Below are 115343 nucleotides of genomic sequence, written 5' to 3'. Positions count from 1 at the left end.
CGCCGAGCATCCGGTGTATACCGCGCCCTCTGAGCCAGGCTGGGAGCTCAACGGACAAGGTCATAAAACCTGGCCGGTGGAGGGCTATCAGCGTGAAGGCCAGCGCATCACCGACTGGTTTGCACAAGGCGTTATAAAGCAGCATAGAAAGCTCGGCACTTATATCAACTTATTGGTTGAAGCTGGATTCATTATTCGTCATTTTGATGAATGGGGCCCTTCTGCTGAGCAGATTGCGGCGTATCCGGATCTGGCTGAAGAAGCCGAACGGCCAATGCTGTTCCTGATGTCAGTGCAAAAACCACGCTAACTGTTTACCCTAAGCTCCCCCGTTCTGAAATCTTTTCTTTCATATTTCCAGTCAGGCATTACTGCCGGGAGGCTCGTCCTCCCGCCTGCTTAAGGCTTCCTTAAGTTCTTATCTTTACACTCTATTTCATCGCGAAACTATACCGATACTCAATGACTCGGGAAATTCAGACGATGCCCCCTTTACCTCAGTGACAGTGCAATTTAACGTAGCCAGCGTTTATGAAGGTTTTGTTACTGATTGATCAGAATTTTTTGAAGGCTATTTTGGCCTGTTTATTCGAGGGTAGTTTAATGGAACAGCTGAACCATCTGGTTTTTCTCTGGATTAACGCGACGCCGGCCTCGCCGGAGGCGCTGATCAAATTTGCCTCATTTCTGGCAAATGATCTGATCATCATTGTCCCTTTGCTGATAGTCGGACTGTGGCTTTGGGGTCAGCGCGAGAACATCGTTCAGCAACGCGAGCTGGTCAGCAAAACCGCCATTGCGCTGTTGTTCGCGATGGCCACCGCCAAAGCCCTGTCGGAACTTTTCCCGCATGCTCGCCCTTTTGTCGAAGGCTTCGGATATAACTTCCTGCATCATTCACCTGATGACTCCTTCCCGAGCGATCACGGTACGGCCATCTTCACCTTCGCCCTGTCGTTCATGTTCTGGCACCGCCTGTGGTCCGGCGCATTACTGATGGTGACCGCCGTGGCGATCGCGTGGTCACGGGTCTATCTGGGCGTTCACTGGCCGCTGGATATGGTTGGCGGATTGCTGGTGGGAATGCTCGGTTGTCTGTTCGCACAACTCGTGTGGAACCTGTTCGGTGAGCAGATTAATGCGCTGATGTGCAAAGCTTACCGCTTCGGATTTGCCTTCCCGATTAAGAAAGGCTGGGTGCAGAACTAAGTCTTTTCAAAAAGCATTAATCACAAAAAACGAGGCTCAGAGATGGCCTCGTTTTTAATTTCAGTTTTAGGTCAGCTTTTTATGTCCGAAAAGATCACTTTCCAAAAATACTGGCCCACAAGCCGCTGATCTTCATCATCACGAAGTCCCAGATACGACCAATGAAGCCGGTTTCTTTCACTTCCTGCAATGCCACCAGCGGACGCTGTTCAATGACTTTACCGTCCAGACTGAAATCTACCGTACCCACCACCTGATTTTTCGCCAGCGGCGCTTCAAGCTGCTTATTGGTCAGATTAAAGCTGGCTTTCAGATTCTTCAGCTGGCCTTTCGGCATGGTCAGCGACGCATTTTCTGCGACACCCAGTGGCACCATTTTTTCGTCGCCAAACCAGACGCGCTGGCTGGTAAACGCATCACCGGCTTTAATCGGCGTCAGCGTTTCGTAAAAACGGAAACCCCAGGTCAGCAGACTTTCGCTTTCACTGAAACGGATGCGGTCACTTGGCGCGCCCATCACTACGGCAATCAGGCGCATGCCGGTGGAATCGCTGGCAGAGGACACTAAGTTATAACCCGCGCCTGAGGTGTAGCCGGTTTTGATACCGTCAACGTTCAGGTTTGAGCTCCACAACAGGCGGTTGCGGTTGATCTGCTTGATGTGGTTAAAGGTAAATTCTTTCTCTTTATGCAGCGCATATTCGTCCGGCGTATCACGGATCAGTGCCTGCGAAAGCAGCGCCATATCGGTGGCGGACGTATACTGACCATCCGCATCGAGTCCGTGAACGGTTTTGAAATGCGTATTTTGCAGTTTCAGCTGTTCAGCGTAACGGTTCATCAGATTCACGAATGAATCCTGACTGCCCGCAACATAATCGGCCAGCGCGATACTGGCGTCGTTACCCGACTGAATGACGATGCCTTTATTGAGTTCAGATACCGGCACGCGGTCACCGGGTTTGAGGAACATCAGTGACGAGCCACGCAGCACCGGGTTGCCGGTTGCCCAGGCATCGTTCCCGACAGAAACCAGATCTTCGGATTTGATTTTGCCGGACTTGATCGCCTGCCCGACCACATAGCTGACCATGATTTTACTCAGACTGGCCGGGTCAAGACGGGCATCAGGATTAGATTCAGTGATGATTTTCCCGCTGTTGTAATCCATTAACACCCAGGATTTGGCGTTAATCTGAGGAGCGACGGGGCCGTTGTCCGCCTGAGCGGCAGGAAGCGCCAGCAGGAATATTCCACTGCCCAGCGCGTAAATGAAAGTCCGTTTGAATTGGGAAGAAATTGTCATAGGTATCAGCGCTTTTGTCCGGGTAACTGAAATTTATCTTATCTTTCAATCAGATTGTGCAACTCTGTCAGGTGTAAAACCTACTTCTTTCCGGGTCGGGAATAAACCTAAATAGTGTAAAGATCTTAAGAATAGTAGAGTTTTCCGCTGCTTGCGCAGATTCAACTGGCGATAAAAACGGCAGTCAGTGCTTGACCATTTTATTCTTGTGCGGCAATTTGGCACACGCACACATATAAAATATCTATAACAATAAACGGGTTATTCACAACGGGACGTCAACGTTGGTTAACTGAAGACAGGGGCAGAAATGGCAGGTTTGGTCTTTAAAGCGCTGATTGGTGCGCTGGTCGTGATCCTGATCGGAATACTCTCGAAAACACGCAACTATTACATTGCCGGGCTGGTGCCACTGTTCCCCACTTTCGCCCTGATTGCCCATTATATTGTCGGCACCGAACGCAACATTGAAGCACTGCGCACGACAATCATTTTTGGCCTTTGGGCGGTTATCCCTTACATGGTGTATCTGCTTTCATTATATTTTTTCATCGGTTCCATGAAATTACCTTACGCACTGATTGCCGCCGTGGCCTGCTGGTCGCTGGCTGCCTGGGCGCTGATCAGTCTGTGGAGTCACTTTCACGCCGCATGAATCGCCGTATGAAGATTGTGTGGCAAAAGCGTTCACAAAACACTCAATCGCCAAAATTGCGCTACGCTCAATGATGACTGTCAGCTGAGGGGATCCGCGCTATGGATATCGCAATTTTTGAGCTCGACCATACCCTGATTTGCGATGACAGCCACAACCTGTGGCTGCACTGGCTTATTTCTCAGGGCTATGCCTCTTCGGAGGAGCTCAGCCGTTACCGTCTGCATGCCCTGCCTGAGCAGTTCTCACCGCAATATGCCGCGCAATATAGTGACTATTTAGCCCGTGCGTTTGTTCCGATGAGCGGCCTGAGTTGTCCGACTGTGGCGAATTGGGTTCAGCGATTTATTCACCGGGATATCATGCCACGCGTATATCCGCAGGCACGTGAAAGGCTGGAATGGCACCGCGCACGCGGGGATGAAATCCTGATCGTATCATCGTGTGGCGAACATCTGGTGAAACCGGTGGCCAGACGTCTTGGCGCGCATGCCGGTATCGGGTTGCAGGCCGGCGTCAGTAACCAGCGCTTCAGCGGTGCAGTAGAGGGCAATCTGATGTTTCATCAGGGCCGACTCGACCGGTTGAAACTCTGGCTGGAAACCCGCAAGCCCCATGCCTATGAGCAAATATTTGCCTACAGTCACACATTATACGACCAGCCTTTGCTGGAATTCGCGGACGTTTCAACGGTTATCAATGCCAGCGAAGCGCTGCAACATCTCGCTACCGCAAGGGGCTGGCATTCTCACTACTGGTCGCGTTATCCCCATCTGCAACAGGCGGCCTGTTAGTTTGAAAACTACAGGCCAAAATCGCGGACAAATAACTCGCTTTCCCGCGCGATTTCATCACGAACAAAATCGATAAACTGACTGAGTGCAGGGGCACGTCTTTTACCTGCCGGAGACTGTAGCTGCAAATAACGCTGGTTGAGTTGCTCAATATTGACCGGCTTGACCCGCAGATTGTCGCGCCGCGCTTTATACATAATCGAAAAATGACTGCACGCTGCAATTGCGCCCGGCGTTTGCACCATAAAATCGTACAACGTCGAGAATCTGTTACAGCTCACCGTGGGTTCCAGGAATATACCGCTCATTCGACAGGATAAATCAAACAGCTGCCGGATGGTGCTCCCCTGCTCGTTCATTGCCAGCGGATAGGGATGCAAATCCATCAGTTGCAGCTCTTTTTCCGCCAGCGGATGATCGCAGCGCATCACCATACGTACCGGCGCGGAAAACGAGGCCAGAATATCCACGCCGCGTTCCGCCACCAGACTTAACTGCAGGGCCACATCCGCTTCGCCGTTACGGATCATTTCTGATACCTGCGTCACGGTACCGACATTGAGATAAAACATCACGCCGGGATTATCACGCCGGAACTGTGAAAACAGCTGCGGCAACAGATCAAACGCCAGTCCGTCGGTACTGGCCATGCGGATAACCGTACGGCTTACCGCCTTAAGCCCCTGAATTTCCGCTACCGCATATTCCATATCCATCATGCTTTTACGCACGTGGTTTTCCAGTATTTGCCCGGCATCATTTAGCACCATCCCGCGCGCATGACGTTCAAACAGCTGGGCGCCGATGCGCTCTTCCAGCCGTTGGATTTGACGGCTGATGGCCGAAACAGCGACAAATAATTGCTTACTCGCCCCGCTGAGTGAACCGGTATTGGCTACTGCCAGAAAATAGCGGATCTCCGAACTTTGCATGAAGGTATAGCCTCATATCTGTGCAGATGAGCATTACAATAAAAGCAACGCTAAGTTGCAATTATTATAATTGTGGCAACGTTTGTGCAACGCTTAGAGTGAAACTGCTAAAAAAACCAACAATAAATCCTCAAAACAATTACAAGCAGGTTTCATATGACAGCGGAAAATATCGTTGAACAGACGTTAGCCTGGTTCGATCAGGGTGAATACAAACGAACTCTGGCACGCAGGGTGGCCATTGCGACAGAAAGCCAAAGTAATCAGCGCGACGAAGAACTGACGCGTTATCTCGATGAGGAGATCAAACCGGCACTTTCCGCGATGGGTTTCAGCCTGCTCAGCGTGGAAAATCCTCATGCCGTACACCGTCCTTTTCTGATTGCCACGCGCATTGAAGACAGCACATTGCCGACCGTACTGAGTTACGGCCACGGTGATGTGGTGTTTGGCGACGATGAAAACTGGCGCAGCGATCTCTCACCGTGGGAGCTGAAAGAAGAAGGCGACCGCTGGTACGGACGCGGCAGCGCCGACAACAAAGGCCAGCACACCGTTAACATTGCCGCGCTGGAGCAGATTTTCAAAGCACGCGGTGGCCGCCTAGGGTTCAACTGCAAACTGCTGTTTGAAATGGGCGAAGAAATCAGCTCGCCGGGACTGGCCGAACTTTGCCGTGATTATCACGAAGAACTGAGCGCCGATATCTTTCTGGCCTCGGACGGTCCGCGTCTGAGCGCAGATCGCCCGACTTTATTCCTCGGCTCACGCGGCGCGGTAAATTTCCGTCTGACGATCAACGCGCGCGATAACGCCTACCATTCCGGAAACTGGGGCGGTCTGCTGACCAATCCGGGTACGCAGCTGGCAAATGCGCTGGCGTGTCTGGTGAATCAGCACGGTCAGTTACAGGTCGCCGCGCTAAAACCGCCTGCGGTCAGCGACGCTATCCGTGAAATTCTCAGTGATGTCGATGTGGGAGACGGTGCGAACGATCCGCAGATCGACCCGAACTGGGGCGAAGCAGGTCTGACGCCTTCGGAACGCCTTTACGCGTGGAACACGCTGGAAGTGCTGTCATTCCTGACCGGTAATCCGCAGCGTCCGATGAATGCAATTCCCGGCCACGCAACGGCGGTCTGTCAGCTGCGGTTTGTGGTCGGTACCGACTGGCAGAATCTGGCGGAGCATGTGCGTGCGCATCTTGATGCTCACGGTTTTGAGCAGGTTGATGTTGAGTTTATGCGCGGATCACCGGCCACCCGCTTTGATCCGACCGATCCACTGGTCGGCTGGGCGCTGGATATCATGCAGCGTACTACCGGTAAAAAAACCGCACTGCTGCCTAATCTGGGCGGTTCGTTGCCCAATGATGTCTTTGCCGACATTCTCGGTTTACCGACACTTTGGGTTCCCCACTCTTATCCGGCCTGCGGCCAGCATGGCGTCAACGAACATATGTTGATCTCTGTTGCCCGCGAAGGGCTGGCTATCATGACCCATCTTTTGTGGGATCTCGGTGAACAGGGTCGCGGCCTGCTGGAACAACATCTTGCCCATGCCGGAGGTGCCCGATGAGCCAGTTAAGCGCCGCATCTCAACACACAGACACGACGGCAGAAAAGCCCAGTCTGATGAAAACCCTCTTCGCGACCTGTATCGGTAACGCGCTGGAATGGTTTGATATCGCGATTTACGGCTTTTTCGCCAGTTATATCGCCCACGCTTATTTCCCGACATCCGACCCAACCGTTTCCCTGCTGCTGACATTTGGCAGCTTTGGCGTGTCATTTTTGATCCGACCGCTGGGGGCCATTGTGCTGGGGGCTTACGCCGATAAACACGGGCGTAAAGCTTCACTGCTGATGTCCATCAGCCTGATGATGATTGGCGGGCTGATTATCGTCATCACGCCTTCTTACGCCACTATCGGCATGGCGGCTCCGCTGCTGATCCTGGCGGCCAGGCTGATTCAGGGATTTTCCGCGGGCGGAGAATTCGGCAGTTCGACAGCGTTTCTGGTAGAACATTTTCCGGAGCGTAAAGCCTTTATCTCCAGCTGGCAGTTCGCCACGCAGGGTGCCAGTACGCTGCTGGCCTCGGCTTTCGGACTGGGATTATCCGCTGCTCTGAGCGAGACGCAGTTACAGAACTGGGGATGGCGAATCCCGTTTATTTTCGGTCTGCTGATTGGCCCGGTCGGGTTGTATATCCGACGCCATATCAAAGAGTCAGAAAGTTTCACTAAAGCGGAAAAAACGCCCTCTCCGTTGAAAGAAATCGTGCGTTCGCAAAAAGGTCTGTTCTTTACCGCTATCGGTCTGATGGTGGTGTCTACCGCCATTAACTACATGCTGAATTACGTGCCGACTTATGCAACCAAAACGCTGCATCTGCATGCTTCCGCCGGATTCAGCGCCACGCTGGCAGCCGGGATTATCCTGACGGTAGTGACGCCCCTTATGGGACTCTGGGCGGAGAAAATTGGCCGGCTGCCACTGATGTGGGGATCACTTATCCTGATGCTTGTGACCATTTATCCGGCATTCTGGCTGATGCTGCAATACACCTCGGCGACGTCACTGCTGCTACTGATAAGCTGGCTGGCGCTGCTGAAATCGGTGTATTTCTCCACCGTACCTTCGATGATGGCGGATTTATTCCCGATAACCACCCGCGCCAGTGGTATGGCGATCAGCTACAACGTTGCCGTGACCGTTTTCGGTGGCTTCGCGCCGTTAATCTGTACGCTGCTGATTTCCGCTACCGGCAGCAGTCTGGCACCGGGTTATTATCTGATGATCGTCGCCATGCTCAGCGTCTGGGCTGTGTTTAAAGCACAAAAAAATCATCGCTGAGTTCTGTTCTGCGACACTCAGCGGCGGAACTTCCTGTTGCTGAGTGTTACTTTTTTCACTTAGCTTAATCATTAGCCCTGGCCTATAGTCTTAGGCAGAAAGCTGTACACCTTCTGTTTTCCTCTATTCAAAACAAGGAGTTCCGGATGCTCACCTTATGGGGCCGCGAAAATTCAAGCAACGTCAAAAAAGTGCTGTGGCTGCTCGATGAACTGAACCTGACCTTTCAGCACATCAATGCAGGCGGCGTGTATGGCAAAAACCATGAGCCGCTTTATCTGTCGCTGAACCCGAACGGGCTGGTGCCTTGTCTGCAGGACGACGATTTCGTGCTTTGGGAATCCAACGCCATTCTGCGTTATCTGGCAGAACGTTCGGGCGAAGAAGCGTTCTGGCCGGACAATCTGCAACAACGCGCGGCGGCGGATAAATGGCTGGACTGGTGCAGTAACTCGCTGACCGTGCCGTTCCGGCAGGTGTTTCTGACGCTGGTGCGCACCCCCGAAGCAGAACGCGATATGTCGGTGGTTGCAGCGGGTATGGCGGCATTTGAAAAATACTGGGCGATTGCCGACGCCGTGCTGGCGAAGCAAAAATGGTTCTCAGGCGAACAGTTCGGGATCGGTGATATTGCCATCGCCTGCTATGCCGATACCTGGTTTCGTCTGGATATTGAGCGTCAGTCGCATCCGAATCTTGAACGCTGGTATCAGCAACTTCAGCAGCGTCCGGCATTCTGTAAACGCGTGATGCTGCCCCTGAGCTGACCGGTCTTCACGTCGGTTTATCCAGCAAAAGGCGGCCATGTCTGACCGCCTTTTTCATTCATTAACATCAGCTTTGTGGCGCAACCTTCAGCAATTTCCCGTCGCTTTCATCCGTCAGTACATAAACAAACCCGTCGCCGCCAACCTGCACTTCGCGAATACGTTCTTTGCGGTCGCCAAGCAGCCGTTCCTCATGGGTAACTTTATCGCCGTCGAGCGTCAGGCGGATCAGGGACTTCCCTGCCAGCGCGCCAACAAACAGCGAGTTTTTCCATTGCGGGAATTTCTGCGCGTTATAGAACGCCATTCCGCTGAGCGCCGGTGAAATCTCCCAGTAGTAAATCGGATCTTCAGCGCCCGCCAGTGTCGTCCCTTTCGCTTCGGGGATCGGTTGCCCCGAATAGTTGATGCCAAAGGTCGCCAGCGGCCAGCCGTAGTTTTTACCCGCCTGCGGTAAATTCACTTCATCACCTCCGCGCGGCCCGTGCTCGGTTTCCCACAGCTTGCCGCTCCACGGATTGATGGCCAGCCCCTGCGGATTGCGGTTGCCGTAAGTCCAGATTTGCGGTTTAGCATTCTTGTCATGCACAAACGGATTATCCTGCGGCACACCACCTTCGGGCGTCAGGCGCAAAATCTTGCCTTGTAACTGATTCATATGCTGGGCGTTGATGCGCTGGTTATTATCGCCGGTGGACAGAAAAATATTGCCCTTCTCATCAAACGCCATACGACCGCCGAGATTGATACCGCTTTGCAAGGCCAGTTTCTGAATAAAGACCACTTTAAAATTGTTCAGGGTTTTATTATCAGCCGACAAAGTGCCATATCCGAGCGCTGCGTGCGGTTCGCCCTTTTCACCCGGATGCGCGAAGGTCAGATACACCCGACGATTGCTGGCAAAATCCGGCGATAAACGCACATCCCACAAACCGGCCTGTCCGCTGACCCAGACGCGAGGCACGCCTTTTAACGGCGCAGAAAGCCCGCCGTCCGGTTTCCACTGACGCAACTGTCCGCTGCGTTCGGTGATAAGCGCCCCCTGATTATCGGGCAAAAAGGCCAGCGACCAGGGATGATCCAACCCTTTCGCCAGTTCAGTTACTTTTGCGCCAGCTGAGGGCGGCGGAACCGGTGATTTCGGTGCAGCATTAGCCTGGCTGGTCAGCAGGGCAAGGGTAACAACAGGCAATAATGTGTCGCGGAAAGAAAAGGACATAAGGCTTCTCCCGGAGGCATTGTTGAGAGCGAAATTCAGAGGTGAAGTTTTAGTTTAGGCCATGTGACTGATTTTGCAGCGCAGCAGCTGGTTGGATATAACCAACAGGAATAACGGCTTGCCGAAATATAATAACAACAAAGCATTCCCTCTTTCTTAACATGCCGGTAGACTGCCTTCACAGAATAGACGTCTGGACAGACAGACTTCTGTACATCCTCAATCTGGAACGCCGAATTGCGTTCCCTGACATACCAGAAATCATCACGCCAGAAAATCGCGTCCTACGGAGCCGTTTAATAATGAGAAAAATATCTGCATCCCTGCTGGCACTGAGCCTGTTTTCTGCCCTACCGGCGTTCGCAGCCGATGGCACACCCGCCCCGGTTCCGGCGGCGATTGCCCAGCACAATGGCCCGGTTCGCATCGCTATCGTGCGTAATCTGGGTTCAGACGACAACACCACCCAGTTTCTGGCCGGTGCAATCAAACAAGGTCGTGCGCTCGGTTTTAAAGTCGATACCTTCCTGAGTAACGGCGATGACGCCAAATTCCAGGATTTCGTCAATCAGGCCATCAGTCAGAAATACGACGGCATCATCCTTTCTCAGGGTCGCGGACCTTACTCTGAAGCGCTGGTCAAACGCATCGCCGCTGCCGGTATTGCAGTGTCCGCCTTCGATACAGAAGTACCGGAAGATATTCCGGGCGTCACCGTTACCCGTCAGGACGATGCCTCGCTGGCAAAAGCATCCGTCGGTCAGCTGGTGAAAGATTTCAACGGTAAAGCCAATATCGTCAAACTGTGGGTGGCCGGTTTCCCGCCAATGGAACGCCGTCAGAAAACCTACGAGGCCATTCTGAAAGAAAACCCGGGCATTCATCAGCTTGAATCTATCGGCGCGGTGTCTTCTGATGTTCAGGGAGATACGGCGAACAAAGTCGGTGCGATTCTGGCGAAATACCCTAAAGGTCAGATTGATGCAATCTGGGGCGCATGGGACGCGTACAGTCAGGGCGCGTATAAAGCCCTGAAAGAGAATGGTCGTACCGAAATCAAACTCTACAGCATTGACGTATCGAATCAGGATCTGCAGCTGATGCGTGAAAAAGGCAGCCCGTGGCAGATGACCGCCGCTGTCGATACACAGCTGATTGGCGCCGTGAACCTGCGTATTGTGGCACTGAAAATTGCCGGTGAGAAAACGCCTGCCACTTACGAATTCCCGGCACAAACCATTCCGCAGTCCCTGCTGCTCAGCCAGCCGGAAGGTGTCAACGTGACCGGCCTGAGCAAAATCATTCCGGGCTGGGGGAAATCGGAAGATTTCACCGCGCCGTGGTTTGCGACGCTGGAAGCAAAATACAAAAAGTAATCGCCTCAGACCTCCCGGAAACGGGAGGTTTTTCATCAGCCGTTCAGCACATCCCCCGTTTGTTCCGCTCAACTTTTCCCCGTTTACCCCGCGTTGTCACAAAAATAAAGAAACATAATTTCAGAAACAAAAATCTCAATAGCCTCAACGCGTTGTAAACGTTAAAACCGTACTCACCCATTTCATACGGACATTGAAGCAATGAGTACTGAGATCCTTTCGGTCAAGGAAAAGATTGGATATGGATTAGGCGATGCGGCCAGTCATATAATTTTCGATAACGTCATGTTGTACATGATGTTCTTTTATACCGATATCTTCGGCATTCCGGCGGGATATGTCGGCACCATGTTCCTGCTCGCCCGCGCGCTGGATGCCATTTCTGATCCCTGCATGGGATTACTGGCCGACCGCACACGCACCCGCTGGGGGAAATTCCGTCCGTACGTTCTGTTTGGTGCGATTCCATTCGGTATCGTCTGCGTTTTCACTTACACCACGCCTGAACTCAGCATGACCGGCAAAATGATCTACGCCGCCATCACCTATACGCTGCTCACGCTGATGTACACCGTTGTGAATATTCCTTATTGCGCGCTGGGTGGCGTGATAACGTCCAACCCGACACAGCGTATTTCACTGCAATCGTACCGCTTCGTGCTGGCGACGGCTGGCGGGATGCTCAGTACGGTGCTGATGATGCCGCTGGTGAACTATATCGGTGGTGAAGATAAAGCACTCGGTTATCAGGGCGGGATCGCGGTACTGGCGATTGTCGCCGCTATTTTGCTGGCGATTTGTTTTGCGACCACCAAAGAGCGTATCGATCCGGGTAAACCGACCGGCACCATGCGCGAAGATTTGCGTGATATCTGGCACAACGACCAATGGCGCATCGTCGGCCTGCTGACCATCCTCAATATTATGGCAGTCGCGGTTCGCGGCGGCGCCATGATGTATTACGTCACCTATATTCTCGGCAATCCGGTGCTGTTCGCCTGGTTCCTCGGCGTGTATTCCGTCGGCAACCTGTTTGGCAGCGCGCTCGCAAAACCGCTCACCGACTGGAAATGCAAAGTCAGCGTGTTCTGGTGGACTAACGCCATTCTGGCCGGGCTGAGCATCGGCATGTTCTTCCTGCCAATGAACGGCAGCGTACTGATGTTTATCTTTATCTTCGTCATCGGTGTTCTGCACCAGCTCGTCACCCCGATTCAGTGGGTCATGATGTCCGACACCGTGGATTACGGCGAATGGAATGACGGCAAGCGCCTGACCGGTATCAGCTTCGCCGGCACCCTGTTTGTGCTGAAACTAGGTCTGGCACTGGCTGGCGCGATGATCGGCTGGATGCTGGCAGGTTCCGGTTATCAGTCCGGAGCCGCCACGCAAAATGCCGCCACCATGACCAGCATTGTCGCGTTATTCACCCTGGTTCCGGCGGCCTGCTATCTGCTGAGCGCCATCATCTGTAAACGCTATTACATTCTGCGCAGCCCTCTGCTGCGCCGCATTCTCGATGAAGTCGCGCAGGGTATCCGCCGTAATCAGCAAGATTTTATGAAATGAATTGAATGAAGGGCTAAAGGAGGAATTCATTATGAAGATCAGTGATGGTAACTGGTTGATTCAGGACGGTCTGACACTGACGCACCCTCTTCAGGTGTTTGAAGTACAACGCTCAGGCAATGAAATGGTGATTTACGCCGCACCGAAAGATGCGTCGGAACGCGCCAGTCAGCTGGATTCGCCGCTGTTTACGCTGCGTTTTTTCTCGCCGCAAACCGGCGTTATTGGCGTGCGTATTACTCACTTTGACGGCGAAACTGACAAAGGTCCGCACTATCCATTACTGCAATCCGACACACCGGAATTGCGGTTTGAAGATAACGAAGAATTCGCGGCTTTGCACAGCGGTGATCTCTGCGTGCGCGTCACCAAGGGCAATAACTGGACGCTGGATTTCCTGCGCAACGGTCGCCGGATAACCGGCAGCGTGGCTAAATCTAACGGCTATGTGCAGGATACCCACTCGCAAAAAACCTACATGATGGAACGTCTGGATCTGGGCGTCGGCGAAACGGTTTACGGTCTGGGTGAGCGCTTCACCGCACTGGTTAAAAATGGCCAGACGGTGGAAACCTGGAACCGCGACGGCGGCACCAGCACTGAGCAGTCCTACAAAAACATTCCGTTCTATCTGACCAACCGCGGCTACGGCGTGCTGGTGAATCATCCTGAATGTGTGTCATTTGAAGTCGGGTCTGAGAAAGTTTCAAAAGTGCAGTTCAGTGTGGAAGGCGAATATCTGGAATATTTCGTCATTGATGGCCCGACGCCGAAAAAAGTGCTCGACCGTTATACCCGTCTGACCGGCCGTCCTGCGCTGCCGCCTGCCTGGTCATTTGGCCTGTGGCTGACCACGTCGTTCACCACTAATTACGATGAAGACACGGTGAACAGCTTTATTGATGGCATGGCAGAACGTCAGCTGCCGTTGCACGTTTTCCACTTCGACTGTTTCTGGATGAAAGCCTTCCAGTGGTGTGATTTCGAGTGGGATCCGCAAACTTTCCCTGATCCGCAGGGCATGTTGCAGCGCCTCAAAGCGCGTGGCCTGAAAATCTGCGTGTGGATCAACCCGTATATCGGCCAGAAATCTCCCCTGTTCCACGAGGGCAAAGAAAAAGGCTATCTGCTAAAACGTCCGGACGGTCGCGTGTGGCAATGGGACAAATGGCAGGCCGGAATGGGCATTGTCGATTTCACTAATCCACAGGCCTGCGAATGGTATGCTGGCCACCTGAAACGTCTGGTAGATATGGGCGTGGACTGCTTTAAAACCGATTTCGGCGAACGCATCCCGACCGACGTTGTATGGCACGATGGCTGTGATCCGCAGAAAATGCACAACCATTACGCGTTCGTGTACAACAAACTGGTTTACGAAACATTGCAGGACAAACTCGGCGCTTCTGAAGCCGTGCTGTTCGCCCGCTCCGCGTCGGTCGGTGCCCAGCAATTCCCGGTTCACTGGGGCGGTGACTGCTACGCCACGTACGAATCAATGGCTGAAAGCCTGCGCGGCGGATTATCCATCGGATTGTCTGGCTTTGGATTCTGGAGCCACGATATCGGCGGATTCGAAAATACCGCCCCGGCGCACATCTACAAACGCTGGTGCGCGTTCGGTTTGCTCTCCAGCCACAGCCGCCTGCATGGCAGCAAATCCTATCGTGTACCCTGGGTTTATGATGATGAAGCCTGTGATGTAGTACGCCAGTTCACGCAGCTTAAATGCCGCCTGATGCCGTATCTGTATCCTGCGTCATCACAGGCGGCCAGCCACGGAACGCCGGTCATGCGCGCCATGATGCTGGAATTCCCGGAAGATCCAGCCTGCGATTATCTCGATCGCCAGTACATGCTGGGGGATGATTTACTGGTTGCGCCAGTCTTCAGCGAAGAAGGCGACGTTGATTTCTATCTACCGCAGGGCCGCTGGACGCATCTTCTGAATAACGAAGTGGCACAAGGTTCACGCTGGCATCGTCAGCAGCACGGTTTTGACAGCCTGCCGCTGTATGTCCGCCCGAACACATTGCTGGCGCTGGGCAGTAATAATCAGAAGCCGGATTACGATTACAGCCAGCAAACCGAATTCCATCTTTTTGAGCTGGAAGACGGTGCAATAGCGGAAAGCAAGATCACGGATCTGAGCGGGAAAACAGTGTTCAACCTGAAAGCCGAACGGCTGGACGGCGTGATTACTGTGACTCATGAAGGTCAGGCTTCAGGCTGGACACTGTGCCTGCGTAACCTGAGCGATGTTCGTGAAATCAGCGGCGCACGCCAGGAAACCGGTTCACAGGGTTTGGTGCTGACACCGGCTGACGGAGCTAAATCACTGGTAATTACCCTGTAATAAGGCAACTTCCTGCCACAAATATAAATGCCCCGCTCAGTGATGAATGGGGCATTTTTTATGACAAAGGGTTTATAGCAAATCATGCGTCCTGATAAACGCTTTCGCCATGAATGCTCCGGTACTCTTTCGGGGTCATTTCATAGCCTTTCTTGAATACCGAATAGAAATATTGCAGCGACGGATAGCCGCACATCTGCGAAATTTCATTAATGGAAATCGACGTCGCCGCCAGCAGATTACGCGCGCGGTCGAGTTTCTCCTCATGTATCACACCGTGGATCGTCTGCCCGGTTTCATCTTTAAAGCGTTTTTCCAGATTCGAGCGCGACATCCCGATGGCATCGAGAACCTGTTCCACCTTAATGCCTTTGCAGGCGTGATATCGGATGTAATGCATGGCCTGGATAACAGCCGGATCGCGTAAGGAACGGAAATCCGTTGAACGGCGCTCAACCACTTTCACCGGCGGCACCAGAATGCGCTGCAATGGCAAATCGCGCTGATCCAGCAGCTGATGCAGGAGTTTTGCCGCGCGATATCCCATCTGCCGGGTACCCTGCACCACGGAAGACAACGCTACCCGAGATAAATACCGCGTCAGCTCTTCGTTATCAATACCAATTACGCTGAGCTTTTCCGGCACCGGAATATTCAGATGCTCGCAGACCTGCAACAGATGCCGCGCACGCGCATCGGTCACCGCGATAATGCCGGTTTGTTGCGGCAGCGTTTGTATCCAGTCCGCCAGCCGGTTTTGCGCGTGCTGCCAGTTTTCCGGCGCGGTTTCCATCCCCTGATACACCACGCCCTGATACTGCTCGGCTGATACCAGTTTTCTGAAAGCATGTTCGCGCTCCTGCGCCCAGCGTTTTCCGCCCGCATCAGGCAAACCATAAAATGCGAAGCGGTTGATACCTTTCTCCTTGAGGTGCATAAAGGCCGCTTCAACCAGCGCGTAGTTGTCGGTAGCAATGTAATGCACCGACGGATAATCCTCTTCCTGATGATAAGACCCGCCGACGCCGACTATCGGTACGTTAAGATCCTTGAGCAACGTCTCGATTTCCCGATCGTCAAAATCAGCAATGACACCGTCGCCGAGCCAGTCTTTAATATTGTCTATGCGGCAGCGAAAATCTTCTTCAATGAAGATATCCCAGTCGCTTTGTGAGGCCTGCAAATACTCACCCACGCCTTCTACTACCTGTCGGTCGTAGACTTTGTTAGCGTTAAATAACAGAGTGATGCGATAACGTTTCTCAAACATGCCTGTCTCTCACCGGTTTCTAATAGACTAAGCCTCATTCATTACGCTAACTGAATGAGGCTGATTGCGTTGGTCAATAGCACAGCGCAATGGCTTAGGTTGATTTGGCATAGTGATTTTGTGAGGCTCCTCAGGTTTTCCTGCGTTACCACCCGGAATCACTGCCACTGTGGCGGATTTATGCGCGCCTTTTGGTGGCCGAATCCATCCAGACCGCCAGCAGCAGAATCGCCCCTTTGACGATGTATTGCCAGAATGTCGGCACATCCAGCATACTCATGCCGTTATCCAGAGACGCCATAATAAACGCGCCCATTACGGCACCCGCAACACTCCCGACACCACCCGCCAGGCTGGTTCCGCCAATGACACAGGCGGCAATAGCATCCAGCTCGGCAATGTTCCCCGCCGATGGCGAACCCGCGCCCAGACGTGAACTGAGGATCAGACCGGCGATAGCCACCATCAGGCCGTTAATCGCAAATACCGCCAATTTACTGCGCTCCACGTTAACCCCGGATAACCGCGCCGCTTCGATGTTGCCACCAATGGCATAAATACGGCGACCAAAAGCGGTGCGGGACGCCATAAACATCCCACCGAGCATGAGCGCCACTAAAATCAGCACCGGCGTAGGGACACCGCGATAATCGTTAAGCAGATATATTGCGCCGAGCGCGATGATGGCCGTCAGTGCCTGACGCGTGACATCATTTTTGGCCGCCGTCACCGGCAGCCCGAGAGCCGCACGCTGTTTGCGCCGCCGCCATTGCCAGCCGATAAATACTGCCAGAGCCACCGCACCAATACCAAAACCAAAGGTATCGGGCAGGTAACTTTGGCCAATCAGCGACATCGCGGGCGTCGTCGGTGACACCGTGGTACCGCTGGTGATGCCAATCAGAATGCCGCGAAACGCCAGCATTCCTGCCAGTGTCACGATAAATGATGGCACCTTACGGTACGCCACCCACCAGCCGTTCCATGCGCCAAGCAATAACCCCAGCGCCAGCGTCACCACAATGGTCAGCGGCAACGGCCAGCCCAGCCAGACGTCAAATATCGCCGCCACGCCGCCGAGCAAACCCATCATAGAACCAACGGACAAGTCGATTTCCGCAGAGATGATCACGAACACCATACCGACGGCCAGAATGCCGGTAATGGCGGTCTGGCGCAGCAAGTTAGACACGTTACGCGCGCTGATATACGCACCGTCGGTGGTCACGCTGAAAAACACGATAATCACCGCAATGGCCGCCAGCATGACAAAAACCTGAAGGTTGATGCTTTTCAGTTTCTTGACCGACAATAAGGCCTCTGAACCGCTCTCATTCACCGCGGCGGAAGAGGTTCCTGGTTGGGGAAATTTAGACATAAGCTTCACTCCTCAATGCGGCTTCCATGACCTGTTCCTGACTTAAATTGTTATTGTCCAGACAGGCTTTCACCTGCCCGAGATGCATCACCACAACGCGGTCACTAAGCCCGAGCACTTCGGGTAACTCTGATGAGATAACGATAATTGCCATTCCCTGTGACGCGAGCTGGCCGATGAGCTTATAGATTTCATGTTTTGCTCCCACATCGATTCCGCGAGTGGGTTCATCAAGAATAAGAATTTTGGGTTTAAGCAGCAGACAACGCGCCAGAATGGCTTTTTGCTGATTCCCGCCGCTCAGCCTGCCGATCGCCAGTTCGGGAGAAGATGTTTTGATTTTGAGTTGTTTCACCGACTCGCTGATGGTGTGCTGTTCCTGCGCTTCCCGCAGAATGCCGCCACTGCTGAAATGACTTAACGCAGCCAGTGTGATATTGCTGCCCACCGCCATCACCGGCACGATACCGTCACGTTTACGATCCTCCGGTACCATCGCCAGCCCGCGTCGCATGGCATCACGGCAACCGGTAATCTGCACTTTCTGGCCTTCCAGCCAGACGTCTCCTGACCAGCGCCCCGGATAGACCCCAAACAGACACTCCATCATTTCTGTTCTGCCAGCACCGACCAGCCCTGCGACACCCAGCACTTCTCCCTGGCGCAGCGTAAAACCGGCGTTATCGACCCGTTTGATATGACGGTTAACCGGATGCCATGCCGTCAGGTTTTCAATGCGCAGGACTTCCTGGCCAATCTGCCGCTCGCGCGGCGGAAACAGCTCAGTGAGTTCACGACCCACCATCATGGCGATAATTTCTTTTTCCGACGTGCCGTCAGCGTTGCAGGTAGCGATATGACGACCATCGCGAATGACACACAGTTTGTCGGAGATGGCTTTCACTTCGTTGAGTTTGTGAGAAATGTAAATACAGGCGATATCGTGATGGCGTAAATCACGGATGATATCGAGCAAAATTGCGGTTTCGCTTTCAGTCAGCGACGCCGTGGGTTCATCAAGAACCAGCAAACGCACCTGCTTGTTAAGGGCTTTGGCAATTTCAACCAGTTGACGCTGCCCTAATCCCAGCTCGCCCACCAGCGTATGGGGGTCAATATCGAGTTTTACCTGCGCCAGCATACGCTGACAACGCAGATACATTTTATCGGTATCGAGCATGCCAAAACTGCCCCACTCGTTACCCAGAAACATGTTCTCCAGTACGCTAAGTTGTTTCACCAGCGCCAGTTCCTGATGAATTATCGCGATCCCTTTTTGTTCGGTATCGCGAATACCTTTTGCATTAAGTCTTTCCCCTGAAAAATAAATTTCCCCGTCAAATGTTCCGTGCGGATATATTGCGCACAACACCTTCATTAATGTCGATTTTCCGGATCCATTTTCTCCGCACAATGATAACACTTCGCCCGCAGCCAGTGTCAGACTAATATTATCAACGGCTTTTACCGCGCCAAATTTTTTGGTGATATTTCGCATATCCAGCAGGGGAAATTTTTCATATTGTTCTGGCATTTTTACCTCCACCAAAAACACCCCCCCGCAGGGGGGGGTGTAGAAAAATACTGAAAAATTAGAGATCTGATTTCTTATGGAAACCGTCAGCCACCACAGTGCTATCAATATTATTTTTATCCACCTGAATCGGCGTTAATAAATAAGAAGGCACTTCTTTTTTGCCGTTATTTAATGTCGCATTAGATTTCGGTGTTTCACCTTTGCCTAACTGTACGGCAATTTCGGCGGCATCATTGGCCAGTTTGGTGATCGGTTTATAGACCGTCATGGTTTGCGTACCCGCTTCAATGCGTTTGATCGCCGCGAGATCGGCATCCTGACCTGAGATCGCTACTTTCCCCGCAAGACCCTGAGCCGATAAAGCCTGAACAGCACCACCGGCGGTCGCATCGTTGGAGGCCACCACAGCGTCGATTTTGTTGTTATTGGCAGTGAGCGCGTTTTCCATGATCTTCAGAGCATTTTCAGGCAACCAGCCATCAGCCCATTGATCCCCCACCACTTTTATCTTGCCGTCTTTAATTAACGGATTGAGCACTTTCATCTGACCGGCACGGAAAAGTTTGGCATTGTTATCTACCGGCGAGCCGCCCATCAGGAAATAATTGCCTTGCGGCACACGTTCAACCAGGCTTTGCGCCTGAAGTTCGCCGACCTTTTCATTATCAAAAGAGATATAAAAATCAATGTCGGCGTTGTTAATCATGCGGTCATACGCCAGCACTTTAATGCCTTCTTGCTTTGCTTCGGCAATAACGTTACTCAGCACTTGCCCGTTATAGGGAATGATCACAAGAACATCGACACCCCGGTTGATCATATTTTCAATCTGCGCCATTTGAGTTTCTTCATTACCGTTAGCAGACTGAACAAAAACATCTGCGCCGAGAGTTTTGGCTTTAGCCACAAAAATATCACGGTCTTTTTGCCAGCGTTCTAAGCGTAAGTCATCAATAGCCATACCTATTTTAATTTCTTTCGCAAAACCTGACTGGCTAAAAAGCACTAATGCGGCACAGGCAGAAAGAATTATTTTATTCATTTTCATCATGTCAGACCTTTTATAAGAATAAGTAGAGGCAGATACAGAAGAGTGCGTACAGCAATGACAGAGGGATTGTTGACGCTGTGTAATTAATCGGCAATTGCAGATTTTAATCACAGCATTACGTTTTTTTGTTTATTTCAGGAATTATGATGGCGATCATGGTTTGCCTGTAATATGCGCACAATAAGACTTTTTATTATCGAGACATCGTGGAAGCTGAATAAAAAGTAAGAAGAAAACCGCTTATTTATGCGATCTACCGCACACTTAATAATTCTATTAAATTGAGTGTGAAATAACGTAATTGTGGAATGAAACATCTCCTCCGAAGATAGGGCCTCAGCCTCCCAGTCCCGCTGGGCCCGTTTTCAAGGAGTTTTCAATGCACGCATATTTCGACAAGCTTGACGCCGTTCGCTACGAAGGTGCTAACAGCACAAACCCGCTGGCATTCTGTCATTACAATCCTGAAGAAGTGATCCTCGGCAAAACGATGGCTGAGCATCTGCGTTTCGCAGCCTGCTACTGGCACACATTCTGCTGGAATGGCAATGACATGTTTGGCGTGGGCGCATTTGACCGCCCGTGGCAGCAACCCGGCGATGCGCTGGAACTGGCGAAACGCAAAGCGGATGTGGCTTTCGAGTTCTTCCAGAAACTGAATGTTCCTTACTACTGCTTCCATGATGTTGACGTCTCGCCGGAAGGCGCGACGATTAAAGAATACGTGAACAATTTTGCCGTGATGACCGATGTATTGGCGCAAAAACAAGAAGCCAGCGGCGTAAAATTACTGTGGGGTACCGCGAACTGTTTCACCAACCCGCGTTACGGTGCAGGTGCGGCAACTAATCCAAATCCTGAAATTTACAGCTGGGCTGCGACGCAGGTGGTTCATGCGATGAATGCCACCAAACAGCTTGGCGGCGAAAACTATGTGTTGTGGGGCGGTCGTGAAGGCTACGAAACCCTGCTCAACACCGACCTGCGTCAGGAACGCGAACAACTGGGTCGTTTCATGCAGATGGTTGTTGAGCATAAACACAAAATTGGTTTCCAGGGTACCCTGCTGATTGAGCCAAAACCTCAGGAGCCGACCAAGCATCAGTACGATTATGACGTGGCTTCGGTTTACGGATTCCTCAAACAGTTTGGCCTGGAAAAAGAGATCAAAGTGAATATCGAGGCTAACCACGCGACGCTGGCCGGTCACTCATTCCATCATGAAATTGCTAACGCGATTGCGCTCGGGATCTTCGGTTCCGTCGATGCAAACCGCGGCGATCCGCAGTGCGGCTGGGACACTGACCAGTTCCCGAACAGCGTGGAAGAAAATGCCCTGGTGATGTATGAAATTATCAAAGCGGGCGGTTTCACCACCGGCGGTCTGAACTTCGACTCTAAAGTACGTCGTCAGAGCACCGACAAATATGACCTGTTCTACGGCCATATCGGCGGCATGGATACGATGGCGCTGGCCCTGAAAGTGGCGGCACGCATGATTGAAAGTCGTGAACTGGATAAACACGTTGCGCAGCGTTACGCGGGCTGGAACACAGAACTGGGCCAGCAGATCCTGCAAGGCAAAATGTCCCTGGAATCCCTGAGCAGCTATGCGCAACAAAACGCACTGGCGCCTCAGCACCAGAGCGGCCAGCAGGAACGTCTGGAGAATCTGGTTAACCGTTATCTGTTTGGTTAATCTTATAAAATAAGCTCACGCCCTGCCCGCCTGGTGCGGAATCGCAGGGCGTAAATCGTTCTGGAAACGGGTTAACCGATAAGGGAAAAGCATGTATCTCGGAATAGATCTTGGCACTTCTGGCGTCAAAGCCATTTTGCTTAGCGAAGAAGGTCGGGTGGTCGCCAGCCACAGTGAGGCGTTAACCCTTTCCCGTCCCCATCCTTTGTGGTCTGAGCAGGATTCGGCAGCTTGGTGGAAGGCAACGGACCGCGCTGTTGGTGCACTGGCTAAGCAAAATGCATTGCAAGACGTAAAAGCCATCGGCCTGACAGGTCAGATGCATGGCGCAACTGTTCTTGATGCACAGCATCAGGTTCTGCGTCCCGCAATTTTATGGAACGATGGCCGTAGTTTCAGCCAGTGCCAGAAACTGGAAGCGGATGTTCCTGATTCCCGTCAGATAACCGGCAATCTGATGATGCCCGGTTTTACGGCACCGAAGCTGCTCTGGCTGCGCGAAAACGAAGCCGAATTATTCGCGAAAATAGACAAGGTATTGCTGCCCAAAGATTATCTGCGCTGGCTGATGACCGGCGTATTTGCCTCCGACATGTCTGACGCCGCAGGCACAATGTGGCTCGACGTGGCGAAACGCGACTGGAGTGACAAAATGCTCATCGCAACCGGCCTGACGCGTGAGCACATGCCAGCGCTTTTTGAAGGCAATCAGATTACCGGTCAGTTACTGCCGGAACTCGCCTCCCGTTGGGGAATGGACTGTGTACCGGTGATTGCCGGTGGTGGTGATAATGCCGCAGGCGCGGTCGGTGTCGGGTTATACAAAACCGGCCAGGCGATGCTTTCCCTTGGCACCTCCGGGGTGTATTTCGCGGTCAGCGACGGATTTTTGAGTAATCCGCAGCAGGCGGTTCACAGTTTCTGCCATGCGCTGCCGGACACCTGGCATTTGATGTCCGTCATGCTCAGCGCAGCATCCTGTCTGGACTGGGCCGCAAATCTGACCGGCACCGCATCAGTCGGTGAACTCATTAATCTGGCGCAGAAAACCAAACCCGCCGACTCACCGGTCTGGTTTTTGCCATACCTTTCCGGTGAACGCACCCCTCACAATAATCCGAATGCCAAAGGGACATTGTTTGGCCTGACACATCAGCACGGTCCTGCCGATATTGCACGTGCCGTACTCGAAGGGGTCGGATTCGCCCTGGCAGACGGAATGGACGTTCTGCACGCAACCGGTCTGAAACCGCACAGCATCACCCTGATTGGCGGCGGCGCCCGCAGTCCTTACTGGCGGCAAATGCTGGCAGATATCAGTGGTAAAACGCTGGAATACCGCACCGGCGGCGATGTCGGCCCGGCGCTTGGCGCAGCGCGTCTGGCACAAATTGCCATGAACCCCGGCGAGCCACTGGAACAGTTCCTGCCGGAGCTGGCACTTGAGCAAGTGCACCAGCCGGATACGGGACTGCATACCGCGTATGCGGAGCGGAGGAAAGTCTTCCGGGAGTTATATTTGAGGCTGGAAGGCTTAATGTAATGGCGGATTGGCCATCAGGGCAATGTCAATGAAGGCCTGATTGAGAAGATTTCGGTTTCTCAAGTGCAGCGGTCACCTGATGCACAGTGCCAAAACCGACCAGAGGGGAAAGGCTTTTCCCCTCTGAACTCCCCTCGCTTTTTCAAACACGTGATCCGCGCGCTGGCTATGTTTCAGGTATCGCAGCGACAGGCTGGAAATCTTGCCGCTGCGCGGTCCCTCTCCCGGTCTTCGAGCCTATGGTCTCGAAACTCTCACTCAGCAAGCTTTCTGAATCGCCCGCAAGATCTTAAATTCAAAGGCAGACTGTTTTTATCTTTTGGAAAACTAAAGAGGCGCGGCGATAGGCGCCTCTTAAGGCCAGTTTGGGTGGCAACCCAAGGTGTTGGTGTTGACCTTGTTCCAAACCAGTATGTACCTTACGGATATATCCCTTTAAAAGACGTTTTCTTCCTCGGCTCCGACATGATCCCCTCCAGCGCCTCCACGCATTTGAGATAATGTGGGGTTTTCTTGTGCGCCAGCACAGCATCGTTATCCTGATAGGCTTCGTAGATAAAAAACCGTGTCGGGACAGTCTCGTCCTGCAACACGTCAAACCGCAGGTTTCCGGGTTCTTTCACAGCGCCGAGATGGTTGGCGTGGAACACCTCCAGAAACTCATCCACCTTTTCCGGCTGCACGTTAATTTCGACCAGCGTCACTTCCATGATTCACTCCTTTTCACTCAGGAACAGTTCGTATGCGTGCGCCACGCTGGCGTTTTCATGCACCACCGCTTTTACGGCTTTCAGCATGGCAACCGGTGATTCGGACTGGAAAATATTACGCCCCATGTCCACACCCGAAGCCCCCTGATCGATAGCTTTGAAGCACATTTCAAGCGCCTCGCGTTCCGGCAGTTTTTTACCACCTGCAATCACAATCGGTACCGGACAGCCCGCCGCGACGCGCTCAAAACCTTCATCGACGAAGTAGGTTTTGATGATGTTCGCACCCATTTCAGCGGCGATACGGGTCGCCAGCGAGAAGTAACGCTGGTCACGCGCCATGTCTTTGCCGACACCGGTGACCGCCATGGTTGGCATCCCGTACCGCATCCCCTGATCCACCAGCTGGATAATGTTTTTAATCGACTGATGTTCATATTCGCTGCCGATATACACCTGCGCCGCCATTGCTGCGACGTTCAGGCGCAGCGCGTCTTCTATCGCGACAGCGACGGTTTCATTGGAAAGCTCAGTCAGAATAGAGTTACCCCCCGAGGCACGCATCACCACCGGCTTATTGACCGCCGCCGGTACCACACTGCGCAATACGCCACGCGTACACATCAGCACATCGGTGTGTGCAAACAGTGGCGCAATGTTGATGTCGATACGCTCAAGGCCGGTTGTCGGGCCCTGAAAATAGCCGTGGTCAAACGCCAGCATCACCGTTCTGCCGGACTCCGGATTGAAAATACGCGCCAGCCGCGACTGCATTCCCCAGTCCAGCTGACCGCTGCCTTTGAGGAAAAACGCATGATTGTCCTGCGCCGTGCCGATGCCGAAATTCTTGCCGTCTCTGATATCGTCCAGATCTGCCATTTTCCTTTCTCCTTAATCGTCAGAAATCGTATTTGCCAATGTTGTCTTTGGTGAAGACCACGCGTTCCGGCAGTAACACAATACCGTTGCCTTTGGCCTCATACTGGTAGCCCTGCACGCTGTTCGGCACCACTTCTACCGATCCGACGTTTGGTACATCCAGTTTGTCACCCACGTTGAGTTCGCCTTTTTTCAGTAACTGATCGGCGACGTAAACCGAAATTTTGCCCTGACTGACCACATCCCACAGGCCGAACTGTTTCACCGTGCCGCGCTCAACATACGGACGCATCACGTTTGGCGTACTGAAACCGACAATGGTCACGTTGGTGCGTTTGAGGTTCTCCGCCGCCTGCGCAGCAGCCGGTAATGCATTGGCATCTGGCGCAATAATCGCATCGAGATCACCGTAGGATTTGAGGATCCCTTCGGCGGTTTGCAGGGATTTGGTCGCATCGTTATAGCCATATTGCGTGGTCACGATTTCCCAGCCCGGATGCTCTTTGGCGATTTTGGCTTTCGCCTCTTTCACCCATTGGTTCTGGTCTGTCACCGTCGGGCTGGAATAGAAAAATGCCACTTTGGCTTTTTCTTTCTTCACCTGGCTGGATGTCATCTCCACCAGCATCGATCCGAGCTGTTGCGGCGTGCCCTGATTGATATAGATTGAGCGGCATTCTGGTTTGGTATCGGAATCCCAGGTCAGCACTTTTACACCGCGTTGCATGGCACGCTTCAGTGCCGGACACAGACCATCGGGCGATACCGCCGCGACCACAATCGCGTTGTATCCCTGATTGACGAAGTTGTTGATCATCTGCACCTGACCGGAAACGCTCGGCTCGGTCGGGCCGTCATACGTCACATCCACACCCAGTTCTTTACCCGCCGCTGTCGCGCCATTGCCGCCGCTGGTGAAATAGCCGACGCCCACCAGTTTGGGGATAAACGCGATTCGTTCGGCCGCCTGTGCACTCAGGCAGGCGAGGCTGACAGCACTGGCAATCAGTAAGGTTTTCATTGTGTTGGCTTTCATCATTAACCCCGGCTTATTTAGAAGACGTCAAGGAAGGAGAAGGCGCAGACCAGCGCTGGCGATAGCGCTGGAAAACACTGCGGATAAGACCACGATTGAGGCTGGCGGAACGGCCAATGACCACCAGGATCAGCAGCGCACCGGACAGCGCACTGGAAACCTGACTGGAGACGCCAACCATCTGCAAACCCTGCTGGAGATACCCGATCAGCAGCGTCGCCAGCGCAGTACCGAGAATAGAACCTGAACCGCCGTAGATATTGGCGCCCCCGAGCACCACCGCCGTGATAGCGGGCATCAGCAACGCGTTGCCAAGATCAGAACGTGCTGAGCCGAAATAGGAAGTCATCAGGATAGCGGCAACCGCTGAGGCCAGGCCGGTCATACCGTAAAGCGCAAACACCGTGCGGCTGACCGGCAACGCGCCATAGCGTGCCACACGGGCGTTCTGACCGATGAGAAAGACGTTGCGACCGGTGCGACTGCGGTGCATCAGCAGCCAGAAAAACAGTGTCGCCAGCAGGAAAATCACCAGCGGCATTGGCAGGCCCATCACCACCAGGTTGGCGAAATTGGTAAACGTATCAGGGAAGTTACCGATGCCCTCGAAACCCGTCGCGCCCGCCAGCCCGGAAAGCAGCAAAGCGCTGCCGCCGAACAGGTAGAGGGTTCCGAGCGTAATGACCAGCGGATTGACGCCGGTGTACAGGATCAGTGCGGCATTGAGCAAACCACAGGCTGCACCCAGCGCCAGCGTGAGGATAATCGCCATCGCCAGCGGCACACCGGCCTGACAAAGTACACCGAGCGCGATAGCGCACAGGCCGATAGTGGAACCGAAGGAAATGTCGATGCCGCCGCTGACAATCACCAGCGTCAGCGGTAACGCCACAATCCCGATGGTGATGAAATCGCTGGTGCTGAACAGCAGCGTATTGGCATCCAGCATGCGCGGATTAGCGAAACCGAACAGCAAGATTTCGATGACCAGCAGCGCCAGCAGTGCGATTTCCCAGCCATATTGTTGAAATTTGTTCATCACACCACCCCGCTCTTTTTGCCGGTACTTAACCGGCGACTGACATTTTTCGGTTGCTGAGACTTGCGTTCCGTGGATTTTTTCTGAGGCGGCGGACTGGCTGTCAGGAAGCGTGAATACTTCTGACGCCGCAGGTTTTTCTCCAGCGCCTGCCGCAATCTGCCGTCAAATACCAGCACCGCCAGCAGCACCAGTCCGGCGATAAAATCGTTCCACCAGGCCGGAAGGCGTAACAGCACCAGCACGCTGTCGATTTGAGTCAGGAAATACGCGCCAAGCACTGCGCCGAGTATGGAGCCGGTGCCGCCAAGCAAACTGATCCCGCCCAGTACGCAGGCGGCGATGGCTTTCATTTCCAGCCCGCTGCCGGTCTGGTTAGGTACAAAACCGATTTGCGATGCGAATACGATCCCTGCGATAGCCGCCATCATGCCGTTGATGCCGAACGCCAGAATGCGTACGCGGTTAACGGCGACGCCGAGTTGCCGCGCCCCCTGTAAGTTATCGCCCACCGCGTAAAAGCTGCGGCCAAATTTGGTACGGCTGAGCATCCAGAACATCGCCACCAGTAAAATAATCACCAGCCAGCCCAGTGATGAAACGCTCAGGAACACTGGTTCAGATAGCGATTTCAGTCCGGCGGGTAAACCTTCAATCCATTTACCGCCGGTCATCAGCAACATCAGGCCGCGGTATAAACCCAGCGTGCCGAGGGTGGCGACAATCGCTGGAATACGCAGCCAGGCCACCAGGACGCCGTTGAACAATCCCGCCAGTAAACCGGTGCCGAGAGCCAGCAGACAGGCCAGCGGCAGACTCACTCCGCTGTTAAGTAAAACGCCCAGCGTGACGGCGCACAGACCGGTAATGGAGCCGACGGAAACATCGATGTTGCGGGTCAGCATCACCACCGTCGCGCCCATTGCCAGCAACATCAGAATTTGTGCGCTGCCGAAAATCATCCCCAGCGTCTGAAAGCTGAACGACTGGCTGTCCATCGCACCAAGTAAGGCAAACAGCGCGATAATCGCCAACAGCGCGGTCAGTTCACGGTTGTTTTGTATCTGCTTCAGCATGAGGAACCTCCGGTTGCCGCGGTCCGGGCGTGATTGCCAAACGCAATGTGCATAATGTTGCTGACGTTGATCTCGCTGCCCTGCAACTCGCCGCTCATTTCGCCCTGATGCATGACAAATACCCGGTCGGCCAGCCCTTCTATTTCGTCCAGATCAGAAGAAATCAGGACAACCGCCACATTCTGTTCAACAACATTGCGCAGCAGCTGATAGATATCCGCACGCGCCGACACATCCACGCCACGCGTAGGTTCATCGACAATCAGCACTGCGGGCTGGGCTTCCAGACATTTTGCGATCAGTAATTTCTGCTGATTCCCGCCGGATAGCGTGCGGGCAGTTTGCGACCCGTCCCGGTATTTGATTCCCAGCGCACGGTGATAACGTTCAAGCACCGCCGCCTCGCGTTTGATATTCAGCCACCAGCTCTGACGGTTAAACGTGAGCGATGTGGTGTTCCAGCTCAGTGGTGCATCCAGATAGAGGCCGGACGCCTGCCGGTCTTCCGGCAAATACACCAACCCTTTTTTCAGGCGTTGTAAGGTGCCAAGTCTGCTGATGTCTTGCTGCATCAGGAAAACCTGCCCGCTTTGCGCATCCCGCAGGCCATACAGGGTTTCCGCAAGTTCGGTTCGCCCTGCCCCGACAACGCCTGCCAGCCCGACGATTTCCCCGGCGCGGGCGCTAAATGAAATATTGATAAACCCTTCACCGGTCAGGTTTTGCACCTGCAATACCGGTTCGTTACTGGAGGAATTGCGCCGTGCTCCCGGCAAATCCAGCCACAGCTTTTGTTCAGCAGGCAGCGCTGCCGCCTGCGTTTGCGGCGTGATGGCGGCAATCAGCGCATCGTTATCCAGTTCAGAAAGCGCGCCGCTGAGCGCAATTTTGCCGTCGCGCATTACGCTCACCCGGTCGGCAATGGCACGGATTTCCGGCAGTTTGTGCGAGATAAACACCACGCCGACGCCCTGCGCCGTCAGATGGCGTACCTGCGTAAACAGGCGCGTGGATTCCGCGGGTGTCAGCGAGGCCGTCGGTTCGTCGAGGATCAGCAACCGGGCATCCCGCATCAGACCGCGCAGGATTTCGACCAGCTGCTGATCGGCCACTTCCAGCGTTCCGGCCAGTGAAGCAAGCGGCAGATTGCAGCCCAGTTCAGTCAGCGACTGTTGCAGCTTTTTCTCGCTGGCCTGATGCGCAGGCAAACGAAACAGAATGTTTTCGCGCACGCTGAGGCTCGGAAAAAGCATCGGTTCCTGCGGCACCAGATAGATCCCCGCCTGATGCGCTTTCGCAGGCGTGAGCGCCACCAGCGGCGCGCCGCCGAGCAGCATTTCGCCACGGTCGGCAATCTCGACACCGGCGATAATTTTCATCAGCGTCGATTTACCCGCGCCATTTCCGCCAAGCAGGGCATGCACCTCACCGCGTTGCAGGCTGAAATCGATGTCTTTGAGTACCGCGACACCGGAAAAACTTTTACTGACACCGCTGACCTGCAAAAGCAGGTCCGGGGAATGCGCGTCTGCTGATGAGTGATCGTCTGACTGCATACGCTGACCTCGGATGGGATACATTAAATGAACAAATGTATTTATTGTTTAATAATGTTCATAAAGCTAGTCCGTGGTGACACGGAAAACTTTTGCCCTGATCACAGTTTGTTCAACTCATATACTCTGCGTTATGATTCAGGCAGTAATCATTTGAAATTTGCCAAACACATCACAGTTAACAACATTTCGTTAACGAACAATTGATCTACATTTTGATAAGTGTTCACTATGAATGACAAAACAACGCTTTCCGATTTGACTAACCATCCGGAATTCAGCATGGGTGAAGAGGAACTGCTGGCACGCACCGCGTGGTTCTATTACCACGACGGCCTGACCCAGAATGAGATTGGTGAACGGCTCGGGCTGACACGGCTGAAGGTGTCGCGTCTGCTGGAAAAAGGCCGGCAATCCGGGGTGATCCGCGTACAAATCAACTCGCGTTTTGAGGGATGTTTGTCGCTGGAAAACACGCTGCTTGAGCGCTTTGGTTTGCAGCAGGTTCGTGTGCTGCCCCAGCTTGCCGATGGCTCGCTGAGCGCACGGCTGGGCGTCGGCGCGGCACATATGCTGATGACAATGTTGAAACCGGAGCAATTGCTGGCCGTCGGATTTGGCGAAACTGCCATGAGCACATTGCAGCATCTGAGCGGATTTATCGCCTCTCAGCAGATCCGCATGGTGACGCTTTCCGGCGGTGTTGGCCCTTATATGACCGGCATCGGACAGCTTGATGCAGCCTGTGGCGTCAGCATTATTCCGGCTCCGCTGCGCGCTTCATCGGCCAGCGTGGCGGCAATATTTCGCCGGGAGCGCAACGTGCATGACGTGATGCTGGCGGCCTGTGCGGCAGATATCGCCGTTGTCGGTATCGGTTCGCTCAACCAGAAACAGGAAGCGACCATTTTGCGCTCCGGTTATATCAGCGAAGGCGAGCAGCTGCTGTTTGGCCGTAAAGGCGCGGTCGGCGACATTCTCGGTTTCTTTATGCAGCGTAACGGCGAGCTGGCGGAAAACATGGCGATCCACGACGAACTGATTGCCGTCGCGCCGGACGAACTGGCCAGCATTCCGACCGTATTAGGCGTTGCGGGTGGCATCGAGAAGGCCGAAGCGATTGTCGCCGCTCTGAAAGGCAAACGAATAAACGCACTGGTTACTGAAGAGAGCACAGCAAGAGCCATGCTGGCGCTGCTCGGTTGACACGCAGGGAGTGAGGGGCGTGGCGGTCAGGTAAACGGTGCCCGATAAACTGGCACGAGAGAACGTAGCGATGACCTCTACCCTGAACTCTGACGACGATCGTAGCTATTTAATGGCGCTGGATGCCGGTACCGGCAGCGTCCGGGCGGTAATTTTCAATCTTGAAGGTGAGCAGATTGCCGCCGGACAAGCTGAGTGGATCCATCTGGCGGTGCCGGATGTCCCCGGTTCGATGGAGTTTGATCTGCAAAAAAACTGGCAGCTGGCCTGTCAGTGTATCCGTCAGGCACTGCATGAGGCGCATCTCCCTGCTTCCGCTATCCGTGCCGTTGCCGCCTGTTCCATGCGCGAAGGCATCGTGCTCTACAACAAAGCCGGTGAACCTATCTGGGCGTGCGCGAACGTGGATGCCCGCGCCAGCCGTGAAGTCTCAGAATTAAAAGAAATCCACGATTTCGAATTTGAACGCGAAGTGTACGAATGTTCCGGCCAGACGCTGGCGCTCAGCGCCATGCCACGTCTGCTGTGGCTGGCACATCATCGCCCGGACATTTACCGTCAGGCGGCCACGGTCACCATGATCAGCGACTGGCTGGCGTATATGCTCAGCGGCGAGCTGGCGGTGGATCCTTCAAATGCAGGCACTACCGGCATGCTGGATTTAGCCACCCGCAACTGGCGCCCTGAGCTGCTGGATATGGCGGGTTTGCGCGCAGATATGCTTTCACCGGTGGCGGAAACCGGTACACGACTCGGGTATGTGACTGCCGCTGCGGCTGACGCATGCGGGCTGAAAGCCGGGACACCGGTCGGTATGGGCGGCGGCGATGCGCAACTCGGTACGCTCGGCCTCGGGCTGGTGCGTCCGGGTCAGACGGCAGTTCTCGGCGGAACGTTCTGGCAGCAAATCGTCAATCTGCCGCAGGCGATCACCGATCCTGAGATGAATATCCGCGTCAATCCGCACGTCATTCCCGGAATGGCGCAGGCCGAATCAATCAGTTTCTTCACCGGCCTGACCATGCGCTGGTTCCGCGATGCGTTTTGTACCGAAGAAAAAACCATGGCGCATCGCCTCGGCGTGGATGCCTACAGTTTGCTGGAAGACATGGCGGCACGGGTTCCGGTCGGCGCCTGGGGCGTCACGCCGGTATTTTCTGATGCGATGCATTTCAAGAACTGGTATCACGCCGCGCCGTCTTTTATTAATCTTTCTATCGATCCGGAAAAGTGCAACAAACCAGTGCTTTTCCGCGCGCTGGAGGAAAACGCCGCCATCGTTTCGGCCTGTAATCTGGATATGATCGCCGCATTTTCGAGTGTACGAGCCAAATCGCTGGTGTTCTCCGGTGGCGGTTCGAAGGGTAAATTGTGGTGTCAGATTTTAAGTGATGTAACCGGCGTTCCGGTGAATGTGCCGGTAGTAAAAGAAGCCACCGCGCTCGGTTGTGCAATTGCCGCGGGTGTAGCGGCGGGCGTGTATTCGTCACTTGCCGATACCGGTGAAGCGCTGGTGCGCTGGGAGCGGGAATATCAGCCGGATGTGGCCAATCATACGAAATATCTGGTGCAAAAAGCTAACTGGCAGGAAGTGTATGCGGATCAGCTGGGACTGGTGGACAGGCAACTGACGACGTCGATGTGGAAAGCGCCAGGATTGTGAGGGTTAGCCACCCTAACTGGCTGCCTGAGGTCAAGGTCGTGGGCTCGCCGCCCACACTCGCTTTAAGGTCAACACCTTGGGCTGCCACCCAAACTGGCCTTAAGAGGCGCCTATCGCCGCGCCTCTTAAGAATCTCCGGCAGATTATCTTTTATCATTTAAAAGAGATTATTGGCGTGCTCAAAATTCAGCTGAACGGAGCGGCTTCGAGACCATTGGCTCGAAGACCGAGAGAAGGCAGTGCGAAGCACCTGGATTTGCGCCACCTACTACTACACCAGAACATGTCCGTTGTGCCTGCGATAGCGCGCAGTGAAGAGACATGGGATATCCAAGAGGGGACCGTCATGGCCCCTCTTGGTCAGTTTCGGCGCGAAAAGCCTTATGATAAGCCTTGCTAAAAAACCGAAACTATCTCAGTCCATAACTTAGAGGCTATTACGCCCAGTTATTTGACACTCGCCATCGGAGGGTCCATCGCCACTTTGCCCTTCACCGCTTTGTTTTTCACTCTTCTTGACCACATCGCGGTCAGGATCGGCACCAGTATGGAGGTGACGATAACCGAGGTGGCGACCAGCGCCGTGGCGGCCGGGGCGATAGGTTTAAACTGCGGGACCATTTCTGCAATCAGAACTGGCGTTGCTACGGCGGCACCGGCGGAGCTGGAGGCGGCAATCCCGGCTGTACCATCGCCGCCGCCGATGAATTTGTCGGCGAGGATAAGCGGGATACCGGTGATGACAATAACGGCCACACCCAGCAGCACACCTAACAGACCGGTTTGTGCAATCACGGTCAGGTTGATGGTGTTACCGAGCGCGAAGGCGAAGAACGGGATCAGCATTTGTACCGCTTTGCTGAAGAACTCGCGCAGTTCAGGATCCAGATTACCTAAGCCGAAACCGATCAGGAAGGGTAATACTGCGCCGACGAAAACATGCGGCTCAAAGGACGCAATACCCGCTGTACCGAGGATAACCATCGTCATCAGCGGTCCGGATTCCAGAGACATCAGCACAAATGCCCCCGCCTCTTCTTTGGTGCCGTACTGCTGCATCACTGACGCATACAAACCGCCGTTGGTCATGTCCATTGAAGCGACCAGCGCCAGCACCGAAAGCCCGGCAAAAAAGCCAAATTCCACACCATTTTCAGGCATGAAGCGCGAAGCCACCGCCGCAACAATCCAGGCAACCGCGATTTTTGTGACCACCAGCGTGCCGGATTTACGTAACACGGTGCCGGTCGCACTCAGTTTGATCGACGCGCCCATACAGAAGAACCACACGGCAAGAATCGGTACGGTACCGGTCATCAGTCCGTTGGTGAAAGAACCAAAATACTTGCCCGAATCAGGCGCGAAGGTATGGCACAGCGCACCAAGGAAAAGAGGCACTAACATCATTCCGCCAGGGATTTTTTCTATCGCTCGTTTAATGTGCATGTTTTTCACCTGATTTAAAGTAACGGGCCACTGAATGCCGCTACGTTATCCATTTATCAGGGGTATAAAAGTGATTCACTTCATAAAATGAAACGATGTTTCTATTTTTTAGATCGGTAGTTTTATTAATTTATTACGTCAATATTTAATTTCTGAGCGCAATCACATTTTAGGATTTTTATTATCCGGACGGCACCCGTGAAAAAACAAAAAACCCGCAGCAGTCGCCTGTGCAGGTTGGGTATTGCAGGAATGAGTTCAGCTGATTGAAGTGGTTCCGAAAGCCTGACGCCAGTCGGCATCGAATTTTTCAACAGCCGCCTGCACCGCCGGGGTATCGAGCAGTTGCTCGGCGACATCCACCGGTAGAGTGATTGACTGGCAACCGGCCAGCAGACAATCCATTGCCTGACGCGGCGTTCTGAAACTGGCGGCCAGCACTTTTGAATGCGGCGCATGAAGATTCAGCAGGGCCTGCAACTCTTTCACCATCGCGATACCATCACCGCCCTGCGCATCCAGGCGGTTGACGTAGGGTGCGACATATTCAGCCCCGGCCAGCGCCGACAACAACCCCTGACCGGCTCCGTAAACAGCGGTGCCAAGCGTCGGGATATTCATGCCTTTCAGTTTCTTGATCGCGGCCAGACCTTCACGTGTGACGGGGATCTTGACCACTAAACCCGATACGCGCTGCGTCATTAACAGGGCTTCAGCCACCATCTGTTCGGCATCAGATGCCATCACCTGTGCGAATAATTTGCCATTGCCCCCAAGCGCATCGCGCAATGCAGGCAACACTTCCCAAAGAAGTTTGCCCTCTTTCGCCACTATGCTGGGATTGGTCGTCACCCCCTGCAGCGGCAATATGCGTGAAAGACGTTTAACCGCAGCCACATCAGCAGTATCGAGATACAACTCCATAACCCCCTCCTTAAAACCTGTGAGCAAATGCAAAGTTCAGAGAGTGTACGCCTGCAAGCAGAAGGTTTGTTGATCATCATCAAAATCACTTTCGAATGAAAGCATGTAAATTACGAAAGAAGAAAAGACACAAAGGAGTGTCGAGATGATTTTCAATGTGCAGCGTTATTCCACGCATGACGGTCCCGGCATCCGCACGGTGGTGTTTCTCAAAGGTTGTTCACTGGGATGTACCTGGTGCCAGAACCCGGAAAGTCGCTCTGCCAGCCCGGATATTTTGTTCGATACCCGTTTGTGCAGCGCAGGCTGTGACTATTGCACACAGGTTTTCCCGCATGCGGTCACGGTGGAGAACGGCAGGATCAGCGTCCGGCAGCAAAATTTTACAGCATCGGATTTATGCCAGATTGAACAAACCTGCCCTTCCGGCGCACTGAGCGTGTGCGGTGATGAAGTAGATATCGGCGCCCTGATGCAGCAAATTCTGCGCGATAAGCCTTTTTATCAGCGGACCGGCGGCGGCGTGACGCTTTCCGGTGGCGAGCCTTTTATGCAGCCGCAAACGGCACGGACGTTACTGCAACGATGCAAACAGGAAGGTTTGCACACGGCGGTGGAAAGCTGTCTGCATGTGCCGTGGAAGTACATTGAACCCTCTCTCTGCGCACTCGATCTCGTGCTGGCAGATTTAAAACATGTCGCCGCTGAACCCTTTAAACGCCTGACCGGCGGCTCGGTAACACGCGTTATGGATAATTTCCGCCGTCTTTCTGCTGCCGGACAAAAGCTTATCGTGCGTGTTCCGTTAATCCCCGATTTCAACGCTGATCGTACTTCTGTCCGCCAGATTGTGGATTTCGCGGCGGAAGAAACCGGCTGCGAAGCGATTCACTTTTTGCCTTATCACACGCTTGGCATCAATAAATACGCCCTGCTCGGGCAACCTTATCTGGCTGCGCGCCAGCCGTTAAATGACCCTGACCTGCTGACGTTTGCTGAAGAATACGCCGCACAAAAAGGGCTATGTTCACAGTTAAGAGGATAAGAATAATGACCCAGCTGAATCTGAATACCCTTACCGCCCGGATCCGCGCACACAAAGAAGCCCTGATCCATATCGTGAAACCGCCGGTTTGTACTGAACGCGCGCAGCATTACACGCAGATTTATCAGCACCATGCTGATAAACCGCTGGCGGTGCGTCGCGCACTGGCGCTGGCAGAACATCTCAGCAAACGCACTATCTGGATCAAACATGATGAGCTGATCGTCGGTAATCAGGCCAGTGAAGTGCGTGCCGCGCCGATTTTCCCGGAATACACCGTCGGCTGGATTGAAAGTGAAATTGATGCGCTGGCAGACAGACCGGGCGCGGGTTTTGCCGTCAGCGAAGTTAATAAAAAAATCCTGCATGAAATCTGCCCGTGGTGGCGCGGTCAGACGGTTCAGGATCGCTGCTATGGGATGTTTACCGACGAACAGAAAGCGCTGCTCGAAAGCGGGATTGTGAAGGCCGAAGGGAATATGACTTCCGGTGACGCGCATCTGGCGGTGAATTTCCCGCTGCTGCTTGAACTCGGTCTTGACGGTTAGCGCCATAAAGTGGATGAACGCCGCAGCCGCATTCAGCTGACTGACTGGGAAGACCTGCACAAGGAACAGTTGCTTAAAGCCATTGATATTACGCTGAATGCCGTCAGCAATCATGTCCTGCGATTTGCAGAACTGGCGCGTGAAATGGCCGTTTCTGAAACCCGTGAAAACCGCCGGGAGGAACTGCTGACGATGGCCGCAAACTGCGAATTGATTTCTCACCGGCCACCGGAGAATTTCTGGCAGGCGTTGCAGTTATGCTATTTCATTCAGCTGATTTTGCAGATTGAATCTAACGGCCACTCCGTTTCGTTAGGGCGTATGGATCAGTATCTGTATCCATTCTACCGTCGCGATGTGGAACTGGAGCAAACACTGGAGCGCGGTCAGGCGATTGAGTTACTGCAAAGCTGCTGGCTGAAACTGCTGGAAGTGAACAAAATCCGCTCCGGCACTCATTCTAAAGCGTCTGCCGGAAGCCCGCTGTATCAGAACGTCACCATCGGTGGTCAGACATTGCGCAATGGCGTGGCTTCAGATGCGGTCAATCCTCTGTCTTACGCTGTGCTGGAATCTTGCGGGCAGCTGCGCTCCACCCAGCCGAATCTCAGCGTGCGTTATCACGCCGGGATGAGTAATGATTTCCTCCACGCCTGCGTGCAGGTGATCCGCTGCGGCTTTGGGATGCCCGCGTTCAACAACGATGAAATCGTCATTCCTGAATTCATCAGGCTGGGTGTCGAAAAGCAGGATGCTTATGACTATGCGGCTATTGGTTGTATCGAAACGGCGGTCGGTGGCAAATGGGGATACCGCTGCACCGGCATGAGCTTCATCAACTTTGCCCGTGTCATGCTGGCTGCACTGGAACAGGGTAAGGACGCGAAAAGCCAGACGCGTTTCCTGGCGCAGGAGCGCGGGTTATCGCAGGGTAATTTTGACAACTTCGAACAGGTTTTTGCACAGTGGGATGAACAAATCCGTTATTACACCCGTAAATCTATCGAGATCGAATGCGTGGTTGATACGGTTCTGGAAGAAAACGCGCGGGATATTTTATGTTCCGCACTGGTCGATGACTGCATTGAACGCGGTAAAACCATTAAACAAGGCGGCGCGAAATATGACTGGGTTTCCGGTTTGCAGGTCGGGATCGCCAATCTGGGTAACAGCCTGGCAGCGGTGAAGAAGCTGGTCTTTGATCAAGGGACGATCGGTCAGCAGGAACTGGCCAAAGCGCTGGTGTCGGATTATGCAGGGCTGGACGGCGAACGTCTGCGCCAGCGCCTGTTAAACGGCGCAGAGAAATACGGCAACGATCACGACGGCGTAGATAATCTGCTGGTGCGCGCGTATCAGTGTTATATCGATGAACTGTCGAATTATCACAATACACGTTTCGGGCGCGGTCCGGTGGGCGGCACGTATTATGCCGGTACGTCGTCGATTTCTGCTAACGTGCCTTTCGGTGCCGCTACCACGGCGACGCCGGATGGTCGCAAAGCCTTTACACCACTGGCTGAAGGCGCAAGTCCGGCATCGGGTACCGATCATCTTGGCCCGACCGCGGTATTTAACTCGCTGGGTAAACTGCCGACCGAAGCGATCCTCGGCGGCGTATTACTGAACCAGAAGCTGAATCCGGCGTCGCTTGAGAACGAAAATGACCGCCAGACGCTAATGCTGATGCTGCGGACGTTCTTCGAGGAGCATCACGGCTGGCATGTTCAGTACAATATTGTTTCCCGAGAGACATTGCTGAAAGCCCGTGAGGAACCGCAAAACTATCGTGATCTGGTGGTACGCGTGGCCGGTTATTCCGCGTTCTTTACGGCCTTATCGCCGGAGGCTCAGGATGATATTATCGCCCGTACTGAACACACTCTCTAACGTTCTCAAGTGATATTTCTTTTTTTGGGCGGTTCCGGCCGCCCTGACTTTTGGGCAATTATGAACGACAGACAACAAATTATTCTGCAATGGGTAAACGACAAACAGCGCATCAGCGTCACTGAGCTGTCACAGATTTGTCAGGTTTCAGAAGTCACGATCCGCCATGATCTGACCCGGCTGGAACAGCGCCATTATTTGCGCCGTGCCCACGGTTTTGCCGTCGCAATCCAGACCGATGACGTCGACACCCGCATGATGTCGAATTTTGCGCAAAAGCAGAAGCTGGCGAAATTTGCCGCATCACTGATTCAGGACGGAGAAACCGTATTTTTCGAAAGCGGCAGCAGTATTGCCCTGCTGGCTCAATATCTTGCCGACAAAAAGAATCTGACCGTGATTACCGTCAGCAGTTACGTGGCGTCATTATTGAAAAGTATGCCGTGTGAAGTGGTTCTGCTGGGCGGGATGTATCAGAAAACCAGTCAGACCGTGGTCGGTCCGCTGACCAGAATGTGCCTGCAGCAGATGAATTTCAGCAAGGCATTTATGGGCATTGATGGGTTCACGCAGGCGACAGGTTTTACCGGTCGCGACATGCTGCGTGCCGATGTAGTGAATGCAGTAGTCGAAAAAGGTGCGGAAAATATCGTCCTGACAGACTCTTCTAAATTCGGGCAAATTAATCTCAATCCGCTCGGCCCTGTCAGCGCGTTCAGCCGCGTCATTACTGACGACAAACTTGCCGAAGAATACCAGCAGCAACTTTCTGCGGCGGGTGTTCAGGTCAGCCTGGTGGGCTGACCTTTGGCATAACCAGGATCATTGACCGTAGTAAGCGTTCTTACCGTGTTTTCTCAGGTAGTGCTTATCTAACAGTTGCGGCTGCATGTCCGGCAGCTGCGGCGTTAACTGGCGTGAGAAAATCCCCATATACGCGATTTCTTCCAGCACGACGGCGTTATGCACGGCGTTGTCTGCATCGGTTCCCCAGGTAAACGGCCCGTGTGAATGCACCAGCACTGCCGGAATATCGGCTGGTGACAGGTTTCTTTCCGCAAAGGTTTTAACTATCACTTCGCCGGTTTCCCATTCGTAACGCCCGGCGATTTCTTCTTCCGTCATCCGGCGCGTGCAGGGAATATTGCCATAGAAATAATCCGCATGAGTGGTGCCCCAGGCCGGAATGTCCAAACCGGCCTGCGACCAGATGGTTGCGTGGCGCGAATGCGTGTGAACAATACCGCCCGCCTGCAGGAAATTGAGGTACAGTACCCGATGGGTATCGGTATCCGAAGACGGCTTTTTACTGCCCTCGACGATTTTGCCAGTTTCCAGTTCCACCACCACCATGTCGTCCACGCCCATGTGGTCGTATTCTACTCCCGACGGTTTAATCACTATCAGCCCTTCTGCGCGGTCAACGGCGCTGACATTTCCCCAGGTAAAGGTCACCAGATTGTGGCGCGGCAGTGCCAGATTGGCCTCTAATACCTGCTCTTTCAGTTGTTTAAGCATCATGGTTCCCTCTTATTGCAATGCTTTATTGTCTGGTCGGCGCGGGTGAGCAGGTATGGGGCAAATCGCTAAAGAGTGCGTACAGTTCTGCTACAAACGTAAAAGTGGCTGTTTGCGCCGGAAATTGAGTCATGCCTGTTCGCTGTTTTAGTTTTTTGTGTGGTGAGAAGACGGGTTCATGGTGATTTAAGATTATTCACCTAGTGAATGGATATCAATTTCACTATTTTTAATTAACGGATGCACAACTGCGTCTCGAAAGGAGAAATATTATGATGCTCGTAAATAAACGTGTTGCCAGTATTGCACTGGTTCTTACTCTGGCGATGTCTGTCAGTGCTTGTGGTAACTGGTCTAAACGTGACCGTAACACCGCAATCGGTGCGGGTGCCGGTGCGCTGGGCGGTGCAGTTCTGACTGACGGCAGTACGTTAGGGACACTCGGTGGCGCGGCGGTAGGGGGTATTGTCGGGCACCAGGTCAGTAAATAAAACTGCCGGAGAATAAGTTCTATTTCACTGGCATCAAAAACGTAAGCGTTAAGCAACGAATAAAGCTAAAAATAGGATTTGGCAGTTTTTCAGGTCACCTTTCTTGTCATCTTTTTTGATGACAAACAACGCTTCCGGCGTGTGATATCTCTAAAGTAACGCAAGATGCTGCACCGTTAAGGATGCAGCATCTTATAGTTTATCCGTTTCAGCCGCCCGCCAGTTTCACTTTCATCCCTTTAGCTTCGAGCAACTGTTTCAGCAGGTCGCGTTTATCGCCCTGGATCTCAATCACGCCCTCTTTAACCGCACCGCCGCAACCGCACTTCTTCTTCAGTTCTGCCGCGAGTTTTTCCAGTGCTGCATCATCAAGGTCAACGCCGCTGATCAGACACACACCTTTGCCTTTACGGCCGCTGGTCTGGCGCTGAATACGCACAATTCCGTCCCCCTTCGGGCGCGCGACGACGGCTTTCGGCTCATCAATCCTTCCGCTGTCGGTTGAATAGACCAGACGGCTGTTGTTGTCATTGCTCATACGTTCTCCCTCTTAACGCAGTGAGGCGCGGATATCACGCAGGGTCTGCGCCGGATCGGCTGACTGCGTAATCGGACGGCCAATCACCATGTAATCGACACCGGCGACCAGCGCTTCCTGCGGTGTCATCACACGACGCTGGTCGTCAGCTTTGCTGCCCGCAGGACGAATGCCTGGCGTCACCAGCTGGAATGCCTGGCCCAGCGCAGATTTAAAGCGCGTCGCTTCCTGAGCGGAACACACCACGCCATCAAGGCCACAGTCGCGGGTCAGGCGCGCCAGACGTTCGGCATAATCGGCAGGCGAAAGGGTAATACCTAAATCTGCCAGATCACTGCTTTCCATGCTGGTCAGCACGGTCACCGCAATCAGTAGCGGTGCATCTTTACCCAATGGTGCCAGCGCTTCTTTGGCTGCGGTCATCATGCGCGCACCGCCGCTGGCGTGTACGTTGACCATCCACACGCCCAGATCCGCCGCCGCAGCTACGGCACGCGCAGTGGTATTTGGAATGTCATGGAATTTCAAATCCAGAAAAACGTCAAAACCACGGCTTTGCAAGTCTTTGACCATCTGCGGACCAAAATGCGTGAACATTTCTTTGCCCACTTTCAGGCGACAATCGCGGGGATCAATCTTATCGGCAAACGCCAGCGCGGAAGATTTGTCGGCATAGTCCAGTGCAACAACAATAGGTGATGTATTTAAGTCGTTGTTGTTAATGTTATTTTCAGACTTCATATCGTCAGCCTCTTGTGTGAATTCAAATCAGGAAGGAGAAATAGTTTTTTTGCCGCCCGCATTTTACATGGCAAGACGCTGAATTCACAGCTACACATAATGTGACAGATTTATTAAATTTTTGTGAATCACTAGACGATGCAACATGGCTGGCATAGCTTGTTACTTTTACTCTAAGGAAAGGCTGAAAAATGAGTGAGATAACCACCCTGACCGTGAAAATTCCGGTTGAATTAAAAGAACTGATCAAGAACGCCGCCGCAGAAGCGGAACATTCATTAAGTGCAGAAGTGGCAGCACGCCTGGAACAGAGTTTTAATCCCTCCGCGCCAAAAGGCAAAAAGGCCGCCAAAGCGACCGAACACGAGATTGATAATCAGCATCTGGCGGAAGAAAGCGAGCCCGCCCTGACCGCCAAAGAAATTAAGAAACTGCGGAGTTTGCTGAGTATCCGCAAGACGAGCAGTAAAAAGAAGTAACACGGACAATCAGAACGAGACAGCCGGAGGGACAGAGAGTCAAATGATCACTGTCCGTCCAGCCCTCGTATAGGCTTGATCGTTGCCCAACCGCGGCATGACGGGCAGTGCCAGTACAATGAATGCGCGGTAAAGCCGCATTTGTGGCAACGGTAACGCGGTTTGGTGCGAATTTGCTCGCCTACCATGTCGCGCAATAAGACCAGACTTTCCTTCGCACGGCCCTCTTCCGCATCCGCCAGATGGTAATCCATCAGATGATGGAACACGCGCATAGTCGGATGCCGCTGAAGCTGGCGGTTAATGTAGTTCTGCGCCGTCTCGCGCCCTTCCTCATCATGAATGATTTCTGCCAGCATCAGCTCAGCGGCTGCACCGGTATTTTCATCCACACAACGTTTGAGGAACTCCGCCCAGCTAAGGGTATCTTTCAGGTTTTGATAGCATTCCTGGAGCATTGGCAGCGCTTCGCTGACCAGTTCTTTATCCTGCTCAAGAACGCGTTGCAAGGCTTCCGTCGCTTTGCGGTATTCACCCTGCGCCAGAAAAATCCGCCCCTGCATGATGGAAACACGGGCGCAAAGTTTATCCGCAGCCGCCGCTTTTTTCAGCAGCCCCGTGGCTTTGTCAAAATCATCGGCAACCATCGCCTGCAAAGCCAGTTCACACCAGAAATGCGCAATTTCTTTACGGCGGTTTTCTTTGCCCAGTTTGACCAGACGTTCAGCCACATCAATGGCATTTTGCCAGTCGCTGGTGGCCTGATGGATGATCAACAGTTGCTCGAGTGCGAACAGCTGGAAATCCTGCTCTTTGACCAGCTGATTGAACATGTCTTCGGCGCGGTCATAAAAACCAGCGGCCATGTAGTCACGACCCAGTTGCTGGACGGCAAGCAGGCGTTGTTCGAAGGTCAGTGAGGCGCTTTCCATCAGCGACTGGTGGATACGGATTGCACGATCCACTTCGCCACGGGAGCGGAACAGGTTACCCAGAGTCAGGTGCGCTTCGACTGTGCTGCTGTCCTCTTTCAACATTTCGAGGAACAGGTCGACCGCTTTGTCCTGCTGATTGGAAAGCAGGAAGTTAACCCCCGCTACGTATTCACGCGACAGGCGGTTAGCATTTTCCTGTTTATCCTGCTGAGAACTTCTGCGCCCCATGTACCAGCCATAGGCGGCAGCAACGGGCAACAACAGAAACAGCAGTTCTAACATAGAAGATTATTCCTTGCTGACATCATAAGATGCTGCTGGTGGCGTAACGACGGCCACAGGCTCAATTTGTTGTTCAAGACGTTTAATTTTACGTTGTGCACGTCCCAGTGACATACGGACGCGGAGGTAGAACAGCCCGCAAATGACCCAGCCGAGAATAAAACCGGTGGCAAACAACACGGCAAGCAGTGTGGAAACACGATAGTCACCCTGCGCCAGCAAATAGTTGAAGGTCACAGTCTGATCGTTATGAGCACCCAGAGTGATAGAAATCACAACGATGACCAGCAAAAATAAAAAAATCAGCAGATATTTCACATTCATTCCTGTAATGCCGGATGTACCGGTTGAATTATGCCAAAAACTCTCGTCCCGACCTAATAAGTTAGCATTTCCAAACAAAGCTGGGAAATATTGCAGTGGCTTAACATGCAGTCTGTATCAACTTCGACCAATTTTGAAGGTGGTTTCAGAAATTGCGTGCATCACTGCAATCGGGCCAATAAGAAGTATATGGGGATGAATAGCGAAAAATTAAAGGGGCGCGGTGAGCGGCTCCTTTTAATGACAAACACTTAACGGATTTTCCGAACACTCACCGGCTAGTCCCGCTCTCTGATTTCCTGCTTTTCAGCGGGCGGCGGTGTCAGCGGTCCGACATAACGTTCGGTCAGCCAGCAGGCCAGCGTCACCAGTATCCAGCTGATCCCAACGGAAGCCAGCAGGTCACGCGGCCAGTGCATTCCCAGCATCAGGCGGCTACCCATCACTACCACCGCCCACACCATCAGCACGGTGACCGTTTTGAAGTGCTTACGGCGCCATAACAGGCCGATGGCTAACAAAGCCCAGGTCGCGGCGAACATGGTATGCCCGGAGGGAAACGCATAACCGGTATCGTTCTGCCAGCTTTTGTTCAGCCAGTGCGGGATTTGTACGTCATCACCGAGGATTTCTTTCACCTGCTTGCCGCGTAATTTACTTTTCTGCGCATAAAACTCGCCGACGTTCATCTGGTGATCGGTACCCAGCCACGCCACATAAGGCCGCGGCTCCCGCACTTCGCCTTTGATGAAATCTTTCGCGTATTGCCCGACCAGCAGAGCGGCGACGATGATCACGCCCAGCCCGATGGCGGGTTTAAGGCGAAAACGCAAACACCACAGGAACCAGCCACAAAGAATGACAGTCGTGAGAATACCCCACGGTTCGCTCACCGTTTCGGTCACCCAGTACAGCGGGCGCAAAACGGAAGGATTTTCTCCCGGCACCCAAAGCCAGCCGCTTATCCATACCGCTGCGGGCATCAGCATTAAAATTACAGCCCCGAGTGCGGTGCGTTTGGCGATATCAAACATAGTCATCCCTTCCGTCATTCGTAAAAAAGAGTTGGAGTGTACCAACGTTGTCTCTTCATCACATTCTCAACGCTTCGATTGTTGAGGATGCAGTTATAATTCATATCTTATGAACTAATCGTTCAAATATTCCCGCTAAAATGAACAGCAAACTATGGCAAAATGGTGCCCTGTCATGATGGAAAGGCACCGATTCCCTATCCACAGGCCGCATCTGAACGTAGGATGCGCATCAATAAGTACAATACTCACTGTGAATCAAGACTATTTGTGGTTTTTTTGGAGCGTAAAATGCAGCTGAAACGGGTGGCAGAAGCCAATCTGCCAACACCTTGGGGCGATTTCCTGATGGTGGGTTTTGAAGAATTGGCCACCGGGCACGACCACCTGGCGTTAGTTTTTGGTGACATCAGCGGTGAAACACCCGTTCTTGCGCGAGTTCACTCTGAATGTCTGACCGGTGATGCTTTGTTCAGCCTGCGCTGTGACTGCGGTTTCCAGCTCGAAGCGGCACTGAATCACATTGCAGAGGAAGGCCGCGGTATCCTGATGTATCACCGTCAGGAAGGCCGTAACATCGGCTTGCTCAATAAAATCCGTGCTTACGCGCTGCAGGACAAAGGCTATGATACCGTTGAAGCCAACCACCAGCTCGGGTTTGCCGCTGACGAACGTGATTTCACGCTGTGTGCGGACATGTTCAAACTGCTCGGCGTCGATTCGGTTCGCCTGCTGACCAATAATCCGAAGAAAGTCGAAATCCTGACAGAAGCCGGAATAAACATCACCGAACGCGTTCCGCTGATCGTAGGACGCAACCCGGAAAACGAACGCTACCTGTCGACCAAAGCGGCCAAAATGGGTCACCTGCTCGAGAAGTAAGAGTTCTATAGTCCGATGTAAATATTAAGGGCACCTTAAGAAGGTGCCCTTTTTTATTAGCAGAAGAACAGGGTTTACAGCATCTTGCGGATCACGTAATGCAGAATGCCGCCGTTCTGGAAGTACGTCAGCTCGTTACCGGTATCGATACGGCAGCGGGCATTGACGGTTTCTTTATGCCCGTCAGCGTAAACGATATGCACTGCGACGTCCTGCCCCGGCGTCAGCGTTTGTAATCCGCTGACGCTAATCTGTTCGTCACCGGTCAGTTTCAGCGTTTTTCGGGTGACACCCAGCGGGAATTCGAGGGGTAATATCCCCATACCGATAAGATTCGAGCGGTGAATACGTTCGAAGGATTCGGCGATAACCACGCGCACGCCCAGAAGACGCGGCCCTTTCGCCGCCCAGTCACGGCTTGAACCTGATCCGTACTCTTTACCGGCAATGACCGCCGTCGGCACACTTTCATGCTGATAGCGCATCGCGGCATCATATATCGCCAGCTGATCCTGAGACGGAATATGGCGGGTATAACCGCCCTCCACGCCCGGTACCATTTCATTTTTGATACGGATATTGGCGAACGTCCCGCGCATCATCACTTCATGGTTACCACGACGTGAACCGTAAGAGTTAAACGCTTTCGGCTCAACACCATGCTGCGTCAGATACAGCCCCGCAGGACTTTCAGCTTTGATATTACCGGCAGGTGAGATGTGGTCGGTGGTCACAGTGTCCGCCAGGATCGCCAGAATACGAGCGTCCTTGATATCTTCCAGTGCATCCGGTTCGGCTTTCATATCACTGAAGAACGGCGGATGGCGGATGTAAGTGGAATCCTCCTGCCAGGTATAGGTCGGCGTACCGTCTACCTGAATCGCCTGCCAGCTGGCATCACCGTTGAAGACTTCGGCATATTCTTTGTGGAACATGTCCGTCGTCACCTGCCCGACCGCATTGGCAATATCGTTGGCGGAAGGCCAGATATCTTTCAGATACACCGGCTTGCCCTCTTTGTCCTCTCCCAGCGGATCAGTCGTCAGATCGACATTCATATTCCCCGCCAGCGCGTAAGCCACCACCAGCGGCGGTGAGGCAAGCCAGTTAGTTTTAATCAGCGGATGAATACGTCCCTCGAAATTACGGTTACCGGAAAGCACCGCACCGACGGTGAGATCACCGGCTTTGATGGCTGATTCAATCGGTTCCGGCAGCGGCCCGGAGTTACCGATACAGGTCGTACAGCCGTAACCCACCAGATTAAAACCGAGTTCTTCCAGATAGGGCATCAGACCGGCGGCATTAAGATAATCGGTCACCACTTTAGAACCTGGCGCCAGCGAAGTTTTCACCCAGGGTTTACTGGTGAGACCTTTTTCTGCAGCATTTTTTGCCAGCAAACCGGCCGCCATCAGCACGCTCGGGTTAGAAGTGTTAGTACAGGAAGTGATGGCAGCAATCACCACCGCGCCGGTGGTCAGGGCATAATGCTGACCGTCCAGCGTGAAGGTTTCTTTATCGCTGCGACCCGCTTTACTGTTACCCAGCTCCAGTTCCGTCGCTGCTTTAAAAGCTTTAGGAACATTAGGCAGCGCCACGCGATCCTGCGGGCGTTTCGGCCCGGCCAGACTTGGCTCAACGTCGCCCATATCCAGCGCCAGCGTGCTGGTAAAGACCGGCTCATCACAGGCATTACGCCATAAGCCCTGCGCCTGAGAATAGGCTTTCACCAGTTCGATTTGATCGTCGCTGCGGCCACTGAGTTTCATGTAACTCAGCGTCACGTCATCGACCGGGAAGAATCCGCAGGTGGCACCGAATTCCGGCGACATATTGGCAATGGTCGCGCGGTCGGCCAGCGGTAAGTCAGCCAGCCCGTCACCGTAAAACTCGACGAATTTACCGACCACGCCGTGTTTGCGCAGCATCTGCGTGACCGTTAACACCAGGTCTGTTGCGGTGATGCCTTCGCGTAATTTGCCGGTCAGTTTAAACCCGACGACATCCGGGATCAGCATGGAAACAGGCTGTCCTAGCATCGCCGCTTCGGCTTCGATACCGCCGCAGCCCCAGCCTAAAATGCCCAGGCCGTTAATCATGGTGGTGTGGGAATCGGTGCCGACCAGAGTGTCGGGATAGGCGACCGTTTTGCCGTCCTGTTCTTCATACCAGACGGTTTGCCCGAGATACTCGAGGTTAACCTGGTGACAGATACCGGTGCCGGGCGGGACCACGCGAAAACGGTTGAAGGCTTTTTGTCCCCAGCGCAGGAACTGATAGCGCTCGTTGTTACGCTCCATTTCGAGGCGGACGTTTTCATCAAAAGCCTGATCATCACCGAACTCATCAACCGTGACGGAGTGGTCGATAACCAGATCAACGGGCGATAACGGGTTTACCTGTTCGACATTGCCGCCAAGCCGCTTGACCGCCTGACGCATCGCCGCCAGATCGACCACCGCCGGTACGCCGGTGAAATCCTGCATCAGAACACGCGCAGGCCGGTAAGCAATTTCCCGGTCCGCATGGCCGGTTTTCTGCCAGCTGACCAGTTCCTGCAAATCACTTTCCGTGACGGTGTCGCCATCGACATGGCGCAGCAGATTTTCAAATAATACTTTGAGGGATTTGGGCAGGCGCTGGATATCACCCAGCGTTTTGGCTGCGAGTGGCAGGCTGTAGTAGTGGAACTCCTTGTTCTGGACCGCCAGCTTATCCAGACTGTTCTTGCGAATAGACGACATAGCTTCTCCTTTAGCGCTCAGCGTGGCCTTAAGGAATAACCCGCTGGCTTATAAGTGCATAGTTAAAGATAACACAAATAATTGTTAACATTCCGATAACAGCTCAAAGTGTTCAACAGGCAAAAAAAATCCCGCAGCATCATCAGAGGCGGCGGGACTGGCGGTCAGCAAAGAAAATGTTGCGGTTTATTTCACCGGTAATTTGATGTCTTTAAACATCTCTTCGATGTCTTCGTTGGAGCGCAGTGAAATGGCGGTATCCACCACATCACGCGTGAGATGCGGCGCAAAGCGCTGGATAAAATCGTACATGTAACTGCGCAGGAAAGTGCTGCGGCGGAAACCGATTTTAGTGGTGCTGTAGGTGAAGATATCACGCGCATCCACGGTAACCAGATCCGGATCCTGAACCGGATCGACCGCCATACTGGCGATAACCCCTACCCCCAGGCCCAGACGCACATAGGTTTTAATCACGTCGGCATCGGTGGCGGTAAAGACAATACGCGGCGTCAGACCTGCGCGGTTGAACGCGGTATCAAGTTCTGAGCGGCCGGTAAAACCAAAGGTATAAGTGACGATCGGGTAAGCGGCCAGTTCTTCAATGGTGACTTTCTCTTTGCCTGCCAGCGGATGATCTGGCTGAACCACGACGGCACGGTTCCAGTGATAGCAAGGCAGCATCACCAGGTCATCGTAAAGATGCAGGGCTTCAGTCGCGATGGCAAAATCGGCATTCCCCTTGGAAACAGCTTCAGCAATCTGAGTTGGTGAACCCTGATGCATATGCAGTGAAACGCGCGGGTAGCGTTCGATAAAGCCTTTAATCACATTCGGTAAGGCATAACGCGCCTGCGTGTGCGTCGTCGCCACATACAGGGAGCCTTTGTCAGGATAGGTATGCTCGCCGGCCACGGCTTTGATAGCATCGACTTTAGACAAGACTTCGCGGGCGATACGGATAATTTCCTGCCCGGCGGGAGTCACCTGCGTGAGATGTTTGCCACTGCGCGAAAAAATCTGGATCCCCAGTTCATCTTCCAGCATACGAACTTGTTTGCTGATACCCGGCTGCGACGTGTACAGGCCTTCTGCCGTCGAACTGACGTTCAGATTGTGATTAACAACCTCTACGATGTAGCGCAGTTGCTGCAATTTCATATCTCATACCACCCTGGTTTCAAACCCTGTCGCCATCCCTGTTCATGCGTTGGCTGAACAGTCAGGAAATGATTTTTATCGAATACCGGAAGTCTGTGAACGCATCGTTTTATGCCCCAGACGCATTAACTTATTACTTAAATGCATAAGAATAAATTTTATATAACAATTATATCAATTATTAACGTCATGTATAGCCGGATAACATAACGACAATCGTCGTCAGTCTCATCCTGATAATAAAAACACGCAGAACTCAGCGATGATAGATCTTAATGCAATAAAAAAACCAGCCCGGAGGACTGGTTTTTTACAACTGCTTAACAGCTTAAAGTATGACGGCGATAATTACTTTTTGCCTTCAACCCATTTCCCGTCGACAAAGAACGCGGTCCAGCCAGTGGCTTTGCCGTCTTTCTCGGAGGAAACATACTGCTGCTTGGTTTTACGGCTAAAACGCACCATCGATTTATTGCCTTCCGGGTCAGCGACTGGCGCATCGGCCAGATAGCTCAGTTTTTCCGGCAGACGATCTTTAAAGCGTTTCAGTTCTTCCACCAGCGGCGCACGGGTTTCGCGCGATTTAGGGAAAGTATTGGCCGCCAGGAAGACACCCGCTGCACCATCGCGAAGAACGAAATAGGCGTCTGATTTCTCACACGGCAATTCTGGCAACGGAACCGGATCTTCTTTCGGCGGCGCAACGTCACCGTTACGTAAAATCTTACGGGTGTTTTTGCACTCGTCGTTGGTACAGCCCATGTACTTACCGAAACGCCCCATTTTCAGGTGCATTTCAGAACCACATTTCTCGCACTCAACAATCGGACCGTCGTAGCCCTTGATGCGGAACTCGCCCTGCTCGATTTCATAGCCATCACATTCCGGGTTATTACCGCAGACATGTAATTTACGCTGATTATCGATGAGGTAGCTGTCCATCGCCGTGCCGCATTTCCCGCAGCGGCGTTTTGCACGCAGTGCGTTTGCTTCGGCTTCGTCGCCTTCCAGCACGTTCAGAACTTCAGCATCAGCAATCAGGTTGATGGTGGTTTTGCAGCGCTCTTTCGGCGGCAACGCATAACCGGAACAACCCAGGAACACGCCGGTGCTGGCGGTACGGATCCCCATCGGACGTCCACAGGTCGGGCATTCGATGCTGGTCAGTACCATCTGATTCGGGCGCATACCGCCTTCTTCAGGATCTTTCTCGGCTGTTTCTAATTGCTTGCTGAATTCACTGAAGAATTCGTCGAGAACCGCTTTCCATTCCGCCTTGTTGTTGGCGACCTGATCCAGCCCGTCTTCCATACGTGCGGTGAAATCGTAGTTCATCAGTTCGCGGAAGTTTTCTTCCAGACGATCGGTGACGATTTCGCCCATTTTTTCGGCATAGAAACGACGGTTTTCAACGTGAACATAACCGCGGTCCTGAATGGTCGAAATGATCGACGCATAGGTAGACGGACGGCCAATGCCACGTTTTTCCAGCTCTTTGACCAGTGACGCTTCGCTAAAACGCGCAGGCGGCTTGGTGAAGTGCTGAGTCGGCAGCAGTTGTTGCAGTTCGAGATCTGTGCCCACTTCAATCGCCGGTAAAGTTCGGTCTTCGTCGCCTTTACGCAGCGCAGGCATCACCTTGGTCCAGCCATCAAAACGCAGGGTACGGCCTTTAGCACGCAGGGAATAATCACCGGCTTTAACCGTCAGCGTGGTGGAATCGTACTGGGCTGGTGTCATCTGACATGCCACAAACTGGCGCCATATCAGCTGATACAGACGCTGTGCATCTGCTTCCATATCTTTCAGCTGTTCAGAAACGACCGCCACATCAGAAGGACGAATCGCTTCGTGCGCTTCCTGTGAGTTCTCTTTATTGCTGTATTGCAACGGTGCTTTCGGCAGGTATTTATCACCGAAATTCGTGCCAATATAGCCACGCACCATTTCCACCGCATCCTGGCTCAGGTTGGTGGAGTCAGTACGCATATAGGTAATGTGACCGGCTTCGTACAGACGCTGGGCCATCATCATGGTTTTCTTCACGCCGAAGCTCAGACGCGTACTGGCCGCCTGTTGCAACGTAGAAGTAATGAATGGCGCCCCCGGTTTGCTGCTGGTCGGTTTATCTTCACGATCAACAACGGTATAGCGCGCTTTCTCAAGCAGCGAAACGGCTGCGTGAGTCTGTTCTTTATTCACCGGTTTAAATGGTTTTTCCAGATGATGCGTCACTTCCATTTGCAGGGCGGTTTCTTTCTTCGCCAGCAAATCTGCATGCAATTCCCAGTATTCTTCCGGCACAAACGCTTTGATTTCTTTCTCGCGTTCCACCACCAGACGTACTGCCACGGACTGAACGCGACCAGCGGATAAACCACGGGCAATTTTCTTCCACAACAGCGGGGATACCATGTAACCCACCACACGGTCCATAAAACGACGCGCCTGCTGAGCGTTAACACGGTCAATATTCAGTTCGCCCGGTTCTTTGAAAGCATTCTGAATCGCGTTTTTGGTAATTTCGTTAAATACCACGCGGCTGAAACGTTTGTCATCACCGCCAATCACTTCCCGCAAATGCCAGGCAATCGCCTCTCCTTCGCGGTCAAGGTCGGTTGCGAGATAGATGTGGTCAGCTTTTTCCGCTAACGCTTTTAACTCAGCAACAACTTTTTCTTTACCGGGAAGTATTTCGTATTGGGCAGCCCAGCCATGAAACGGATCGACACCCATACGATTAACCAGCGCAGTTTTCTCATCCTTTTTTACTTTTTTCTTTGTTTTTTCTTCGGTTGAGGCGGCGGTCTTTTTAGCAGCGGATCCACTGGTCGGTAAATCACGGATATGACCGACGCTGGACTTAACCACGTAGTCATTTCCTAAATATTTATTAATCGTTTTGGCTTTTGCCGGGGACTCAACTATTACGAGAGCTTTGCCCATAATTACCTTTACCTGAATGATTCTTCATCATCTGAAGAAGATTTTGTCTTGTTATGCCGCGGCACAATATCACGTCTTTTTTTATATTGCGGCAGTGAGTCAGAACGTCAACCTATTTCTTCCAAATAAGGCGAGAACTGACTTCCAGAGGTTCAATACACTGATTCTGCGAGGGATTAACCAGACAGGGCTCAGCAGAATGCGCCCGTTTTTATGTCAAATAATGACCAAGCGTAAACAAAACATTCCACCTGAAGCCACAAAATCCCACACTCTACCTGATAAAAATCGTCACGCAAACTAATTAACACGTAAACGCTCTTTTCGCCAATCTGCGTAAACCTTTTACTGTTTCGCTTAAATTATAAACAACGGTTCAGACTGATTACCCCCAGCGGATTTGCGGTTTTCTCCGTGACGGGATTACAATAACGTCAGCAATTATAGTGGGGAGTAAATATCATGCACGAAAATACATCGGCAATTAGTCGCGAAGCTTTACTGGTCGAAGCGAATAAGGTTATCCGTGAGCACGAAGATTACATGCACGGAATGCTCGCGACAGAGGTTGAGCAAAACGGCAATGTGCTGGTTTTCCGCGGAGAGTTTTTCATGGATGAAGAGGGTTTACCGACCAGAAAAACCACGGCGGTATTTAATATGTTTAAACATCTGGCTCATCTTTTTTCAGAAAAATACCATCTCGAAAACTGAGCAATAAAAAAGAGTAATAAAGGTAAACGCAACCGATAAACTGTTGCAGTAAATCGGGGCAATAAAAAAGGGACAAAAGTCCCTTTTAACTCTTAATGTTTCACAGAAACGATTAATGCCCGCCAGACTAAGGCGTTACAGTAACGGCTTCTGGCTACGCTGCAACCAGCGCAGGAACAAACGATCAGCGCTTTCTGCTACGCTGCCAGTAAACCGGTCCATCATGCGTTTACGGCGGCTGTAACGTACCGCAATCACTTCATGGTTTTTCATCTCTGCGATCAGTAGATCATCACTGGTGCCAATGGCATCAATCAGGCCATTTTCACGTGCCTGGGTACCGAACCAGTGTTCGCCAGTCGCCACTGCATTAATGTCCAGTGACGGACGATTCTGATGCACAAATTCCTTGAACAGCACATGCGTTTCATTCAGGTCTTCACGGAATTTCTCGCGCCCTTCATCGGTGTTTTCACCCAGCAACGTCAGCGTACGTTTAAACTCGCCCGCCGTGTGCAGCTCAATATCGATGTCGTTCTTTTTAAGCAGACGGTTGAAGTTAGGAATTTGCGCCACAACGCCGATGGAACCAATAATGGCAAACGGTGCTGCGACAATCCTGTCTGCCACGCAGGCCATCATATAACCGCCGCTGGCGGCTACTTTATCCACGGCCACGGTCAGGCGGATCCCGCTCTGGCGCAGGCGAACCAGCTGAGAAGCCGCAAGACCATAACCGTGTACCACCCCGCCCGGACTTTCGAGGCGCAGCAGCACTTCGTCTTCCGGTGTCGCTACCGCCAGCACCGCCGAAATCTCTTCACGCAGCGACGTCACTTCGTGGGCGTCCATACTGCCTTTAAAGTCGAGCACATACAGGCAAGGTTTGCTTTTAGAGCCACCGGTTTTCGCCTGCAATTTTTTCTGTTTAGCTTCGGCTTTATCTTTTTTCTTCAATTCCTTACTGCGAATTTTTAGCTCAGCGGGATTCATACGTGCGCTGCGCATTTCACGTTGCATTTCGCGGTACTGTTCGCCTAAGTCGATCAGCTGTAACTCACCTTTGCTGTGAGATTTACGGTGACGAAGGCCGACAACCAGAATTACCAGCGCGCCGATGGCGATCACTACGGTCACAACTTTGGCCAAAAAGAGCCCATAAAGAGAAAGTAAATCCACAAAACCGCCTTATCTATGTGGTCATAAAACCGTGGTCAGAAAGATGTTGAACATTCTAGACAATCGCCGTCGTGGCGTCTTGTTTGAATATGACATTGTCAATCGTACGTAAAACTGAGTGCGCCCGTGTTCCAATTTTGTTACAAAAGAGCTGTCCGTTTTTCGGTTAATCATTGAAACTCATGCCCATTTGAGGCATATAAGCGGAGATCACTGCCGAAATACCCCAAATTATCGCCAAAATGTCGGACTCCGGTTGAGCGCAATTTCTCCCATTTCCGGCATTTTTATATCAAGATCGCCAGATGTGATGACGGCCATTTGCCGCCACATCGCGCCCCCTTTAAGAGGACTGACCGTGCATTACCATCCTAAATCTGATTTGCTCAAAAACCGCATTATTCTCATTACCGGCGCTGGCGACGGCATTGGTCGCGAAGCCGCCCTTACCTACGCCCACTTTGGCGCGCAGGTTATTTTGCTGGGCCGCACCGAGAGCAAACTGGCCAGCGTACAGCAGGAAATAGCTGCGAGAAACCTGCGACCTGCTTTCATTTATACACTCGATTTACTGGCCGCCAGCCAGCAGGATTGCCAGCAGGTGGCCAGTCAGATTGCGCAATGGGTGCCGCATCTCGACGGTGTATTACACAACGCCGGTTTGCTGACTGACATCACGCCAATGGCGGATATTCAGTTGCAAGACTGGATGAATGTGATGCAGGTCAACGTGAATGCAACCTTTATGCTGACGCAGGCGTTATTGCCGCTGATGCACAAATCCGTGAGTTCTTCGCTGGTCTTTACGACATCCAGCGTGGGTCGCGAAGGCCGCAGTGGTTGGGGCGCTTATGCCGTATCGAAATTCGCTACCGAAGGCATGATGCAGGTGCTGGCCGAAGAGCACAAGCACACGGGTTTGCGCGTGAACTGTATCAACCCCGGCGGCACACGCACCAGCATGCGCGCCTCGGCGTTCCCCGATGAAAACAAAGATAAACTTAAAACACCGGCAGATATCATGCCGTTGTATCTGTACCTTATGGGCGATGACAGCCGCCGTAAAACCGGCATCAGTTTTGATGCCCAGCCAGGCCGCAAAGCCGGTCCGGCAGAATAATCACGGAGTCACCGATGACCGAAGATCGCCACAAGCAGCGCCAGCAAAAACTGAAAGAACAGGTTGATGCGCGTATTGATGCAGCCAAAGAGCAGCGCGGAATTTTGATTGTGTTTACCGGCAATGGTAAAGGCAAAACCACGGCGGCCTTTGGCACCGTCACCCGCGCTGTCGGACATGGTATGCGGGCGGCAGTGATCCAATTCATTAAAGGTGAATGGCCGAACGGGGAGAAGAATCTACTCGAGCCGCACGGCGTTGAATTTCAGGTAATGGCGACCGGTTTTACCTGGGAAACGCAGAATAAAGAAACCGATACCGAGGCCTGTCAGGCCGTCTGGCAGCACGGAAAACGCATGCTGGCCGATGCCTCATTAGATCTCGTGGTGCTCGATGAACTGACTTACATGGTCAGTTTCGGCTATCTGGATTTGCAGGAAGTGATTGACGCGCTGAACGCCCGTCCTGCTCACCAGACGGTAATTATTACCGGTCGCGGCTGCCATCGTGATCTGCTGGAAATGGCCGACACCGTCAGTGAACTGCGGCCGGTAAAGCACGCCTTTGATGCCGGGATTATGGCGCAACAGGGCATCGACTGGTAATGTCCTGCCCCATCATAAACCACTGTCGTTGAAACGCTGAATTACGCAGGCACCGGGACGAAGATCGATTTCACACAGGCAGCCTTGTTTAAACGGGAAGCGCCACATATCGGCAGGCGCCAGTTTGAGCATCATCGCCAGTAGCAGGCTGAGCGACCCCTGATGCGCGACAATGGCCAGCCTGCTTTCCTGCGGGCGTAAATGCAACTGCTGCAAAGCCTGACGGATGCGCACCGTAAAGTCTGTGAATGATTCCCCTTGCGGTACATCCGCTTTTTGCCAGTCCTGACACCATTCCTGAAATCCTTCAGCCTGTGAGGCTTGCAGTTCGTTGTGGTGACGCATTTCCCACTCACCAAAGGCCATCTCGCGCAACAGAGGCTGTGACTCCATCGGGATGTCACGTCCCTGCCCGATAATTCCGGCAGTATCGCGGCTGCGGCGCATATCGGTGTGGATAATGGCATCCAGCGGCGTCGCTTCCAGCTGACGGGCTACATGCTGCGCCTGTCGTTCGCCCTCTGCCGTCAGCGCAATATCGCTGCTCCCGCAAAAAACGCCGTTAACGTTAGCCTGAGTTTGTCCGTGTCGTATCAGATATAATTTCATGATGTTGTCCTTTGTCTCAGAGCCAGAAATCCCGGTAAGGCATGTTTTTTTTTGCAGATTTAAGGTAAGTCATTTTAGTTAAGTACGGTGAGATAAATAGCGGCTGTCCTGAATTTAACGCAAAAAAAACCGCAGTCTTAAACTGCGGTTATGGGCATAGCCGGAAGTGGGTCGCTTGTCAGCGATTAACTCCGTTTGGCAGGCCCGGTAGTACGACGTGCCGGTGCAACCTGAGTATGGCGCTTAACAGCACGACGGATCTGGTTAGCTTTCACACGACGACGATCGCGCTCAACCGGCAGTTTGCTGACAGTTTCTTCGGTCATATCGACCAGTGTGCGCAGATAGTTGATGTCCGGCAGATCCAGCTCTTTATAGCCGCCACGAGGCAGGCCTTTAGGCAGGTTCAGGTCACCATAACGTACGCGGATCAGACGGCTGACCTGCACGCCAACGGCTTCCCACAGACGACGAACTTCGCGGTTACGCCCTTCTGTCAGGGTCACGTTGTACCACTGATTCAGACCTTCGCCGCCCTGGAATTTGATCGAGCGGAATGCCGCAGGACCGTCTTCCAGCTGCACGCCGCGGCTCAGCTGTTTGATTTTTTCATCATCAACCTGACCGAAGACACGCACGGCATATTCGCGTTCAACTTCACGGCTCGGGTGCATCAGGCGGTTAGCCAGTTCACCGTCGGTGGTGAATAACAGCAGGCCGGAGGTGTTAACGTCCAGACGACCTACCGCAATCCAGCGGGAACCGCGCATTTTTGGCAGACGGTCAAAGACGGTCGGACGGCCTTCCGGATCACTGCGCGTACACAACTCGCCTTCCGGCTTGTAGTACGCCAGCACGCGGCAGACGGTGTCCTGCGATTCCATCACTGACAGCACGTGGCCATCAAGACGAATTTTCGTGCCGCCGGTGACTTCCACACGGTCGCCCAGCGTAGAGATTTTACCGTCAACGCTGACACGGCCAGCCTGAATCATTGCTTCGACTTCACGGCGTGAACCATGACCTGCACGTGCGAGGACTTTTTGCAGCTTTTCGCTTTGTCCTTCGGTGCTGTCCAGCGCGTTTTTCGGCTTCTGGTATTTTACTTCTTCTTCTTCACCGTTTTCATCAAACAGTGCTTCAGCTTTAGGTTTGGTACCACGGGGTTTCAGCGGCGCGCGAGGTTTTTCACCGCGGGCGTTTTCGGGACGACCCGGTTTGCCTGTCCGTGGTTTTTCAATACGTGAATTTTCTATGCGTGAATCGCCGCGGCCTGCGTCAGAACGAGGTTTGTCTGAACGCGGCTTATCGCTGCGTGGTTTATCTGTACGTGGTTTGTCAGTACGTGGCTTTTCGCCGCGCTTCTCAGCCCGTGACGGTTCCGGGCGGCTTTTTGCTGCGCCGGAATTTCTGCCACTTTTTGGCTTGTCACCAGATGGACGTGCCGGTTTGGCTTTATCGCTGGTGTGCTTCTGGGAATTATACTTCTCGCTCATTGAGCAGCCTCATTTGTCGCCTTCACAGGCGTCGGGGGGAGCCGGCAGCATGACGCGAATCGCCATCTGCCCGCCAAAATTCAGTTATTACGTAGTGATACAACGACTTACAAAAAAGTCAGCCCGCCATTATACACATTTATCGGCAATTTGTATCCTGCTAAGGACTTTACGGGCTGATTATTTTTCAAACAACCTGCACAGAGGGACACATACGAAGATCAGCGGAAAGGTGCCGGATCGCCTGCGCCTTCGCGGACGACTTCCGGTGACGCTTCGGTCAGATCAATCACCGTCGTCGGTTGTTGCCCGATAGAACCCCCGTCAATCACCAGATCAACCAGCTTGCCTAAATTATCTTTGATGTCTTCCGGATCAGATTCCGCAAAGTCATTGCCCGGCAGCATCAGCGTGGTGGACATCAGCGGTTCGCCCAGTACGTCCAGCAATGCGACAGCAATCGGATTCGATGGCACACGCAAACCAATGGTCTTACGTTTCTCACTCATCAGGCGACGCGGCACTTCTTTGGTCGCTTTCAGAATGAACGTGTAGTTGCCCGGCGTGTTATTTTTGATCAGACGAAATGCCGAGTTATCCACGTAAGCGTAAGTCGACAACTCAGAGAGGTCACGGCACATCAGGGTAAAGTTGTGGTTTCCGTCTAACTGACGGATGCGGCAAATGCGCTCCATCGCGTTCTTTTCTTCCAGACGACAACCCAGCGCATAGCCTGAGTCGGTCGGGTAAACAATCACATTCCCCTTGCGCAGCAATTCAACCGCCTGGTTAATCAGACGTGGCTGCGGATTTTCGGGGTGAATATAGAAATATTGACTCATTGTTCCCTCTTAATTCTTCTTCTGCGGTCGGGCTTCAGACCGGTTCAATTTCAGGCTGTTTCCCGGCGACCGGCCAGTGTTGCCATACCGGTTCTGCGCCTGCGGGAAGCCAAAGTTTACGCCCCAGCTCGATCCACGAACAAGGCTGATGGAAATCAGAACCCTGCGAAGCGAGTAAATTGTAGTCACGGGCAAAAGCCGCCAGCTGAGCGCGTTCATTCGGCGCCTGCTGACATTGCGCGACTTCCATCGCATCACCGCCCTGCTCTGCAAAGAACGCCAGCAGACGTTTCAGCCATTTGGTGGACAAGTCATAACGTCCCGGATGGGCGACAACGGCCTGTCCGCCAGACTGATGAATCGCATCAATCGCTTGTTCTATTGTACACCACTGTGGCGGAACGTAGCCGGTCTTGCCTTTGGCGAGGAACTTTTTGAACACCTGGGCGATATTGTCAGCCGCGCCAAATTCCACCAGATAACGGGCAAAATGCGCACGTGTTACGGCACCGCCATCGGCCAGACGCAGCGCGCCTTCCCATGCACCCTCGATACGTGCTTTCGCCAGACGACGGCCCATTTCCTGCGCACGCTGCTGACGCAAATCCGCCTGCACTTTCAGCAATTCGATCATTGCCGGATGCGAAGGATCAATGCCCAGCCCGACAATGTGGATTTCATGGTTTTCCCACAATGTAGAAATTTCGACACCGTTCACCAGTTGCAGCGGCAGCTGATTTTCAGCAATGGCCCGCGCCGCCCGCGCCAGACCTTCCGTGCTGTCATGATCGGTGATCGCCAGCACGCCCACCCGCATTTCCACCGCACGCGCAACCAGCGCTTCCGGCGTTAAATAGCCGTCTGAAGCCGTGGTATGGCTATGGAGGTCGTAAATAGTGAATGCAGTGCTGGTAGTCTGATCGTCTGCTGAAGATGAAGTGTTTACGGGTAAAGTCGTCGTCACGTGGGGAATTAACCTGTTTCTGAATGCAGTACCCATCATAACGCGTTAGCGCTTTTCACGTTAGGGATGATTTTACCCGGACACGATGCACTGCAACGGGGCGATAACACTTTTTGCACAATGAAGCCGCACTAAAAGGGGGAAGTGTATGAAAAAGGGGGTTGACTTTAGATCGCTGAACTAGTTTACTAGTACGCAAGTTCACGGAACAGTTCAGAAATGAACAGCGTGACAAACCGATTCAGAAAGCTTACGTTTTAAAGACGTTAGCTTCATAAACAAACAAGAGTGTCTGATGATGAAAACTCACATGATGGCGGTTCTCAGCGGGTGGCGTACTTCCCTTTGGCGGGCGGAATAATCACGCATAGCTGTCATCAGACGCTGCAAGATTTCCGAAGCCCGCATAATGCGGGCTTTTTTGTGGCCGTCTCTTTGAAATCTGTTTTACAGAAACGATAAAAAAATTTCAGGAAGCAAAATGACTATTCAGAAACCACGATTAGAATTGCTGACCGCAGAAGGATGTTACCGCGGCGACCCGACGGCCATTTTCCATCAGTTGTGCGGCGCTCGCCCGGCCACGCTGCTGCTCGAATCCTCCGAAGTGACCAGCAAAGAAAATCTGAAGAGCCTGTTGATTGTTGACAGCGCCCTGCGCATCACCGCGCTGGGTTCCCGGGTTTCGATTCAGGCACTCACACCGAACGGCGCTTCTTTACTGTCGCTGATTGACGCCGCGTTACCGGCTGAAATTCGCAATGACGTTCGCCCGAATGGTCGCGAACTGACTTTCCCGTCTATCGATCAGATGCAGGACGAAGATGCCCGTCTGCGTTCGCGTTCCGTGTTTGACGCACTGCGCAGCATTCTGACCTCTGTTGAAGCGCCGGCCGACGAGCGCGAGGCGATGTTCCTCGGCGGTCTGTTTGCTTACGACCTGGTTGCCGGTTTCGAAGATTTGCCGCAACTGGCTTCTGATCAACGTTGCCCGGATTTCTGCTTCTATCTGGCAGAAACCCTGCTGGTGCTTGACCATCAGAACCGCACCTGCCGTTTGCAGGCCAGTCTTTTCACGCCTTCTTCTGAAGAGAAACAGCGTCTGCACGAACGCCTGGAGCAGTTGCAATATCAGTTGCAATTACCGGCGCACGCCATTCCGCATCAGAGCGTGCCGGAAATGCAACTGAGCGTGAACCAGAGCGACGAAGTGTTCGGGGCGGTTGTTGAGAAAATGAAAGTAGCGATCCGCGCCGGTGAAATTTTCCAGGTGGTGCCTTCACGCCGTTTCTCACTGCCGTGCCCTGCTCCGCTGGCCGCTTATGAAACGCTGAAGAACAATAACCCGAGCCCGTATATGTTCTTCATGCAGGACAACGATTTCACGTTGTTCGGCGCATCGCCGGAAAGCGCACTGAAATATGACGCGACTAACCGCCAGATTGAAATCTATCCGATTGCCGGAACTCGTCCGCGCGGTCGCCGTGCTGACGGTTCGCTGGATTTAGATCTCGACAGCCGCATCGAACTGGAAATGCGCACCGACCATAAAGAACTGGCTGAGCATCTGATGCTGGTGGATTTAGCGCGTAACGATCTGGCGCGTATCTGCGAGCCGGGCAGCCGATACGTTGCTGACCTGACCAAAGTTGACCGTTACTCTTTCGTGATGCATCTGGTATCGCGCGTCGTTGGCACCCTGCGTCATGACCTCGACGTGCTGCATGCATATCAGGCGGTCATGAACATGGGCACGCTGACCGGCGCACCAAAAGTTCGCGCCATGCAGCTGATTTCAGCCTCCGAGCAGACCCGTCGCGGCAGTTACGGCGGCGCGGTGGGTTACTTCACCGCTCACGGTGATTTAGACACCTGCATCGTTATCCGCTCGGCGTATGTCGAAGACGGCATCGCTACCGTGCAGGCAGGTGGCGGCGTGGTGCTCGATTCCGTACCACAAGCCGAAGCCGACGAAACCCGTAATAAAGCCCGTGCCGTGCTGCGCGCCATCGCCACCGCCCACAATGCGAAAGAGGTATTTTAAGATGGCCGATATCTTACTTATTGATAACGTCGATTCCTTTACTTACAACCTCGTCGATCAGCTGCGCTCAAGCGGTCACAACGTAGTGATTTACCGCAATCAAATCCCCGCTGACGTGATTATCGAAAAGCTCAGCCAGCTGGAAAAACCGGTGCTGGTACTTTCTCCGGGTCCGGGAACACCTTCCGAAGCAGGCTGCATGCCAGAACTGCTGAAACGTCTGCGCGGTCAGTTGCCGATTATCGGTATCTGTCTGGGTCATCAGGCGATTGTCGAAACCTACGGCGGGTTCGTCGGTCAGGCGGGTGAAATCCTGCACGGTAAAGCCTCTTCTATTACGCATGACAACGAAGCGATGTTTGCCGGTATGAATAACCCGCTGCCGGTTGCCCGTTATCACTCGCTGGTCGGCAGCCAGATCCCCGACGGTCTGACCGTTAACGCCCGTTTCGGCGACATGGTGATGGCGGTACGTCACGAAGAAGATCGCGTTTGCGGTTTCCAGTTCCATCCGGAATCCATTTTAACTTCACAAGGCGCCCGTCTGCTTGAGCAGACCCTGGCCTGGGCTTTGGCGTAAGGAGAACTGTCATGAAAACGCAAACTATTCCCGGCATTCTCGAAAACCTGTTTCGCGCTCAGACGATGACGCAGGAAGAAAGCCAGCAGTTATTTACCGCCATCGTGAATGGCGAACTGGAGCCGGCGCAGCTGGCCGGTGCCTTAATCAGCATGAAAGTACGTGGCGAGCAACCGGCTGAAATCGCCGGCGCTGCCAAAGCATTACTGGCACACGCCGAACCGTTCCCGCGCCCTGATTATCAGTTTGCGGACATCGTCGGCACCGGCGGCGACGGCACCAACAGCATCAATATTTCTACCGCCAGCGCCTTTGTGGCAGCGGCCTGTGGCGCGCGTGTCGCCAAACACGGCAATCGCAGCGTATCCAGCCGTTCGGGTTCGTCGGATTTACTGGCGGCGTTTGGTATTCGTCTGGATATGCCAGCAGAAGATTCCCGCGCGGCGCTTGATGACCTGAACGTGTGTTTCCTGTTTGCTCCGCAATACCACACCGGTTTCCGCCATGCGATGCCGGTACGCAAAGCACTGAAGACCCGCACGCTGTTTAACGTGCTGGGGCCGCTGATTAACCCTGCCCGTCCGCCGCTGGCGCTGATTGGTGTTTACAGCCCGGAGCTGGTGCAGCCGATTGCAGAAACATTGCGCGCACTGGGTTATGAACGTGCGGCGGTGGTTCACGGTGGCGGAATGGATGAAGTCGCCATTCACGCGGCGACACAAGTTGCCGAGCTGAAAGACGGTAAAATCACCACTTATGAAGTGACTCCACAGGACTTCGGTCTGGATAATTATCCGATTGAAGCCTTGCTGGGCGGCGAGCCGGAAGAAAACCGTGACATTCTGGCACGCTTATTACAAGGTAAAGGAGATCCGGCCCACGAAGCCGCGGTAGCCGTCAATGTGGCGATGTTACTGCGTCTGTTCGGTCAGGAAGACTTAAAGCAAAACGCACAACAGGCTTTGGCCGTCATGCGCAGCGGTGAACCTTACCAGCGCGTGCTGGCATTGGCAGCAAGAGGATAAGTGATGCAGCAGGAAACCGTGCTCCACAAAATTGTTCGCGACAAGGAAATTTGGGTCGCGGCACGCAAAGAACAACAACCGCTGGCCAGCTTTCAGAACGAAATAACTCAGAGCCAGCGCAGTTTCTACCATGCCCTGCAAGGCGCAAGAACGGCCTTTATTCTGGAGTGTAAACAAGCATCTCCGTCGAAAGGGAAGATCCGTGAAAACTTTGATCCGGTAGAAATCGCCAGCGTTTATAAAGATTACGCTTCCGCCATTTCAGTATTAACCGACGAGAAATACTTCCAGGGTAGTTTTGATTTCCTGCCGCTGGTGAGCAAAACCGTCACGCAGCCGGTGCTGTGCAAAGATTTTATTATCGACCCGTATCAGATCCATCTGGCGCGGTTCTATCAGGCCGATGCAATTTTACTGATGCTGTCGGTGCTGGATGACGATCAGTACGTTCAGCTCGCCGCCGTCGCTCATAGCCTGAATATGGGCGTGCTGACCGAAGCGAGTAATGAAGAAGAACTGGATCGCGCCGTTAAGCTGAAAGCCAAAGTGGTGGGTATCAACAACCGCGACCTGCGCGATTTGTCCATCGACCTGAACCGCACCCGTGAACTGGCACCGCGCGTTCCGCACGGCGTCATCGTCATCAGTGAATCAGGCATTAATACTTACGGGCAAATCCGTGAACTCAGCCGCTTCGCCAATGGTTTCCTGATTGGCAGTGCGCTGATGTCAGAACAAGACCTTTCGGCTGCCGTTCGTCGGGTTCTGCTCGGCGAAAATAAAGTGTGCGGACTCACCCGCGCTCAGGACGCCAAAGCGGCGTACGAAGCCGGTGCCATTTATGGCGGACTGATTTTTGTCGAGGCCTCACCGCGTTTTGTGACACACACACTGGCGAAAGAAGTACAGAACGGCGCGCCGCTGAAATATGTCGGCGTGTTCCGCGATGAAACCATCAGCATCGTGACCGAAACGGCACAGACGCTGAACCTGACTGCCGTGCAACTTCATGGCGATGAAAGCCAGGCCTATATCGATGAGCTGCGTACAGCGTTGCCGGAAACGGTTCAGATCTGGAAAGCGCTGAGCGTCAAAGACACAATGCCAGCGCGCGACCTGAATCACGTGGATCGCTACGTGCTGGACAACGGCAAAGGTGGCACAGGCTATCGTTTCGACTGGAGCAAACTGGCCGGTCAGGATCTGAGTAATACGCTACTTGCTGGTGGTCTGAGCGCAGATAACTGCGTCGAGGCCGCACAGCTCGGTTGCGCAGGGCTGGATTTCAACTCCGGTGTTGAAAGCGAGCCGGGCATCAAAGATGCCGAAAAAATTACCGCCGTATTCCAGACATTGCGGGCGTATTAAGCAGCCCGCAATGCCGCAAAAATTGACAGACAGGACGGAATAACATGACTTTACTTAATCCCTACTTCGGCGAATTTGGCGGCCAGTATGTTCCGCAAATTCTGATGCCTGCGCTGGTCCAGCTGGAAGAAGCCTTTGTCAGCGCACAGCGCGACCCTGAGTTTCAGGCTGAGTTTATCGATTTACTGAAAAACTACGCAGGTCGCCCGACGGCGCTGACACTGTGCAAAAACCTGACTGCAGGTACAAAAACCAAACTGTATCTGAAGCGTGAAGATTTGCTGCACGGCGGCGCGCATAAAACTAACCAGGTATTGGGTCAGGCATTGCTGGCAAAACGCATGGGCAAAACAGAAATTATTGCTGAAACCGGTGCCGGTCAGCACGGCGTGGCTTCTGCACTGGCGTGTGCCCTGCTCGGCCTGAAATGCCGCATTTATATGGGCGCCAAAGACATTGAGCGTCAGTCACCTAACGTGTTCCGTATGCGCCTGATGGGCGCAGAAGTGATCCCGGTACACAGCGGTTCTTCCACGCTGAAAGATGCCTGTAATGAGGCGCTGCGCGACTGGTCTGGCAGCTACGAAACGGCCCACTACATGCTGGGTACAGCGGCAGGCCCTCATCCGTATCCGACTATTGTGCGTGAATTCCAGCGCATGATTGGTGAAGAAACCAAAGTCCAGATGCAGGAACGCGAAGGCTGTCTGCCAGATGCGGTGATTGCCTGTGTTGGCGGTGGTTCCAATGCGATCGGCATGTTTGCTGATTTCATCGATGATACCAGCGTGAAACTGATTGGTGTTGAACCGGGTGGTCTGGGTATCGAAACAGGACAACACGGCGCGCCGCTCAAACATGGTCACGTCGGCATTTATTTCGGTATGAAAGCGCCGATGATGCAGACGTCCGAAGGTCAGATTGAAGAATCTTACTCGATTTCTGCCGGTCTGGATTTCCCGTCTGTCGGCCCGCAGCACGCCTTCCTCAACAGCATCGGTCGTGCAGAATATGTGTCGATTACCGATGACGAAGCGCTGGATGCTTTCAAAGAATTGTCCCGCCACGAAGGGATTATTCCTGCGCTGGAATCTTCACATGCGCTGGCATACGCACTGAAACTGATCAAGGAAACGCCAGAGAAAGAACAGATTCTGGTCGTGAATTTGTCAGGTCGCGGCGACAAAGATATTTTCACCGTACATGACATCCTGACTGCCCGGGGAGAGATTTAATGGAACGTTATCAGCAATTATTCAAACGTCTGGAAAGCAAAAAAGAAGGCGCATTTGTTCCTTTCGTTACGCTGGGCGATCCGGGCGTTGAGCTTTCATTGTCCATCATCGATACGCTGATTGAAGCCGGTGCGGATGCGCTGGAGCTGGGTATCCCGTTCTCTGACCCGCTGGCAGACGGCCCGACAATTCAGAACGCTAACCTGCGCGCTTTCGCCGCGGGCGTGACGCCGACGCAATGTTTCAATATGCTGGCCCGCATCCGCGAAAAGCATCCGGACATTCCGATTGGCCTGCTGATGTACGCCAATCTGGTGTTCCATAACGGTATCGAGACTTTCTATCAGCGCTGCGCCGAAGTGGGCGTCGATTCCGTACTGGTTGCTGATGTGCCGTTTGAAGAATCCGCGCCGTTCCGCGCCGCTGCATTGCGCCACGGTATTGCGCCAATTTTCATCTGTCCGCCAAATGCATCTGATGATTTGCTGCGTGAGATTTCTTCTCATGGACGCGGCTACACTTATCTGCTGTCCCGCGCAGGCGTTACCGGCACCGAGAAGCGCGCGCTGACGCCGCTGAATCATCTGGTTGATAAGCTGCGTGAATATAATGCTGCTCCACCGTTGCAGGGCTTTGGTATTTCCGAGCCTTCACAGGTGAAAGAAACGCTGGCCGCAGGCGCTGCCGGTGCTATTTCCGGTTCAGCGACAGTGCGTATCATCGAAAACAATCAGCATCAGCCTTCTGAAATGCTGGCTCAGCTTTCCCGCTTTGTCAGTGAAATGAAAGCCGCAACCCGCGCTTAACCCAGCCTCAAACAGAACCTCAGTCAAAAAGTGACTAAGGTTCTGTTTCTTTTAATTTCTTACTTTTTTTTACCCCACTTAATTTGTATTACTCATTTCAATAATCCAAACTAAAATTACTCTGCAGATCAATGATACTGTATGCGAGAGAGATATCATCTGCTCAGGTAACAGGTTGTTTCTTTTGGTTTTATAACAATTCATGGAGAGTTATTTTATGAAGCTATTCAAAACATTGTCCGCATTCTGCATGGCAGCCGTTGTGGTCATGGCCGTTGCAGCGTGTGCACCGACTAAAAAATCAGAAGGAACCGGTGGTTACATTGACGACACTGTCGTCACGACAAAAGTAAAATCAGCCCTGCTGGCCGATAAAACGATTAAATCAACGGAAATCAGCGTCGAGACCTTTAAAGGCCGCGTGCAGTTAAGTGGTTTCGTGACGTCAACAGCGGATGCAAACCGTGCGGTAGAAGTGACGCGTGGCGTTGCAGGTGTTCGTTCTATCGAGAATGACATGCGGGTGAAATAGTCTGCGAATGCTACAAACTGAAAAACGAAGAGGCGCCGAAGCGCCTCTTTTTTTATGTTTTTGTCTTAAGATCAGAAGCGATAGCCGACGCCAAACATAAAGACCCACGGGTCGATCCGGGTGTTGATGTTTTGCTGCTCACCGCCGGCTTTGAATTTAACTTCCGTATCAATATCCATCCACCACACAGACATGTTGATCAACCAGTTGTCATCCAGGTTGTAATCCAGACCCGCCTGCGTTGCCACGCCCCATGAATCTTTGACGCTTAAATCTGACAGCCCGGCATCGCGCCCGGTCTGATTGAAATTGGTGTCATAGAATGTGGTGTAGTTGATACCTATACCGAGGTAGGGACGAAGTTTGTCCTGCTTGTCGCCAAAGTAGTACTGAGCCATCAGAGACGGCGGCAACTGCTTCACTTCTGCGATTGTCCCGGTACTTTTCAATCCGACTTTGTGCTGGAACGGCGTGGCTGCCAGCAACTCCATCCCGATATTGTCGGTAAACATATAGCCCAGAGTTAAACCCATCTGAGTGTTGTTATTGATATTAAATGAACCCAAACCCAGCACGTTATCCGAACCTTCTGTCGGACGAACTGTGGCTGTGCCTACGCGAAAAATCACATCCCCTGCCTGATGTGCGCTCGCAACTGCCGGAAATGCCGCTGCCGCCACTAATGCCCAATATGCTGCTCTCATTGTCCCTTCCCTTTGTGTGGATTATTTATCGACCGCGCGAATGATACCTACTCTTTGGTATGGCTTGATCAATGCGGGATCACATCTTTAAAACAAAAAGTAAGAAAATGCATCTTCCGCAAAGCGATCTAAATCTATAAAAACAAAGGAATTGATCTGCATCAAAAATGAGGAGATTTTGTTGATATGTTAAGAGGTGTAATTTCAGTTGCTAAAAAAAATGACGCTGCGTAATTTGCATACACATGTTGGTTTTGGTTTGGTGCCGTAAGGAGTCGGTAGCTTCCCAAGATGAGCGAAATTAACAATCCTTGTATGACCTGTGGCGCATGCTGCGCCTATTTCCGTGTTTCATTTTATTGGGCTGAATCTGAAGAGGCTGGAGGTATTGTTCCTCAGGCTCTGACTGAACAAGCCACGCCTTTTCTTAGCTGCATGCAAGGCACGAACAACAAATCGCCGCGATGCATCGCCCTGAAGGGTGAAGTGGGACAATCGGTTTCCTGCTCGATTTACCTAAACCGCCCGACACCCTGCCGCGAGTTTGTTCAGTCTGGTCTGAATGGGGTCGGCAATACGGCTTGTGATCGCGCACGCGCTGGTTATGGTCTGCCTCCACTCACCGAAGAATTACCACCGATTAATCTCAGCCACCTCAGCCGCGTACAGGCAGAGATTCATCAGTCAGATTGACAGGAAATCAGCGCAAAACTATCGGCGGAGTGTATTTAAAGGGTACAATCCCCGCCTTATTGATTTTTGCTTTTTTTGCCAAGGAGCGTCCATGTCTATCACGGCCAGTACATTGTACCGTGACAGTTATAATTTTATGCGTAATCAGATGAGTAGCGTTGTGGCGCTCTCAGTTCTGGCCGCATTAATTACCGTCATATTGAGCTGGGTTTTAAGTCCTTCCGCTGAGCAGGTTGATGCTATCGGACAACTGATGAGCAACATGACCGGCATGAGCGTCGGCGATATGATGGGTTATATCGAACAGCAGATTACTCCGGAGCAGCAAAGCGCTATTTTCCGCTACAGCCTGGCGGCACTGTTTTCCACTCTGGCAGGTAACGTTATTCTGGTCGGTGGCGTGTTAACGCTTATTCAGCTGGTTTCTAAGGGCGTTCGCGCCAGTCTGGTTCAGGTGCTGACGGCTTCCCTGCCGGTTCTGCCGCGTCTGGCTATTTTGCTCTTTATCTACAGCGTAATGTTTCGTATCGGGCTGGCACTGCTGTTTGTTCCGGCTTTCCTGATTGCGATTGCGTGGGCGATGTCCCCGATTATTGCGTGCAAAGAGAACGTGGGTGTCTTCAAAGCGATGCGTATGAGTACCCGGCTGGCGTTCTCCAACATTCGTTTGTTTGCCCCGGCGATTATGTTGTGGATTGTGGCGCAGGTGGTTCTGATGCTGTTTGTCGGCGCGCTCAGCGCACTTAATCCGATGATCGGTGCGGTAATTCTCGGTGCGGTGAGCAATCTGATCAGCGCATTTATGCTGATTTATCTGTTCCGTCTTTACATGAAATTACATGCATAATATAGACATACGTTTTTAAGGGGCGCTCCGGCGCCCTTTTCTTTTGTCCGTGAAATGATTCCGGTATAGTCATCCCATACATAAAACATGGAATGAAGTATGAAGCAGCTCCTCGATTTTCTTCCCCTGGTTGTCTTTTTTGTGGTTTATAAGCTTTACGACATTTTTGTCGCATCAGGCGCGTTAATCGCTGCCACCGCGTTAGCGTTAGTCATTACCTGGGTTCTGTACCGCAAAATCGAGAAGATGACGTTAATCACTTTTGCGATGGTGGCCGTTTTCGGCACCCTGACACTGGTATTCCATAATGATGAATTCATTAAATGGAAAGTGACCGTGATTTACGTCCTGTTCTCCGGCGCATTGCTGATCAGTCAGCTGGTGCTGAAAAAGCCGTTAATCCAGCGTATGTTGGGTAAAGAGCTGACATTGCCGGATCATGTCTGGAATAAGCTAAATGTCAGCTGGGCGATCTTTTTCCTGCTGTGCGGCCTGGCGAATATCTATGTCGCCTTCTGGTTACCACAGAATATTTGGGTCAACTTTAAGGTCTTTGGCCTGACAGTCCTGACGCTGGTATTTACGCTGTTAAGCGGTATCTATATTTACCGGCATATGCCGGATGATGAAAAAAAATAAGCATTCTTCTGCACGGGCCTTTCTTTGAAAGGCCTTCCTATTATTAAGCCCTGAATAATTCAGGCCGCGGGAAGGCAGCCAACGCATCTGCGGTTTGAAGCATGACGGGTTTTTTGTGAAGCAACCTTATGAACGAAAAACATAGCTTACCCAATGGTGAAATGGTGTTGCGTACGCTGGCTATGCCCGCTGACACCAATGCAAACGGTGATATCTTCGGTGGATGGCTGATGTCGCAGATGGACATGGGCGGTGCTATCCAGGCAAAGGAAATCGCTAAAGGTCGCGTTGTAACCGTGCGCGTAGATGGCATGACGTTCCTCAAGCCGGTCGCCGTGGGGGATGTCGTGTGCTGTTATGCCCGTTGCATCCGTACCGGCAACAGCTCGATTACTATCAATGTTGAAGTCTGGGTGAAGAAAGTCTCTTCTGAACCTATCGGACAGCGTTACAGAGCGACTGAAGCGGTCTTTACCTATGTTGCCGTGGATGATGAAGGCAAATCGCGTCAGCTGCCGGACGGACGCAGTAATTTCAGCGTGGATTCTGACGGTGTTTCTCAGGACTGAGCTGTTTCCTGAAATCCTGATAAACAAAAGGTCGCCCTGAAGGCGACCTTTTTTATTGCGGTTTTCTGGTGGTAAACACTGAGGCGAAAGTTATTCTACGCTGCTGCCACCTTTAATTTTGAACACCAGATTCACTACCAGATTGCTGGCGGCTTTCGGCTCATAGCGCCATTTGTTCATTGCCTGCTTCACTTCACGCTCAAACATGTTGCGTGGTTCGGCTGACAACACCCGGATGTTCTGCACACGGCCATCGCTATCCACATCAAACTGCACGCGTACACGGCCCTCGATACGTAATGCCAGCGCACGTGCCGGATAACCTGGCTGCCCGCGTTGCAGCGGACGCGGGCCGGTATCACTTTTCGCATTCGAAGACGCTGGCGGCTGGCTGAACGGTTTGTTTACCGGCTTATTGCTGGTGACTGGCGCGGTTTGCACGGTTTGCGTCGGTTTTTCTACCGGTCGCTCAACGGGCTTAACTTTCGGCTTCACCACGGGTTTTTTAACCGGCTTCGGTTTAGGTTTCGGTGGTTCAGGAATAACCACCGCCTCTGGCGGAGGTGGCGGCTCTGGCACCACTTCCGGCTCAGGCTCGGGTTCAGGCGGCATCGGTTCAGGCTGAGGCGGCGGCGGAGGTGGCGCGAAGTCAGCGGGATTGACCATGGTCACGCTCATCACTTTTTGTTCCTGCGTCGGCAATTTGATCGACTCACCGACTGTCATATACAAAACGCCGGCGATAACAGCGACATGCAAACTGACAGCAAGCGCAACCGGAATCGTAACCTTGCGGATAAATCTAAACTTTTTTAGCGGCATAATGATTCATTTTCCCCGTGAAGCCGCAAGTTTAAATGTAAATAGCAATCATATTCAACACCGAGATGACAACTATTCTCAAATAACCTTTGCTTTGATCCTACGCAAAGCACTTTCCCCCGGCTTCAGGTTTAGCTATGTTAATGCTGCAAAACACTCTGACAGCATCTGAATGCTGCAAATCGCTCTATAAAACCCAATTAAAGGTGACTCATGCTTTACGTTATTTATTCTGAAGATGTTTCGGACTCCCTGGAAAAACGTGCAGCTGCCCGCCCTGCGCATATCGAACGCCTGAAAAAATTGCAGGAACAAGGTCGTGTTTTAATCGGCGGCCCAACGCCGGCGATCGATAGTGAAGATCCGGGCACAGCGGGGATGACCGGTTCCGTTCTGATTGTCGAGTTTGAAACGCTCGAAGATGCCAAAGTGTGGGCTGATGCAGACCCTTACGTCGCCGGTGGCGTTTACAAAGCGGTCACCGTCAAACCTTTCAAACGCGTATTCTGATATCAGGCGGGCAGTCTCCGGGCTGTCCCTCCTGCCTTATGCACTGCCCTTCGCCTGCTTTAATCAACTTTACTTTTGCTTACGCCAGTTGATTGTCTAATTATCCGGATAGCCAATATTTTACCTGCGTAATTATTTTATCAATAAGCGAACGGAGAACCGGATATGCAATGTCCCGTATGCAAAGAAAGCCAGCTGGTGATGTCAGAACGTCAGGGGATCGAAATTGATTATTGCCCGGACTGCCGTGGTGTCTGGTTAGATCGTGGTGAGCTGGACAAAATCATCGAGAAGTCGGCTGCGCTTCAGCAAGTCTCTCAGGTACAGGCTCCTCCGGAACAACGGCCACAGCCTGCCCGCTATGACGAGCGAGACCGCCGCGACGACAACCGTCACCACGGGAATTACGATAACCGGGGTCATTACTCATCGCATAAGCCGTATAAGAAAAAGAGTTTTCTTTCTGAGCTGTTCGACTGATTTCTCCCTGCCAAAAACTTACGCGTCATGATGACTGCGTCATGGCGCGATTTCCCCGAATGTCGTCACATTGCTTTCATCGCTTCTGTGTTAGGATGCCTACCCCTGCCCACGAGGTACCTCCTATGTCATTCTTCGACGGATTGAAGTTTCTAACCAGTACGACCACGAAGGTCACATGCCCTGAATGTGGTTACGTTTCAGAACAGATGACCGCAAAAGTACGCAAAAACTCGACGCTGGTTTGCAAAAAATGTGGCGCGCTGTTTCAGCCTAAATCCCGCTAATCAGGAATTCCATTCGTAATTTACGGCATATAATGACAAACGCTGGTGCTGCTGATGGTGGATCTGGCGAATGCGGTAGATGTGACGATAACGTCTTGACTGACCTTCCAGCCAGCGGCTTCTGCGGCGCTGAGTCTGGCGTAGCATACGCCAACGGCCAACTTCATTTTTACTGCGTTTCATTCACTTGTGTCCCGTGATGCCCGTCGCTGCTTCTTTAACGGAAGAGTTTCTTTTACAGAAAGTGTCTTTAGCGGAAAAAACTGCGGGGTCATTATAGGCCGATGACGTTGTGATCCAAGTCTTGTTTTTCCTTCTTCCCCGTTATCGTCTAACCTTGATGTCAGAGGAGTGACAATTTTATTAAACGAATGCAGAATTAAGAGGTAGCTGATTGATTGCTGGGATAAAGTTAGTTAAAAGAATGCCCCTTTCACGTACACTCACGCCGATGGCTTGCGAACAGGATTTTTCGCCTTTATGACAACATTTTATACGGTAATCAGCGGACTTCTGGTTTTCGGTTACTGGTTACTGATTGCCGGCGTCACCCTGCGTATTCTGATGAAACGCCGGGCCGTTCCTTCCGCAATGGCATGGTTGTTGATTATCTACATCATTCCTCTGGTCGGCATCATTGCCTATCTTTCGTTTGGTGAACTGCATTTAGGCAAACGTCGCGCTGAGCGTGCAAAAGCCATGTGGCCTTCCACGGCGCGCTGGCTGAACGACCTCAAAGACTGCAAACGTATATTTGCTACAGAAAACAGCGAAATTGCGGCTTCACTTTTCCAGCTTTGTGAACGCCGTCAGGGGATCGCTGGCGTAAAAGGGAATCAGCTGCAACTGCTGACCACCAGTGACGACGTGCTGAAAGCCATGATGCGCGATATTGAGCTGGCCCGCAGCAACATCGAAATGGTGTTCTATATCTGGCAGCCCGGAGGACTGGTTGATCAGGTCGCCGAATCGCTGATGGCCGCTTCACGCCGTGGTATTCATTGCCGCCTGATGTTGGATTCTGCTGGCAGTGTGGCCTTTTTCCGCAGCCCTTATCCGGCCATGATGCGTAACGCGGGTATCGAAGTGGTTGAAGCCTTACAGGTCAATTTGTTCCGTGTATTCCTGCGTCGCATGGATTTGCGCCAGCACCGTAAAGTGGTGCTGATTGACAACTATGTCGCGTATACCGGCAGTATGAATATGGTCGATCCTCGTTTCTTCAAACAGGATGCTGGCGTCGGTCAGTGGGTGGATCTGATGGCGCGTATGGAAGGTCCGGTCGCCACCACGATGGGCATTGTGTATTCCTGTGACTGGGAAATTGAAACCGGCAAACGTATTCTGCCGCCGGAACCTGACCTGAATCAGATGCCGTTCGAGCAGGAAAGTGGTCATACCATTCAGGTAATTGCCTCAGGTCCGGGTTTTCCTGAAGATATGATCCACCAGGCATTACTGACCGCTACCTATTCTGCCCGTGAACAGCTGGTGATGACGACGCCGTATCTGGTGCCAAGCGATGACCTGTTGCACGCCATTTGTACGGCGGCTCAGCGTGGGGTCGATGTCAGTATTATTCTGCCAATGAAGAACGATTCAATGATGGTCGACTGGGCCAGCAAGGCCTTCTTTGGCGAGTTGCTGGAAGCCGGTGTAAAAATTTATCAGTTTGAAGACGGACTGCTGCATACGAAAAGCATTCTGGTTGACGGCCAGCTGAGTCTGGTCGGCACGGTGAATCTCGATATGCGCAGCCTGTGGCTGAATTTTGAGATAACACTGGTCATTGATGACGCCGGATTCGGTGACGATCTGGGCCGTGTGCAGGAAGATTACATTGCCCGTTCACATTTGCTGGATGTTGAAGCCTGGCTTAAGCGCCCGTTCTGGCATCGCATCGTCGAACGTTTGTTCTACTTTTTCAGTCCGCTGCTGTAAAAGCCGCGTCTGGCATGATGTAATAGGCTCAGTACCGGCTGTTTCAGCCTGAACACACTTAAATGTATACGAGAATGATATGGATCTGAATAATCGCCTGACCGAAGACGAAACGCTTGAACAAGCCTACGACATCTTTCTGGAACTGGCCGGAGACAACCTGGATCCGGCGGATATCCTGATCTTCAATCTGCAATTTGAAGAACGCGGCGGCGCTGAATTATATGATCCGGCAGAAGACTGGGTTGAACATGTGGATTACGATCTGAATCCTGACTTCTTCGCGGAAGTGGTGATTGGTCTTGCTGACGCTGAAGATCAGCCGATTAATGATATTTTTGCCCGCGTCCTGCTGTGCCGCGAGAAAGATCACAAGCTATGCCATATTTTGTGGAAAGAGTGACTTAGGATAAACGGTCAGCAACAAAGAAAAACCTGCCAATTGGCAGGTTTTTTTATGCTTCCCGTCTGGGGCGATTTCTCAGAGAGGATCGACTTTCAGGCAGGACACCGCGTGGCGGAAGCTGCCTTCCAGCAACGGACGGGTTATCGCACATTCAGGTCCGGCAATCGGGCAGCGGGTACGGAACACGCAGCCTGATGGCGGATTGATCGGCGAAGGTAACTCCCCTTCCAGCAACTGAATGGTCTTGTTGCGCTCTTTATCCGGATCAGGCACCGGCACCGCTGACATCAGCGCACGGGTATACGGATGCTGAGGATTGTTGTAAACCTCATCATAGGTTCCGAGCTCTACCGCATGACCAAGATACATCACCAGAACACGGTCGGAGATATGCTTCACTACCGCCAGATCGTGCGCGATGAAAATCAGCGACAAGCCCATTTCACGCTGCAACTGCTGCAACAGGTTAACCACCTGCGCCTGAATCGACACATCCAGAGCGGAAACCGGTTCATCACAGATAATCAGTTTCGGTTCAAGGATCAGGGCACGGGCAATACCGATACGCTGACACTGACCGCCGGAGAATTCATGTGGGTAACGGTTAATCAGGTTAGGCAGCAGCCCGACCTTTAACATCATTGCCTTCACTTTCTCTTTGACCTCAGTACGAGGCATTTTCGGATTATACGTTTTCAGCGGCTCGGCAATGATTTCGCCAATGGTCATACGCGGGTTCAGCGACGCCAGCGGATCCTGGAAAATCATCTGAATATCGCTGCGGGTCTGGCGCCACTCATTATCAGACATATTGAGCAGGTCTTTACCTAACCAGGCCACGCGGCCATCGGTCGCTTTCACCAGACCAATCAGCGCACGCGCAAAGGTCGATTTACCGCAACCGGATTCCCCTACAACGCCCAGTGTTTCACCTTCATACAGGCGCAGCGTCACACCATCAACCGCTTTCAGGGTTTTTGATGGCTGCCAGAACCACTGTTTGCCGTCTTTGATATCGAAATGGACTTTCAGATCCGCCACTTCCAGCAGGACTTTTTTCTCAGGCGCGTTGGTGTTCATCGCTGCACTGTTCATGATTGTGTTGTCAGTCATACCAGTTCCTCCAGCGGCTTATAGCAGGCACGCAGGCGACCATCACCGAAGCGCTCAAGCGGCGGTGCCGAAGAGCAGATATCCATTGCATACGGACAACGAGGCTGGAAAGGACAACCTTTTGGCAGACGCAATAAGTTTGGTGGATTGCCGGGAATGGTGAGCATTGCGCCGCCCTCAGCATCCAGACGCGGAACCGCGTTCAGCAGACCGATGGAATATGGATGACACGGTTCGTAGAACACATCGCGCGCACGACCATATTCCATAGTGCGTCCGGCATACATCACCAGCACTTTGTCGCAAATACCAGCCACAACGCCCAGATCATGGGTAATCATGATGATGGCGGTGTTGAACTCAGCTTTCAGTTCATTCAGTAACGTCATGATCTGCGCCTGAACGGTCACGTCCAGCGCAGTCGTTGGTTCATCGGCAATCAGCAATTTCGGACGACACAGCAAGGCCATCGCGATCATTACGCGCTGGCGCATACCGCCGGAAAATTCGTGCGGGAACATTTTCATTCGCTTGCGGGCTTCCGGCATTTTTACTGCATCCAGCATGCGTACAGACTCTTCAAATGCTTCACGACTGCTCATTTTCTTATGCAGGATCAGGACTTCCATCAGCTGCTCGCCCACACGCATATACGGGTTGAGGGAAGTCATCGGATCCTGGAAGATCATCGAAATCTGTTCTGCACGCAGCTTGTTAAGCTGCTGTTGCGGCAGGTTCAGAATTTCGCGACCGTTAAATTTCGCCGAACCGCCGATGCGACCATTGCTGGCCAGCAGCCCCATCAGGGCAAAAGCAGTCTGCGATTTACCGGAACCGGATTCACCCACGATGCCCAGTGTTTCACCAGCACGTAAGTCAAAGTTCAGGTCATTTACCGCAGTAACGTCACCGTCCGGTGTCTCGAAAGTGACGCGCAGGTCTTGCACATCCAGCAGGATCGGAGGTGCTTTGCCGTCAACCGAAGCGGGCGATGCAAAAGTGGAATGTTCAATGGTGCTCATGGTTGCACTCCTTAACGATCTTTCGGGTCGAGGGCATCACGCAAGCCATCGCCGATAAAATTGAAACAAAACAGAGTTACAACCAGGAAGCCTGCCGGGAACAGCAGTAACCAAGGTGAAACTTCCATCGAGTTGGCGCCATCGCTTAACAACGCACCCCAACTGCTCAGCGGTTCCTGCGTCCCTAACCCGAGGAAGCTCAGGAAGGATTCAAACAGGATCATGCTTGGTACCAGCAGCGATGCATACACCACTACGACACCCAGCACGTTCGGAACAATGTGACGCAACACGATATTGCGCGTATTCACACCGCTCACCAGCGCCGCTTCGATGAATTCTTTACGTTTCAGGCTGAGGGTCTGACCACGCACGATACGCGCCATATCCAGCCAGGACACCATCCCGATTGCCACGAAAATCAGCAGGATGTTTTGTCCGAAGAAGGTCACCAGCAGGATAACGAAGAACATGAACGGGAAGGAGTTGAGGATTTCCAGCAGACGCATCATGGCGGAGTCAATTTTACCGCCCAGATAACCGGACAATGACCCGTAAAGCGTACCGAGGATCACAGCAACCAGTGCAGCCGCCACGCCAACCATCAGGGAAATACGCCCGCCAATGGCAACACGCACGAGCAAATCACGGCCAGAGGAATCAGTACCAAAAAAGTGATGGGACGCCATATCAGGTGCGGCTGACATCATATTCCAGTCGGTATCATCGTAGGCAAACTGCGACAGCATCGGCGCGAACGTCACAAATAAAGCGATAAACACCAGGATGATCAGGCTGGTTACCGCAGCGCGGTTATGCATAAAGCGGCGTCGTGCATCCTGCCACAGACTGCGGCCTTCAACTTCCAGTTTCTCGCTGAAGTTTTCGACGACGTCGCTATTTTTCTTACTTAACATCATTGACGTACTCCGGCATTAATAACGGATTTTCGGGTCGATGACGGCGTAAAGCACGTCGACGATCGCATTGAATAAAATGGTCAATGCGCCCACTAAAATGGTCAGGCTCAGTACCAGTGAATAGTCACGGTTTAATGCACCGTTAACAAACAGCTGGCCAATACCTGGCAATCCGAAAATGCTCTCGATGACCATCGAACCGGTGATAATGCCCACGAAGGCCGGTCCCATGTATGACAATACCGGCAGCAGCGCGGGTTTCAGTGCGTGACGCAAAATGATGCGACGCAGTGGCAAACCTTTCGCACGAGCTGTACGGATAAAGTTGGAATGCAGAATTTCGATCATCGAACCACGGGTAATACGCGCGATACTGGCGATATAAGCCAGAGAGAGCGCCACCATTGGCAAGATCATATATTTCGCACCACCGCCGTTCCAGCCACCGCCAGGCAGCCATTTCAGCGTGATCGCAAATATCAGCACCAGTAACGGCGCTACCACGAAACTGGGTATGACTACCCCGGTCATCGCTATGCCCATTACCGTGTAATCCCATTTGGTATTTTGGTTCAGGGCAGCAACAACGCCCGCACTCACACCAAACACAATCGCCATGATAAATGCCGCCAGACCGAGTTTCGCTGAAACCGGGAACGAGGCCGCAACCAGATCATTAACGGTGTAATCTTTATATTTGAACGACGGACCGAAATCGCCTTTCGCCAGTTGTTCTAAATAGTGGAAGTACTGCTTATACATAGGGTCATTGAGGTGATATTTGGCCTCAATGTTTGCCATCACTTCTGGCGGGAGATTACGCTCACCCGTAAAAGGACTGCCCGGTGCGAGACGCATCATAAAAAATGAAATGGTGATCAGAATGAATAGCGTCGGAATCGCTTCCAGACAGCGGCGTAAAATAAACTTTAACATTGCCCGTACCTGTTTCTAAGCCTGTCACTACAGCTTTATAGTTTTGGCTTGGTCACGACAACCATCGGGTGATCGTCGCCGTGGTGGCTCTTTGTTTTTGTCACGAAATCCGGAACAAAAAACATTACCTTCATCAAAAAAGGATGAGCAAGGCAGCTCGGGGATGCCTTGCTCTGATATCCGTGACTTAGTGTTTGATGATGTACAAGTCTTTCACGTACACGTTATCCTGCGGATCTTTACCGGTGTAACCGCCAACGAATGGTTTCACCAGACGCGCATTCACGTAGTAATAAACAGGAACAATGGCAGAGTCTTTATCCAGCTGGGTTTCTGCTTTCTGATACAGCGCCGCACGCTCGTCGTCAGTTTTCGCTGTCAGAGTATCCGCGATGTCTTTATCAAACGCAGGGCTCTTATAGTGAGCGGTGTTGTTGCTGCTGTCAGACAGCATGGTGTTCAGGAAGGAAGAAGGTTCGTTATAGTCAGAACACCAGCCCGCACGTGCCACATCGAAGTTGCCCTGATGACGACTGTCCAGGAAGGTTTTCCATTCCTGGTTAACGAGTTTCACGTCAACGCCCAGGTTTTTCTTCCAGATAGCGGCAGCAGCGATTGCCAGTTTCTTGTGCAAGTCTGAAGTGTTGTACAGCAGATCGAAAGTCAGAGGCTTAGCAGAGGTATAACCCGCTTCTGCCAGCAGTTTTTTAGCCTGCTCGTTACGTTGTTCCTGAGTCTCTTTGAACCAGGCTGGCGGAGTCAGTTTCGCGCCATCGGTATAAGGAGGGGTATAACCGTAAGCTGGCAGGTCGCCCTGTGCTTTTACTTTGTTCACGATGATGTCGCGATCCAGGCCCAGCTTCAGAGCTTCACGAACGCGTGAATCGGTGAATGGCGCTTTCTGGTTGTTGATTTCGTAGTAATAAGTACACAGGTACGGGTCAACGTGAACTTCGGAAGGGATTTCTTTTTTCAGTTTCTGGAACAGTTCGATCGGCATGTTGTTGTAAGTCATGTCGATTTCGCCGCTGCGGTAGCGGTTAACGTCTGTCACTTCAGAAGAAATTGGCAGGTAAGTGACCTGGTTGATCACAGTTTTGGCGTTATCCCAGTAAGTCGGGCTACGTTCCAGAACGATACGTTCGTTGACGGTCCAGGTTTTCAGTTTGTATGCGCCATTGCTCACATAGTTTTCTGGTTGGGTCCATTTGTCGCCAAATTTCTCAACTGTTTTTTTGTTTACCGGCTTCATCGCGGTGTGAGACAGCATTTTTACGAAGTATGGAACAGGTTCGGTCAGGGTCACTTGCAGGGTGTGATCATCAATCGCTTTTACACCCAGAGTATCAGGGCTTTTCTTGCCGGTGATGATGTCATCGATATTTTCGATATGACCATATTGCAGGTAGCTTTCGTAAGGAGATGCGGTTTTAGGATCTGCCAGACGCTGCCAGCTGTAAACGAAATCTTCAGCTGTGACAGGATCGCCGTTAGACCATTTTGCTTCCGGACGCAGGTGGAAGGTCCAGACTTTAAAATCTTTGTTTTCCCAGCTGGTTGCTACGCCAGGAATAACGCTACCGTCTTTACTGTCGGTATTTACCAGGCCTTCCAGCAGGTCACGGATAACGTTCGATTCTGGCACGCCTTCAACTTTGTGCGGGTCGAGAGACTGAACTTCTGAACCATTGTTACGAACCAGTTCTTGTTTGTCTGCCAGAGTTACGCCAGCAGGCACATTGGCTGCAAAGGCATTGTTCACTGACACCGCGCCGACCGCAGCCATAATGCAGGCAGCCAGCAGATTTTTTTTTGTGATGTTGGTCATTTTTATTCAACTCCAGTTTTTATTATGAACTTGCACGCGCAGGTGCAAGATAAACCCTTGCTGGGTCAACGGATTTCAAGAGCAGGAACGAATTGCTCAGGAAAAGCCCCATGTAGTTACCACCCGCAGATGGCTGTCCCCTACTACTGCATGTGTTACTTGGTAAGTCCGTTAAACCTCTGGCTGTTAATCGCCTTGTGGTTTCTGAGATCGTTAAGGATGACCTCCCTCCATTTGACTCACCCCGTTCGCGACAAAAAATGTTCTGCGGCGAACCAGGCAATCACATACTGTTATTTCTGCACTTAACAATATTATTTTCTTATTCACCCGACTTAAGGCGATAGAAAATCCTTCGCAGTTAAATGCGAGCCATCAAATTATTAAGAAGAAGATCTGAAGATTTGTTTTGCTGATCATGAAGATTCGGCATAAGGCAGTCTGTTGTCGTCAGCGTAATGCCCGGTTTTCTTTTTGCAGAAAACACATGAGGATAAATTTGCAGTAAGACTTGAGACACGACACTCTCCAAAAACAAATAAAATGGCTTCAATCTTTTTACGTCTGGCAAGATCCATACCCGCCAGGAGCATTGCTCTGAACAAAAATCCATTTTTGAAGGCGATTTGAAAATTATCAGAAGCCTGTTACGCGCGCCAATAAATTTTGCAAATTTGTTACGCAATTCTCTTTTACTCGTAACAGTCTTTAGAACAGGTCATTCCGGGACAGAGCAGAAAACACAGTTAATCTATTGATTTATAAAATCTTTATGGCGGATTTTCACATCAAAGCCCTGTCGGAGACTGTTCAAGAACTCGCCTGACACAATCAGTTAACATTGTAAGATTTATAAGAATAAACACCTGTTAACTGCTGTGTTAACACTAATAACATCTCGATACAGCATGCACAAGCCTTACAGAATGATGTGGATAAATTAGCGTCAATACGGGCAATAAACGACAGTAATTAGCGAAAATTTAGCTAAGTTTATTTAAAGAAATGAGGACTTGAGTTGAAAAGAGGAACGAGATGAGAGTTTACGCCACATTAGGGTGCAATCGCTCCGAATTAAGTCATTAGCTGCACTATAATAAGGCATTGGATTATAAGATGAGGTAATAATTATCACGAAAACATCCGAATATTTCCGTGATAATTTGGTCGCTAATAGATTAAAGCAGGCCGGGGAAAATCGCTTTTATGCCCGTCACAATAAATTCAATGCCCAGTGACATCAGCAGCAATCCCATAATACGGGTAATCACGTTAATGCCGGTTTGCCCAAGCAGACGCACCAGTAAAGGTGCTGCCCTGAACAAAAGCCAGCAGCAGAACGCGAAGAAGATGATAGCCACCGTCAGGCCCAGCAGATTTGGCCAGCTGTGATAACGCGAACTCCAGACGATGGTCGAACTGATAGCACCGGGCCCCGCCATTAAAGGCAAAGCCAGCGGAACCACACCGACATTTTCGCGAATTGCCGTTTCTGACTTTTCCTGCTTGTTCTGTTTATCTTCCCCGAGCTTTCCGCTGATCATCGACATCGCGATGGTCACCACCAGGATGCCACCGGCAATACGGAACGAATCAATCGAAATACCAAACAGGTGCAGAATCGCATCGCCGAGGAAAAGTGCGGTCGACAATATAATGGCGACCGACAGGTTAGCCGTCATATTGGTTTTGTTACGCCCTGCCGCCGCCTGATAGCTGGTCATGCTGATAAACACCGGCAAGATCCCCACAGGGTTAACCAGTGCAAACAGCCCGACAAAGAATTTGATATAACCAGAAAAATCTAATAAAGATTGGCTCACGCAGAACTCCGCACAGTTACGCCGGTAGATGAAGGTTTTGATGGCCGCTAATGTACTGGAATCGCAGTAAAGGCGCCACGCCGTTTCATAGTTTTTATCACCAGATTTCCAAATAAAGGCAGTGAATAAGACTTTTGTTAAAAATCAGTTTTTTTATTGATAACTTTAGATACAAAACTGTATTATCCAGTGGCTAATTTGATAATCATTCTCAACAAATCACTGCTGAAAGGTGTCAGCTACGGTATTTAGTGATCCAGATCAAATTACGCCTGCCTACAAATAGGTAAGCTTTGTGCATAGTCACTCAACGGTAGTTTGCAGAACAAATATTCGTCAAGCTACGTTGAATGAGGATTTATCTACTACCTTACGTGCTTCACTACTGGAAGCTCTTTAAGCAAATAAAGAGACAAAGACAACACATTGAGAATCATAGAGTTAATTAGTTTCTCACGGTGACTGATAGCAGGTCTATACTAGTCTTTGGCAGGTTATTTACTAAAAGAGTTTAACTTTATCAGGAGAGCATTATGGCTGTAACAAATGTCGCTGAACTAAACGCACTCGTTGCGCGAGTCAAAAAGGCACAGCGCGAATATGCCAACTTCAGTCAGGAACAAGTAGATAAGATTTTCGCTGCCGCCGCCCTGGCTGCTGCCGATTCTCGAATTCTGCTCGCCAAACTGGCTGTTGAAGAATCCGGAATGGGTATCGTCGAAGACAAAGTGATCAAAAACCACTTCGCCTCTGAATATATCTACAACGCATACAAAGACGAAAAAACCTGTGGAATTCTTGGTCAGGATGATACTTTCGGTACCATCACTATCGCTGAGCCAATCGGCCTGATTTGCGGTATCGTCCCAACCACCAACCCAACTTCTACCGCGATTTTCAAAGCACTTATCAGCCTGAAAACTCGTAACGGTATTATTTTCTCTCCACATCCACGTGCTAAAAATGCGACCAACAAAGCGGCAGATATCGTTCTGCAAGCTGCTATCGCTGCCGGTGCGCCGAAAGACATTATCGGCTGGATTGATGAACCAAGTGTAGAACTTTCTAACCAACTGATGCACCACCCTGACCTGAACCTGATTCTGGCAACCGGTGGTCCGGGCATGGTTAAAGCCGCATACAGCTCAGGTAAACCAGCAATCGGCGTGGGTGCAGGTAATACCCCAGTTGTTGTTGATGAAACTGCTGATATCAAACGTGTAGTTGCTTCCGTTCTGATGTCAAAAACCTTCGATAATGGCGTAATCTGTGCGTCAGAACAGTCCATCATCGTAGTTGAGTCTGCTTATAACGCGGTTCGCGAACGTTTCGCATCGCACGGCGGCTACATGCTGCAAGGCAAAGAGTTGAAAGCTGTTTCAGATATCATTCTGAAAAATGGTGGCCTGAACGCGGCTATCGTAGGCCAGCCAGCCACCAAAATTGCTGAAATGGCCGGCATCAAAGTGCCAGCTCATACTAAAGTGTTAATTGGTGAAGTCAGCGTTGTTGACGAATCAGAACCCTTTGCACACGAAAAACTGTCCCCTACCCTCGCGATGTACCGTGCTAAGAACTTCGAAGACGCGGTCGCTAAAGCTGAGAAACTGGTAGAGATGGGCGGTATCGGCCATACCTCTTGCCTGTATACAGACCAGGACAACCAACCAGAACGTGTGAACTATTTTGGCAACAAAATGAAAACCGCGCGTATTCTTATTAACACCCCGGCTTCTCAGGGTGGTATCGGTGACCTGTACAACTTCAAACTTGCTCCTTCTCTGACGCTGGGTTGCGGTTCATGGGGTGGTAACTCCATCTCTGAAAACGTTGGCCCTAAACACTTGATCAACAAGAAAACTGTAGCGAAGCGAGCAGAAAACATGTTGTGGCATAAACTTCCAAAATCTATTTACTTCCGTCGTGGCTCACTGCCAATCGCACTGGAAGAAGTGGCTACTGATGGAGCAAAACGCGCATTCATCGTCACTGACCGTTTCCTCTTCAATAATGGCTATGCAGACCAGATCACCAGCGTTCTGAAAAGCCATGGCATTGAAACAGAAGTGTTCTTTGAAGTAGAAGCTGATCCAACACTGAGCATCGTTCGTAAAGGTGCTGAGCAGATGAACTCCTTCAAACCAGATGTGATTATCGCACTGGGTGGTGGTTCACCGATGGACGCCGCGAAAATCATGTGGGTTCTGTACGAGCATCCGGATACTCAGTTCGAAGATTTGGCGCTGCGCTTTATGGATATCCGTAAACGTATCTACAAATTCCCGAAAATGGGCGTGAAAGCGAAAATGATCGCCGTCACCACTACTTCCGGTACCGGTTCTGAAGTCACTCCATTTGCGGTGGTTACCGATGATGCAACAGGTCAGAAATATCCACTGGCTGACTATGCGCTGACACCTGATATGGCTATCGTTGATGCCAATCTGGTTATGAACATGCCTAAATCACTGTGTGCTTTCGGTGGTCTGGATGCTGTGACTCACGCACTGGAAGCTTACGTTTCTGTACTGGCGAACGAATACTCAGATGGTCAGGCTCTGCAGGCTTTGAAACTGCTGAAAGAAAACCTGCCAGCCAGCTACAACGAAGGGGCTAAAAATCCGGTAGCACGTGAGCGTGTTCACAATGCGGCAACTATCGCGGGTATCGCGTTCGCTAACGCCTTCCTTGGGGTTTGTCACTCAATGGCCCACAAACTGGGTTCAGAGTTCCACATTCCACACGGTCTGGCTAACGCAATGCTGATTTCTAACGTAATCCGCTACAACGCCAATGACAACCCAACTAAACAGACTGCTTTCAGTCAGTATGACCGCCCGCAAGCGCGTCGTCGCTACGCAGAAGTCGCAGATCATTTAGGTCTGAGCGCTGCCGGTGACCGTACTGCACAGAAAATCCAGAAACTGCTGACCTGGTTGGATGAAATCAAAGCGGAACTCGGTATCCCAACCTCAATCCGTGAAGCTGGTGTTCAGGAAGCTGACTTCCTGGCGAAAGTAGACAAACTGTCTGAAGATGCGTTCGATGACCAGTGTACCGGTGCTAACCCACGTTACCCGCTGATCTCTGAACTGAAACAGATTCTGATGGATACTTTCTACGGCCGCGAATTCAGCGAAGAAGAAGCTGCAGAAGTTGTAGTTGCTGCACCTAAAGCTGAAAAGAAAACCAGCAAAAAGTAATCTGATGAATTTGTGATAGTTAAAATCAGAAAGTAAAAAACCCGCTGAAAGGCGGGTTTTTTTATGAGCCAAGGATAATCGATGGAATATCTGTTGATGCCGTCGGCAACTAACGCGACAAATCCGCAGTAAATAGCCGGTCTTACTCTGGTTTATCTTCGCCGGAGGTGTCAAATCCTGCCATAGCTTCTTTGTAATGTTTACGGCAGACAGAAACATAGCTTTCGTCGCCGCCAATGACGACCTGTGCGCCATCGTGCAGGGCATTACCCTTCTCATCCAGTCTCAGGTTGCGGTTAGCCTTGCGCCCGCAGTGACAGATAGTTTTAAGCTCCACAAGCTTATCAGCCCATGCCAGCAGATATTCACTGCCCTCAAAAAGCTCGCCACGAAAATCTGTGCGCAAACCATAACAAAGCACCGGCACGTCAAGGTCATCCACGACGTCCGTAAGCTGTGACACCTGCGCCTTAGTGAGGAATTGACATTCATCTATCAGAACGCAACTCAGGCGCTGTGAGCGGTTCTCCTGGGCTATCAGATTGAAAAGCTCAGTGTCCTTATTGTAAAGCTCTGCGGGTGACGACAAACCGATTCGGGAACTGACCTTGCCGACGCCGAAACGATGATCTAATTCTGCTGTTAACACCAGCGTGCGCATACCACGTTCTTGATAATTATATGAAGATTGCAACAGCGAAGTAGACTTACCGGCATTCATTGCCGAGTAATAGAAATAAAGCTGAGCCATGAAGGAGTGACCCCATAATGTAAATGGATGGCATAAATTTTCGGCGTCGATTGTACCACAAGCCCGACAATCTATAACAACGCCTCACCGGCGCAGCTAGCTGATACAGTTCAAAGAATCATTACAGTTGAAAAAATCACAGAAACTTACAATCAAAAATTATAAATGCAATACAGGATTATCTGTAATGTCAGACGCCAATACTCCACCGACAATGCGTATCTTATATACCTGCGCGTCCGCGTTACTGGTTTGTCTATACAATATCTGACAGGATGAAAACGATGGAAAGTAAAGAATCTTAGTATGTAGATCCAGTACAGCATCCCCAAATTTTTCCTATCCTTACATTAGTTATCTTCACTTCTTCTTTAATTTTGTGAACAACCGCATGCTTATAAAACTACTTACGCATTGCAACAATAGCGCATAAGCGTGTATTGAAATTAGGGTTATAGCCCTCAGATAAATAGTGTGAATTGTCCTGTCTATATTTTTTAGCAAACATTCACCATTTGGTTTAAATGCGTAAATTAAGGTCAGGCAAACAAATTGGCTATTGCAGAATACAGAAGAGCATTCTATTATTAGCCAAACGCCCCCCACCAATATAATTTGAGACTAGTATAATGAGCGAAGCATTAAAGATTCTGAACAACATCCGTACTCTGCGTGCGCAAGCAAGAGAATGCACTCTGGAAACTCTGGAAGAGATGCTGGAAAAATTAGAAGTTGTTGTGAACGAGCGTCGCGAAGAAGATTCTCAGGCAGCTGCTGAGATTGAAGAGCGCACTCGCAAACTGCAACAATACCGTGAAATGCTGATTGCTGACGGTATTGACCCTAACGAATTGCTGCAAACTATGGCTGCTACTAAAGCAACCGGTAAAGCAAAACGTGCAGCGCGTCCTGCTAAATACAAATACATCGATGAAAACGGCGAAAACAAAACCTGGACTGGCCAGGGCCGTACACCAGCTGTAATCAAGAAAGCAATCGAAGAGCAAGGTAAATCACTGGACGATTTCCTGCTGTAATTGCCCTTATTAACTTAAATGTTAATACAAAAAAGCCCATCTTTTATGATGGGCTTTTCGTTTTCTAATGCCGCCGATGAATGCCTCCTGCCACTAATAACAAATCAAACCAGAACATCTCGGTAATGCATTACATTCAGACTGCTATAGGACTTAACTGATTCCATAAAAAAGGCTGCCTGAGCAGCCTTTCGCCAACATAATTTAAAACCTGAACTCAGACCTGATAAAAGTCGCGATACCAGTCAACAAACTTCTGCACGCCCTGCTCCACACTGGTTTCAGGCGCAAAGCCTATAGCTTGCGACAACGGCCCTGTATCCGCGCTGGTCTCGTGCACATCGCCCGGTTGCATTGGCAACATATTCTTATCTGCCACCATTCCTAAGGCCTGCTCCAGCGCGCTGATATATGTCATCAGTTTTACCGGATTGTTATTGCCGATATTATAAACACAATACGGCGCTGAACTGCTGGCCGGAGAACCCTGTTCCACAGTCCAGTTCGGATCAGTTTGCGGAATGACATCTTGTAAACGAACAATCGCTTCTGCAATATCATCGATATAAGTAAAGTCACGACGCATTTCGCCACGGTTATAAACATCGATACTCTCACCTGCGAGCATTGCTTTGGTAAACTTAAACAATGCCATATCAGGACGTCCCCACGGACCATATACGGTAAAGAAACGTAATCCGGTCGTCGGTAATCCATAAAGATGTGAATAGGTGTGAGCCATTAATTCATTGGCTTTTTTCGTTGCCGCGTACAATGAAACCGGATGGTCAACAGAATCATCGGTTGAGAAAGGCTGCTTTTTGTTCAGGCCATAAACTGAGCTGGAAGAAGCATAGAGCAAATGCCCTACTTTATTATGACGACAACCTTCAAGAATGTTTACAAACCCTACCAGGTTAGAATCAGCATAAGCCAGAGGGTTTTGAATTGAATATCGGACACCGGCCTGTGCGGCCAAATGGATCACACGTTCGAAACGTTGCCCGGCAAACAATGAGGCCATACCTTCGCGATCGGCTAAATCCAGCTTAATAAACTCGAAGCCGTCTTTATTCTCCAGCTGAGCAAGCCGCGCAAGTTTCAGGCTGACGTCATAATAATCATTCAGATTATCGATCCCGACAACTGAATGACCCGCTGCTAACAAACGCTGCGACACATAGAACCCAATAAAGCCCGCTGCGCCGGTAACCAGATATTTCATAAAAACTCCTTACAGAACCGGATTGATTGAAGCACCGCGGCCAATGCCGTAGTAAGTAAACCCGCGTTTCTCCAAACGTTCAGGATCGAATAAATTTCGACCATCAAAAATAACCGGCTCTTTTAATGCTTTTTTAATCACATCAAAATCAGGGGCACGGAAGTTCTGCCATTCAGTACAAATAATCAACGCATCGGCATTGTGCAATGCAGATTCTTTGGTTCCCATTAATTCTAAATCTTCACGATGACCATAAATACGCTGCGTTTCATTCATAGCTTCCGGATCGTAAGCTTTGATTTTCGCACCGGCTGCCCAGAGTTGCTCCATTAATACACGGCTGGAGGCTTCACGCATGTCATCGGTATTCGGTTTGAATGAAAGTCCCCAAAGCGCAAAGGTTTTGCCTTTCAGGTCTTCACCAAAGTGGCGCTGAATGAAAGCAGGTAATTTATATTTTTGCTGATAATTGACCTGTTCCACCGCTTGCAGAAGTTTCGGCTGATAACCGATGTGCTCTGCGGTGCGGATCAATGCCTGTACGTCTTTCGGGAAACAGGAACCGCCATAACCGCAGCCTGGGTAGATAAAGTGGTATCCGATACGAGAATCAGACCCAATACCCTGACGCACTTTTTCGATATCTGCACCCAGCATTTCTGCCAGATTCGACATTTCATTCATGAAACTGATTTTCGTCGCCAGCATACAGTTGGCTGCATATTTGGTCAGTTCTGCACTGCGGATATCCATCAGGATCATACGATCGTGGTTACGGTTAAATGGCTCGTAAAGCTCACGGATAGGATCGATGGCATCAGGATTATCGGTGCCGATGACGATACGCTCAGGACGCATACAGTCAGCGACCGCGGCCCCCTCTTTCAGGAATTCAGGGTTGGAGACGACATCGAAACTGATATCCACGCCGCGCTCTTTGAGTTTTTCACTCATTACTGCGCGCACTTTATCGGCGGTACCCACCGGCACGGTAGATTTATCAATGACCACTTTAGGTTCGGTCATGTGCTCGGCAATCGTACGCGCCACAGCAGTCACATATTTAAGATCCGCAGAACCATCTTCATCCGGCGGAGTACCGACAGCGATAAACTGTACGGTCGCATGAGCAACACCTTCAGCCGCATTGGTGCTGAACAGTAAACGCCCTGCTTCGTAATTGCGTTGTACCAGAGGAGTCAAGCCTGGTTCAAAAATTGGGATCAGCCCGTTCTTCAGGTTTTCCACTTTTTTTGCGTCGACATCGATGCACAAAACTTCATGCCCGACTTCAGCAAGAACCGCCGCCTGAACAAGTCCGACGTAACCGATACCAAAAACTGTTACTTTCATCAGCGAATTCCTATTTGTTATTTTTTAACAACGTGAAATAGACAGCCAAAATTCCGGAACGCATTATACCAGTTTCAGCCGCAAGTTCGCCTGCAAAGGCATATTTTGCATAAGATAGGTCTTAGAAGAATGAAATAAAACGGAGATACGTAATAACACGCGGAAAAAATGCTCAATGTTTTTAAGACATTATTATCAAAGACAATAACTTTGCTCACTCTACGGACAGCATTAATCTCAGACGCCCACCCGAGCCCCATACCTGACACTGCCACGCATCACATTTCTGACTGATTTGATTAGAATATGTCGCGCCCGTCGTGCCCAGCGGAACACCGTTACTGAGCTGGATCATATTTGTTCCGGTATTGACGTTGGCATGTAATCCGGCAGAAACCAGAATGAGATTCTTAAACCCTGCGTGATAATAGCCGAGCAACAAAGGGAATTGCCCTTCAAGATTAGCCTGCCTGAAAAGATGATTAACTTGCTTAAGCAATGTTGACATCTGCGGCAGCCGCTGTTGCTGATTACTCAAATGCTCACGTAATAAGCTGTTAAAAATTGCCCGCAATAATAATGCCGCCAGAACGCCGTTCTCATTCGCGCGGGTGACATCCAGACAATAAAACCCGAGATCTTTGGATGACAGCGCAGCAATATCGAGCACCAGCCCCGGATGCTCCGCCGTCGTCAGTTGTCGGTAATTAATGCGACAATTCGCCAGCGTTTGCTGAACCGGCGGTTGCAGTTCCTGCAATAACCGTTGTGCTTCATTGGGATTACGGCACAGCGCTTCCCAGTCCTGAACCAGCGAACTTTCTTCCATTGCCTGCGAGGAAAACAGCTTTGGGTACAGTGACGAAAGCAACGCCTCACGTAAACGCTGCAAATCGTTAATGGGTTTGAGCAACACATCTTCGACGCCGAGTCGCAACATAGATGCGACATCGGTCATTTTGTCTGTGGCAGAAATCACCAGCACCGGGATTTTATTGCCCTGCAACCGCAGGTTTTCAACAAACTCCATCCCGCCCATTTCTGGCATTGCTAAGTCACAGAGGATCAGGTCAGGCGGGTAGTCTTCAAGCAGGGATAACGCTTCAAGACCATTCTCAGCTTCAGTAAAAGTGGCACCCAGTGAACTTACATAGCCAGCAAGAATTGATCGGAAAACGGCTTCGTCTTCAACGATGAGAATATGCTTGCTTGTAAGTGGCTTGTCCATCAGGGTCCCCCAGAATTTCTTATTCTAATAGTGGCTCATAAAGCCTGTTTTTGCTTGGCAGAATTGTCAGATTCAACCAAAGACGTTTTAAGCCATTCAGAATTGTCTATTTTTTATCAGGGGCAGCAACTGCTCTCTTTGCTTTTCAACCGCAAGACGGCCCGCTTCAATCGCTTCTTCTGCGCGATGAAAATCCAGCGTCGAAATCTGCGGGCAATACGGCTGGATCAACACATCCGGCGGATCGCCTGCCATGCGGTTACGCTTAAGCCGGTTCTCCAGCACCTGAATAGAGGTAGACATAATCTCCATCGCCGAAGGGCTGACATTCGGCTTTCTGGCGTTCGGGCGGGTTAAGCGCTGGCGGATTCTGTCACGCCAGCTGACTTCTTTCTCAGTATTTAGTGCTTCTCCGGTCGGCTGAACGGTAAGCAAATCTTGCTGCATCAGATGTGCGTCATGCTGGAGATCGACAGCAATCACGATATCCGCCCCCAGAGCGCGGGTCAGTGACACCGGAACCGGATTCACAACTGCACCGTCAACCAGCCAGTAACCGTTATGCCAGACCGGCGCCAGCAGACCCGGCATACTGCACGAGGCGCGAATAGCCAGATGCAGGTCGCCTTCGGTCAGCCACAGTTCGCGACCGGTACTCAGATTGGTCGCCACGGCACCAAACTTCTTCGAACATTTTTCAAATTCATCGATGCGGATCAGCTGACCGACCGCATTAAAAACTCGCTCCCCGCGCAGCAAACCTCCGCGTCGCCATGAAAAATCCATCAGCCGCAACACATCCCAGTAGCTGAACGAGCGCACCCAGCTTTCAATCGCCGGTAATCTGTTGCTCACATAAGCGGCACCGACCAGCGCCCCGACCGAACAACCTGCCACTACATCGACTTCGATATCCATTTCCTTCAGGGCATTGATCACGCCAATGTGCGCCCACCCTTTTGCCGCTCCCGATCCCAGGGCAAGACCGATGGTGACTTTTCTGCTCATCTTATGACCTTAATATTACGCATATCTTAAGAATGGACCGGGAAGCGCGTTGTCACCCGGCGAGTTTGTTAGGTAACATATCACTTTGGTGCATTCAATAGCGCAGCCTGCGCATCGGATGTCGATGCCCGGACTATTCAGGAGTTTCTGTGTCAGAACTTTGCCCTTGCGGCAGCAGCCTTGCTTATGAAGAATGCTGCCAGCCCTACATCACTGAGAACAAACTGGCGCTTTCTCCGGCAGCTTTGATGCGCTCACGCTACACAGCCTACGTTTTGAAAAATGCGAGTTATCTGATCGCCAGCTGGCACCCTGACTGTCAACCAGAAAGATGGCGTGACAGTTTACAGGAAGGCTTTGCCAGCACGCACTGGCGAGGACTTCAGGTGATCAGCGAAACTGACGGGCGTGACAATAAGGAAGGCTTTGTCGAGTTTGCAGCGCGCTTCACTGAAGCCGGTGATGAACATATTCACCTCATTCATGAACGCTCCAGATTTCTTCGTTTAAAAGAACGCTGGTACTATATCGACGGAATTAAACCGCAGACAGGCCGCAACGACGCCTGCCCGTGCGGTTCCGGCAAAAAATATAAGAAGTGCTGCGGTAAATAATTCACCCGTAATATTTATAAGTCTTGGACAGGATCCACACCCTCATGCCGCAACAGAACGTACAAACCAAGGTATTACGCACCATTTGCCCTGACGCAAAAGGTCTGATCGCCAAAATTACTAACATTTGCTACAAGCACGAACTCAATATCGTGCAGAACAATGAATTTGTGGATCACCGCACCGGCCGCTTCTTTATGCGCACAGAGCTGGAGGGGATTTTCAATGACAACACCCTGCTGGCCGACCTGGACAGCGCACTGCCAGCCGGGTCAGTCCGTGAACTGAACAGCACCGGACGTCGCCGCATTGTCATTCTGGTCACCAAAGAGGCGCATTGCCTGGGTGACCTGCTGATGAAAGCCGCTTACGGTGGTCTGGATGTTGAGATTGCTGCGGTAATCGGTAACCACGACACCCTGCAGACGCTGGTTGAGCGATTCGATATTCCATTCCATCTGGTGAGTCACGACGGCCTGACCCGCGAACAGCACGACAGCGCGATGATTGCGCAAATTGACCAGTATCAGCCGGACTATGTGGTTCTCGCGAAATACATGCGCGTGCTCACACCAGGCTTTGTGCAGCATTATCCGCATCAGGTGATCAACATTCACCACTCTTTCCTGCCGGCATTTATTGGCGCGCGCCCGTATCATCAGGCGTATGAGCGTGGTGTAAAGCTGATTGGTGCCACGGCGCACTACGTCAATGACAATCTCGATGAAGGGCCGATCATCATGCAGGACGTTATCAACGTGGATCACACTTACACAGCTGAAGATATGATGCGCGCAGGGCGTGACGTTGAGAAAAACGTCCTCAGCCGGGCGTTATACCGCGTGCTGGCACAGCGCGTATTTGTTTACGGAAACCGCACGGTAATTCTGTAAACCGCATTCTGACGGTGCTTTTCGTTCAGAGAAGCACCGTTAAGAACAAAAAAACCGCAAACGAACTTTATTATCGCTTTCAGCGCTTTACACCTTCGAATCATTTGGTATTATGCGCCCCGTTCGCAGCTAACCGCTGTAACGAGAAATCATCCATGTAGCGCATGATGATTTATGGCTAAGAAGTACGTAGTAAATACCACGAAAAATTGTGGTGGGGTTCCCGAGCGGCCAAAGGGAGCAGACTGTAAATCTGCCGTCATCGACTTCGAAGGTTCGAATCCTTCCCCCACCACCATGTTCCAGACTCATCCCTGAGTCACTTCCCAGAAACACCTTCTCTGTATTCCCAATCAAACCTGAACAAAATGTCCTGCTGATACTTCCTGAAAGTGCCTTTGCGGTGGAACATAACCGTTATCACGCACCGGGCTTTTCAGTTCATCCACCTGCATTTGCCGCTTCAACATTCTGCGTGACGGATCCGGCACCGGGACTGACGCCATCAGTTTTTTGGTATACGGATGCTGCGGGTTATCAAATATCGCCCCGCGCGGGCCAATTTCCACGATTTCGCCCAGATACATTACCGCCACGCGATGACTCACCCGCTCGACCACCGCCATATCATGCGAAATAAACAGATACGACAGGTTCATGCTCTCCTGCAAATCGAGCAGTAAATTCACCACCTGCGCTTTCACTGACACATCCAGCGCGGAAACCGACTCATCGGCGACAATCACTTTGGGATCCAGTGTCAGGGCGCGCGCAATGCAAATTCGCTGACGCTGACCGCCGGAAAATTCATGCGGAAAACGGCGCAACATATCCGGTGATAATCCGACCTTTTGCAGCAGCGACGCCGCCTTCTCTTTCGCATCGCTGCGGTTATGCAGTTTGTGTTGCAACATCGGCTCGATCAGCGCGTCACCAATGCGCATACGCGGATTCAGGCTGGCGAACGGATCCTGGAATATCATCTGAATGCGCTGACGCATTTGCAGAATGTCGCGTTTTCCCAGATTGGTCACATCAAAGCCGTCGAAATCAATCGCGCCGCTGTGTGGTTTCAGCAGTCTGGTTACCGCGCGGCCGGTGGTGGACTTTCCGCAGCCAGATTCGCCGACCAGCGAAAGCGTTTCCCCCTGAAATAAATCAAAGCTGATGTTTTCCACTGCATGAACTGCACCAACCTGACGGCTGAAAATGCCGCCATATACCGGAAAACGCGCGCTGAGATTTTTCACCGATAACAACGGTGTCAGTCCGGAATCTATCGTTCCTGCGACTTCCTGCGGCACACTGGCTTCGCCGGTTTGCAGATTGATTTGCGGAAAGCGAAGCGGCCAGTCGCGCCCCTGCATCGACCCTAATTTCGGCACCGCCGCCAGTAATGCGCGGGTATACGGATGCTGCGGACGATGGAAAATATCTTCCGTTGCGCCGCTTTCCACCGCTTCCCCGCGATACATCACCAGCGTCCGGTCGGCAATCTCCGCCACCACGCCCATATCGTGGGTGATGAACAGCACCGCCATTCCTTCTTCTTCCTGCAACGTCTTGATCAAATCCAGTATTTGCCCCTGAATCGTCACATCCAGCGCGGTCGTAGGTTCATCTGCAATCAGCAATTTAGGTTTCAGCGCCAGTGCCATCGCAATCATTACGCGCTGGCGCATACCGCCGGAAAACTGATGGGGATACTCGTCAAACCGCGCTTTGGCATTCGGGATACGCACCTTCTCCAGCAACCGCAGGGTTTCAGCTCGTGCTTGTGCAGATGACATTCCGCGATGCCGCTTCAGGCTTTCGGCAATCTGACGGCCAATACTGAAAGTCGGATTGAGCGACGTCATGGGTTCCTGAAAAATCATCGCCATTTCATTGCCGCGGATATCACGCATTTGCTTGTCCGACAGACGCAACAGATTGCGCTGATTGAGCCAGACCTCGCCCTCAATCCGGCTGCTTTGCGCTTTGAGTAAACGCATCACTGACAGCGACGTCACGCTCTTGCCGGAACCGGATTCACCGACAATCGCCAGCGTTTCTCCAGCACAGACGTCAAACGACAAATCGCGCACCACCGGCAGCCAGTCGTCTTCGCCGAGAAATGAAGTGGTCAGATGCTTCACGCTCAGCACGGGCTGACGTTTTTCCTGCTGTCCGGCAGTCTGATTCATCTTTTTGGCTCCTGAATTATTTACTGCGCGCGGAAAGCTGCACCTGCGGCGTATAGCTGAAATCCCTGTCAAACGGGAACGTTTTGCGCGCTTTGCGGTGACGCGGCAAACGCTCTACAAACTGATCCACCACGCCGTTAGACAGTGCCATCAGATTGGGACTGGCAATCGGTGCCAGTTCCGGCGACAGATAACCGGATTTCACCACCACGATATCGGCAGTATGCGGATCCCGTTCCAGCACGGTGAAATCACTGATGTTGTGATACGGACGACGACGCGCCGACACCACCACATCAATTCCGCCGGTGCGCAATACTGCCTGACGGTCAGCCGGTGTCAGTGCATCGAGCAGGAAAACCACTTCAAACTCGCCTTTCACCTGCGGGCTGGAAGAGTCCAGCGAAGCACCGAGTGTCAGCGTCAGTACTGAACCCACGCCAGCATTGAATGCTGCATCGGTTGCAGGCGCATCGGCAATACCTGCCACAATCGTATTTTGCGCGTACTGTCTGATAAGCTCCTGCAACACATCCGCGCGGTCACCCACACCGCCACCCGTCGGGTTATCGCCGGAATCTGCCAGCACCACCGGACGTGTTTCACAGGCAATCGCTTTTTTCACGCAGGCTTCTACGGTGTCTGTTTCGCAGCCAAACACGAAATCTTCGCGTACGTCCCAGTAAGCCTGTGCCAGTTGCGTGCCCTGCTGTTCCAGCGCAGAACGGTCGGTGCCGGTCATGATAACCGCCGCCGTCGCCCGTGGTTCATCCGCCCACACATAACCGACCATCAGCGAGCTGTCCCACACGCCCTCAACTTCATCCATTTGTGGTAAACGGGCATACAAACTTTTCGCCGGTTCATCTTCCGTGCTGGTGCGTTCGCCGGGTAATACCACTGGCACCGGCACCCACAGCAGCGTCGGTTTTATGCCGGTTTGCAGATGTTTCACCAGCATGGCGACCGAACGGCGCATGGTTTCCTCCACATCGATGTGCGGCGCGGTGCGGTAAGTCGAAAACATATCAATGGCGTCGATGATCCGCTGCGAAACATTACCGTGCAGATCGTAACTGACGCTGATCGGACAATCAGGCCCGACGGCTTTACGCGCGGCAGCAATCCAGTCACCTTCAGCATCTTCCAGCCCTTCGACATACATCGCCCCGTGCATAGCCAGATATACGCCATCAAACGGTTTTTGCGCTTCCAGTCCAGCCAACATTTCCGCTTTGAATTTATCGTACGTCGCGCGGGCTACCGGCCCCCCGGCAATGGCGCGGGCATGGATCGTCGGTAAAAACGTCGCCGGATAATCCTGCAAAAAACGAAAACGCGGGGACGCCAGTAACTGGGCGTCACGCACGACGGTGAAATCCTTCTCCTCATTCAGCACCGGGTTATAAGTGCTGCATTCAATGTGGATACCGCTGACAGCTATACGCATGTTGATGATTCCTCAGACAGGCTTCAGACCGACCAGAAAGCGATGTGCAGCAATACTCGCCGCCGCGCGCGCCCAGGTGTCGTCGTTTAGGGTAAAAGTACGAACCGGCGTTTTTCCGGCATTTCCCGGCAAAACGTTAGCTTCGATAGACTGATGAACAACCGTACCAAACAGCCCGGAAAAATCGGCATCCTGATGTGCAATCAGGATCAGGTCCGGGTCATTAATTTGAATCAGATGGGATATCGCTAAACCGAGCGCCGAACCGGCACGGTGCAGAATACGCACCGCTTCGCTGACGCCCTGCATCGCCAGTTTTTCCAGGCCGCCGATGGTGGTCGTTTCCAGCCCGCCGTCTCTGGCCATTTCCGCAATGGCATTCAGAGACGCCAGCGTATCCAGACAGCCGCGCTTGCCGCAGCGACACGGCAAACCATTCAGTTCCAGCGTGCAGTGGGCGATTTCCCCTGCGCCACCGTGCAGTCCGCGATGCAGCTGACCGGCAACAAAGTGCGCGCTGCCGATGCCGGCGCCGTGGCTGACCAGCGTAAAGCTGCTCAGATCCCGCGCCTGTCCGAAATTTTTCTCACTCACCGCCAGCGCTTTGGCGTCATTTTCGATAGCCACGTCCATGCAGGTTGCCTGCGAAATCAGGCTGGCCAGCGGCACATCGCGCCAGCCAAGCAGCGCCGACTGCACGCAGGTGGACTGATGTTCATCGATAAGGCCGGATAACGTCACGCCCAGACCGACCAGCTTTTTCGCCGCTTCCGGATGGGGCTCCAGCAGTGCCGGTAACGCGCTGGCGATGTTTTCTGCCAGACGCTGCGGACTGGCATCTGCAATGAAAGATACCCGCGAAAGGATTTCGCCATGCAGATTGATCAGCGCCATCTGCGCCGGATTTTGCAGCAAAGAAACGCCCGCAAACCATGCGCCATCCGGATGAACCACCAGCCGTACCGACGGTCTTCCCTGTCCGTTTCCCGGCACGGTTTCCGCTTCGTGCAGGAAACCGGCGTCGATCATTTCACGCACCACGCCGCCAATTGCCGCTTTGCTCATTCCTGAAAGCTGCGCCAGTTCGGTACGGCTCAGACCGCCGGATGCATTAACCGCACCCAATATCTGACGTTGCAAAGTTGTTAGCATATTCGTTTCGGCGCTCTCAGTTTTCGGTCATCTGCATTGACATTAAACGGTAGAAATGGATATATCAATGCCAATTAGTTCACAAAATAAACTAAATGTTGGTATATAAGTATTTCATATGAACTATTTGTTAAATCTCTTTGTTAAAACAAACTGTCATTAAAACCGCTGTTTCAGCGAACCGGCAGACGTAGCCAGAGCCACTTAATCCGATTTTTCACGCAGAGGGCAGAACATGAAGATTACCCGTTACATCCGGCGTCCCGTGCAGTTAACGCTGCTGAGCAGTGCACTTCTGGCGGCGTTTTCGCTTCCGGTTTTCGCCGCCACACTGAACGTGATGCAAAACGAAGCGCCGCGCAGTATGGATCCGGGCAACCAGACCGCGACCTTCACCGGCACCGTGCTGGATCCGATGTATGAAGGCCTGTTGCGCATGTCGCCGCAGCTGAAACCCGAAGCCGCGCTTGCGACCTCGTGGAGCAGCGATGAAAGCGGACTGGTGTGGACATTCAAACTGCGCAGCGGCGTCACGTTCCATGACGGCACGCCGTTCAATGCCGATGCGGTAGTCGCTAACTTTGCCCGCCATCTCGACACCAAACGCGGTCTGGCGGCCAGCGGACGTCTGCGCACCTTCCTCGACAGCGTGACCAAAACCGACGACTCCACCGTCGTCTTCAAACTGAAAAAACCTTATCCGGCATTCCTGAATTTACTGACCACCGGCGCCTGCCTGATGGTCAGCCCGGCTGCCGATAAAACCGGGACACTCGACAGCAAAGCCGTCGGTACCGGGCCGTACAAAATGGTGCAATACAAAACCGGTGAATTCGTTCTGGAAGAAAAATATCCGGGTTACTGGGGGGACAAAGCCGCCGGGCCGGATGACATCAAATGGACGTGGAGCGCTGAACCTTCAGTGATGAATATGGCGTTGCAGGCGGGCGAAACTGATGTGATTAACCCGGTGCCGCCGCAGTTTGCCCGCGTGCTGAAAAACAATCCGAAGTTCGACCTGCATGAAAGCCCGGGTGCATCCGTATTCTGGGTGGCACTGAATACCGATCTCAAACCGCTCAGCGACGTCCGTGTGCGTCAGGCTCTGAACTACGCCACTGACCGTGACGGTCTGGTGCGCGCCATCATGTCCGGCTTCGCCCAACCGGCGAACTCTCCGCTGGCACCGGTCACTGCCGGTTATGACAAAACCCTGAACCCCTATCCATTGGATCTGGCAAAAGCCAAAGCCCTGCTCAAAGAAGCCGGTGTCGCTGACGGATTTACTATGTCGATTGCCGTGCAAGGTCAGGACGCGCGTATCGGTCAGGTGCTGCAAAGCATGTGGGCTAAAATCGGCGTGAAACTTGACGTGAAAATCATGGAAAGCGGCGTGTGGACCAAAGCGGCATTCGCCGATCAGGCCGGCAAAAAAGCCGATAACACCGGTGCGATTCTGGCTTCCTGGTCTTCCGGCGCGAACGGCGCAGACCTGCAACTTCGTCCGCTGTACTACAGCAAAAGTTTTGCTCCGGGTGGCGCGAATCTCGGTTTCTTTAATGATCCGAAACTGGATGAAATGTTAGACAAAGCCGCGTCGACACTGGATGAAAATACCCGCAACGCGATTTATGTTGATGCACAAAAAGAAATCAACCAGCAGGCGCCGCAGGTGCTGTTGTATTACCAGAATGATTTGTATGCCACCGGCAAAAACATTTCAGGCGTCACGATGATCCCGGGCGGGCAAATTGTGGTGAAAGATGCACAGAAAAAATAACCGCAGCATTTACAGTGGAAAATAGCCATGAAAGCCTATCTTGCCAAAAAACTCATCGCCTTCCCGATCATTCTGATCGGGGTTTCGATGCTGATTTTTGTGTCCATCCGCGCGCTGCCGGGCGATCCGGCGCGTCTGATGGCCGGGCCTGAAGCCACGCAGGAAGCCGTCGATGCCATGCGTGTGCGCCTCGGGTTGGATCAGCCGCTGGTGACGCAGTATCTGCATTTCGCCGGTGACGTTCTGCACGGCAATCTCGGCGTCTCGTTGCAGTCGCAGCAGCCTGTGACGCAGGAAATCGGAGAACGCATGCCTTACACGCTGATGCTGGCGGTGCTGTCATATTTTCTGGCAGTGGCGGTGGGCGTTCCGGCGGGCATGATAGGCGCGGTATACCGTAATCGCTGGCCGGATTTTGGCGTGATGTTGCTGGCAATTGCCGGTGCCTCCATCGCCAACTTCTGGCTGGGGCTGATGGCGATGAACACCTTCTCAGTCAATCTCGGATGGCTGCCGTTACTCGGCGCGACGTCGTGGAAAAGCTACATTCTGCCTTCTGTGACGCTTGCCGTTTTACCGATGGCGGTGATGGCGCGCATGACGCGTTCCAGCATGCTGGATGTGCTCTCGGAAGATTATATCCGGACAGCCCGGGCCAAAGGATTGTCGGCAACGACCGTATATTGCAGTCACGCGTTTCGTAACGCGCTGATCCCAATTGTCACTATTGTGGCACTTAACTTCGGCAGTCTGATTGGCGGCGCGGTGGTCACCGAATCCGTCTTTAACTGGCCGGGCATTGGCCGCCTGTTGGTGGATTCCGTGCGGTATCGCGATTATCCGGTTATTCAGGGCGTCGCGCTGGTGGCTGTCTGCGGTGTGGTGGTGATGAATCTACTCGGTGAATTACTGATCGCTTTCCTGAATCCAAAAATAAGGTTCGATTAATGTCTGCCATTATCACGCAATTACCCCGTCGCAAACCGCGCACGCTGCGGTTTTTCCGCTGGTTGTGGCGACATCCGGCAGTCTCCATCGGCGGATTTATCGTCAGTCTGATTGTGCTGATGGGCCTGTTCGCTCCGCTGATTGCCCGTCACGACCCCTACGCACAAGATCTGATTGATACCCTGCTTTCCCCTGGTGCCGATCACTGGTTTGGCACTGACGATTACGGCCGCGATATTTTTGCCCGCGTCATTTACGGGGCGCGTATTTCGATTATTGAAGTGGTGCTGAGCGTCGGTCTGGCAATGATTATCGGTATTCCGCTGGGCATTATTGCCGGTATGACCGGTCGTTATACCGACATGATCATTATGTGGTTTATGGATATGCTGTTCGCGTTTCCGGGCATCGTGCTGGCAATTTTGGTGGTCAGCATTCTTGGTGGCGGCCTGGTGAATCTGCTGATCGCCATTTCGCTGTTCGCCATACCTGTGTACGCGCGTCTGAGCCGTAACCTGACGCTCGGTTTAAAGCAGATGGAATATGTTGAAGCGGCGCAGGCGCTCGGGTTGTCGAATTACCGCATTATCGTGCATTACATTCTGCGCAATGCCATCGGGCCGATTATCGTGCAATCGACGCTGACCGCCGGCACTGTTATTCTCGCCGCCGCCAGCCTGTCGTTTCTCGGCCTGGGTGTGCAGCCGCCGATGCCGGAATGGGGTACCATGATGAGCGATGGCCGCAACTTCCTTGGCATTAATATCTACCTTTCGCTGTTCCCGGGTCTGGCCATTATGCTGACCGTGCTTGGTTTTAACGTACTGGGCGACGGGCTGCGGGATTTACTGGACACACGCTCATGACTTCTGCTGTTTTTTGCGCCGATATCGGCGGTTCATTTATTAAGTTTGGTGTTTCGCGCCATCCGGGCGAAATGGAAGAATGCGGCAAAGTCCCGACGCCGGTTTCTTCCTGGGACGATTTTGTGCAGGCGATGCAAGATCTGATCGACAAATTTGGCGTGGACTTACCTGCCGGAACACCGCTGGCGATTTCCACTGCCGGACTGGTTTCGCCACAAACCGGCGAAATGCTGGCGACCAATATTCCTGCATTTACCGGCCATTCGCTGGCAAGAGATCTCAGCGTTGCGCTTGCACGTCCGGTCACGGCGGCAAATGACGCCGATTGTTTTGCCCTTGCCGAAGCCCATGCCGGTAACGCGCAACATCAGCCGGTGGTGGTCGCCATTATTCTGGGCACCGGCGTCGGTGGCGGATTAGTGATCAACGGCCATCTGGTTCGCGGGCACGGCGGTGTCACCGGTGAATGGGGGCATGGCGCGATCACGCGCACGGAACTGATGATTAATGGCGAAAACTACTCCGTTCCGCGTCTGAAATGCGGTTGCGGCCAGATAGGTTGTCTCGACATGCTCGGCGGCGCACGCGGCATGGAGCGTTTGCATCACCATTTTCATCGTCAGAAAAAAACAAGTTTGGAGATCGTCACCGGCTGGCTGAATGACGATACCGACGCGTCTCTCACCGTCAACGCCTGGCTGGAACTCGTCGCCGAACCGCTGGCATTGCTGGTTAATATTCTCGGGCCTTCGCGGATTGTCGCCGGTGGCGGGCTGGCTTCTGCCACAGAACTGATCGCCGCCCTGGATGTAAAAGTACGCGGCGGGGTTCTGCACACTTATGAACACACGCTGCTGGTGCCGGGGAAATTCCTGACCGACGGTGGTCTGGTGGGTGCATCGGTGATGGGAAGAATGGAAAGTTAAAGTATTGCCCTCTCCTGCGGGATGAGGGCAATGTCAGATTTCAGCTCGCGACCAGCATCGGCTCCAGCACCGGTGCGGTTTGCTCAAAGACCAACGACAACAGAATTTTCTTCACTGCCATCGCTTCCTGCGATAACGCCAGCGTTTCAGAAACACAAAGTGAAAGCGGAACCTGAATCGCAGGGCTGCTGATGCATGACATCCAGGCTTTGGCAGGGCCGGTCATAGCGCGGGCTGCCGATTCGGGCAAAATGGTGACGCCCAGACCACTGGCAACAGCCGCCGTCAGTGTGGCGGAAGATTCAATTTCCCCGATGATATTCGCGCTCAGGCGACGCAGAGACATAGCGTCATCCACCAGGCGGCGGGTTACGTTATGCGAACGCGGCATGAACAAATTCATTTTTGCCACGTCGCTCAGTTCGACATATTTCCCCGGATTCAGCACAGAGTGCGCCCCGACGAGATACAAATCCTCTTTCATCAGCGGCTGACTGCTCAGTCCGGCGACCATATTGGTGCCGTAAAAAACCGCCATATCCATACGACCGTTGAGAACCAGGTCGCCCAGCGCCGTGCCAAAATTTTCATTCAGATACAACAAAATACCCGGATGCTGTTTACGTACCGCCTGCAACAACGGCACCGCCAGCTGAGAAGCCGCTGTGCCCGGCGCAAGGCCTACGGAAACCTGCCCGTTCAGCGACTGACCAGCATTGTTAACTGCACTGTGGATCTGGTCGCACTGGCGCAAAATCGCCTGCGCGTGGGAATACAGAATATTACCGGCTTCAGTGGGAGTGACGCCGCGCTTGGTGCGAATCAGCAATTGTTGCTGCAATTCCCCTTCCAGGGTCGCCAGTTGCTGGCTAAGTGCCGGTTGGGCGATGTGCAGAACATCAGCGGCCTGCGTCAGGCTGCCAATATCGACGATTTTCACAAAGTACTTCAGACGTCTGAGATTCATCTCTGTCTCCATCTTGCGCGAAAGGGGTAACCCCGGGCTGACGTGATTGATGTAAATAATAAGCTGGACTGATAAAAGCAAGATTTACGCCAATCTCCGGCGCGCCGTGTAAAAACGTCGGTACAAGAGGCTAACCTCTCAAAATATAAGAAAAAACGATTACGCAGAATGGGTGTGAAACAACCGGGGATGCCAAAAATGAAAGGAATTAAATGCGCTTCAAAAGAGGGATGCACCAATATCATGCATTCTTATAGGTCACGCTTATAAATTAGCAGGGTTAATAACAGAGGCGGCCACAGCCCGGGCCGCGATCTAAAAATCAGACGGATGGGATCATGCCACCATCTACGCGGATGACCGACCCGGTCATGTAAGACGCCTGCTGGCTGGCGAGAAAAGCCGCCACCGCGCCGTACTCTTCCGGTTTTCCGTAGCGTTTCGCCGGAATACTGGCGGCACTTTTCGCCGCGACATCTTCCACTGAAGTGCCTTCCCGACCGGCGCGTGCAGCGTCAAGCTGCCCCAGACGCTGAGTAGAAATGCGCCCCGGCACCATGACATTCACTGTGATGCCTTCACCTGCAACTTCGGATGCCAGCGTTTTAGACCAGCCAACCAGTGCCATACGCAGCGTATTCGACATCCCGAGATTAGCAATCGGCGCGATCACGCCCGATGAGGTACTGGTAATAATTCGTCCCCAGCCCGCATTGCGCATGTCCGGTAGCACTTTATCGGTGAGCTGGATAAGCGAGCTGACCATGGTCGAAAACTGTGTCTGCCAGGCATCCGGCGCCACACCTGACGCTTTTGTTGGCGGCGGCCCACCGGAATTGTTAACCAGAATACCGACAGCTCCGAAAGTGCGGCGGATTTGCATCAGAACATCATCGAAACTTTCCGAAGCCGTGAGATCTAACACCCAGGCCTGCGCGGTTCCGCCCTGCTTTTCGATCAGGCTGACGGTTTCCTGCAATGCGCTCAGCGTTCGCCCGCAAACCGCCACCTGCACACCTTCACCCGCCAGAGCAATGGCCATTGCCCGGCCTAATCCGCCGCCTGCACCACTGACCAGCGCCACGCGGCCCTGAATACCAAAATCCATCACATTTTCCTCTGGTTTACGTATGACAAAAATTAACTAATTTTTCATCAATGGGTTACCCAACCTTACTGACCTTGTTGAGCACCATTTGATAAGCCGACTGCAGGTGGCTGCGCATCATTTCTGCCGCCGCCTCCATTCGTCCTTCCATCACGGCGTCGATGATCGCGACATGTTCCTCGCACCATTCGCGCACGCGTTGTTTATTGGTGTAACTGCCGAACTCAAGCAAACGTCGCAGCCTGTTTTGCTGCTGAATCGCCTGTAACACAAAAATATTTCCGCTGAATTCCGCCAGCATCTCGTGGAAAGTGGCATCAGTTTCGAAAATCTGGCGGCCATCAACGGCCAGAATATCCGGATGCGTGATCAGATAAATATGCTGCATCCGCAAACGCCTCAGCGCGCTTTTATCGGCGTGGAAACCGGTCGCCAGCATCGCGCCCGGTTCGATCATCAGACGAAAACCGTAGCCGTTGCTCAGCGCCACATCGGTATTCAGCGTCGGTAAAAACGACCAACCGTGCCCTTTGTTGCGGGCGATCAACCCGTCCTCCGCCAGACGCAACAAAGTCCGCGCCAGCACACCACGATCGACGTCATAACGCTGGGCGATTTCCGTCTGCGTCAGGGAATCCGGTAATTTGCCACCAATGCGGTCTTTCACCAGTTGCTCGTATAAATCCTGATCGCTGCTGGCGGGGATATCAATGCTGATGCGCTGGAGTTCGTCAAACGCCTTTAGCAGGAAAAATCCCTGATTCCGCCTCGCCTCGATAATCCCTAATTCACACAATAATTTCAGTGCAGTACGCACCGGAGTACGTGAAACGCCGAGCATATCGGCTAACTGTTGCTCCCTGAGATGATGACCTGGCTCAAATTTTGCTTCACGTATCAGGTCAAGGATTTGGTTTGCCAGACGCCTTCCGCTGGCTGTCGTAGTTTGGGTCATGGAATAGCAGCACCTGAAAGTATTTATTGTTTAGGTTTGTACAATATCACAAGCCTTGAGGATGGTGAAGCTTGGTTGTAAAGCCCCCAAATCGTGCAATTAATGCACCAAAAAAGAGCCTTGACTCACAAATTTAATTGTATTTAATGAGACACAAAGAGCAATCCTGCTCATGGGAAACGGGAGTCTGTCATGTCAAAAAAAGCTTTATTGCGTCGATATGCCGCCATCTCTCTGGCCGCTATTTGCCTGAGTGCTCCGCTGTTCAGTCAGGCCGCCGCGCCTGTTCTGGTCAGCAAAGGTCAGCTGACGTACGGCACTGCCGCCACGTTCATGCCTTTTGAATTTACCAAAGACGGCAAACTTACCGGTTTCGATATCGACCTGATCACCGCCCTGTCTGAAAAGCTGGGTTTGAAACCCGCGCCAATGTCGATGGAATTCAAAGGATTGATCCCGGCATTACAGGGCAAACGCCTCGATATCATTAACTCTGCGATGTACATCAATCCGACCCGTTCTGAGCAGGTGGATTTTGTTCCATACCTTAAAATCGGCAGCCGCGTCATTGTGGCAAAAGGCAATCCGGAAAAAATTACCGGCCGTGATTTGTCCCTCTGCGGCAAAAACATCGCCGTGACGCTGGGCGGTATCGAAGAAAGTCAGGCGCGGGCAGATAACAAGAAATGTCTGGATGCCAATAAACCGGCGCTCACCGTGCTGACTTTCCCGGCTGCAACGGATTCCGCGGTCGCAGTGGCACAAAAACGTGCTGATGCTGAATTTCTTTCAACGCCGGGCGCGGTGGCGCTGCTGAGCGAAAAAGGCGACACCTTCGAAGCCGTCGGCGCTGAATTTGAAGCAGACACGCACATCGGTTTTGCCGTACGTAAAGGTGATACCGAAACGAAGTTACTGCTGGAAAAAGGCCTTCAGGACGTCGTGAAAGACGGCACTTATCAGAAAATCATCAGTAAATGGCAGTTCCCGGCTTCAGTGTCCATTTTCTGAATCCGTGATGTTAAGAAAAACGTTGCCCTGACGTTGAGGAAAGTTCATGTCGCTTGATCTTGTTTGGCAATACCTGTTCTCACCGGCGTTCTTTCAGGGCGCATTAATGACCTTGTTGTTAACGGTGTGCTCGTTGTTCTTCGGCATTATTGCAGGGTTGATCCTGGCCCTGCTTCAGGAGTCCCGCTTCCGGGCGGGCTCCGTTCTGGCCTTCTTTTATCTCTGGCTGTTCCGCGGCACCCCGGTGCTGTTCCAGATTATTTTCGTTTACAACGTTCTGCCGACTTTCGGTCTGCGCTTCTCGGCGTTTACCTGTGCGGTGATGGCGCTGTCATTAAATGAAGGCGCGTATATGGCAGAGATTTTGCGCTCCGGTCTCCAGGCCGTGCGCAGCGGCCAGCGTACCGCCGGGATGGCGCTCGGCATGACCCAGAGTCAGATCATGCGCAAGATTGTTCTGCCACAGGCCGCGCGGATTGTGTTGCCGCCGATGGGCAATCAGATGATCAGCATGCTGAAATCCAGCGCACTGGTGTCGGTGATTGCCGTGCAGGAACTGCTGCTTATCGCCAACCAGACTGCCAGCGCCAGCTTCCGTTATTTTGAAGCGCTGTGCGCCGCCGGGATTTACTACCTGGTGCTGACCTCGATCTTTATGGTCGGTCAGGCATGGCTGGAACGTTCGCTGGATCCGAAAAAGCGTAAGAAACCTGCACTGTCGCTGACTGAACGCCTGCTGCGCAGCAGCACGCCAAACTGAGGAGAAGCCCGTGAATAAATCCAAACCAGTTCTGGAAATCATCGGCGTCGATAAACATTTTGGCGCACAACATGTTCTGAAAAACTGCTCCCTGAATGTGGTTCAGGGCGAAACCGTGGTGCTGATCGGCCCTTCAGGATCAGGCAAATCCACCCTGCTGCGGTGCATTAATTTACTGGAACCGATTCAGGGCGGATCGATTTTCTTCCGTAACCAGGACATCACCCACGCCAGTATGGAACCGCATAAATTACGCCAGGACATCGGCATGGTATTCCAGAACTACGAACTGTTTTCACATCTGACCGCCGCCGAAAACATCATGCTTGCGCCGATGACCGTGCTGGGCGTCAGCCGCAGTGAGGCCGAAGCGCAGGCGCTGGAACTGCTCGGCAAAGTGCGTATTCCTGATAAAGCTGATTCCTTCCCCGATGAGCTTTCCGGTGGCCAGCAACAGCGCGTTGCCATTGCCCGCGCACTGGCGATGAAGCCCAAACTAATGCTGTTTGATGAGCCGACGTCAGCGCTGGATCCGGAAATGATCCGCGAAGTCCTCGACGTGATGGCCGACCTTAGTGCAGAGGGCATGACCAGCATTGTGGTCACCCATGAAATGGGCTTCGCGAAACGCGCAGCCAACCAAATCGTCTTTATGGAAAACGGCGAAATCATCGAAAACGCGACCGGCGAAAAGTTCTTCGGCGGCGACGTTAGCCTGCGGGCGCAACGTTTCTTAGATCAAATTTTACATTGATCACTTTTAGCACCACTGAATCCCTCACTGCGCTCTCACCAGGGGCCCGGTTTTTGCCACAAAAACTGTATTTCAGGAGACACCGATGAGCCTTTCATCGCCCGATATCAGCAGAATGAAACGTGACCTTGCCGCACTGGTCGCGATTAACACCGAAAACCCGCCGGGACGCGAACGCGAAGCAGCGGAACTTATCAGCGCCATGCTCAGCGACATCGGTTTCGACATGACGCTCAGCGAATACGCACCGGGGCGTACCAACGTGATTGGTCGTCTGGAAAATGGGGCGGGCCCGTGCTTTGCCTTCAATACGCACATCGACGTCGTCCCTGCCGGTGAAGGCTGGCAGCAGGATCCGTTCACCCTCACGGAGCGCGATGGCCGGTTGTATGGTCGCGGAGCCTGCGATGCCAAAGGGCCCCTGATCGCCATGATTGAAGCCATGCGCTGGCTCGCCGCCAACCGTAATGACTGGAGCGGCACGCTGATGGCGATATTTGTTGCCGACGAAGAAGTCGCCAGCGAAGGCGCGAAGTTTTACGTCCGTGAAGCTCCCGCGCATATCGATTACGTAGTGATCGGCGAACCGACGTCCAACACCACCTATTCGGCGCATAAAGGCAGTTTGCGTCCGTTAGTTCGCGTTCATGGTGTCACCGCGCATTCCGGCACACCGGAACTGGGCGAAAACGCCATTTTCCGCGCCGCGCAACTGCTCGGTCTGGTGGAAGAAACGCACGAACACACCGTTCGCTGCCGCTGCCATCCGCTGGTCGGCAACGCCAGTCTGACCGTGACCCGCATTAACGGCGGCCATGCCGACAACGTTCTGCCGGGTGCCTGCGAATTACTGCTCGACCGCCGCATGGTGCCGGGCGAAGACGAAGACGCCGTGAAAAAGGAAATTCAGGATTTACTGCAACTGGCACAAGACAAATTCGGTGTTCGCAGTGAAATCATCACCTACAAACCGACCACCGGCGGCGCGACAGAAACCGACTCTGACGATCCGATTGTGCTGGCAGGCGTCGAGGCCTGCGCCGCACAAGGCAATCCGGAACCCGGACCGTTCGGTTTTCAGGGCGGATGTGACCTGGTGCATTTTCGCAGCCTTGGCACCAAAGGCATCATCATCGGCCCCGGTTCGCTGGCGGTCGCGCATAAGCCTGATGAATTTATCCCGATCGACGAATTCGTCGCAGGCAGCAGAATTTACTGCGATGTCGCACTGAAAATGCTCAGGTGCTGAGGGGAAAACGGTGAAAGCTACGTTGTATCGCGCCGAACTGCGGTATCCGCATCTGCAACTTTATACCGCCTCATCGGGCAGTGTGCCGGGGCTGGATCAGCTGTATCTGCTGCTTGAAGACAAAAACTTTAACGGGCTCGGCGAAGTGCGTATCAACATTGCGTATCTCAACGGCTACAGCGCAGAAGAGGTGCTGCGCGATGTTGTCCGTGCGCTGCGCCAGCTGGATCTCAGTCAGACAGCCAGCACGCTTTTAATGAATCTGCCGCAATCACTGGCAGATTTTCTGGCACCCACCCGGATGCTGATTGATATCGCTTTGCATGATCTTATCGCCCGCCAGGAAGGCATCAGCGTGGCGCAACTTGCCGGCGCGGTAAACAGCGAAACGGTAAGCTATCACACCAACCAGACGCTGTTCTGGACGCCGATGGATCAGATGCTGCAACAGGCGACAGCCTATGTTGAGCGCGGTTTTACCCAGCTCAAATTGCGGGTGGGCGTGGCAACCTTTGCACAAGACGAAGCACGGCTCAGCGCCCTGCGCCGTCGCTTCGGGTATGAAATCAGTTTGTCCGCCGATGCTAACGGCCAGTGGCAACCGGAAGAAGCGCACAGTCATTTACTGGCGCTGGCGAAATTCGAAATGAGCTATCTCGAACAGCCGGTTTCCGACGCTCATGCGCACCATTATCCGGCGCTGGCAGATATCAGTCCGATGCCGCTGATGCTGGATGAAAGCATGAGCAGCGAGGCAGATTTAGAACGCATTTTGCAGCTGAAGGGCAAAATTATGGCCCATCTCAAGCTGGTCAAAATGGGCGGCATCGCGCCAACGGTGGCAGCTGCAAGGCGTCTGAACGCTGCCGGAGTGCCGTTTATGATTGGTCAGATGAACGAAGGCAGTGCCGCCACCGCCGCCGCGCTGCATGTTGCCCGCGCCACCCAGCCGGCTTATGCCGAACTTTACGGTGCCGACGGGCTGGGCAACGACCCGGTTCAAGGCCTTTCCTATCATCAGGGGGTAGTCAGCAGCCAGCCGGGCGCGGGACTTGGCGTCCGCTTTACCCCTTCCCAGGCAGAATTTATTCAGGAGTTTGAACAATGACAGCAGCATCATTGCCCGATCTGGGCCGCGTCGTTCCTGGCGCAGAATCCGCCTTTCGTGAAGAAGAATATGTGCAGCGCATTGCGAAAGCGCGTCAGTTACTGGTGAAAGCCGGTCTGGACGTGATGGTCATCACCGGGCCGGAAAACATCTTTTACCTGACCGGCCAGCAAACGCCGGGCTATTACACCTTTCAGACGCTGGTGCTGCCGGTAGAAGGCGATCCGGTTTTTGTTATCCGCCAGCTGGAATATTTCAACTTTATCTCCAACACCTTCATCCGCGACGCCGCCATTTATACCGATGGGGATAATCCGGTGAATTTCCTGCTCGATGTGCTGAAAGCGCGTGGCTGGATGAAAAGCCGGATAGGTATCGACAAGCGCGGCTGGTTCCTGCCAGTTGCAGTGTATGAAGCATTGCAGGCTGAAATCGGCACTATTCACGATGCAGCCGGTGTTATCGAACAATTACGTGCGGTGAAATCTGCCGCCGAACTGGAAAAAATGGCGCACGCTGCCCGTTATGTGGATGCCGGTATGCTGGCAGGCCGCGCGGCGATTGCCGCCGGTGCCACCGAGAACGATCTGGTTTCCGCCATGATGGGCGCGGCCATTGCCGCGGGTTCCGAATATATGGGCATGGAACCACTGGTTTCTACCGGTCCGCGCACCGGCGTGCCGCACGGTACGTGGCGTCGCCGTAAGATTCTCGAAGGCGACCCGATTTTCCTCGAAATGGCCGCCACTCACGACCGTTATCACGCTGCCCTGATGCGCTCCGCCTGGTTGGGTAAACCACCCGCCGTGGCATTGGAAATGGAAAAAGTCTGTCAGGAAGCATTGCAGGCCGCGCTGGATGCAATTCGCCCCGGAGCCACCTGTGAAGCGCCGCATCTGGCGTGTCAGGCCGTTATCGACCGCGCCGGTTATACCGACAATTTCAAAAAACGCACCGGTTATTCCATCGGTATTTCATTTGCACCGGACTGGGGCGAAGGCGCAATCCTCAGCCTTTACAGCGGTATCACCACGCAATTACAGCCAGGCATGACCTTCCACATTCCGCCTGCACTGCGTATCTACGGAGAATTCACCGTCGGTGTCAGTGAAACTATTGTGGTAACCGAAACCGGCTACCGCGCCCTCGGCACGGTGGATCGTCCGCTGACCTTACTTTGATTTAGCTTTTAACAAGATTACGGGAACTGAATAAATGAAAGACATCAGTGAAAGTCAGGCGCGCCTGAAAGGTATTTTTAATATTACCGTGACGCCTTTTACCGCCAGCGGCGAGTTTGATTTCGCGGGGCTGTCGCGCAATATCGAACGCGTAATCAGCATGGGCTATGACGGGGTTTTAATCGGCGGCACTTACGGTGAATTCCCGGCAATGACCGCAGACGAACGCGCCATGCTATTTCGTCATGTCATGGAAGTCGTCGGTGATCGCGTCCCGGTCATGCTATGCAGCGCCGGTTCCGACGCCCGTGTAGTACGCGATTTAACCCAACTGGCAGGTGATCTCGGCGGTCTGCCAATGGTGACTCCGCCGTTTGTGTCAGAAGTGACAGATGCGCAAATCATCAGCTTCTTCAAACAGATGGCGCCGTTATCACGCACCGGTATTCTGGTGTACAACGCGCCGGGCATCGGCATTACTTTACCGCCTGTGGTACTGGAACAGCTGGCCGATATCGATGGTGTGGTGGGCATAAAACAAGGCGACCTGAATCCGACGGCTATTGATCAGATTGCCAACCGGCTCGGCGGACGGCTGCGCCTGTTCTGCGCTTCCGATCTGGCATTTTTAGGGCCGATGATGTGCGGTTTTGACGGCATCAGCACTACCAACAGTGGCGCGCTACCGGAAATCATTCTGGCTACCTACCGCGCACTGGAAAACGGCGATGCGAATACCGCACGCGAACTGCACGGTCTTTGGTATCCATACCGTGCCCTCGCACGCCGCTATGGTCAGCCGCAACTGGTGAAAGCAGCCATGAACCTGCGCGGTTTTGACGGCCACCATGTGCGCGCCCCGCTGATTGATCTTGATCCTGAAATCGTCGGGCTGGTGGAGCAGGAACTGCTGCGACTGGCTGCGGATCCGCGTTCCGGCGTCACCCTCAAGTAATGCGCATCGGTAAAAATCCCGTCTGAGCAGGCGGGCATTTTCTCTCATTACCTCCGTTTTTCCGGTACATCCCGCAAATCTGGCAATGACATTATTTATGTCCTTGCCATCACCTTTCGACGTATATACCTTTGCACTATATTTTTCAGGCGAGTACTATTTAAGCAGGTTTTCGGCTTAAGCAACTTACTGAGGGATAACGACATGCCTAAAGGCACGGTATTTTTGAACAACAGAACGCAGAGCGTACGTATTCCGGCAGAGTGCCGTTTTCCTGACGAGGTAAAAATCGTGACGATAAGAAAAGTAGGGAATTCACTGGTTTTAACGCCAGCTGATAACACATGGGATAATTTTTTCTTCAGCGAATTGCGCGTGACAGACGATTTTATGGAAGAGCGCGCATCACAAGAGCAGTCTGAACGGGATACATTTTAATGCTGACCTATCTGCTGGATACCAATATTGTCATTTACATACTCAAACGCAGGCCGATGAGCGTGCTGGCTAAATTCAACCAGCACGCCGACCAGCTGGCGATTTCGATGATCACTTATGCTGAATTACTGCACGGCATTGCAAAAAGCAGCAGCCCGACCAAAAACAAAGTGGCGGTGGAGGAATTCGTCTCTCATTTACGTATTGTTGATTACGACCAGAAGGCGGCCGCACATTACGGACATATCCGCGCCTGCCTTGAAAAATGTGGCAGTCTGATTGGGGTGAACGATATCCATATTGCCGCACAGGCCCGTAGCGCGGGCATGGTAATGGTCACCAACAATATGAATGAGTTCACACGCGTTGACGGACTCCTGACGGAGAACTGGGTTGGCCCCTCCTTAACTGCGCTTTAAACCTGCCGCTTTTAAAAACGCTATCAGCAACGGATGCGGTTTCACGCGCAATGACGACAGCTCCGGATGCCCTTGTACCCCGATATAAAACGGGTGATGCATGAACTCAATACCATCGGCAATTTTCCCGGTGGAGTCCGTCCCGCTGATGCGCAGTCCATACTTCTCCAGATCGGGTTTGAGTTCAGGTTTAAGATGAAAGCGGTGGTTATAACGCACGGTAAATTCATCGCCGAGGATGTCATTTAGCCTGCTGCCAGGGCGACAATGCATCTGATAATCCCCAAGGCGGTGAACCGGAAATGTCGGCGTATCCGTCAACGGTACAAACGTTTTAATTTCGGCATCCGGATCGGCTTCTGTCAGATTCGCTTTCATCGAACCCAACATTTTCTGCACGATGGCCGTGGTCATGGTTTGCATGCCCAGACAAAGCCCGAGAACAGGAATATTACGGTTCAGCGCATAATGCGCCGCGCAGGTTTGCCCGGTCACATTGCACATGGCCGAGCCTCCCGGCAGCAATATGCCATCGACGTTTTCC

At 52.4% G+C, this 115343-nt stretch carries 103 protein-coding genes, 1 tRNA gene, 2 pseudogenes and 1 other annotated feature (2 of these 107 only partly in view); of the genes and pseudogenes, 56 read left to right on the top strand and 50 right to left on the bottom strand.

Translation table 11 applies throughout. From position 1 onward, the window contains the following. On the top strand, nucleotides 1-310 hold the final stretch of the coding sequence (locus tag J1784_RS20475) for a class I SAM-dependent methyltransferase (RefSeq protein ID WP_217150708.1). Its footprint begins 425 nt before the window's first position; only the last 310 of its 735 coding nucleotides appear in the window; its start codon lies beyond the left edge, outside the window; its stop codon occupies nucleotides 308-310. Nucleotides 311-603: 293 nt separating this feature from the next. Beyond that, nucleotides 604-1209: an undecaprenyl-diphosphate phosphatase gene (ybjG, locus tag J1784_RS20470; protein WP_217150707.1), complete on the top strand. Its 606-nt coding sequence runs from the start codon at nucleotides 604-606 to the stop codon at nucleotides 1207-1209. A gap of 94 nt (nucleotides 1210-1303) precedes the next feature. Here ybjG and J1784_RS20465 read toward each other — a convergent pair whose 3' ends face one another. Next, on the bottom strand, nucleotides 1304-2515 hold the full coding sequence (locus J1784_RS20465) for a serine hydrolase (RefSeq protein WP_217150706.1): 1212 nt from the start codon (nucleotides 2513-2515) through the stop codon (nucleotides 1304-1306). A 310-nt stretch (nucleotides 2516-2825) separates the two neighbouring features. Between J1784_RS20465 and J1784_RS20460 the strand changes: the two genes are divergently transcribed. Both J1784_RS20460 and J1784_RS20455 read left to right on the top strand, forming a co-directional pair. Next, nucleotides 2826-3170, top strand: coding sequence for a GlpM family protein (locus J1784_RS20460; protein ID WP_217150705.1), 345 nt, complete (start codon nucleotides 2826-2828; stop codon nucleotides 3168-3170). A 101-nt stretch (nucleotides 3171-3271) separates the two neighbouring features. Then, entirely contained in the window at nucleotides 3272-3964 is a 693-nt protein-coding gene (locus J1784_RS20455) for an HAD family hydrolase (RefSeq protein WP_217150704.1), read from the top strand. 8 nt (nucleotides 3965-3972) lie between these two features. On the opposite strand, the gene J1784_RS20450 is transcribed toward J1784_RS20455, so the two are convergent. Next, nucleotides 3973-4896, bottom strand: coding sequence for a LysR family transcriptional regulator (locus tag J1784_RS20450; RefSeq protein ID WP_217150703.1), 924 nt, complete (start codon nucleotides 4894-4896; stop codon nucleotides 3973-3975). A gap of 156 nt (nucleotides 4897-5052) precedes the next feature. Between J1784_RS20450 and J1784_RS20445 the strand changes: the two genes are divergently transcribed. The 3 genes from J1784_RS20445 to J1784_RS20435 all read left to right on the top strand — a co-directional run bounded on the left by J1784_RS20445 (nucleotide 5053) and on the right by J1784_RS20435 (nucleotide 8521). Next, nucleotides 5053-6474 carry a M20 family metallopeptidase gene (locus tag J1784_RS20445; RefSeq protein ID WP_217150702.1) on the top strand — a complete coding sequence of 474 codons (1422 nt, stop codon included), beginning with the start codon at nucleotides 5053-5055 and terminating at the stop codon, nucleotides 6472-6474. Beyond that, entirely contained in the window at nucleotides 6471-7754 is a 1284-nt protein-coding gene (locus J1784_RS20440; protein ID WP_217150701.1) for an MFS transporter, read from the top strand. Before J1784_RS20445 ends, J1784_RS20440 begins: the two co-directional genes overlap by 4 nt. A 146-nt stretch (nucleotides 7755-7900) precedes the next feature. Then, a complete protein-coding gene (locus J1784_RS20435; RefSeq protein WP_217150700.1) occupies nucleotides 7901-8521 on the top strand; it encodes a glutathione S-transferase family protein in 621 nt (206 codons plus the stop codon). A 67-nt stretch (nucleotides 8522-8588) separates the two neighbouring features. Here the strand turns inward: J1784_RS20435 and J1784_RS20430 are convergent, their stop codons facing one another. Further along, nucleotides 8589-9740, bottom strand: a complete 1152-nt coding sequence (locus tag J1784_RS20430; RefSeq protein WP_217150699.1) for a PQQ-dependent sugar dehydrogenase — start codon at nucleotides 9738-9740, stop codon at nucleotides 8589-8591. Nucleotides 9741-10042: 302 nt separating this feature from the next. On the opposite strand from J1784_RS20430, the gene J1784_RS20425 reads away from it, so the two are divergent. From J1784_RS20425 to yicI, 3 genes are all read left to right on the top strand, one after another. Then, complete coding sequence (locus J1784_RS20425; RefSeq protein ID WP_217150698.1) at nucleotides 10043-11116, top strand: sugar ABC transporter substrate-binding protein; 1074 nt, start codon at nucleotides 10043-10045, stop codon at nucleotides 11114-11116. A 201-nt stretch (nucleotides 11117-11317) separates the two neighbouring features. Continuing rightward, a complete protein-coding gene (locus tag J1784_RS20420; protein ID WP_217150697.1) occupies nucleotides 11318-12685 on the top strand; it encodes a glycoside-pentoside-hexuronide family transporter in 1368 nt (455 codons plus the stop codon). Between the two features lie 31 nt (nucleotides 12686-12716). Then, nucleotides 12717-15041 (top strand): alpha-xylosidase, encoded by a 2325-nt coding sequence (gene yicI, locus J1784_RS20415; protein WP_217150696.1) that lies wholly within the window; start codon nucleotides 12717-12719, stop codon nucleotides 15039-15041. An 82-nt stretch (nucleotides 15042-15123) separates the two neighbouring features. Here the strand turns inward: yicI and xylR are convergent, their stop codons facing one another. The 4 genes from xylR to xylF form a co-directional block, all read right to left on the bottom strand. Then, nucleotides 15124-16311 (bottom strand): D-xylose utilization transcriptional activator XylR, encoded by a 1188-nt coding sequence (gene xylR / locus J1784_RS20410; RefSeq protein ID WP_217150695.1) that lies wholly within the window; start codon nucleotides 16309-16311, stop codon nucleotides 15124-15126. Between the two features lie 178 nt (nucleotides 16312-16489). Further along, entirely contained in the window at nucleotides 16490-17689 is a 1200-nt protein-coding gene (xylH, locus tag J1784_RS20405; RefSeq protein ID WP_217150694.1) for a xylose ABC transporter permease XylH, read from the bottom strand. Beyond that, on the bottom strand, nucleotides 17682-19223 hold the full coding sequence (locus J1784_RS20400; RefSeq protein ID WP_217150693.1) for a xylose ABC transporter ATP-binding protein: 1542 nt from the start codon (nucleotides 19221-19223) through the stop codon (nucleotides 17682-17684). The genes xylH and J1784_RS20400 overlap by 8 nt, the downstream gene beginning before the upstream one ends. Nucleotides 19224-19281: 58 nt before the next feature. Next, nucleotides 19282-20274, bottom strand: a complete 993-nt coding sequence (gene xylF, locus J1784_RS20395) for a D-xylose ABC transporter substrate-binding protein (protein WP_217150692.1) — start codon at nucleotides 20272-20274, stop codon at nucleotides 19282-19284. A 382-nt stretch (nucleotides 20275-20656) separates the two neighbouring features. On the opposite strand from xylF, the gene xylA reads away from it, so the two are divergent. Further along, nucleotides 20657-21976, top strand: coding sequence for a xylose isomerase (gene xylA / locus J1784_RS20390; RefSeq protein ID WP_217150691.1), 1320 nt, complete (start codon nucleotides 20657-20659; stop codon nucleotides 21974-21976). A 91-nt stretch (nucleotides 21977-22067) separates the two neighbouring features. Further along, nucleotides 22068-23519, top strand: a complete 1452-nt coding sequence (gene xylB, locus J1784_RS20385) for a xylulokinase (protein WP_217150690.1) — start codon at nucleotides 22068-22070, stop codon at nucleotides 23517-23519. A gap of 419 nt (nucleotides 23520-23938) precedes the next feature. Here xylB and lsrG read toward each other — a convergent pair whose 3' ends face one another. The 6 genes from lsrG to lsrA are packed head-to-tail and all read right to left on the bottom strand — an operon-like array spanning nucleotide 23939 to nucleotide 29815. After that, nucleotides 23939-24229: a (4S)-4-hydroxy-5-phosphonooxypentane-2,3-dione isomerase gene (gene lsrG / locus J1784_RS20380; protein ID WP_217150689.1), complete on the bottom strand. Its 291-nt coding sequence runs from the start codon at nucleotides 24227-24229 to the stop codon at nucleotides 23939-23941. 3 nt (nucleotides 24230-24232) lie between these two features. Next, complete coding sequence (lsrF, locus tag J1784_RS20375) at nucleotides 24233-25108, bottom strand: 3-hydroxy-5-phosphonooxypentane-2,4-dione thiolase (protein ID WP_217150688.1); 876 nt, start codon at nucleotides 25106-25108, stop codon at nucleotides 24233-24235. Nucleotides 25109-25127: 19 nt separating this feature from the next. Continuing rightward, a complete protein-coding gene (gene lsrB, locus J1784_RS20370) occupies nucleotides 25128-26129 on the bottom strand; it encodes an autoinducer 2 ABC transporter substrate-binding protein LsrB (RefSeq protein WP_420803986.1) in 1002 nt (333 codons plus the stop codon). Nucleotides 26130-26157: 28 nt separating this feature from the next. Beyond that, nucleotides 26158-27183, bottom strand: coding sequence for an autoinducer 2 ABC transporter permease LsrD (lsrD, locus tag J1784_RS20365; protein ID WP_217150686.1), 1026 nt, complete (start codon nucleotides 27181-27183; stop codon nucleotides 26158-26160). Beyond that, nucleotides 27183-28259, bottom strand: coding sequence for an autoinducer 2 ABC transporter permease LsrC (gene lsrC / locus J1784_RS20360; protein ID WP_217150685.1), 1077 nt, complete (start codon nucleotides 28257-28259; stop codon nucleotides 27183-27185). Before lsrC ends, lsrD begins: the two co-directional genes overlap by 1 nt. Then, entirely contained in the window at nucleotides 28253-29815 is a 1563-nt protein-coding gene (lsrA, locus tag J1784_RS20355) for an autoinducer 2 ABC transporter ATP-binding protein LsrA (RefSeq protein WP_217150684.1), read from the bottom strand. The genes lsrC and lsrA overlap by 7 nt, the downstream gene beginning before the upstream one ends. Nucleotides 29816-30046: 231 nt before the next feature. Between lsrA and lsrR the strand changes: the two genes are divergently transcribed. After that, on the top strand, nucleotides 30047-31021 hold the full coding sequence (lsrR, locus tag J1784_RS20350; RefSeq protein WP_217150683.1) for a transcriptional regulator LsrR: 975 nt from the start codon (nucleotides 30047-30049) through the stop codon (nucleotides 31019-31021). A gap of 70 nt (nucleotides 31022-31091) precedes the next feature. Next, nucleotides 31092-32684, top strand: coding sequence for an autoinducer-2 kinase (gene lsrK, locus J1784_RS20345; protein ID WP_217150766.1), 1593 nt, complete (start codon nucleotides 31092-31094; stop codon nucleotides 32682-32684). Between the two features lie 447 nt (nucleotides 32685-33131). Here the strand turns inward: lsrK and kdgT are convergent, their stop codons facing one another. Continuing rightward, a complete protein-coding gene (gene kdgT, locus J1784_RS20340) occupies nucleotides 33132-34130 on the bottom strand; it encodes a 2-keto-3-deoxygluconate transporter (RefSeq protein ID WP_217150682.1) in 999 nt (332 codons plus the stop codon). Nucleotides 34131-34388: 258 nt separating this feature from the next. Continuing rightward, nucleotides 34389-35054 carry a fructose-6-phosphate aldolase gene (gene fsa, locus J1784_RS20335; protein ID WP_217150681.1) on the bottom strand — a complete coding sequence of 222 codons (666 nt, stop codon included), beginning with the start codon at nucleotides 35052-35054 and terminating at the stop codon, nucleotides 34389-34391. A gap of 145 nt (nucleotides 35055-35199) precedes the next feature. Between fsa and J1784_RS20330 the strand changes: the two genes are divergently transcribed. The 3 genes and pseudogenes from J1784_RS20330 to J1784_RS20320 all read left to right on the top strand — a co-directional run bounded on the left by J1784_RS20330 (nucleotide 35200) and on the right by J1784_RS20320 (nucleotide 39341). Further along, nucleotides 35200-36099, top strand: a complete 900-nt coding sequence (locus J1784_RS20330) for a glycyl-radical enzyme activating protein (protein WP_217150680.1) — start codon at nucleotides 35200-35202, stop codon at nucleotides 36097-36099. Nucleotides 36100-36104: 5 nt separating this feature from the next. Next, nucleotides 36105-38537 (top strand): annotated as a pseudogene (locus J1784_RS20325) (formate C-acetyltransferase/glycerol dehydratase family glycyl radical enzyme). 60 nt (nucleotides 38538-38597) lie between these two features. Continuing rightward, on the top strand, nucleotides 38598-39341 hold the full coding sequence (locus tag J1784_RS20320; protein ID WP_217150679.1) for a DeoR/GlpR family DNA-binding transcription regulator: 744 nt from the start codon (nucleotides 38598-38600) through the stop codon (nucleotides 39339-39341). 18 nt (nucleotides 39342-39359) lie between these two features. Here J1784_RS20320 and araD read toward each other — a convergent pair whose 3' ends face one another. Then, nucleotides 39360-40055 (bottom strand): L-ribulose-5-phosphate 4-epimerase, encoded by a 696-nt coding sequence (gene araD, locus J1784_RS20315; protein WP_217150765.1) that lies wholly within the window; start codon nucleotides 40053-40055, stop codon nucleotides 39360-39362. 272 nt (nucleotides 40056-40327) lie between these two features. Between araD and osmB the strand changes: the two genes are divergently transcribed. After that, complete coding sequence (gene osmB / locus J1784_RS20310) at nucleotides 40328-40546, top strand: osmotically-inducible lipoprotein OsmB (RefSeq protein WP_015697121.1); 219 nt, start codon at nucleotides 40328-40330, stop codon at nucleotides 40544-40546. 208 nt (nucleotides 40547-40754) lie between these two features. On the opposite strand, the gene yciH is transcribed toward osmB, so the two are convergent. Then, complete coding sequence (gene yciH / locus J1784_RS20305) at nucleotides 40755-41084, bottom strand: stress response translation initiation inhibitor YciH (RefSeq protein WP_217150678.1); 330 nt, start codon at nucleotides 41082-41084, stop codon at nucleotides 40755-40757. Between the two features lie 12 nt (nucleotides 41085-41096). Continuing rightward, entirely contained in the window at nucleotides 41097-41825 is a 729-nt protein-coding gene (gene pyrF / locus J1784_RS20300; RefSeq protein WP_217150677.1) for an orotidine-5'-phosphate decarboxylase, read from the bottom strand. Nucleotides 41826-42016: 191 nt separating this feature from the next. On the opposite strand from pyrF, the gene J1784_RS20295 reads away from it, so the two are divergent. After that, complete coding sequence (locus tag J1784_RS20295) at nucleotides 42017-42304, top strand: Arc family DNA-binding protein (RefSeq protein ID WP_217150676.1); 288 nt, start codon at nucleotides 42017-42019, stop codon at nucleotides 42302-42304. A 47-nt stretch (nucleotides 42305-42351) separates the two neighbouring features. On the opposite strand, the gene lapB is transcribed toward J1784_RS20295, so the two are convergent. From lapB to pgpB, 3 genes are all read right to left on the bottom strand, one after another. Further along, entirely contained in the window at nucleotides 42352-43521 is a 1170-nt protein-coding gene (gene lapB / locus J1784_RS20290; protein WP_217150675.1) for a lipopolysaccharide assembly protein LapB, read from the bottom strand. Between the two features lie 6 nt (nucleotides 43522-43527). Beyond that, nucleotides 43528-43839: a LapA family protein gene (locus J1784_RS20285; RefSeq protein ID WP_217150674.1), complete on the bottom strand. Its 312-nt coding sequence runs from the start codon at nucleotides 43837-43839 to the stop codon at nucleotides 43528-43530. Nucleotides 43840-44123: 284 nt separating this feature from the next. Then, nucleotides 44124-44879, bottom strand: coding sequence for a phosphatidylglycerophosphatase B (gene pgpB / locus J1784_RS20280; RefSeq protein ID WP_217150673.1), 756 nt, complete (start codon nucleotides 44877-44879; stop codon nucleotides 44124-44126). Nucleotides 44880-45170: 291 nt separating this feature from the next. Between pgpB and ribA the strand changes: the two genes are divergently transcribed. Then, nucleotides 45171-45761 (top strand): GTP cyclohydrolase II, encoded by a 591-nt coding sequence (ribA, locus tag J1784_RS20275; protein WP_217150672.1) that lies wholly within the window; start codon nucleotides 45171-45173, stop codon nucleotides 45759-45761. A 74-nt stretch (nucleotides 45762-45835) separates the two neighbouring features. Here the strand turns inward: ribA and acnA are convergent, their stop codons facing one another. The 3 genes from acnA to topA all read right to left on the bottom strand — a co-directional run bounded on the left by acnA (nucleotide 45836) and on the right by topA (nucleotide 52615). Continuing rightward, a complete protein-coding gene (gene acnA, locus J1784_RS20270; RefSeq protein ID WP_217150671.1) occupies nucleotides 45836-48508 on the bottom strand; it encodes an aconitate hydratase AcnA in 2673 nt (890 codons plus the stop codon). 186 nt (nucleotides 48509-48694) lie between these two features. Continuing rightward, nucleotides 48695-49669, bottom strand: a complete 975-nt coding sequence (cysB, locus tag J1784_RS20265) for an HTH-type transcriptional regulator CysB (protein WP_120130943.1) — start codon at nucleotides 49667-49669, stop codon at nucleotides 48695-48697. 348 nt (nucleotides 49670-50017) lie between these two features. Further along, the gene (gene topA / locus J1784_RS20260) at nucleotides 50018-52615 is read right to left on the bottom strand and encodes a type I DNA topoisomerase (RefSeq protein WP_217150670.1); all 2598 of its coding nucleotides are present in this window, start codon (nucleotides 52613-52615) and stop codon (nucleotides 50018-50020) included. A 462-nt stretch (nucleotides 52616-53077) separates the two neighbouring features. On the opposite strand from topA, the gene J1784_RS20255 reads away from it, so the two are divergent. Next, entirely contained in the window at nucleotides 53078-53329 is a 252-nt protein-coding gene (locus tag J1784_RS20255) for a YciN family protein (protein ID WP_217150669.1), read from the top strand. A gap of 135 nt (nucleotides 53330-53464) precedes the next feature. On the opposite strand, the gene sohB is transcribed toward J1784_RS20255, so the two are convergent. Beyond that, nucleotides 53465-54508, bottom strand: coding sequence for a protease SohB (sohB, locus tag J1784_RS20250; protein ID WP_217150668.1), 1044 nt, complete (start codon nucleotides 54506-54508; stop codon nucleotides 53465-53467). A gap of 358 nt (nucleotides 54509-54866) precedes the next feature. Here sohB and J1784_RS20245 point away from each other — a divergent pair, with 358 nt between their 5' ends. Together J1784_RS20245 and cobO are read left to right on the top strand one after the other, a co-directional pair. Further along, nucleotides 54867-55628 carry a YciK family oxidoreductase gene (locus tag J1784_RS20245; protein ID WP_217150667.1) on the top strand — a complete coding sequence of 254 codons (762 nt, stop codon included), beginning with the start codon at nucleotides 54867-54869 and terminating at the stop codon, nucleotides 55626-55628. A 14-nt stretch (nucleotides 55629-55642) separates the two neighbouring features. After that, the gene (gene cobO, locus J1784_RS20240) at nucleotides 55643-56233 is read left to right on the top strand and encodes a cob(I)yrinic acid a,c-diamide adenosyltransferase (RefSeq protein ID WP_217150666.1); all 591 of its coding nucleotides are present in this window, start codon (nucleotides 55643-55645) and stop codon (nucleotides 56231-56233) included. A 12-nt stretch (nucleotides 56234-56245) separates the two neighbouring features. Here the strand turns inward: cobO and cobC are convergent, their stop codons facing one another. The 4 genes from cobC to rnm form a co-directional block, all read right to left on the bottom strand. Further along, complete coding sequence (gene cobC, locus J1784_RS20235) at nucleotides 56246-56842, bottom strand: alpha-ribazole phosphatase (protein WP_217150665.1); 597 nt, start codon at nucleotides 56840-56842, stop codon at nucleotides 56246-56248. Between the two features lie 185 nt (nucleotides 56843-57027). Next, nucleotides 57028-57921, bottom strand: coding sequence for a 23S rRNA pseudouridine(2605) synthase RluB (gene rluB / locus J1784_RS20230; protein ID WP_208645905.1), 894 nt, complete (start codon nucleotides 57919-57921; stop codon nucleotides 57028-57030). A gap of 638 nt (nucleotides 57922-58559) precedes the next feature. Then, complete coding sequence (locus tag J1784_RS20225) at nucleotides 58560-59180, bottom strand: L-threonylcarbamoyladenylate synthase (RefSeq protein WP_217150664.1); 621 nt, start codon at nucleotides 59178-59180, stop codon at nucleotides 58560-58562. Between the two features lie 34 nt (nucleotides 59181-59214). Next, nucleotides 59215-60144, bottom strand: a complete 930-nt coding sequence (gene rnm, locus J1784_RS20220; RefSeq protein WP_217150663.1) for an RNase RNM — start codon at nucleotides 60142-60144, stop codon at nucleotides 59215-59217. Between the two features lie 322 nt (nucleotides 60145-60466). Then, nucleotides 60467-60569 (top strand) — a sequence feature (Trp leader region). A 56-nt stretch (nucleotides 60570-60625) separates the two neighbouring features. On the opposite strand from rnm, the gene J1784_RS20215 reads away from it, so the two are divergent. The 6 genes and pseudogenes from J1784_RS20215 (at nucleotide 60626) to J1784_RS20185 (ending at nucleotide 67734) form a co-directional block, all read left to right on the top strand. Further along, complete coding sequence (locus tag J1784_RS20215; RefSeq protein ID WP_217150662.1) at nucleotides 60626-62188, top strand: anthranilate synthase component 1; 1563 nt, start codon at nucleotides 60626-60628, stop codon at nucleotides 62186-62188. A gap of 1 nt (nucleotide 62189) precedes the next feature. Next, nucleotides 62190-63793, top strand: a pseudogene (gene trpD, locus J1784_RS26555) (bifunctional anthranilate synthase glutamate amidotransferase component TrpG/anthranilate phosphoribosyltransferase TrpD). A gap of 3 nt (nucleotides 63794-63796) precedes the next feature. Then, nucleotides 63797-65161: a bifunctional indole-3-glycerol-phosphate synthase TrpC/phosphoribosylanthranilate isomerase TrpF gene (gene trpCF, locus J1784_RS20200; protein WP_217150661.1), complete on the top strand. Its 1365-nt coding sequence runs from the start codon at nucleotides 63797-63799 to the stop codon at nucleotides 65159-65161. Nucleotides 65162-65205: 44 nt separating this feature from the next. After that, nucleotides 65206-66396 (top strand): tryptophan synthase subunit beta, encoded by a 1191-nt coding sequence (gene trpB / locus J1784_RS20195; RefSeq protein ID WP_217150660.1) that lies wholly within the window; start codon nucleotides 65206-65208, stop codon nucleotides 66394-66396. Further along, on the top strand, nucleotides 66396-67202 hold the full coding sequence (trpA, locus tag J1784_RS20190; RefSeq protein WP_095921656.1) for a tryptophan synthase subunit alpha: 807 nt from the start codon (nucleotides 66396-66398) through the stop codon (nucleotides 67200-67202). The genes trpB and trpA overlap by 1 nt, the downstream gene beginning before the upstream one ends. Before the next feature lie 217 nt (nucleotides 67203-67419). Next, nucleotides 67420-67734, top strand: coding sequence for a BON domain-containing protein (locus tag J1784_RS20185; protein WP_095921655.1), 315 nt, complete (start codon nucleotides 67420-67422; stop codon nucleotides 67732-67734). Between the two features lie 71 nt (nucleotides 67735-67805). On the opposite strand, the gene ompW is transcribed toward J1784_RS20185, so the two are convergent. Further along, nucleotides 67806-68438, bottom strand: a complete 633-nt coding sequence (gene ompW, locus J1784_RS20180) for an outer membrane protein OmpW (protein ID WP_217150659.1) — start codon at nucleotides 68436-68438, stop codon at nucleotides 67806-67808. 291 nt (nucleotides 68439-68729) lie between these two features. Here ompW and J1784_RS20175 point away from each other — a divergent pair, with 291 nt between their 5' ends. From J1784_RS20175 to yciA, 4 genes are all read left to right on the top strand, one after another. Next, entirely contained in the window at nucleotides 68730-69131 is a 402-nt protein-coding gene (locus J1784_RS20175) for a YkgJ family cysteine cluster protein (protein ID WP_217150658.1), read from the top strand. 91 nt (nucleotides 69132-69222) lie between these two features. Further along, nucleotides 69223-69978 carry a YciC family protein gene (locus J1784_RS20170; RefSeq protein ID WP_217150657.1) on the top strand — a complete coding sequence of 252 codons (756 nt, stop codon included), beginning with the start codon at nucleotides 69223-69225 and terminating at the stop codon, nucleotides 69976-69978. 99 nt (nucleotides 69979-70077) lie between these two features. Beyond that, a complete protein-coding gene (locus J1784_RS20165; RefSeq protein ID WP_120506818.1) occupies nucleotides 70078-70617 on the top strand; it encodes a septation protein A in 540 nt (179 codons plus the stop codon). Nucleotides 70618-70745: 128 nt separating this feature from the next. Next, entirely contained in the window at nucleotides 70746-71186 is a 441-nt protein-coding gene (gene yciA, locus J1784_RS20160) for an acyl-CoA thioester hydrolase YciA (RefSeq protein ID WP_013575935.1), read from the top strand. A gap of 90 nt (nucleotides 71187-71276) precedes the next feature. Here the strand turns inward: yciA and J1784_RS20155 are convergent, their stop codons facing one another. Beyond that, nucleotides 71277-72008, bottom strand: a complete 732-nt coding sequence (locus J1784_RS20155; protein WP_217150656.1) for an energy transducer TonB — start codon at nucleotides 72006-72008, stop codon at nucleotides 71277-71279. A gap of 213 nt (nucleotides 72009-72221) precedes the next feature. Between J1784_RS20155 and J1784_RS20150 the strand changes: the two genes are divergently transcribed. The 3 genes from J1784_RS20150 (at nucleotide 72222) to J1784_RS20140 (ending at nucleotide 73285) form a co-directional block, all read left to right on the top strand. Then, nucleotides 72222-72518 (top strand): YciI family protein, encoded by a 297-nt coding sequence (locus J1784_RS20150; RefSeq protein ID WP_217150655.1) that lies wholly within the window; start codon nucleotides 72222-72224, stop codon nucleotides 72516-72518. 165 nt (nucleotides 72519-72683) lie between these two features. Then, nucleotides 72684-72998 carry a TFIIB-type zinc ribbon-containing protein gene (locus J1784_RS20145; RefSeq protein WP_217150654.1) on the top strand — a complete coding sequence of 105 codons (315 nt, stop codon included), beginning with the start codon at nucleotides 72684-72686 and terminating at the stop codon, nucleotides 72996-72998. A gap of 41 nt (nucleotides 72999-73039) precedes the next feature. Further along, nucleotides 73040-73285 (top strand): YnfU family zinc-binding protein, encoded by a 246-nt coding sequence (locus J1784_RS20140; RefSeq protein WP_338019928.1) that lies wholly within the window; start codon nucleotides 73040-73042, stop codon nucleotides 73283-73285. Here J1784_RS20140 and J1784_RS20135 read toward each other — a convergent pair whose 3' ends face one another. Beyond that, on the bottom strand, nucleotides 73286-73468 hold the full coding sequence (locus J1784_RS20135) for a YciY family protein (protein ID WP_101076905.1): 183 nt from the start codon (nucleotides 73466-73468) through the stop codon (nucleotides 73286-73288). 297 nt (nucleotides 73469-73765) lie between these two features. Between J1784_RS20135 and cls the strand changes: the two genes are divergently transcribed. Continuing rightward, nucleotides 73766-75226 carry a cardiolipin synthase gene (gene cls / locus J1784_RS20130; RefSeq protein WP_129639836.1) on the top strand — a complete coding sequence of 487 codons (1461 nt, stop codon included), beginning with the start codon at nucleotides 73766-73768 and terminating at the stop codon, nucleotides 75224-75226. A gap of 79 nt (nucleotides 75227-75305) precedes the next feature. Next, nucleotides 75306-75629, top strand: coding sequence for an HI1450 family dsDNA-mimic protein (locus J1784_RS20125; protein WP_112288828.1), 324 nt, complete (start codon nucleotides 75306-75308; stop codon nucleotides 75627-75629). Between the two features lie 78 nt (nucleotides 75630-75707). Here J1784_RS20125 and oppF read toward each other — a convergent pair whose 3' ends face one another. The 6 genes from oppF to J1784_RS20095 form a co-directional block, all read right to left on the bottom strand. Then, nucleotides 75708-76712, bottom strand: coding sequence for a murein tripeptide/oligopeptide ABC transporter ATP binding protein OppF (gene oppF, locus J1784_RS20120; RefSeq protein WP_217150763.1), 1005 nt, complete (start codon nucleotides 76710-76712; stop codon nucleotides 75708-75710). 29 nt (nucleotides 76713-76741) lie between these two features. After that, a complete protein-coding gene (oppD, locus tag J1784_RS20115) occupies nucleotides 76742-77767 on the bottom strand; it encodes an ABC transporter ATP-binding protein (RefSeq protein WP_238485622.1) in 1026 nt (341 codons plus the stop codon). 11 nt (nucleotides 77768-77778) lie between these two features. After that, entirely contained in the window at nucleotides 77779-78687 is a 909-nt protein-coding gene (gene oppC / locus J1784_RS20110; protein ID WP_217150652.1) for an oligopeptide ABC transporter permease OppC, read from the bottom strand. Between the two features lie 15 nt (nucleotides 78688-78702). After that, nucleotides 78703-79623, bottom strand: a complete 921-nt coding sequence (gene oppB / locus J1784_RS20105; protein ID WP_217150651.1) for an oligopeptide ABC transporter permease OppB — start codon at nucleotides 79621-79623, stop codon at nucleotides 78703-78705. Between the two features lie 187 nt (nucleotides 79624-79810). Next, nucleotides 79811-81451 (bottom strand): oligopeptide ABC transporter substrate-binding protein OppA, encoded by a 1641-nt coding sequence (oppA, locus tag J1784_RS20100; protein ID WP_120130919.1) that lies wholly within the window; start codon nucleotides 81449-81451, stop codon nucleotides 79811-79813. 1178 nt (nucleotides 81452-82629) lie between these two features. Beyond that, nucleotides 82630-83274, bottom strand: coding sequence for a YchE family NAAT transporter (locus J1784_RS20095; RefSeq protein WP_217150650.1), 645 nt, complete (start codon nucleotides 83272-83274; stop codon nucleotides 82630-82632). Nucleotides 83275-83807: 533 nt separating this feature from the next. On the opposite strand from J1784_RS20095, the gene adhE reads away from it, so the two are divergent. Next, complete coding sequence (gene adhE, locus J1784_RS20090; protein WP_217150649.1) at nucleotides 83808-86477, top strand: bifunctional acetaldehyde-CoA/alcohol dehydrogenase; 2670 nt, start codon at nucleotides 83808-83810, stop codon at nucleotides 86475-86477. A 142-nt stretch (nucleotides 86478-86619) separates the two neighbouring features. Here the strand turns inward: adhE and J1784_RS20085 are convergent, their stop codons facing one another. Then, complete coding sequence (locus J1784_RS20085) at nucleotides 86620-87228, bottom strand: thymidine kinase (RefSeq protein ID WP_217150648.1); 609 nt, start codon at nucleotides 87226-87228, stop codon at nucleotides 86620-86622. A 629-nt stretch (nucleotides 87229-87857) separates the two neighbouring features. On the opposite strand from J1784_RS20085, the gene hns reads away from it, so the two are divergent. After that, the gene (gene hns, locus J1784_RS20080; protein ID WP_120130915.1) at nucleotides 87858-88265 is read left to right on the top strand and encodes a histone-like nucleoid-structuring protein H-NS; all 408 of its coding nucleotides are present in this window, start codon (nucleotides 87858-87860) and stop codon (nucleotides 88263-88265) included. A 217-nt stretch (nucleotides 88266-88482) separates the two neighbouring features. Here hns and J1784_RS20075 read toward each other — a convergent pair whose 3' ends face one another. The 4 genes from J1784_RS20075 to rssA all read right to left on the bottom strand — a co-directional run bounded on the left by J1784_RS20075 (nucleotide 88483) and on the right by rssA (nucleotide 93079). After that, the gene (locus tag J1784_RS20075) at nucleotides 88483-89490 is read right to left on the bottom strand and encodes an NAD-dependent epimerase (RefSeq protein WP_217150647.1); all 1008 of its coding nucleotides are present in this window, start codon (nucleotides 89488-89490) and stop codon (nucleotides 88483-88485) included. Nucleotides 89491-89499: 9 nt separating this feature from the next. Then, the gene (locus tag J1784_RS20070) at nucleotides 89500-90843 is read right to left on the bottom strand and encodes a UDP-glucose dehydrogenase family protein (RefSeq protein WP_217150646.1); all 1344 of its coding nucleotides are present in this window, start codon (nucleotides 90841-90843) and stop codon (nucleotides 89500-89502) included. A 214-nt stretch (nucleotides 90844-91057) separates the two neighbouring features. Beyond that, entirely contained in the window at nucleotides 91058-92071 is a 1014-nt protein-coding gene (rssB, locus tag J1784_RS20065) for a two-component system response regulator RssB (RefSeq protein WP_217150645.1), read from the bottom strand. A 96-nt stretch (nucleotides 92072-92167) separates the two neighbouring features. After that, nucleotides 92168-93079, bottom strand: coding sequence for a patatin-like phospholipase RssA (gene rssA / locus J1784_RS20060; protein ID WP_217150644.1), 912 nt, complete (start codon nucleotides 93077-93079; stop codon nucleotides 92168-92170). Nucleotides 93080-93228: 149 nt separating this feature from the next. Between rssA and J1784_RS20055 the strand changes: the two genes are divergently transcribed. The 3 genes from J1784_RS20055 (at nucleotide 93229) to J1784_RS20045 (ending at nucleotide 94884) form a co-directional block, all read left to right on the top strand. Beyond that, nucleotides 93229-93693 carry a YchJ family protein gene (locus tag J1784_RS20055; RefSeq protein ID WP_217150643.1) on the top strand — a complete coding sequence of 155 codons (465 nt, stop codon included), beginning with the start codon at nucleotides 93229-93231 and terminating at the stop codon, nucleotides 93691-93693. 44 nt (nucleotides 93694-93737) lie between these two features. Beyond that, complete coding sequence (purU, locus tag J1784_RS20050) at nucleotides 93738-94586, top strand: formyltetrahydrofolate deformylase (protein WP_101076920.1); 849 nt, start codon at nucleotides 93738-93740, stop codon at nucleotides 94584-94586. A 213-nt stretch (nucleotides 94587-94799) separates the two neighbouring features. Continuing rightward, a tRNA-Tyr gene (locus J1784_RS20045) sits at nucleotides 94800-94884 on the top strand. Nucleotides 94885-94939: 55 nt separating this feature from the next. Here J1784_RS20045 and J1784_RS20040 read toward each other — a convergent pair. The 3 genes from J1784_RS20040 to J1784_RS20030 are packed head-to-tail and all read right to left on the bottom strand — an operon-like array spanning nucleotide 94940 to nucleotide 99374. Continuing rightward, nucleotides 94940-96772, bottom strand: coding sequence for an ABC transporter ATP-binding protein (locus J1784_RS20040; RefSeq protein ID WP_217150642.1), 1833 nt, complete (start codon nucleotides 96770-96772; stop codon nucleotides 94940-94942). A 16-nt stretch (nucleotides 96773-96788) separates the two neighbouring features. Beyond that, nucleotides 96789-98222, bottom strand: a complete 1434-nt coding sequence (locus J1784_RS20035) for a M81 family metallopeptidase (RefSeq protein ID WP_217150641.1) — start codon at nucleotides 98220-98222, stop codon at nucleotides 96789-96791. A 12-nt stretch (nucleotides 98223-98234) separates the two neighbouring features. Further along, nucleotides 98235-99374: an ROK family transcriptional regulator gene (locus J1784_RS20030; protein WP_217150640.1), complete on the bottom strand. Its 1140-nt coding sequence runs from the start codon at nucleotides 99372-99374 to the stop codon at nucleotides 98235-98237. A gap of 235 nt (nucleotides 99375-99609) precedes the next feature. On the opposite strand from J1784_RS20030, the gene J1784_RS20025 reads away from it, so the two are divergent. Genes J1784_RS20025 through J1784_RS20010 form a run of 4 tightly spaced genes read left to right on the top strand, consistent with a single transcriptional unit; the run spans nucleotide 99610 to nucleotide 103894 of the window. Continuing rightward, the gene (locus tag J1784_RS20025; protein WP_217150639.1) at nucleotides 99610-101154 is read left to right on the top strand and encodes an ABC transporter substrate-binding protein; all 1545 of its coding nucleotides are present in this window, start codon (nucleotides 99610-99612) and stop codon (nucleotides 101152-101154) included. Nucleotides 101155-101181: 27 nt separating this feature from the next. Further along, entirely contained in the window at nucleotides 101182-102102 is a 921-nt protein-coding gene (locus J1784_RS20020; RefSeq protein ID WP_120506836.1) for an ABC transporter permease, read from the top strand. Beyond that, nucleotides 102102-102968, top strand: a complete 867-nt coding sequence (locus tag J1784_RS20015) for an ABC transporter permease (protein WP_217150638.1) — start codon at nucleotides 102102-102104, stop codon at nucleotides 102966-102968. Before J1784_RS20020 ends, J1784_RS20015 begins: the two co-directional genes overlap by 1 nt. Then, nucleotides 102965-103894, top strand: coding sequence for an ROK family protein (locus J1784_RS20010; protein WP_217150637.1), 930 nt, complete (start codon nucleotides 102965-102967; stop codon nucleotides 103892-103894). The genes J1784_RS20015 and J1784_RS20010 overlap by 4 nt, the downstream gene beginning before the upstream one ends. A gap of 40 nt (nucleotides 103895-103934) precedes the next feature. Here J1784_RS20010 and nac read toward each other — a convergent pair whose 3' ends face one another. From nac to J1784_RS19995, 3 genes are all read right to left on the bottom strand, one after another. Next, nucleotides 103935-104861, bottom strand: a complete 927-nt coding sequence (gene nac, locus J1784_RS20005) for a nitrogen assimilation transcriptional regulator NAC (RefSeq protein ID WP_217150636.1) — start codon at nucleotides 104859-104861, stop codon at nucleotides 103935-103937. A gap of 322 nt (nucleotides 104862-105183) precedes the next feature. After that, nucleotides 105184-105969 carry an SDR family oxidoreductase gene (locus J1784_RS20000; protein WP_217150635.1) on the bottom strand — a complete coding sequence of 262 codons (786 nt, stop codon included), beginning with the start codon at nucleotides 105967-105969 and terminating at the stop codon, nucleotides 105184-105186. A 55-nt stretch (nucleotides 105970-106024) separates the two neighbouring features. Then, nucleotides 106025-106924 (bottom strand): GntR family transcriptional regulator, encoded by a 900-nt coding sequence (locus J1784_RS19995; protein ID WP_217150634.1) that lies wholly within the window; start codon nucleotides 106922-106924, stop codon nucleotides 106025-106027. Nucleotides 106925-107116: 192 nt separating this feature from the next. Between J1784_RS19995 and J1784_RS19990 the strand changes: the two genes are divergently transcribed. The 9 genes from J1784_RS19990 to vapC all read left to right on the top strand — a co-directional run bounded on the left by J1784_RS19990 (nucleotide 107117) and on the right by vapC (nucleotide 114799). Continuing rightward, complete coding sequence (locus tag J1784_RS19990) at nucleotides 107117-107935, top strand: ABC transporter substrate-binding protein (RefSeq protein WP_217150633.1); 819 nt, start codon at nucleotides 107117-107119, stop codon at nucleotides 107933-107935. A gap of 46 nt (nucleotides 107936-107981) precedes the next feature. Beyond that, a complete protein-coding gene (locus J1784_RS19985; protein WP_101078755.1) occupies nucleotides 107982-108695 on the top strand; it encodes an amino acid ABC transporter permease in 714 nt (237 codons plus the stop codon). A 10-nt stretch (nucleotides 108696-108705) separates the two neighbouring features. Continuing rightward, nucleotides 108706-109449: an amino acid ABC transporter ATP-binding protein gene (locus J1784_RS19980; protein ID WP_338019927.1), complete on the top strand. Its 744-nt coding sequence runs from the start codon at nucleotides 108706-108708 to the stop codon at nucleotides 109447-109449. 85 nt (nucleotides 109450-109534) lie between these two features. Beyond that, entirely contained in the window at nucleotides 109535-110698 is a 1164-nt protein-coding gene (locus J1784_RS19975; protein WP_217150632.1) for a M20 family metallopeptidase, read from the top strand. A 10-nt stretch (nucleotides 110699-110708) separates the two neighbouring features. Then, complete coding sequence (locus tag J1784_RS19970) at nucleotides 110709-111806, top strand: mandelate racemase/muconate lactonizing enzyme family protein (protein WP_217150631.1); 1098 nt, start codon at nucleotides 110709-110711, stop codon at nucleotides 111804-111806. Continuing rightward, nucleotides 111803-112987 carry a M24 family metallopeptidase gene (locus J1784_RS19965; RefSeq protein ID WP_238485621.1) on the top strand — a complete coding sequence of 395 codons (1185 nt, stop codon included), beginning with the start codon at nucleotides 111803-111805 and terminating at the stop codon, nucleotides 112985-112987. The genes J1784_RS19970 and J1784_RS19965 overlap by 4 nt, the downstream gene beginning before the upstream one ends. A gap of 34 nt (nucleotides 112988-113021) precedes the next feature. Then, on the top strand, nucleotides 113022-113942 hold the full coding sequence (locus J1784_RS19960) for a dihydrodipicolinate synthase family protein (protein ID WP_217150630.1): 921 nt from the start codon (nucleotides 113022-113024) through the stop codon (nucleotides 113940-113942). A gap of 204 nt (nucleotides 113943-114146) precedes the next feature. Then, the gene (gene vapB / locus J1784_RS19955) at nucleotides 114147-114380 is read left to right on the top strand and encodes a type II toxin-antitoxin system VapB family antitoxin (RefSeq protein WP_217150629.1); all 234 of its coding nucleotides are present in this window, start codon (nucleotides 114147-114149) and stop codon (nucleotides 114378-114380) included. Continuing rightward, complete coding sequence (vapC, locus tag J1784_RS19950; RefSeq protein ID WP_217150628.1) at nucleotides 114380-114799, top strand: type II toxin-antitoxin system tRNA(fMet)-specific endonuclease VapC; 420 nt, start codon at nucleotides 114380-114382, stop codon at nucleotides 114797-114799. The genes vapB and vapC overlap by 1 nt, the downstream gene beginning before the upstream one ends. Here the strand turns inward: vapC and J1784_RS19945 are convergent. Next, nucleotides 114785-115343, bottom strand: partial view of a glutamine amidotransferase-related protein gene (locus J1784_RS19945; protein WP_217150627.1) — the final stretch only. The gene runs 644 nt beyond the window's last position; 559 of the gene's 1203 nt are visible here — the last part of the coding sequence; its start codon lies off the right edge, out of view; it ends in the stop codon at nucleotides 114785-114787. The genes vapC and J1784_RS19945 overlap by 15 nt on opposite strands.

The sequence above is a fragment of the Rahnella ecdela genome (assembly GCF_019049625.1).
Lineage (GTDB): Bacteria > Pseudomonadota > Gammaproteobacteria > Enterobacterales > Enterobacteriaceae > Rahnella > Rahnella ecdela.
This window is presented reverse-complemented; position numbering and strand designations above follow the sequence as displayed.

Excerpts from the sequence above, each read along its gene's own strand:
- ybjG (WP_217150707.1), top strand. The coding sequence starts at position 604 with ATGGAACAGCTGAACCATCTGGTTTTTCTCTGGATTAACGCGACGCCG.
- J1784_RS20465 (WP_217150706.1), bottom strand. The coding sequence starts at position 2,515 with ATGACAATTTCTTCCCAATTCAAACGGACTTTCATTTACGCGCTGGGC.
- J1784_RS20460 (WP_217150705.1), top strand. The coding sequence starts at position 2,826 with ATGGCAGGTTTGGTCTTTAAAGCGCTGATTGGTGCGCTGGTCGTGATC.
- J1784_RS20455 (WP_217150704.1), top strand. The coding sequence starts at position 3,272 with ATGGATATCGCAATTTTTGAGCTCGACCATACCCTGATTTGCGATGAC.
- J1784_RS20450 (WP_217150703.1), bottom strand. The coding sequence starts at position 4,896 with ATGCAAAGTTCGGAGATCCGCTATTTTCTGGCAGTAGCCAATACCGGT.
- J1784_RS20445 (WP_217150702.1), top strand. The coding sequence starts at position 5,053 with ATGACAGCGGAAAATATCGTTGAACAGACGTTAGCCTGGTTCGATCAG.
- J1784_RS20440 (WP_217150701.1), top strand. The coding sequence starts at position 6,471 with ATGAGCCAGTTAAGCGCCGCATCTCAACACACAGACACGACGGCAGAA.
- J1784_RS20435 (WP_217150700.1), top strand. The coding sequence starts at position 7,901 with ATGCTCACCTTATGGGGCCGCGAAAATTCAAGCAACGTCAAAAAAGTG.
- J1784_RS20430 (WP_217150699.1), bottom strand. The coding sequence starts at position 9,740 with ATGTCCTTTTCTTTCCGCGACACATTATTGCCTGTTGTTACCCTTGCC.
- J1784_RS20425 (WP_217150698.1), top strand. The coding sequence starts at position 10,043 with ATGAGAAAAATATCTGCATCCCTGCTGGCACTGAGCCTGTTTTCTGCC.
- J1784_RS20420 (WP_217150697.1), top strand. The coding sequence starts at position 11,318 with ATGAGTACTGAGATCCTTTCGGTCAAGGAAAAGATTGGATATGGATTA.
- yicI (WP_217150696.1), top strand. The coding sequence starts at position 12,717 with ATGAAGATCAGTGATGGTAACTGGTTGATTCAGGACGGTCTGACACTG.
- xylR (WP_217150695.1), bottom strand. The coding sequence starts at position 16,311 with ATGTTTGAGAAACGTTATCGCATCACTCTGTTATTTAACGCTAACAAA.
- xylH (WP_217150694.1), bottom strand. The coding sequence starts at position 17,689 with ATGTCTAAATTTCCCCAACCAGGAACCTCTTCCGCCGCGGTGAATGAG.
- J1784_RS20400 (WP_217150693.1), bottom strand. The coding sequence starts at position 19,223 with ATGCCAGAACAATATGAAAAATTTCCCCTGCTGGATATGCGAAATATC.
- xylF (WP_217150692.1), bottom strand. The coding sequence starts at position 20,274 with ATGAAAATGAATAAAATAATTCTTTCTGCCTGTGCCGCATTAGTGCTT.
- xylA (WP_217150691.1), top strand. The coding sequence starts at position 20,657 with ATGCACGCATATTTCGACAAGCTTGACGCCGTTCGCTACGAAGGTGCT.
- xylB (WP_217150690.1), top strand. The coding sequence starts at position 22,068 with ATGTATCTCGGAATAGATCTTGGCACTTCTGGCGTCAAAGCCATTTTG.
- lsrG (WP_217150689.1), bottom strand. The coding sequence starts at position 24,229 with ATGGAAGTGACGCTGGTCGAAATTAACGTGCAGCCGGAAAAGGTGGAT.
- lsrF (WP_217150688.1), bottom strand. The coding sequence starts at position 25,108 with ATGGCAGATCTGGACGATATCAGAGACGGCAAGAATTTCGGCATCGGC.
- lsrB (WP_420803986.1), bottom strand. The coding sequence starts at position 26,129 with ATGAAAACCTTACTGATTGCCAGTGCTGTCAGCCTCGCCTGCCTGAGT.
- lsrD (WP_217150686.1), bottom strand. The coding sequence starts at position 27,183 with ATGAACAAATTTCAACAATATGGCTGGGAAATCGCACTGCTGGCGCTG.
- lsrC (WP_217150685.1), bottom strand. The coding sequence starts at position 28,259 with ATGCTGAAGCAGATACAAAACAACCGTGAACTGACCGCGCTGTTGGCG.
- lsrA (WP_217150684.1), bottom strand. The coding sequence starts at position 29,815 with ATGCAGTCAGACGATCACTCATCAGCAGACGCGCATTCCCCGGACCTG.
- lsrR (WP_217150683.1), top strand. The coding sequence starts at position 30,047 with ATGAATGACAAAACAACGCTTTCCGATTTGACTAACCATCCGGAATTC.
- lsrK (WP_217150766.1), top strand. The coding sequence starts at position 31,092 with ATGACCTCTACCCTGAACTCTGACGACGATCGTAGCTATTTAATGGCG.
- kdgT (WP_217150682.1), bottom strand. The coding sequence starts at position 34,130 with ATGCACATTAAACGAGCGATAGAAAAAATCCCTGGCGGAATGATGTTA.
- fsa (WP_217150681.1), bottom strand. The coding sequence starts at position 35,054 with ATGGAGTTGTATCTCGATACTGCTGATGTGGCTGCGGTTAAACGTCTT.
- J1784_RS20330 (WP_217150680.1), top strand. The coding sequence starts at position 35,200 with ATGATTTTCAATGTGCAGCGTTATTCCACGCATGACGGTCCCGGCATC.
- J1784_RS20320 (WP_217150679.1), top strand. The coding sequence starts at position 38,598 with ATGAACGACAGACAACAAATTATTCTGCAATGGGTAAACGACAAACAG.
- araD (WP_217150765.1), bottom strand. The coding sequence starts at position 40,055 with ATGCTTAAACAACTGAAAGAGCAGGTATTAGAGGCCAATCTGGCACTG.
- osmB (WP_015697121.1), top strand. The coding sequence starts at position 40,328 with ATGATGCTCGTAAATAAACGTGTTGCCAGTATTGCACTGGTTCTTACT.
- yciH (WP_217150678.1), bottom strand. The coding sequence starts at position 41,084 with ATGAGCAATGACAACAACAGCCGTCTGGTCTATTCAACCGACAGCGGA.
- pyrF (WP_217150677.1), bottom strand. The coding sequence starts at position 41,825 with ATGAAGTCTGAAAATAACATTAACAACAACGACTTAAATACATCACCT.
- J1784_RS20295 (WP_217150676.1), top strand. The coding sequence starts at position 42,017 with ATGAGTGAGATAACCACCCTGACCGTGAAAATTCCGGTTGAATTAAAA.
- lapB (WP_217150675.1), bottom strand. The coding sequence starts at position 43,521 with ATGTTAGAACTGCTGTTTCTGTTGTTGCCCGTTGCTGCCGCCTATGGC.
- pgpB (WP_217150673.1), bottom strand. The coding sequence starts at position 44,879 with ATGTTTGATATCGCCAAACGCACCGCACTCGGGGCTGTAATTTTAATG.
- ribA (WP_217150672.1), top strand. The coding sequence starts at position 45,171 with ATGCAGCTGAAACGGGTGGCAGAAGCCAATCTGCCAACACCTTGGGGC.
- acnA (WP_217150671.1), bottom strand. The coding sequence starts at position 48,508 with ATGTCGTCTATTCGCAAGAACAGTCTGGATAAGCTGGCGGTCCAGAAC.
- cysB (WP_120130943.1), bottom strand. The coding sequence starts at position 49,669 with ATGAAATTGCAGCAACTGCGCTACATCGTAGAGGTTGTTAATCACAAT.
- topA (WP_217150670.1), bottom strand. The coding sequence starts at position 52,615 with ATGGGCAAAGCTCTCGTAATAGTTGAGTCCCCGGCAAAAGCCAAAACG.
- J1784_RS20255 (WP_217150669.1), top strand. The coding sequence starts at position 53,078 with ATGCACGAAAATACATCGGCAATTAGTCGCGAAGCTTTACTGGTCGAA.
- cobO (WP_217150666.1), top strand. The coding sequence starts at position 55,643 with ATGACCGAAGATCGCCACAAGCAGCGCCAGCAAAAACTGAAAGAACAG.
- cobC (WP_217150665.1), bottom strand. The coding sequence starts at position 56,842 with ATGAAATTATATCTGATACGACACGGACAAACTCAGGCTAACGTTAAC.
- J1784_RS20225 (WP_217150664.1), bottom strand. The coding sequence starts at position 59,180 with ATGAGTCAATATTTCTATATTCACCCCGAAAATCCGCAGCCACGTCTG.
- J1784_RS20215 (WP_217150662.1), top strand. The coding sequence starts at position 60,626 with ATGACTATTCAGAAACCACGATTAGAATTGCTGACCGCAGAAGGATGT.
- trpCF (WP_217150661.1), top strand. The coding sequence starts at position 63,797 with ATGCAGCAGGAAACCGTGCTCCACAAAATTGTTCGCGACAAGGAAATT.
- trpB (WP_217150660.1), top strand. The coding sequence starts at position 65,206 with ATGACTTTACTTAATCCCTACTTCGGCGAATTTGGCGGCCAGTATGTT.
- trpA (WP_095921656.1), top strand. The coding sequence starts at position 66,396 with ATGGAACGTTATCAGCAATTATTCAAACGTCTGGAAAGCAAAAAAGAA.
- J1784_RS20185 (WP_095921655.1), top strand. The coding sequence starts at position 67,420 with ATGAAGCTATTCAAAACATTGTCCGCATTCTGCATGGCAGCCGTTGTG.
- ompW (WP_217150659.1), bottom strand. The coding sequence starts at position 68,438 with ATGAGAGCAGCATATTGGGCATTAGTGGCGGCAGCGGCATTTCCGGCA.
- J1784_RS20175 (WP_217150658.1), top strand. The coding sequence starts at position 68,730 with ATGAGCGAAATTAACAATCCTTGTATGACCTGTGGCGCATGCTGCGCC.
- J1784_RS20170 (WP_217150657.1), top strand. The coding sequence starts at position 69,223 with ATGTCTATCACGGCCAGTACATTGTACCGTGACAGTTATAATTTTATG.
- J1784_RS20165 (WP_120506818.1), top strand. The coding sequence starts at position 70,078 with ATGAAGCAGCTCCTCGATTTTCTTCCCCTGGTTGTCTTTTTTGTGGTT.
- yciA (WP_013575935.1), top strand. The coding sequence starts at position 70,746 with ATGAACGAAAAACATAGCTTACCCAATGGTGAAATGGTGTTGCGTACG.
- J1784_RS20155 (WP_217150656.1), bottom strand. The coding sequence starts at position 72,008 with ATGCCGCTAAAAAAGTTTAGATTTATCCGCAAGGTTACGATTCCGGTT.
- J1784_RS20150 (WP_217150655.1), top strand. The coding sequence starts at position 72,222 with ATGCTTTACGTTATTTATTCTGAAGATGTTTCGGACTCCCTGGAAAAA.
- J1784_RS20145 (WP_217150654.1), top strand. The coding sequence starts at position 72,684 with ATGCAATGTCCCGTATGCAAAGAAAGCCAGCTGGTGATGTCAGAACGT.
- J1784_RS20140 (WP_338019928.1), top strand. The coding sequence starts at position 73,040 with ATGGCGCGATTTCCCCGAATGTCGTCACATTGCTTTCATCGCTTCTGT.
- J1784_RS20135 (WP_101076905.1), bottom strand. The coding sequence starts at position 73,468 with ATGAAACGCAGTAAAAATGAAGTTGGCCGTTGGCGTATGCTACGCCAG.
- cls (WP_129639836.1), top strand. The coding sequence starts at position 73,766 with ATGACAACATTTTATACGGTAATCAGCGGACTTCTGGTTTTCGGTTAC.
- J1784_RS20125 (WP_112288828.1), top strand. The coding sequence starts at position 75,306 with ATGGATCTGAATAATCGCCTGACCGAAGACGAAACGCTTGAACAAGCC.
- oppF (WP_217150763.1), bottom strand. The coding sequence starts at position 76,712 with ATGAACACCAACGCGCCTGAGAAAAAAGTCCTGCTGGAAGTGGCGGAT.
- oppD (WP_238485622.1), bottom strand. The coding sequence starts at position 77,767 with ATGAGCACCATTGAACATTCCACTTTTGCATCGCCCGCTTCGGTTGAC.
- oppC (WP_217150652.1), bottom strand. The coding sequence starts at position 78,687 with ATGATGTTAAGTAAGAAAAATAGCGACGTCGTCGAAAACTTCAGCGAG.
- oppB (WP_217150651.1), bottom strand. The coding sequence starts at position 79,623 with ATGTTAAAGTTTATTTTACGCCGCTGTCTGGAAGCGATTCCGACGCTA.
- oppA (WP_120130919.1), bottom strand. The coding sequence starts at position 81,451 with ATGACCAACATCACAAAAAAAAATCTGCTGGCTGCCTGCATTATGGCT.
- adhE (WP_217150649.1), top strand. The coding sequence starts at position 83,808 with ATGGCTGTAACAAATGTCGCTGAACTAAACGCACTCGTTGCGCGAGTC.
- J1784_RS20085 (WP_217150648.1), bottom strand. The coding sequence starts at position 87,228 with ATGGCTCAGCTTTATTTCTATTACTCGGCAATGAATGCCGGTAAGTCT.
- hns (WP_120130915.1), top strand. The coding sequence starts at position 87,858 with ATGAGCGAAGCATTAAAGATTCTGAACAACATCCGTACTCTGCGTGCG.
- J1784_RS20075 (WP_217150647.1), bottom strand. The coding sequence starts at position 89,490 with ATGAAATATCTGGTTACCGGCGCAGCGGGCTTTATTGGGTTCTATGTG.
- J1784_RS20070 (WP_217150646.1), bottom strand. The coding sequence starts at position 90,843 with ATGAAAGTAACAGTTTTTGGTATCGGTTACGTCGGACTTGTTCAGGCG.
- rssB (WP_217150645.1), bottom strand. The coding sequence starts at position 92,071 with ATGGACAAGCCACTTACAAGCAAGCATATTCTCATCGTTGAAGACGAA.
- rssA (WP_217150644.1), bottom strand. The coding sequence starts at position 93,079 with ATGAGCAGAAAAGTCACCATCGGTCTTGCCCTGGGATCGGGAGCGGCA.
- purU (WP_101076920.1), top strand. The coding sequence starts at position 93,738 with ATGCCGCAACAGAACGTACAAACCAAGGTATTACGCACCATTTGCCCT.
- J1784_RS20040 (WP_217150642.1), bottom strand. The coding sequence starts at position 96,772 with ATGAATCAGACTGCCGGACAGCAGGAAAAACGTCAGCCCGTGCTGAGC.
- J1784_RS20035 (WP_217150641.1), bottom strand. The coding sequence starts at position 98,222 with ATGCGTATAGCTGTCAGCGGTATCCACATTGAATGCAGCACTTATAAC.
- J1784_RS20030 (WP_217150640.1), bottom strand. The coding sequence starts at position 99,374 with ATGCTAACAACTTTGCAACGTCAGATATTGGGTGCGGTTAATGCATCC.
- J1784_RS20025 (WP_217150639.1), top strand. The coding sequence starts at position 99,610 with ATGAAGATTACCCGTTACATCCGGCGTCCCGTGCAGTTAACGCTGCTG.
- J1784_RS20020 (WP_120506836.1), top strand. The coding sequence starts at position 101,182 with ATGAAAGCCTATCTTGCCAAAAAACTCATCGCCTTCCCGATCATTCTG.
- J1784_RS20015 (WP_217150638.1), top strand. The coding sequence starts at position 102,102 with ATGTCTGCCATTATCACGCAATTACCCCGTCGCAAACCGCGCACGCTG.
- J1784_RS20010 (WP_217150637.1), top strand. The coding sequence starts at position 102,965 with ATGACTTCTGCTGTTTTTTGCGCCGATATCGGCGGTTCATTTATTAAG.
- nac (WP_217150636.1), bottom strand. The coding sequence starts at position 104,861 with ATGAATCTCAGACGTCTGAAGTACTTTGTGAAAATCGTCGATATTGGC.
- J1784_RS20000 (WP_217150635.1), bottom strand. The coding sequence starts at position 105,969 with ATGGATTTTGGTATTCAGGGCCGCGTGGCGCTGGTCAGTGGTGCAGGC.
- J1784_RS19995 (WP_217150634.1), bottom strand. The coding sequence starts at position 106,924 with ATGACCCAAACTACGACAGCCAGCGGAAGGCGTCTGGCAAACCAAATC.
- J1784_RS19990 (WP_217150633.1), top strand. The coding sequence starts at position 107,117 with ATGTCAAAAAAAGCTTTATTGCGTCGATATGCCGCCATCTCTCTGGCC.
- J1784_RS19985 (WP_101078755.1), top strand. The coding sequence starts at position 107,982 with ATGTCGCTTGATCTTGTTTGGCAATACCTGTTCTCACCGGCGTTCTTT.
- J1784_RS19975 (WP_217150632.1), top strand. The coding sequence starts at position 109,535 with ATGAGCCTTTCATCGCCCGATATCAGCAGAATGAAACGTGACCTTGCC.
- J1784_RS19965 (WP_238485621.1), top strand. The coding sequence starts at position 111,803 with ATGACAGCAGCATCATTGCCCGATCTGGGCCGCGTCGTTCCTGGCGCA.
- J1784_RS19960 (WP_217150630.1), top strand. The coding sequence starts at position 113,022 with ATGAAAGACATCAGTGAAAGTCAGGCGCGCCTGAAAGGTATTTTTAAT.
- vapB (WP_217150629.1), top strand. The coding sequence starts at position 114,147 with ATGCCTAAAGGCACGGTATTTTTGAACAACAGAACGCAGAGCGTACGT.
- vapC (WP_217150628.1), top strand. The coding sequence starts at position 114,380 with ATGCTGACCTATCTGCTGGATACCAATATTGTCATTTACATACTCAAA.